This is a genomic window from Collinsella sp. TM09-10AT, from assembly GCF_003436275.1.
Classification (GTDB): Bacteria; Actinomycetota; Coriobacteriia; order Coriobacteriales; family Coriobacteriaceae; genus Collinsella.
Window position 1 is genome coordinate 1 of record NZ_QSOP01000008.1, and the last position, 95,804, is coordinate 95,804.

Below are 95,804 nucleotides of genomic sequence, written 5' to 3' on the forward strand. Positions count from 1 at the left end.
TTTCCCGGTTCGACGAACAGCCGATCGTGTCAAATTTGGTCTAACAGAGCCTTATTTTTTGGGCCTCGAAGGGTGGATTTCGCGCTTTTGGTAAAGAAATGAGTGCGTGTTTTGCCGTGCGCCGACATTGGCACAGAAAAAGGGCCCGGAAGGCGAAGCCTTCCGGGCCCTTTGCAATGCAAGCATGCTTGCAAGTGCGATTTAGCGCACCTGAGCGACGTAAGCGACGTTGGTCGAGGAGACCTTGTCCTCGAGCTGAACACTCATGCGGGGATCGCCGGCGGTAGCGACGGTCAGATCGCCGGCCTCGACGTAGCCGAGCTCCTTAGCGGTCTCGATCGCCTTGACGATCGTGCCGTTGACGGTGCCCTGGGTAATCTCGGCCTGGTGCGGGATAACGCCCCAGTACATGATCATCTGCTGGACGGCCCACTCGTGGCGGGAGAACGCGCAGATCGGCATGTTGGGACGGAAGTGCGAGATCAGGCGTGCGGTACGACCGGTGGTCGTCGGCACGGTGATGCACTTGGCGCCAACGGTGGTGGCCATGTTCACAGCGGACATACCCACAACGTTGTTGACGACGCGGGTGCCGTGAGCGTCGGCCGGAACCTCGAGCGGAGCGTGGGCCGGGAGGTACTTCTCGGTCTCGAGAGCAATGCTGGCCTGCATCTTAACGGCCTCGACCGGGTACTTACCGGCAGCGGACTCGCCAGAGAGCATAACGGCGTCGGTGCCGTCGTAGATGGCGTTAGCAACGTCGGCAACCTCGGCGCGCGTCGGGCGCGGGTTCTGCTGCATGGAGTCGAGCATCTGCGTAGCGGTGATAACGGGCTTGTAGGCCGCGTTGCACTTGGCGATGATCTCCTTCTGGATGTGCGGAACGAGCTCGGGCTTGATCTCGATACCCAGGTCGCCACGGGCGACCATGATGCCGTCGGAAGCCTCGAGGATCTCGTCGAAGTTCTCGACGCCCAGGGCGCACTCGATCTTCGGGAAGATCGTCACGTGCTCGCCACCGTTCTCGCGGCAAAGCTTGCGGATGCCGCGGACGGACTCGCCGTCACGGATGAAGGAAGCGGCGATGTAGTCGATGTTCTCGGTCAGGCCAAAGAGGATGTCCTGACGATCGCGCTCGGTGATGGCGGGCAGCGAGATGTTGACGTTGGGCATGTTGACGCCCTTGCGCTCGCCGATCAGGCCGTCGTTCTTAACGACGCAGGTCATGTCCTGGCCGCTGACGGACTCGACCTCGAGGGCAACCAGGCCGTCATCGATCAGGATGAGGGAGCCCTTCTCGACCTCGGAAGGCAGAGCCAGGTAGTCGAGGGAGATGTGCTCAGCGGTGCCGTGGAAATCCTCGGACGTGGGCTGAGCGGTGACGACGATCTTATCGCCGGTCTTGACGGCAACCTTCTTGCCGTCGACCAGAAGGCCGGTGCGGACCTCGGGGCCCTTGGTGTCGAGCAGGATGCCGACAGGCAGACCGAGCTCCTTGGAAATACGGCGGACGCGCTCGATGCGACCGTGGTGCTCGTCGTAGGATCCGTGCGAGAAGTTAAAACGGGCGACGTTCATGCCCGCCTTGATCATCTCGCGGATGGTCTCGTCGCTATCGCAGGCGGGACCCATGGTGCATACAATCTTGGTGCGCTTGTACATTCAGACCTCCATCTGACATCGTCTTGCGCTGATAGATAAACCATAAGAAATAAAACCGAAATGATTATAACGAAATGCCGACCGAATACCCCAAAAAATCGACCGTATGCCGAAATGGAAGTTCATTTTTTGCGAGAAAAACGGTATATGAAAAATCTTTACCAACCGCTCTAACCGCTGCTATCTGGGCGATATTTCAGTTTGACGATGTGCCGAAGAAAAAACGTTTTATCAATCTTGAGCATCACACCGTCTGCACCGTTGCGTCTGTGCCGTGTTTCCAGATGGAATGTTTTGGCTAGACGCGTCGCTTTGGGGTACCATAGCTCCACTATCAACTGCCGCTCAGCACGGCAGCCTTGATGAGCCCTTGCCCTTCTCCTGGGAATTATGATCGGGCATCAATCTGCTGAGTGGCCCGAATCCCAGGAGGGGACTCTATATGCAAAAGGAATACCTGTCCGCCGCGGCGGAGGTGCTCAGCGACCAAGGTGTCGATGAGAACCTCGGCCTGAGCAACGACGAGGCGTCTTCGCGCCTCGCCAAGACAGGCCCTAACAAGCTCGAGGAAGCCGAGAAGACACCGCTGTGGAAGCGTTTCTTTGAGCAGATGGCCGACCCCATGGTCATCATGCTGATCGTTGCCGCCGTCATCAGTGCGCTCACGGGCATGGTCAAGGGCGAGCCCGACTTTGCCGATGTTGCCATCATCATGTTCGTCGTTATCGTCAACTCGGTGCTGGGCGTGGTCCAGGAAGCCAAGAGCGAGGAGGCCCTCGAGGCCCTGCAGGAGATGAGTGCGGCGCAGTCCAAGGTGCTACGCGACGGCAAGCTCGTGCACCTGCCGAGCGCCGAGCTCGTGCCCGGCGACGTGATCATGCTCGAGGCGGGCGACTCCGTCCCGGCCGACTGCCGCGTGCTCGAGAGCGCCACGATGAAGATCGAAGAGGCCGCGCTCACCGGCGAGTCCGTGCCCGTCGAGAAGCATGCCAACGTGATCGAGCTCGCCGCCGGCACCGACGACGTGCCGCTCGGCGACCGTAAGAACATGTGCTATATGGGCTCCACCGTCGTGTACGGCCGTGGTCGCGCCGTCGTGGTCGGCACCGGCATGAACACCGAGATGGGTAAGATCGCCGGCGCCCTGGCCGAGGCCAAGGAGGAGCTCACGCCGTTGCAGGTGAAGCTCGCCGAGCTCAGCCGCATCCTTACCATTATGGTGATCGTCATCTGCGTCGTCATCTTTGGCGTTGACATCCTCCGCCACGGCGTGGGCAATGTCCTCACCGACCCGACTGCCCTGCTCGACACCTTTATGGTTGCCGTCTCGCTCGCCGTCGCCGCCATCCCCGAGGGCCTTGTTGCCGTCGTGACCATCGTCCTTTCGCTTGGCGTGACCAAGATGGCCAAGCGCCAGGCGATTATCCGCAAGCTCTCTGCTGTCGAGACCCTTGGCTGCACACAGACCATCTGCTCCGACAAGACCGGCACCCTTACCCAGAATAAGATGACCGTCGTCAAGCACGAGCTCGCTGCGCCCAAGGAGAAGTTCCTGGCAGGTATGGCGCTGTGCTCCGATGCTCAGTGGGACGAGGAGCTGGGCGAGGCCGTGGGCGAGCCGACTGAGTGCGCGCTCGTCAACGATGCCGGCAAAGCTGGTCTCACTGGCCTGACTGCCGAGCATCCGCGCGTGGGCGAGGCCCCGTTTGACTCGGGCCGTAAGATGATGTCCGTGGTCGTCGAGACCCTGGACGGCGAGTATGAGCAGTACACCAAGGGCGCGCCCGACGTGGTGATCGGCCTGTGCACCCACATCTACGAGGGCGATAAGGTCGTCCCGCTGACCGAGGAGCGTCGTTCCGAGCTCGTGGCCGCCAACAAGGCCATGGCCGACGAGGCCCTGCGCGTGCTGGCGCTGGCAAGCCGCACTTACACCGAGGTCCCGAGCGACTGCAGTCCCGCTGCGCTCGAGCACGACCTGGTCTTCTGCGGCCTGTCCGGCATGATCGACCCTGTCCGTCCCGAGGTGGCCGACGCCATCCGCGAGGCCCACGATGCCGGTATTCGCACTGTCATGATTACGGGCGACCACATTGACACCGCCGTGGCCATCGCCAAGCAGCTGGGCATCGTCGCCGATCGCAGCCAGGCCATTACCGGTGCCGACCTCGACCGCATGAGCGACGAGGAGCTCGACGCGCACATCGAGGACTACGGCGTGTACGCCCGCGTCCAGCCCGAGCATAAGACCCGCATCGTCGAGGCTTGGAAGTCGCGCGACCAGATTGTGGCCATGACGGGCGACGGCGTCAACGACGCCCCGTCCATTAAGCGCGCCGACATCGGCGTTGGCATGGGCATCACCGGCACTGATGTCACCAAGAACGTCGCCGACATGGTGCTCGCCGACGACAACTTCGCCACCATCATCGGCGCCTGCGAAGAGGGCCGTCGCATCTACGACAACATCCGCAAGGTCATCCAGTTCCTGCTCTCGGCCAACCTTGCCGAGGTGTTCTCGGTGTTTATCGCCACGCTCATCGGCTTTACCATCTTCCAGCCGGTGCAGCTGCTGTGGGTGAACCTGGTTACCGACTGCTTCCCCGCGCTTGCGCTGGGCATGGAGGATGCCGAGGGCGACATCATGAAGCGCAAGCCGCGCAACGCCAAGGACGGTGTCTTTGCCGGACATATGGGTCTGGACTGCGTGGTCCAGGGCCTAATCATCACCGCGCTGGTGCTGGCGAGCTTCTTTGTGGGCGTGTACTTTGACATGGGCTACATCCACATCGCCGATATGATCGCCGGCAATGCCGACGAGGAAGGCGTGATGATGGCGTTCATCACGCTCAACATGGTCGAGATCTTCCACTGCTTTAACATGCGCAGCCGTCGCACGTCGCTGTTTAAGATGAAGAAGCAGAACAAGTGGCTGTGGGCTTCCGCCGCGCTGGCACTGGTGCTGACGGTGATCGTGACCGTGCAGCCGACGCTTGCCGAGATGTTCTTTGGCCCCGTGACGCTTGAGCTCAAGGGCGTTGTCGCTGCCCTGGGCCTGGCCTTCCTGATCATCCCGCTGATGGAGATCTACAAGGCGATCATGCGCGCGGTCGAGAAGGAGTAAGTTAACCTGTCCGGGCCCGCCCCTGCGTGTTTTCTTCTTCGCTGGTCCTCGCGCTTCGCGCTGCGGGATCGCTCAGAAGAAAACACTCCCAGGGTGGGCCCTACGGTATCCTTACTGGCTTTTCTCCCGCGCGGATGAAAAAGGGCTGAGGGAAAGAAGGTGAGCGGCCGAGCAATTGCTCGGCCGCTCGTTTTGAATAAAGGATGTGCCCTTTGGAAACCCCTCTCGGCGGGCGGGCCCTGCGGTGACGTTGCTGACTTTTCTCCCGTGTGGATGATAAAGGCTGAGGGAAAGTGTGTGAGTCGGTCGAGCATTTGCTCGACCGACTCTTTTTTGTGGGAAAATACCTGCTCAGTTGTGATTTTTGGTGCTGGGAGGCGTTTGTGGCTAAGGCTAAGGCTAAGGCGAAGAAAAAGACGACGGGGGCGCGGGCTAAGCGTGATCGTCGTCGGAAGCTCGCGACCGAACCCCCTGCATCTGCTGAGGAGTTGCTGGCGAGTGTACCGGGGCTTGACGCGCTGCAGGATGTTCCGGCGTTTGATGACCTGCCGGTCGATGAAGCTCAGCAGGCTGCCTTTGATGATTTCTGCGCACATGCCGAGGAGCCCGAGCAGATGCAGCTTGGCGCCGTGGTGCGCCTGGACCGCGGGTTTCCGCTGGTGGCGACTGCCGATGACACGTTTCGTGCCGAGCATGCCGTGGGGTTTGCCAAGTCGCGCGGCGAGGATGAGGTCCTGCTGCCTGCCGTGGGCGACCGTGTGGCGGTGCGCCGCGCTCCCGGGCACGATATGGGCGTGATTGAGTGCGTGCTGCCGCGCCGTACGAGTTTTGAGCGCTGGCGCGGACGCGCTCGCGGTGAGCGTCAGGTGCTCTGCTCCAACGTGGATAGCGTGCTGATCGTGCAGGCGCTCGGTGCCGGCGAGGTGCTGCTCGACCGCGTGGCGCGCTCGCTGGTGTTGGCGCTCGACTGCGATGCCGAACCGGTGGTGGTACTCACCAAAGCTGACCGCTGCGATGCCGGGGAGCTCGAGCGCGATCTAGACCGCGTGCGCCGCCTGGTGGGTCCGGACGTGCGCGTGATCGTGACGTCCTCTGCCGAGGGCCGCGGCCTGGACGAGGTCCGTGCCTGCGTGCCTGCCGGGAGCTGCGCCATGATTCTGGGCGAGTCGGGTGCCGGCAAGTCGACGCTGCTCAATGCGCTGCTGGGCCACGATACGTTGGCGACCGGCGGTGTGCGCGAACGCGACGACCAGGGCCGTCACACTACCGTCGCGCGCGTGATGGTAGCGCTGCCGGGCGACGCCGGCGTGATCGCCGATGCCCCGGGCCTGCGCAGCTTACCGCTCGTGGGTCACGAGCGGGGTCTGGCGCGCGCCTTCCCCGAGATTGTCGAGGCATCGCGCGCGTGCCGGTTTGGCGATTGCACGCATACCCATGAGCCGGGTTGCGCCGTTCGCGAGGCCGAGGACGCCGGGCAGATCGACAGTCTGCGTTTGGAAACGTTCCAAAACCTGGCGTCATCCATGCGCGTGAGTGCTCAAATGCTCGATCCCGATGTCCATCTGTAATTGATTTTTCCTATGACTGCCGTCTCCCAACTGTTCGGGAGACGGCTTTTTTGCTGCGGAAAAGCCTCGAAACATGCAGTTTGCTGACGTGCTGACCAAAACCTTGCCACGAGCTTGACGGGCTGGTCAGCTTTTGGTCAGCGATTGGTTTGACATCGAAAACCAAGATTGCGATTGCGCCGCTTTGCACTCTGACCGCCCAGACAATGGTGGTACGGGCATTCGCCCGGCACTGCCATGAGAGGAGCGGCCGTGAACAAGAGCAAGCGCATCGCCATCAGTCTGGTCGCGGGCGTGCTCGCTGCTCTGCTCTGCATGGTTTACGGCTCATCGATCCGCTCACAAGCCGAACAGGTCCAGGCTGAGACCTTGGCCAAGTACGGTGGCGATCGCGTCGAGGTATGCGTCGCGGCGCGCGATATCGATGTGGGCGAGACCCTCGATGAGACCAATGTCATAACCCAGGAGTGGCTGACGAGTCTGCTGCCGCGTGACGCGGCGACCGAGCTGCGCCAGGTGCGCGGCGACGTGACGACTTCGCGTATTCCCAAAAACGCCGTGATCTGCAATGTCTACACCAAGGTCGAGAGCCGCAAGCTCGAGGTGCCTAAGGGCAAGGTCGCCGTTTCGGTGGCGGTCGATGCCGAGCACTCGGTCGGCGGTGCCACGGGCGTGGGCAGCTACGTGGACGTGTACGTGCAAAAGGACGGCGTGACCGATCGGCTGTGCGGCGCGCACGTGATCGATACCAGTGAGGATTCCGGTGCCACGCGCGAGGGCAAGATCGAATGGGTGACGCTGGCGGCTGACCCCGAAGACGTCAAGGAACTGCTGGGAGCCTCGGGCAAGGGAACGGTCAGCTTGACGATTCCCGCCACGGCGCGCGGCAAAAAGAGCGGAGGCGACGAGTGATGAAGGCGATCTGGCTTGCGTGCTGCGCGTGCGGCGATTACGGGCTGTTGCAGCGGGAAGTCGAGGGCCGTGATGCGGGTGCACAGGTGCTTCGCGTGGGTGACCTGGACGGGCTGGTTTCCATGGCGCGGGCGTTTCCGTCGCGCCGCGGGGCTGCCATCATCGCGGCGTCTCTGTTTGATACCGAAGATGTGCGCAAGACTGTTGCGCGCCTGACGGCCGAAGGCCGCGTGAGTCGCGTGGTCGTGTTGATAGAAGCGCTCGATCCGTCGGATATCGAGGGGCTGTTTCGCGCGGGGGCGACCGAGGTCATCGCTGCACACAGTATATGCGGCAACGGGCGCGCGGGCGAGGGAGCGGTTGATTCCGATCGGCGCATGACGATTGAGCCCGATGCTTTTGTTGATAGGGAACCCGGGGCGCCTCGCGCTACAAGAGGCCCGCGTGTTGATGATTATGGAAAAGCGGAAGCCGAGCATGGTCGGCGCCCCCGGAACCCCCTTGTATACGATGACGCTGGAGGGCCGGCGCAGCATGCTGGCGACTCCCCGGCAGTAGATATGGGATACGTGCACGGCGTGAATCTGGCGGATGAACTCGACGAAGTTGAGGGCCTTGCCGGGTGCGGCGAGTTGTCGCTGATGCAGCATGAGCAGATTGCGCAGAACGAGCCTGCCTCGCAGACCGAACAAGCAGCCATGCCGGCTTGGACGCAGCACGTGGTTGCGGCGGGGGAGACGGGGGCGCTGCCACCGACGCCCGCCCCGCCGCCTCCGATGCCGCCGGCAGACGCTACCGCTCCGCCGCATCGAGCTCCAGTCATCTGCGCTATTTCGGGTTCGGGCGGTTGCGGCAAGTCGACGATCGTTGCCACCATGGCACACACATCGTCGCTGTTGGGCTTGCGTGCCGCCGTGCTCGACCTGGACCTGATGTTTGGAAACCTTTACGACTTGTTAGGCGTCGATGCTCCGCGCGATATGGCGGCACTTATCGAGCCGTCGGCGGCGGGCATGCTCACCGAGCCGGATATCGTAGCCGCTTCGATGCGCGTGGCGCCGGGCGTTACGCTCTGGGGTCCCGTCGCGGCGCCCGAGCAAGCCGAGCTCATGGCACGTCCGGTGGAGCTACTGCTTGATGTTCTGCGTCGCGAATCCGACGTGGTCTTTATCGATACCTCGGTCTTTTGGGGCGACGCCGTGGCGGCTGCGGTGGCGGCGAGCGACCGTTGCCTGGTCGTTGGCGATGCGGCGGTGTCGTCCGCGGCATCGGCATCGCGCGTCATTGAACTGGCAGGTCGAGTAGGTGTGCCGCGCACGCGCATGAGCGCCGTGTTCAACCGGTTCGGTGCGCGCGGGGCAGACGAGGACGTCGCCATGCGCTTTGAGATTGCCTGTGCGTTAAGCTCCAAGATTCGTATCGCCGATGGCGGGCAGGATCTCGCCGCGCTCATGGCGTTTGGGCGCGCTGACGAGGCAGTGGGGCAGACCAGCGCTTTTGCGACTAGCGTGCGCGAGGCCACGCGCGAGATGCTCGTGGAACTGGGGTGCGCCGTCGGCCCTTGGAGCGATATGGTCGCCGACCGTGCAACGCGCACCGAACGCCCGCGTATCCGCCTTCCCTGGTCGCGCGAGGGTGATCAGCGATGAGCCTGCAAACGAGGATTAAGGCTGCCGGCGCTGCGGCGGCGGCAGCGCCTGTAGATGCGGGGCGTCGCCGCGCCGTGAAACGACGCACCAAGCGCGCCGTGATGGACCGCATGGGTTACGACGAAGTGGCGCGTATCAGCGCCTATATCGACCCGGCACTTGCCCGCTCGGAATTGCGTCCTGCGGTGGAGGCGGCGCTCAATGTTGAGGAGCCGACCGATCTCGCGACGCCCGAGCGCGAGACCATCATCGACGAGATTTTGGATGACGTGGTGGGCCTGGGGCCGTTGCAGCCGCTCATCGAGGACGACACCGTTACCGAGATCATGATCAACGGCTGCCGCTCGGCTTTCTTTGAACGCGGCGGCGTCTTGTACCCCATCGAGCATGCGTTTGAGGATGATGAGCAGATCCGTGTGCTTATCGACCGCATCATCTCGCCACTTGGCCGCCGTATCGACGAGCGCAGCCCCATCGTCAACGCCCGCCTCAAAACGGGTTATCGCGTCAACGCGGTGATTCCGCCTGTGGCGATTGACGGACCGATTCTCACCATCCGAAAGTTCTCGGACCGTATCTGCTCGCTGGACGAGCTCGTGGGGTTGGGGTCGCTGCCGCTTTGGTATGCGCAGCTGCTGTCGTGCGCGGTGTCGCTGCGACAGGACCTGGCGGTTGCGGGAGGCACGGGATCTGGTAAGACCACCCTGCTCAACGCGTTGTCATGTGAGATTTCCACCGGCGAGCGCATCGTGACGATCGAGGACTCTGCCGAGCTCAAGTTTGCGCATCATCCGCACGTGGTGCGCCTAGAGGCGCGCGAGGCTTCAATTGAGGGTGAGGGCGCGGTGACGATCCGCGACCTGGTGACTAATGCCCTGCGCATGCGCCCCGACCGCATCGTGGTGGGCGAGGTGCGCGGTGCCGAGTGCTGCGACATGTTGCAGGCCATGAACACGGGCCACGACGGGTCGCTCACCACGCTTCATGCGGGTTCAGAACAGGAGACCGTGGTGCGTCTGACGTTGCTTGCACGTTATGGCATCGATCTGCCGAGCGAGCTCATCGAGGAGCAGATTGCCATGGCACTCGACGGTATCGTGATGTCCGAGCGCCACGCCGATGGCAGGCGCTTCGTCTCCTCGTATTCGGGGGTGCGACGTGCCGCATCGGGCGGCGTAGAGCTCGAGCGCTATGTGACGTTCGATGCCGCCGAGCGCACCTGGACGCTTGACCGCGAGCCGCCGTTTATCGCAGAAGGCCTGCGGTCGGGGACGCTCACACAAGAGGAGGTGGACGAATGGAGATCACTGTGTCCCTCGTCGTAGGGGGCTTGGCAGGGCTTTCTGTCGCGACGGCGTGCGGGGCGGAACCTCGTGTGCCGCAGGTACCGCCGGCGGAGCTGGCACGTCAGGCGCTCGAGACGGTGGCAGAGAAGCTGCCGCGTGAGCTGGTGGAAAACGATCTGCTGAAAAAGATCGCCCGTTCGTGGGCATCGCTGGCTCCGGCGCATCGCCTTGGCCTCGTGATCGAAGATGCTTCGGGACGTTTGGCGTTTCTGCTGCTATCGAGCGGTGTCTGCTGCGTTTTACTAACGATGGTGTCGTTATCGCCCCTCGGATTTGCCTTGGGACTTGTTGCTCCGTTTGCCGTTGGTGCCGCTCGGGATGGCTTTGAGAGCCGGCGCGAGCAACACGATGCAGAAGAGGCAATGCCCGAGGCGTTTACCGCACTTTCCATGTCGCTTGCCTCGGGACATTCGCTGGCCCAGGGCATGCGCTTTGTGGGCGCTCATGCGCAAGAGCCAGTGCATACCGAGTTTTTGCGGGTGGCGGCGGCGATCGATTGCGGCATCTCGGCGACCGACGCGCTCGATGACTTGCTCGTGCGTATCGACGCCCCCGGTCTTTCGCTTGTGACCTTGGCGCTTAAGGTGTCTCAGCGCACCGGCGCTCCGCTTGCCGACTTACTGTCCGAGGCGTCGAGCATGGTGGGGGAGCGCATTGAGCTCAAGCGCCGCCTGGATGTTAAGACGTCGCAGGCTCGCATGTCTGCGCATATGGTCGCGGCGATGCCGGCGGGCATGTGCGCGGTGTTGGCGCTGCTTTCGGCAGATTTTCGTCGCGGTCTTGCGACGCCTGCCGGCGCGGGCGCTGTGGTGCTGGGTCTTGCCCTCAACGCCGTTGCCCTGGTGGTTATCCGGCGCATTATGCGGGTGGAGCTATGAGCGCCCCGGTTGCAATTGCGGCTTGCCTGTGCGCCCTGAGTGTATTTGTCGCGACGGGTTTGGATCGGGCGGATGCACGCAAGATCGCAGGGGCCTGCAAGCGCGAGGCGGTGCTGGTCGCTGCCGCGGGTCGCTCGGTGGTCGATGCTCTGACCGCGCGAGTGAAGGGCGCGGTTGGAGCGGGCGGCCCGGCGCGAGTGTCGCTCGGCGAAGTGTCCGAGATGATCGATGTTGTGCGCTTGGGTCTTTCGGCCGGTCTTTCGTTTGATGCGGCGCTTGAGATTTTCTGCGCCAACCGCCGGTCAGTGCTGGCTCTTCGCCTTGAGCGCGCCTGCATGGCGTGGCAGGTGGGCGTGGGCACGCGTGAGGACGAGTTGTTGGCCGCCGCGCGCGACCTGGACGTGCGAGCGCTCGAGACCTTTGCCATCACGGTGGGGCAGGCGCTCGCCCTGGGTTCCCCACTTGCCGAGACACTGGCCGCTCAAAGTCGCGAGATCCGTGCGGCTCATCGCGCCGCGGTCGAGCGCGAGATCGAGCGTGCGCCCGTCAAGCTGCTGATTCCCACCGGCACGCTCATCTTGCCGGCGTTGCTTCTGTCCATATTGGGCCCGCTGCTGGGAGCAGGCGGGATGACGTAGGGAGGAATACATGAACACGATGACTGACGCTGCTGGCAAGGTCCAGGGCTGGGCGTTTTGCCGGGCGGCACATGTTCGTCAGCGCGCCAAGGAACTATTGCAGGAGGAGAGTGCACAGGGTACCACCGAGTATGCCATCTTGGTCGGCGTGCTCGTGGTGATCGCGATTATCGCCATCGTCGCATTTAAGGGCAAGGTCCAAGATCTATGGAACGCTATCAGCGAGGGCATCAACAGCCTGTAGAGGGCGAGCGCCCCATCGGGGTGCTGCTGGTGTTTGCTTGCCTGACCGTGGCGATAGCGACGGTGCTTTGGGGGCTTAACGCCGCGCGGCAGCAGCGTCCTGGGACCGCCTCCGATTTGGGCTCAGATTCGGCGGCGGCGTCTCAAAAAGATGAGATGCGAGATGCGGACGATTCGGATGTCGCTGTCACGGCGCAAAACTTTCTGCGGACGCTCGACAAGCGGTCTGGCACTGCGACGGATTCGCCTGAGGGCAACGCGATTGCGGTCCGACTTGCATGGTCCGAGGACCGACCGATGACCGAAGCGGCGGCGGATATGCTGCGTGCCTATCGCGAGGTACCCACGGCGCAACTTGCTCTGAGCGGCTATCTCGACATCAAGGGAAACGTGTGGGGCGCCATCGTGCGCGACGGACGCGGCTGGGTCGATATGGTGACAATTGCCGCGGATGCTGGCGATGCTTCGTGTCGTCTGCGCGCCGTGCGCCTGAGCCCGCAGGCAACGGACTCAAAGGAGGGATCGTGAAATGCATGATGTCCTGCGTGAGGAATCTGCCCAGGCGACGGTCGAATACGCCATCGTCACGGTGGCGCTGTTATCGATCGTGCTGGCGATCGCGGGGCTTTGGCGTGCCGGCACCGATGGGCGCTTGGCGGCGCTGGTTGAGCGGGCGGCATCCCATGGCGTTGCCTCGACGTCGGTTATCGACGCCGCTGCGGCCGCTAAGGACATCGCGTTGTATTGATGCCGCGCGCGAGGACCGGGCGCAGTCTACGGTCGAGGCCGCTTTTTTGCTGCCGACGTTTCTGACACTCATCCTTCTCGCGCTGCAACCGGTGTGCCTGCTCTATACGCGCGCGGTCATGGAGTCTGCCGCCGCCGAGACCGCGCGGCTCATGACCACGACGACGGCGGAGGACGACGATCTTAAGGAGTTCGCCCGCCGCCGACTTGCCGCAGTGCCCAACGTTTCGATCTTTCATGCCGGCGGGCCGTTGTCGTGGGATATCGAGCTTGGCCGGGCCGGTGCGGGTGGCGTCTCGTCCGTGTCCGTTTCCGGCGAGGTCAAGCCGTTGCCTGTGATCGGTGCGCTTGCGCAGGCTATGGGTGGTACCGCCGAGGGCGGCTACGTTGAGCTCAAGGTCGATGTCTCGTATCAATCGCGTCCCGAATGGCTGGAGGGAGATTATGATTCGTGGATTGCTGCATGGGATTAAGCGTTTCTGGTCTAGACGCGTTTTGACGCACCGTCCGAGCTGCCATCGCAAGCGAGGCGGCTTTATGGGTCGAGCCGGTGTCGATCTGTTTATCGAAGACGGCGCCTATACCACGCTTTCTTCTGCCGTGGTCATCCTAGTGGTGCTCACGCTGCTGTTTTCGTCGACGGCGGCGATATGGAGCATGTCGCGCGCGGGGGACACCCAGGTGGCTGCCGATAGCGGCGCGCTGGCGGGTGCCAACGTAGTGTCGTCCTATCACACGGCTGCCACGGTGGTTGATGCGAGCATCTTGAGTCTGGGGCTGGCGGGGTTTGCCACGATCGGGACGGGCCTGGTCGCCATCCTCATCCCGGGTGCCGAGCCGGTTGCCGGCAATATGGTCGACACCGGGATTGAGATCATTAAAACGCGCAACAAGTTTGCCAAAAGCGCATCGGAAGGCTTACAGAAAATCGAGACGGCCCTGCCGTATCTGATCGCCGCGCGTGCCACGCAGGCGGTGTCGGTGCAGGATACCGATAGTGTGACCTATACCGGTACGGCGCTTGCCGTGCCCAGGACATCCGAGTCTGACTTCGCTGCGCTCAAAGGATCAGAGATCTCGACCGATACCATTAAAGACACATCAGATGATTTAGAGGGTGCGGCCGAGGAGCTGCGGAAGGCTTCTGAGGACACGGCGAAGGCTAAAGAGCGTGCTTGGCTGGCGGATTGTGGTGGGTCTGACAAGGGCTCGGTCGGCAGCTGTTCTTGCATGTGGGAGCGTGCGAAAAGCCTAACGGATCTCTCCGGTGTTCAAAATCCGCATTACTCATCGAGCGTTACGTGGGAGCCCCAGGTTGCCCTTGATCGCGCGAAGGACTACTACCATTGGCGTCTGACAAATGAGAAGCCCCACGGCTCGAGTGTCGAGATGAAGGCAGAGTCTGCGGCGCGTAAGGCGTTTTATACCTATGCGAGCGCGGAGGTCGATCGGGCACATATAACCGAGAACGGAGACAGGGTTTCCTCCTATATTCCGCTGCTGCCGCGCAACTCTGATGAGGTTCGGGCGACGGAGCTCTATACCGATGCGGTGTGGCCGACGAGCGTGAACGATGACAAGGCGTATCTGCATTACGGGACGACCTGCCCTAACTATAAGAAAGGGACGCCGAGCGGATTTGCTTCGGTTGCCGATTACGATGGACAGGATAAATGCAGCAAATGCCATTTTGGCGTTTCGTCGCTTGGTGCTGTTGCGGCGCCTTCAACCTCTATCGAAAACGGCTTCGAATATCACTTCGACGAGTTCAAAAAGGCCTTGGAGGAATACGTCAAATGTCGGAACAAAGAGCTTGAGCTCATGCGTCAGACCGAGGATGAGGCCGACCGTGCGAGCAATGCGTTTGACCAGGCCATCAAAGCGCTTTCGGGCGAGCGTCCGCGTATCGCCCCACCTGGCCGCAACGGCGTAGTCGCCTTTGCAGTTTCGGGTGATATTGCCAGCCCCGATCAACTTAACTCTTCGTTTAACACGGCGGTTGAGCTTGGCAGTCGCGGTGCCATCTCTGCCGCGGTGCTGGCGCCCGATGAGGCGACGGCGCAAAACAACGTGCTTTCGCGATTTTTCTCAACATTGAAGGAACGCTCGGGTGGCGTTGCCGGCGTACTCGACGGCGTCATGGATGTTTGGGGACGGCTGCTCGTAGGATACGGTGATATCCAAGGTTCGGCCGACGAACTTATGGACGAGATGATTAAAGGCCTAGGAGGGGGCAGCGGCGCGTTGGGCTCCATCGCATCATGGCTCGGCGATACCGTTTCGGCGTCCGTGGCGGCGTTGGGTCTGGAACCGTGCGACTTGCGCCTGCGAAAGCCAGTGCTGACCGATTCCGCCAACGTCATTAAGAGCCCGGGGTCTGACATTGCCGGTCTCTCTCAAGCGCAAGACAAGCTGCGAAGTATTCCGTTGGGCGTGACCGATCCCAAGGCGCTTTGCGAGGCGTTGGAATATCAAGTCGAACGCACCATCAGCGGTACGGTGCTCACACTTGCGGAGATTCCTCTGCCCGGCGGCGGCTCCATCCCGCTTACCGTCGATGTCGCCACGCTGGTTGGCGCTCTGGGCGGTGGGTCGTAATGAGTATCCGCATGCGTCTGCGCGAGGAGCGCGCCCAAGCGACGGTGGAGATGGCAGTGGTTACGCCCGTTTTGCTGGTGCTGGCACTCATCGTATACAACGTCATGATCTTTGCCAGCGCTGTCGCGCGCTTCGACCGCGTGGTGCCCGACATCGTGTTGGCGCACGCCGTGGCGTCGGAGGGGGAGGGCGACGAAAGCTCTGCCGATGCCTCGGCGACGGTTCAGACTCAAATTCTGAATGCCATGAAAGGCTATGACTTGCAGATCGAAGTGTCGAGCGAGCAAGGCGCGGAGGCATCGGATGGTGGCCTGCTCTCCCTATCCGGTACGTTTAGGACCTACACCTGCACCATGCACTATGAGCCGTGGCCGACTTCTCTCAGCATCGCTGGCGTTCCGCTGGGGGCGCCGACAACGTTGTCGCACGAGCGCGCGGTGACGGTCGATCCATGGCGCCCGGGGGTGGTCATGTGACCGCGGTCTCGTCCTACATCGCCTACGCGCGGGCACTCAATAGGCTGGGTTGGACGCCGGCCGAGTTTGCGGTGGCGGAGTCGTTTGTCATGCGCCTGCGCGGCATGCTGGGACGGCGTCCGGTTGCCGCCAACGGCCTGCCGCTCGTCATGGCGTTTCCACGCTGCTCTTCGGTCCACACGTGTTTTATGGCCTATCCCATCGACATCGCCTTCATCGATCGCGACGGCAATATCCTCGCGCGCTACGAAAACGTATGTCCCTGGCGTATGTGTTCCTACCCCGGCGCCTGGGCCGCACTAGAACGCTCTTCAATCATTGTTTCGACCCCTGCTCTCCAACGCGTGCCGACTTAAGAATTGGCGACAGCGGACTTTCGTCATACGAAATTGGGTAAGTTTGGCAGGAGATTGAACAGGCTCGGCAAAGGGGTCGATGATGGGCAAGACGTATACGGCCGCTAATGGTCAGGTTGTAACGGATGAAATGATTGACGCGTGGTGTGAGTCGTACGAGCGCGGAGAGTTTCCGGATGGCGAACACACCGTTGGTGGGATCGTGCTTGGACGGCCCCCGCTCTCAGGTGAGGGGACGGCAACGCTGTCGGTCAAGATTCCTCTGGGAATGAAGGAGGCCATTCGTCGACGGGCGGCTGCCGAGGGGATGACGCCAAGTGAGTTTGCCCGTGCGGCTCTGAGCGAAAAACTTCTTGCTGCCGGCTGATGTCTCTGACGTGCCGATTTATAGAACCGAGGCTGTGCTCAAAAACTTTTTTAAAATTCTCGGTTGACCGGAACGCGTCCTTGGTTATACTAATCAAGCCTTGAAACAAGGCACACCTCAAATGGCTGGGTAGCTCAGTTGGTAGAGCAGAGGACTGAAAATCCTCGTGTCAGGGGTTCGATTCCCTTCCCCGCCACCTTGAATTGACTAGGACCTCTGCAAAGGGGTCCTTTTCTTTTATGCAGCCCCCACATGGAATCGAACCCCGTGAGGGCGCGGAGCTGAGTAAACGCGTAAGCGTTTGCCAGCGCAGCTCGCAAGGCGCGTAAGCGCCGCAGCGGTCCGTCCGCGCAGCGCGCGGACGCGATTCCCTTCCCCGCCACCTTGAATTGACTAGGACCTCTGCAAAGGGGTCCTTTTCTTTTATGTAGGGTTCTGCGGAAACTGCGTCCCAGAATAAGGGCTCAGAACGGGACACACTTTCCGGTGCCTGCCTCCGGCGCGCGTACACACCTCGTCGCACCATTCCGAGCCCGCCCGCCCCAGACATTCCTCCCACTTTCGCGTCACTTTACAGACCGTTCGGTCGCCTGTCCGCACACGCGGGTATACTCAAAACGATACTTATCCTATGCAATACGATGCGGGTTCGACCTGCATGATCCGAAGGGGGCAGTGATGGAGAGGATACTCGGCGTTAATCTCTCTGGCTGGTTTATTCCCGAGCCTTGGGTGACCCCGTCGCTGTACGCGGCGACCGGTGCATCCAACGCGGCTGAGCTACAGGAGGCCATGGGTACCGCCGCCTATAACGAGCGCATGCGCCGCCATTACGAGACGTTTGTGAGCGAGGACGATTTTCGCCGCATGGCGCAGATCGGTCTCAATGCCGTGCGTCTGCCGGTGCCCTGGTATGCCTTTGGCTCACAGGAGTCCGATGCCTCCTACATATCGGTTGTCGATTACATCGACCGTGCAATTGAGTGGGCTGCCAAGTACGACATCCGCGTGCTGCTCGATCTGGCAACCGTGCCCGGTGGCCAGGGCGATTCCAACGATTCGCCCACCACGCCGGAGGCTGTTGCCGAGTGGCATTCGTCCACCAACGGCCGTCATGTCGCACTCGACGTGCTCGAGCGCTTGGCCGATCGCTATGGCGAGGCCGAGAGCCTGCTGGGCATTGAGCTGCTGGACACGCCGCAGATGAGCGTTCGCAAGAGCCTCTTCACCATGACGGATGGCATTCCCGCTCACTACCTGCGCAATTTCTATCGCGATGCCTACGAGCTCGTCCGTTCGTATATGCCCGAGGATAAGATCGTCGTCTTCTCGTCGTCGGGGCATCCCAGCGAGTGGAAGCATTTTATGCGCGGCGCCAAGTACAAGAACGTCTACATGGACCTTCACCTGTACCATTACCGCGACGAGTATGCGCTCGACATCACGAGCCCTCGCGGGCTGACGACGGCGATTTCGCGTAACAAGCGCGAGCTTAAAGAAGCGATTTCGACTGGGTTCCCCGTGCTGGTGGGCGAATGGTCGGGCGCGGCGATCTTTGCCAACTCGTCGGTTACGCCCGAGGGCCGCAATGCCTACGAGCGCGTGTTTATCGCCAACCAGCTGGCTTCGTTTGCGCCGGCTGCCGGTTGGTTCTTCCAAACGTGGAAGACCGAGAAGCGCATTGCAGCATGGGACGCCCGCGCGGCGCTCGGTACGCTCGAGCGCGGCATGATTGAATAGGTTGATATGACGCAAAACAGCGCCCATACGGGCAAACTCTATGTGGTCGGCACGCCCATCGGCAACCTGGGTGACCTGTCCCCGCGCGTTGGCGAGGCCTTTGCCGCTGCCGATGTCATCTGCTGCGAAGACACGCGTGTGACGTCAAAGCTGCTGATGCACCTGGGCATTTCCAAGCCGCTTGTCCGTTGCGACGAGAATGTGATCGCTAGCCGCGCTGCCGGCCTGGTCGACCGTCTGCTGGCGGGGGAGACCCTCGCCTTTGCCTCGGACGCCGGCATGCCGAGCGTGTCCGATCCCGGCCAGGCGCTGGTCGAGGCGGCGCGTGAGGCCGATTTGCCCGTCGAAGTTATTCCCGGGCCCTCTGCTTGCGTCACGGCGCTTGTTTCGTCCGGCATTCCCTGCGAGCATTTTTTCTTCGAGGGCTTTTTGGGCCGAAAGCACGGCGACCGTGTGCGCCGTTTGCAGCGCCTTGCCGTGGTGCCCGGCGCACTCATCTTCTACGAGTCTCCACATCGCATCGTGGCGACGCTCGAGGCCGTGGCGGAGGTCTTTCCCCAGCGTGAGGTTGCCGTCTGCCGCGAACTCACCAAGCTGCACGAGGAGGTCTTGCGCGGGCCCGCTGACCAGCTTGCCGAGGAGCTGCGTGCTCGCGGCGAGGTAAAGGGCGAGATTGCGCTGGTCATCGCGCCGCCGAGCGAGGATGAGGAGGCCGGCATCGCGCCGGTTGGCGCTGCGGTAGCGGATCCCGACGAGGCCCTGCGCGAGGATATCCGCGCCGCGCTCGAGGAGGGGGAGCCCGCGTCTGCGGTGGCCAAGCGCCTGTCTCAGAAGTATTCGCGCCGCAAGCGCGATGTCTATGCCATGGTGCTCGATATGCAATAGATGGAGGATATCCAGCCCTTGCGCTAGAATCATCCTCTGTATGCAACGTTTTTCTGGAGGACAAACCCCATGGATCAAAGCAAGCCTTCGTTCTTTATCACGACGCCCATCTACTACGTCAACGCCGATCCGCACCTGGGCACGGCTTATTCCACCATCATCGCCGACGTTCAGGCTCGCTATCGCCGTTCCGCCGGCTATAACGTCAAGTTCCTGACCGGCATGGACGAGCACGGCGAGAAGGTCGCCGAGGCCGCAGCCAAGCATGGCATGACGCCGCAGGAGTGGACCGATAGCCAGGCCCCGCACTTCAAGGAGCTTTGGAGCAAGCTCGAGATTTCCAACGACGACTTCATCCGCACCACCGAGCCGCGCCAGCATCATGCCGTGCAGTATCTGTGGGAGCGCATGAAGGAGTCCGGTTACCTGTATAAGGGCAGCTACGACGGTTGGTATTGCGTGCCTGACGAGACCTACTTCACTGATACGCAGGTCCAGAAGGGCGACGAGGAGTACGGCAGCGTCGGCCAGCATCTATGCCCCGACTGCCACCGTCCGCTTGAGCGCGTGCAGGAGGAGTCCTACTTCTTTAAGCTTTCCGCCTTCCAGGACAAGCTTCTCAAGCTCTATGACGAGCACCCCGACTTTGTCGAGCCTGCGTTCCGCATGAACGAGGTACGTAGCTTTGTCGAGGGCGGCCTTAACGACCTTTCCGTGAGCCGCACGAGCTTTGACTGGGGCATTCAGGTCCCGTTTGACGAGGGTCACGTGACCTACGTGTGGTTCGATGCGCTGCTCAACTATATGACGGCCGTCGGCTACGGTGTCGACACCGACGAGGCGCGTGCCGAGCTGGCCTATCGCTGGCCCGCGCAGTTCCACATCGTGGGTAAGGACATCATCCGCTTCCACTGCGTCATTTGGCCCGCCATGCTCATGGCCATCGGCGAGGCCCTGCCCGAGCACGTCTTTGCCCACGGCTTCCTGACCGTGCGCAATGCCGAGACCGGCAAGGCCGAGAAGATGTCCAAGAGCCGCGGTAACGCCATCGCTCCGCAGGACGTTATCGACATGCTGGGCGTTGAGGGCTATCGCTATTACTTTATGACCGACGTGGTCCCCGGCACCGACGGCGCCATCAGCTTCGATCGCATGGAGCAGGTCTACAACGCCGATCTGGCCAACAGCTGGGGCAACCTCATTTCGCGCTCGCTCAACATGAGCGCAAAGTACTTTGACGGCTGCGCCCCGGCTAAACCGGCGTCTGCCGACGCGTTCGATAACCCGCTGGCAAAGATTGCCGACGGTTTGGTCGAGCGCTACATGGCCAAGATGGACATGCTCGATTACGGCGGAGCCAAGGATGAGGTCATGGAGCTCATCCATGCCGCCAACCACTACATCGAGGACTCCGAGCCCTGGGCGCTTGCCAAGGACGAGGCCAAGGCTGACGAGCTGGCATTTGTGATTTACAACCTGCTCGAGGCCATCCGCATCGCCGCCCACCTGCTGATGCCGCTCATGCCTCAGACTTCTGTCGAGGCTCTGCGCCGCCTGTCCTGTGAGGGCGAGGCCGCGAGCGACGACCTCAAGGGCATTTGCGCTTGGGGCCTGCTTGCTGGTGGTCAGCCCGTCGAGAAGGGCGATCCGCTGTTCCCGCGTCTGGCGTAGAGACCGCGCGAGCGCCATATCGGCAATTTGCTGTTTAGCTGTAAGGGCATGGCCGCCACGGTCCATGCCCTTTTGTTTCAAGACGCCGCCATCATGCTAAGGAGGCAACCATGACAACTTCGCCTTTGGCAAACCCCACGGCCACCAGGGAGCTGCTGGAGGAGTTTGGCCTTGCGACCAAGCATCGCCTGGGCCAGAACTTTCTAATCGACAATCATGTGATCGAGCGTATCTGCGAGCTTGCCGAGCTTGCAGGTGACGAGCGCGTACTCGAGGTGGGTCCGGGTTGTGGAACGTTGACACTTGCGTTACTGCAGGAAGCGGCGTGCGTTACGTCCATTGAGGCCGATCCCGAGCTTGAGCCGGTGCTCGATGCCCACGCCGCCGACTATGCCAACTTCCGCTTTATCATGGGCGATGCGCTCAAGGTGACGCCGGAGCAGATTGAGCAGGCCGCCGGTGGTGAACCCACGGTGTTTGTCGCGAATCTGCCCTATAACGTGGCGGCGACGATCATTCTTCAGTTCTTCCAGACGATGCCCGCGCTTAAGCGCGCTGTCGTCATGGTGCAAAAGGAGGTTGCCGATCGCATTGCCGCAGTGCCGGGCAACAAGACCTATGGCGGCTATACGGCAAAGCTCGGCCTGTATGCGCAGGTGACGGGTCGCTTTGAGGTGCCGCCGCGTTGCTTTATGCCGGCGCCGCACGTGGACTCGGCCGTCGTGCGTATCGACCGTGTTGACGGTGTGGTGCCCGAAGAACTCGATCGCGAATTTGTGGCCTGCGTGATTGACGCTGCATTTGCTCAGCGTCGCAAGACCATCCGCAATTCCATGAGCGCCAACGGTTTTGCCAAGGACGTGCTCGATGCCGCCTTTGAGGCTTGCGGTATCGCACCCACCACGCGCGCCGAGACGCTTGATGTTGCCGACTTTGTCCGTCTGGCCCAGGAGCTAATCCATGATGCCTAATGCCGAACGCGTGACGTTTACCAAGAAAAAGAAGACAGTTGCTTGTCCCGTGCCCTTGGCACCGCTTGCTGACACGCATGCGCATCTGCTTTCGTTTTGGGGCAAAGAAGTGCCCGAGACACTCGTGCGCGCCAAAGCCGCGGGCATCGACCTGTTGGTGACGGTCTTCGATCCCATTGCCGATAAGCGCAGCGTGACGGACTATAGCGACTGGCTGACGCGCGAGATTCTGCCGATGCAGGATATCCCGCAGATCAAGTATCTTGCCGGCGTGCATCCGTATGGCGCGCCGGACTATACCGACGACGTTCACGCACAGGTCGTTGCCGCACTCGATGACCCCTTATGCGCCGGTATTGGCGAAATCGGCCTGGACTACCACATGGACTATGATGACGATATCGCGCCGGCACCTCTTAACGTGCAGATTGACTGCATGGCGCGCCAGCTCGAGCTTGCCGCGTGCCGTAACGTGCCGGTGGAGTTGCACCTGCGGCACGAGGACTCGGATGGGGAGCGCACCTCGCATATGGATGCGTACAACGTGCTTCGTGAGGTGGGCGTGCCCCAGGCCGGTTGTGTGCTGCACTGCTTTGGCGAGGACCGCGCCACGATGGAGCGCTTTGTGAAGCTGGGCTGCTATATCGCCTATGGTGGTGCGGCCACCTTTAAGCGCAACGACGACGTGCGCGAGGCATTTGCGGCGACCCCGCTCGACCGCATTTTGTTCGAGACGGATTGCCCGTATATGGCTCCGGAGCCCATCCGCGGTCTTGAATGCGAGCCCGCAATGATCTCCATTACGGCAAACGCGCTGGTTAACGACCGTGTCGATCGCACTGGTGAGGACGCCGAAACAATCGCGCAAGCCGCTTGGGAAAATGCCTGCAAACTTTTTCAAAAATAGTTCTTGCGTTCGCGATGGCGCTCCGTTATTCTAATTCCTGCACGCGGGCGTGGCGGAATTGGCAGACGCGTACGGTTCAGGTCCGTATGGGGGCAACCCCATGAAGGTTCAAGTCCTTTCGCCCGCACCATTGATTGAAAGAGCTCCCAGCAATGGGGGCTTTTTTGTTATGTGCCCATCGCAGGGACTTGAACCTGTGAAGGAGCGAGCGTCAAGAAAACGCGGAGCGTTTTTAGCGAGCTGGCGAGTCCGCCGGCAGGCGGGCGAAGCCGGTGCGGATCCGCGCAGCGGATAGGCGGACGTCCTTTCGCCCGCACCATGGATTGAAAGAGCTCCCAGCAATGGGAGCTCTTTTTGTTGTGCACGATCTCCTTGGACGGGTATCCTAGTACCAACGTGTGCCTATCAGAGGAGAGACCATGCTGTTTTCCGGTATCATCGCCGCCCTTACCAGCCTTTTGATTCCCATCATCATCCTGTTGCTGCTGCTCCCCAACGCCTGTTATGTCGTTGAACAGCAGCACGCCGTAATCATCGAGCGCTTGGGTAAGTTCAACCGTATCGTCAACGCGGGCTTCCACGTGAAGGTGCCCGTGATCGACCGCAAGGCCGCCACGGTGAGCCTGCGCACCATGAAAAACGGTTTTGGCATCGACGTTAAGACCCAGGACAACGTGACCATCGGTCTTGAGGTCTCCGCTCAGTACCACGTGAGCTACGACATGGGCGCCGGCCCGGCAGATTCGGGCATCTACAAGAGCTACTACATGCTGCAGGAGCCCGTCGACCAGATGCGCGACTTCATCACCGACGCCCTGCGCTCCTCCATCCCCGTCTACACACTCGATGAGGTCTTTGCCAAGAAGGATGACATCGCCAAGGATGTCAACGCTACCGTTTCCGAGCAGATGGCCGCCTACGGCTTCACCCTCGTGTCGACGCTCATCACCAAAATCGCACTGCCGACCGAGGTTGAGAACTCCATGAACGACATCAACGCTGCCCAGCGCAAGCGCGCTGCCGCGCAGGAGCTCGCCGAGGCCGACCGCATCAAGCGCGTCACCGAGGCGACCGCCGAGGCCGAGGCTATGGAAAAGGCGGGCGAGGGCATCGCCAACCAGCGCAAGGCCATCGCGCTGGGTATCAAAGATTCGCTCGAGATCATCCAGGAGACGGGTGTCGGCAATGACGAGGCCAACCAACTGTTCATGTTTACGCAGTGGTCCGAGATGATGACGGAGTTCGCTCGCACGGGTAAAACCTCGACGGTCGTGCTGCCGAGCGACTTTTCGCAGTCGGCCTCGATGTTCGAGCAGATGCTGGCCGCCGGCAAAGTTCAAAACGATTCGAAGGAGTAGACGCGCGTGAAATACACCGTCGTTTGCGTCGGTAAGCTCAAGGAGCGCTTTTGGAAGGACGCGTGCGCTGAGTACACCAAGCGCCTAGGTGCCTATGCCAAGGTGGATATCCGCGAGGTGGCCGATATCGACCCGGCTAAGGCGGGCGGCGTGGATGCCGCGCGCGACAAGGAGGGGGCGGCGATTCTTGCCGCCTTGCCATCTCGAGCGCATGTGATCCTGCTGGCTATCGAGGGCAAGGAGCGCTCGAGCGAGGAGTTTTCGGCGAGGCTCGACGATCTTATGCTGCGAGGCAGCAGCGACATTGCCTTTGTAATCGGCGGTTCGGACGGCGTGAGCGATGACGTGCGCGCACGAGCCGACGAGATGCTCAGCTTTGGACGCATTACCTTGCCGCATAACCTGGCGCGTGTGGTGCTGCTGGAGCAGATTTACCGTGCCTGCAAGATCAGTCGTGGCGAGCCGTATCACAAATAGGTCGGCAATACGAAACAATGGCGTGGGACAATACCTTTCGTTTTGAGGAATGTGTCTGAAAGGACTATGCGATATGAAGATTGGATTTGTCGGTTTTGGCAATATGGCGAGCGCTATGGCCGATGGCTGGATCGCTGCCGGTGTAGCTGCGAGCGACATGTGCGCCTGCGCGGGTCGCTACGACGCACTGGTTGAGCGTTGCGAGGTGCGCGGCATGGTCGCCTGCCACGATGCCGCCGAGGTTGTCGCCGCATCCGATATCGTGGTCGCTGCGGTCAAACCGTACATGATCGAGAAGGTATTCGCCCCGCTCAAGGATGCTCTTGCCAAAAAGGTCGTTCTGTCGGTTGCCTGGACCTGGGACAGTGCCAAGTGGGAGCAGGTCCTGCCGGGCGTCGCGCATATCTCGACGGTGCCCAACACGCCGGTTTCGGTGGGCGAGGGCGTCATCGCCTGCGAGAAGGCTTCGACGCTTAACGACGAGCAGCGTGCTGTGGTGCTCGACCTGCTCGGTAAGCTTGGCGCTGTCGTCGAGCTCGACACAAGCCTGCTGTTTGTGGGCGGCACGGTGGGTGGTTGCGCTCCGGCGTTTGTCGCCATGGCAATCGAGGCCCTGGGCGATGCGGCGGTCAAGCACGGTATCCCGCGTGCGGATGCTTATCGCATTGTGAGCCAGATGGTGCTGGGTACGGCAAAGCTGCAGCTTGCAACTGGCCAGCATCCTGCGGCGATGAAGGATGCCGTATGCTCGCCCGGCGGTGCCACCATCAAGGGCGTCGTTGCACTCGAGGACGCCGGCATGCGCAGCGCCCTGGTCAAGGCAATCGACGCAACCCTCCAGTAAAACCGACCAAAAAAGGGACAGTTTATTTTGGCAGGTTTTTCCTGCGGTTTTGTCCTTTTAGCGAAAAGTGCCCCGCAACTGGCTCAATTCCAGTTGCGGGGCACTTGCGTTTGCCCAGATAAAACCGACCAAAATAAACCTGTCCCTTTTTGGCAGGTTAGTCCCAGAAGCTGTCTTCTTCGTCCTCGGACTTGGGGCCGCGGTCGACATACATCTTATGGGTGCGCTTCTCCATTACAAAGGCAATAATCGCAAACAGCAGGATGCCGCCGGCGAAAAGGATGGCAAAACCGGTGCGGGTGCCAAACAAAAAGGAAAAAACTGCGTCCATTGGGTGCCTTCTTGCGTAGTTGAGTTGGGTCGTAAACGCTCATAAGTATATACTTGCCCATACATGTACAAGGTTGCAACCTAAATGGAATGTATATCGCCGGAGGATCTAATGCTTGATATCAAGTTTGTTCGCGAGAACCCCGATGCCATCGATGTCGCCATGGCTAACCGCCAGACGTCTTGGGATCGCGAGAAGTTCTTTGAGCTCGACGACGAGCGTCGTGCCGTCATCACCGAGGTTGAGGAACTTCAAGCCACGCGCAATGCCGAGTCCAAGAAGATCGGCGCCCTGATGAAGGAGGGCAAGAAGGACGAGGCCGAGGCCGCCAAGGAGGCCGTGCGCGCCGTCAACGAGAAGATTGACGGTCTGGCCGAGCGCCGCACCGCCCTCGAGCAGGAGCAGTACGACTTCATGGCTCACCTGCCCAACATTCCTTGCGAGGCCACGCCGTACGGCAAGGACGAGGACGAGAACATCGAGCGCCGTCGTTGGGGCACCCCGCGCGAGTTCGACTTCGACTTTAAGCCGCACTGGGATCTGGGCACCGACCTCGACATCCTTGACTTCGAGCGCGGCAACAAGCTCTCCGGCAGCCGCTTCACCGTTCTCGGTGGCGCCGGCGCCCGTCTTGAGCGCGCCCTCATCAACTTCTTCCTCGATACGCACACCAGCCGTGGTTTTAAGGAGTGGTGGCCGCCCATCGTCGTCAAGCGTCAGACCATGTTCGGCACGGGCCAGCTGCCCAAGTTCGAGGACGACGCCTATCACGTCTCGGGCGACAACTTCCTGATCCCCACCGCCGAGGTCGTGCTCACCAACCTGCACGCCGGTGAGGTCCTCGACGCCGATACCCTGCCGCGCCGCTACACCGCCTTCACCCCCTGCTTCCGCGAGGAGGCCGGCTCCGCTGGTCGCGATACCCGCGGCATCATTCGCCAGCACGAGTTCGACAAGGTCGAGATGGTCAAGTTTGCCAAGCCGGAGGAGTCCGACAAGGAGCTCGAGAGCATGACCGCCGAGGCCGAGTTCCTGCTGCAGCAGCTGGGTCTTCCGTATCGCGTGATTAGCCTGTGCACCGGCGACCTGGGCTTCTCTGCCCGTCAGACCTACGACGTCGAGGTCTGGCTGCCGAGCTACAACGCCTACAAGGAGATCAGCTCCTGCTCCAACTGCGGTGACTTCCAGGCCCGTCGCGCCAACATCAAGTATCGCGACCCCGAGAACTTCAAGGGTTCGCGCTATCTGCACACCCTCAACGGTTCCGGTCTGCCGGCTGGCCGTACCATGGCAGCCATTCTGGAGAACTACCAGAACGCTGACGGCACCATCACGATCCCCGCGGTTCTGCGTCCCTACATGGGCGGCCTCGAGAAGATCGAGCCGGTCGCGTAGATTGGCTGCATAAGCGATTTGCTAGGGCACTCCTTTTTGGGGTGCCCTTTTTGTGTGCGGCCATACCATGCTGTGCGGACAGCTCAATAGAAAACACACGAACAACTGTTCTGTATACAGCCATCTACCTGCTATGCTTTTGCTAAATAAGAGCGAGAGAAAGGGGACGCGATGGAGCTGTTTGATGATCGGGTGGTTTTGTTTGAGAGCGACGAGGGCGGGGAGTACCTGCTTGTGACGTGTGAGCCGTCTGGCATGGGTGGCCTGGTGGTTCGACAGACGAGCGAGGGTCCGTTGACCCAATGGTGCTACGAGGAGTCGCCGCATGTGGTTGAGACGTTTGTGGCGCACGAGGGGCTTGTGGCCCTGGAGCATTTCTATGGGGTCCGGACATCTAACCAGGTTGCTCGCATGTTGAGTATCTCGTTTGCCGATTATGATTGTGCCCAGCGGGTGAGATCGCTCCTGAGGGAACTTGATGCTAAGTTTGACGTGATCGAAAAGCCAATCGATCGTACGGGGAACGACGGTATATGCGGAGCAGCATGACAAAACTGCGTTCCACAAAAAAGTTTGAGATTGTGCTTGACTCCAATAAGCTAAAGTGGTTTTATATGTTTTGCGCTGCGGCGTTACCTCAGCTGGATAGAGGGTCTGACTACGAATCAGAACGTCATAGGTTCGAATCCTATACGCCGCACCAATTGAACTTGAAGCCTCCGGCAACGGGGGCTTTTCTTTTTTGGAGACCAGACAGGGATTCGAACCTCGGTCGAGGCGCGAGCGTGAAGCGGACGCGGAGCGTCCGTAGCGAGCGGGCGAGCACGCCGGCAGGCGGGCGAAGCCGGCGCGGATCCGCGCAGCGGATGCGCGGAATCCTATACGCCGCACCAATTGAACTTGAAGCCTCCGGCAACGGGGGCTTTTCTTTTATGGCAACACCGCATGGATTCGAACCTCGGTCGAGGCACGAACAACTTAATTATCACTCCGTAAAATTTTTTCTAATTGTCGCTTGACCCATCGGGGGGTCGCGTGCATAATAATCCGTGCGTTGCGGCGTTACCTCAGCTGGATAGAGGGTCTGACTACGAATCAGAACGTCATAGGTTCGAATCCTATACGCCGCACCAACTGAACTTTAAAGCCTCCGGTAACGGAGGCTTTTCTTATATCGCGATGCGTCGAAGATCGCGCCAAGCCCTCCAAATGATTAAAAATCAAATTCGATAACTTTTTTTGAAAAAATGCTTGACCATTATTCAGTCCCTGTGCATAATAATCAACAAGTTGCGGCGTTACCTCAGCTGGATAGAGGGTCTGACTACGAATCAGAACGTCATAGGTTCGAATCCTATACGCCGCACCATTTGAGATTAAAGCTCCCGGCAACGGGGGCTTTTCTTTTACGTAAACACCGCATTGATTCGAACCTCGGTCGAGGCGCTGGCGTAAAGCGGACGATTTCCTGTCGACTCGTGTAAGATTCCGAGTAGATGTCGCGACTTATTCGCGACCACTCCTTCTTCAAGCGACCGATCAGGGTGATACTTCGTGGCAGAGCGTCCGACATACAAGCTCAGGTTTCTCGATCCCAAAAAGCGCTTTCCGGCGATGCCCGAGCAGCCTGCGGGACGCTCATATGGCGTGGTCTGGAAACTCTTTGGCGAGGATCAGCATGAATCTTGCTATGTCGTCGAATTCGTTGGCAAAAGTCATGTGTCGCTTTTGGGCTACGTAAGCGTTTCGGGCGAGGTGTACAAGGTGGACCGCCCCGTTAGCGAGACTCCGCTGCCCAACGATCCCGACATGGAACTGGTCCTTGACGAGTCGGACTCCGGTATTGGTGAGATTGTGGTTCGGGGAGCCAACGGCACAATGCGCGCGTGCGCGCGAACCGTCGGCTCTCCCGAAGGCCCCATGCGCGAGCAGTCCGACCACGAGACATGGAATTCGACCCGCTCCCTTCCTTACGGCGAGTTCATGGCATCGATGTTCCTGCGCTACGTGATATTCGCTGACTCCGAAAATGCCATTGCGAGCACGGCGGACGCCGGCGGACTCGACGAGGGTATGCAAAATGTTATCGACAAGATCAAGCTCGTAAAGTTGCCCGAGCCGGTCGAGGTGTTTTTGGGCTTTAACACGGCACCGCTCCCTGATGCTATCGAGACGCTGCTTTACCGCGTTGACCATGCCGAGAATCCGAGCGGTATCGAGCGCTATGCCGCCGCCCTTATGAGTGAAATTGACTTGCCCCGCTTGCGCACCATCGCCGCTAAGTCCGAGATGAGCCTGGCTCGCATCGATCGCTCAAAGCTTTTCTATCTCAATTTTGATCGCAGCCTGCTGGACCAGGACGAGATTGACATGCTGCTTGCGATCGAGTGCTGTCTCAACCGCCTCTCCGGCATCCTTGAGCGCATTGGGGCCGGATTGGTCCCCGCGGCATCCTCGCCGAGCCTTGAGGGCTGCGCGCTCTTTGATGCGTGGCATATCGCCAAGACGACCAACGATGTTCCCCGACTGCTCGATACGGTCTCAAGCGATAACCCGTGGGGCAAACCGGGGACGGTGGCGTGTCAGCCGGGCGGTGAGTGGGACGTGCGCACCCGCTTCGCGCGTATCGTCGAGACGCTCAACGTGATTACGCGGCTCGACTATACCTATCGGGCAAACGTTGCCGAGGGGATTATGCTCGTTCGGTTTGGGCACTCTGTCGTGGATGCCATGCCGCAACGTGAATACGACGCTCAAGATGACGCCTGGCGCGAGCTGGAAGAGGACACGCGTGCGATCTGGGCCGCGGAGCACGATGCGCGCGTGGCGCTCACGCTTGCGGCGGCGTGCTTTGCCGCGGGCACCTGCATCACGCGCTGCTATGTGCAGATTGCTGCTCCCGACAGTGAGCAGGGCGAGCGCGTTGTCGCAACGTATTTCTTTGGGCGCGCGGCCTATCTGGCCGATTGCGTGCCTGTCGCCAAGGATCTTGAGAGCATGGACATGGACGATATGCCGTGCAAGCGTATGCTTGAGGCGTATGAGTCAACTGCTCCGGAGACGATTGAACCTGCGGAGGTTCATGCTCGTCCGCGTGATGACCATCGCACGCTGCCGCCGGCGCTGCGCGATCTGCTGCTTGCCGATAAGGCTGACGAGTTGGAGGTCATGGAAGAGGACGATGACCCATACGTGGCCCGTGTTGTTGAATTGCGCGAGCAGGCAAAAGTCGACCGTACAGGTGCTTTTGAAGGTTTTTCCCGTCTTGTCGAGGAGTTGGAGGCTAAGTGCGCCGTCGCCGAGCTTTTGGCGACAGGTCCGGTTCAAACGCAGTTTTGTGATAACCAGCTGGTGCGCATGGTGCTACCGGTGTTGGAAGAAGACCGCTCTGTGCGAATCCTTCGTGCGCCCGATGCGCTGTACTTTGCCCAGCACGAGATCTGCAGCTTTTACGCCGAGCAAGAGGACTTTGAACGAGTGCTGCCCGAGGTGCGTCATCTTTACGATTCGGCGCGCTCGTCCATGCAATCGCACTTTGCGCTCATCAACGTGCTTGCGCGTCTGGAGCGCTTTGACGAGATTATCGAGGTGGCGCGCCACGGCCTACGTATTGCCAGCGATCGTTCTGCAATCGGCTACCTGTTCTATCGCTTGGCGTTTGCCTATTGGAATTGCGATCAGCTCGACCTGGCGCTGGCTTGTTACCGTCTGGTGCCGCGCGGCGAGGAGTCGGGCAGCAACGCGCTGGAAGAAATGCAGGGTCTTATGAACGAGATGGGCGTCAGCGAGCCTCCGACGTTCGAGGAAGCGGTCGAGACCATCCGCAAGGCTGGACTCGAGCTGCCGCCGGTGTCCGCCGTGACGAATCAGCTTGCCGATGCCGCTGTGCAACTGGTCGACAACGGCTTCTTTTTCCTGGCACGCGGTTGCATCTTCCAAATGTGGCGCACCATGGGCAACGACGAGCTCGGCTCCCTCAACCGCTCGCTGGGGTAGGCGAAGCTTTCAAGGAGGAAAGGCTGCTAGGCAATTAGAAAATTTCCTCTTGCTCATCCTTGGCTGTTTGGTTACTATAGAACGGCTGTTACGGAGAGCTGACCGAGAGGCCGAAGGTGCTCGCCTGCTAAGCGAGTATGCCCCAAAAGGGCATCTGGGGTTCGAATCCCCAGCTCTCCGCCAGTACGAATTTGAAGAAGGGTCCCATTTGGGACCCTTTTTTGTGCGGAGAAAGGAGGCTGGGGATTCGAACCCTCAAAAAAAGAGGCATCCTTTCGGACACCTCCTTTCAGCGAGTATATTGTTCTTCGACCTTACACCTCGGGCGCCTTGGCGACGGTCTCGCTTTCTGCCGTGAGTGGGCGGTTGTCGATGCGGCGGCCCAGGCGGTCGAGCTTCACGAGTAGCCACTCAATGGGATTTGGCCCTGCGCCTTCCTCGTCGGCAACCAGGTCCATGACGGCGATCTTGGTGCCGTCCTGCTTGAGCGTAATGCTGCCCACCTTGTCGCCCACATGCACCGTGCCCGAAAGATCGTCGTAGCTAACCTTTTCGGTCACCTCGCCGGCAAGGGAAAACACGGTCGCTTGCGCCGTAGGATCGGCGAGTGTGGCGTCGATCGTCTTATCAGTCCAGTCGGTTTGACCAATGCGCGCCATAAGCGGGTTGCCGTTGGCGGTCTTTTCCTGCGTGTTGGCGATTGCGACCGTCACCTTGTGACCGTAGTACCAATTGGCAAGGATTGCGGTATCGGTAAAGCGCTGGTCGGTGGTGGTGGAGTTCAAAACGACGGTGTAGATCTCGTCGCCATCGCGGTTGTAGGCACCCGTAAAGCAATAGCCTGCATCGTCGGTAGTGCCGGTCTTGCCACCGATGTTGCCATCTTGGCCCAGCAAATAGTTATGCGTGTCCATAGAATGCGAATGGTCGGTGCCGTCGGCGCCCGTGACCTCGATCCAGGAATCCTCGCTCGCTACGACCTCGCGGATCGTGTCGTTTTTCATGGCCTCCTGCATCATCAGCGCTACGTCGTGTGCGGTTGAGTGCATATCGCCAGTCCACTCATCAAAGTCCAGACCGTGTGGGTTCTCAAAGACCGTGCCGGTGCAGCCGAGCTTCTTAGCGCGCTCGTTCATGGCCTTCACAAATGTGGCCTCGGCGTCTTTGGTCTTAGGGTCGATCTTCTTGCCCACATATTCGGCGAGCACGATGGCGGCGTCGTTGCCCGAGGGAATCATCAGGCCGCGCAGCGCCTGCTCCACGGTAAGCCCGTCACCTTCGAGCAAGCCGGCGGTCGAATTACCCACGGTGGCTGCGGCGTTGCTCACCGTGGCCTTCTCGTCCATCTTGCAATTCTCAACGGTTAGGATTGCGGTCATGACTTTGGTGATCGAGGCGATTTTGACCTGCTCATCGGCGCCGCGCCCATAGTAGACGGTGCCGTCTTTGCCCATGACGAAGGCATTGGTCGCATCGATATCGGGTAGATTCTCGGCCATGATGCCGCGTGCATCGGCGGTTTTGCCGCAGACATTGTCGGTCGTGAGCACTTGGGCGCCGGCGACGGTGGGCGCGCCAGCGGTAAGGGCGATAGCGCAGACAAAGCCGGCGGCAAGCTGGGCTGAGCGCTTTGCAAAAGAGGTGAGGGACTTCACAGATTTCGCTTTCGACGGGATGGTCTCTTCTGGAACTAGAGTATATCGTTTGCCGGCATCGGCGATCATCGCGTGCGTGCGTGGCCCACATCCGCGCCCGAACGGGCACAAGGGTGCTTAAGGCCGACTTAATCACCCACGCTTGTTGTGTGTGACGGGCGCCCCCTCGGGCATAATGGAGCGCGAGAGGAGTACGCATGAACGAGCGCATACTGGTAGTTGATGACGAGAAGGCCATCGCCGACCTAGTTGGCATCTACCTTACAAAAGAAGGCTTTGACGTACAGGTCGCCTATAGCGGGGCCGATGCTGCCAAGGCAATCTTGGAGCAAGAGTTCGATCTGGCGCTGCTGGATGTCATGCTGCCCGATATCGATGGCTTTGAGCTGTTGCGTACGATCCGTTCCAGCCATACCTATCCCGTGATCATGCTGACGGCGCGCGATGCCCAGCAAGACAAGATCGAGGGCCTTTCGCTTGGCGCAGACGATTACGTGGTCAAGCCGTTCCGCCCGCTGGAACTCATCGCGCGCGTTCATGCTCAGCTTCGTCGTTATACCAGCTACGGCAGCCGCGCACAGGCGGCCGAGTCGCCGATCATCCAGCTCGACGGCCTCGAGATCAACCGCGACGCCCGCTCTGTGACGGTGGACGGTGCGCCGGTGCGCCTCACGCCCATCGAGTATTCCATCTTGCTGTATCTGGCCGAGCATCGCGGCAGCGTAGTGCCCGTGGAGGACCTGTTCCGCGCGGTGTGGAACGAGGACTATATGCCCGGCTCCAACAATACGGTGATGGTGCACATTCGCCACCTGCGCGAAAAGATCGGTGACGACGCTCAAAAGCCGCGCTTTATCAAAAACGTCTGGGGCGTCGGCTACATAATCGAATAACGCCTTTGATGGTGGGGAAGTGGATATGACAAAAGACGATAGGCAGGCATTCGAGGTGCCCGATCGACTCTTTGAATACGTGAGGTCGGTCGTCGACAACCGCGCGCTTGCAACGGTGCTGCTCTTTTTGCTGAGCCTGCTGCTGATTGGCATCGATAACATCGCTGGAATCTTGGCGGTGCTGCTTGTCGGCTTTTTGCTGATCGATCGATTTGAAATCGTACGCCGCTGCGTGGTGATTGGCGGTGCCGCGTGGGCCATGACGTTGGCGATTGGCGCCATGGCGCTCGGCGGCATCGAAGGGCCGGTGCTGTTCGATGCCGGCTTTGTATTCAACATGCTTGGCTTTGTGCTGGCGCTTGCCGTGTGCGTGCTGTTCTTTTGCGGCCGCGCCCTGTACTACCAGGGCTATGAGCAGGGCGAGCAGCATGCCGATTGTGTGCTGGCCGCTCGTATTCAAGATCGCCTGATCGATCACCCCGACACCTGGGACAACATCGACGGCGACTTCCTGGAGGTCGAGGGCGCACTCAACCGTGTGCGCGATCGCGAGCGCAAGGTGCAACAGGCCTTGCGTGACGAGTCTCATCGCAAGGACGATCTGGTCACGTACTTGGCACATGACCTACGCACCCCGCTTGCCAGTGTGGTGGGCTATCTTTCGCTGCTGCAAGAGGCTCCTGAGCTGCCGGTTGAGCAACGTGCGCACTTTACGGGCGTGGCGCTCGACAAGGCGCACCGGCTCGATGCACTCATCGAAGAGTTCTTCGATATCACGCGCTTTGACTTCCACGATATCGTGCTCACGCGCGGCTATGTTGATCTGGGGTTGCTGCTGGCTCAGGTGGCTGACGAGTTCTATCCCATCCTCAACGAGCAACATAAGGAAGCCCAGGTTGATATTCGCGAGGACCTGACGGTGCTCGTGGATGGCGATAAGATGGCCCGCGTGTTTAACAACATCATGAAAAACGCCGTCGCCTATAGCTATGAGGGCTCGACTATCACGATTGAGGCCAGGCGCCAAGACGATGGCGGCGTGCGCGTGCGCTTTATCAATCAGGGCGATCCTATCCCTGCGGCTAAGCTCAAGGTGATCTTTGAGAAGTTCTATCGCCTGGATGCGGCGCGTGCGACCAATCGCGGTGGTGCCGGTTTGGGCCTTGCTATTGCCAAGGAGATCATCGCGGCACACGGCGGTACCGTTGCATGTGAATCGACGCCCGAACACACGATATTCACCATCGAGCTGCCCGCCGCATAGCTAGCGTGCCCTTACAAACACTTGACAATGTGCTCACGTGCGTATGAGCCGCGATTCCTACTATCGATACTGCTGAATTGATATCGATATGGAGGTGTGCGGTATGACGGCTGCTGCGGCTGTGGAGCCCACGGAGCTTGAAGAACTCATGGAAGCGCAGGCCGAGGCCGCGCATGAGCGCGAGGTTGGGGATGCGACTCGCCCCACGGCAGAGGATCTTGCCGCCTCGCCGACGCGCATCGATGTCGAGGGCATCGACCTGTTCTATGGCGACCACCATGCGCTCAAGGACGTGAATATCAAGATCCGCGACAAGCAGATCACCTCGTTCATCGGGCCTTCGGGCTGCGGAAAGTCCACGTTGCTGCGCTGCTTTAACCGCATGAACGACGGCATCAAGGATTGCCGCATCGAGGGCAAGATTGCGCTCGATGGTCAAGATATCCTGGGCGATTGCGACATCTGCCGTTTGCGCCAGCGCGTGGGCATGGTGTTCCAACGCCCCAACCCATTTCCCATGAGCATCTACGACAACGTCGCCTACGGTCCTCGCGGTATGGGTGTGCGCGACCGCGCCGTGCTCGATGAGCTGGTCGAGGACTCCCTGCGTCGCGCTGCCCTGTGGGACGAGGTCAAGGACAAGCTCAAAGAGTCGGGCCTGGGTCTTTCGGGTGGACAGCAGCAGCGCCTGTGCATCGCCCGCGCACTTGCCGTGCAGCCCGACATTCTGCTGATGGACGAGCCGACTTCGGCACTCGACCCTGTGTCGACGTTGGTGGTGGAGCAGCTGGCCTGCGAGCTCAAGGAGACCTGCACGCTGGTGGTCGTGACGCACAACATGCAGCAGGCCGCGCGTATTTCCGATTCGGTTGCGTTCTTTTTGCTGGGTGAGCTGGTGGAGCACGCGCCCACCGCGCAACTCTTTAAGAATCCGTCCGATCCGCGCACCGCGGATTATTTGACGGGGCGTTTTGGCTGACGCTGTCTTTTACAGGTGCCTTTAGGGTTAAGATGCGGTCATATCGGCCGCAAAGGGGTTCAACATGATCTATTACGTCGAGGACGATGACAACATCAGGGATTTGACAGTCTACGCGCTGCGCAAGCAGGGAATCGAGGCCGAGGGCTTTTCGTGTGATGGCGAGTTTAAAGCTGCCGTGGCGCGACGGGTGCCCGATGCTGTGCTGCTCGATATCATGCTGCCCGACACCGATGGCTTGGCGATTATGCGTCGCCTGCGTGCCGATCGCCTGACGGCGACGGTGCCCATCATGATGCTTACCGCCAAGGACACCGAGCTCGACAAGGTGATGGCGCTCGATGGCGGTGCCGACGATTACCTGACTAAGCCGTTTTCGCTCATGGAGCTTGCGAGCCGCTGCCGCGCACTGCTGCGTCGCGGCGGCATGGTCAAGCAGGCGAGCGATGTGCTCAGCGTGGGCGACATCGTGCTTTCGCCTAGCCATCGCGAGGTGACCGTTGCCGGCGAGCCGCTTAAGCTCACCCTGCGCGAGTTCGACCTGCTCGAGTACCTCATGCGCAAGCCCGGCGTGGTCTTTACCCGCGAGTCGTTGCTGCAGAGCGTGTGGGGCTGGGACTTCGACGGCGGTTCGCGCACCGTTGACGTGCACGTGCAGACGCTTCGCCAAAAACTGGGCGAGCATGCCAGCGCCATCGAGACCGTGCGCGGCGTGGGTTATCGCCTGGCCGAGCCTTCTGCCGGTGATGGTGCCGAAGGCGACGACACCGCGGCCACCGCATCGGAGGAGTAACCCGTGGTCTTCGCCCCCCAGGGAAAACATACGCTGTCGCACCGCGTTTTTGTGACGATCTTTGTCTGCGCCATGGCGGTTATCGTGGCGTTTACGGTGCTGGGTGCGTTCTTTGTGCAAAACACTTTGGCGGATGCCACGAGTGCCAATCTGGCGCAGGAAACCGAGCTCATTGCTGCCGCCCTCGACGAGCAGCAGGAGCCCATTCCGTTCTTGCGAAGCCTCGATCGCGAGGATCTTCGTATCACGCTGATCAATAAGGACGGATCTGTTGCCTACGACAACGAGGCGTCGCCTTCCACACTGCCCAACCATGGCGATCGCCCCGAGGTCATCGAGGCCTTTGAGAGTGGTTCGGGTTCCGCGGAGCGCGCAAGCTCTACACTCGACGAGATTATGCTGTATCGCGCCGTCACCCTTGATAACGGCCAGGTCGTTCGCTTGGCGCAGGCCCAGCCTGGCGTTGCGGCGATTTTGCTGTCGATGCTGGCGCCGATGCTGCTTATCGCAGCAGCGGGTGCAGTACTCTCGTTTTTTATGGCGCGCCGTGAGTCCCGTGCCATCATCGCGCCGTTGCAAGAGGTGGATTTGGATCACCCACGCCGTAGCTATGAGCACGCCTATGCCGAGATGGTCCCCATGCTTGAGCGCATCGAGTCGCAGCGCCAGGAACTCAAGCGCCAAATGGCGGTGCTAGCGGACAACGACCGTATGCGCCGCGAGTTCACGGCGAATATCACCCATGAGCTCAAGACGCCGCTTACGGCGATTTCGGGCTATGCCGAGCTCATCGCAAATGGCATGGTCGAGGGCGAGGACGACCTGCGCAACTTTGGCGGTCGCATCTATCGTGAGGCGGGCCGCTTGGCAGCGCTTGTCAACGACATCCTTACGCTGTCTAACTTGGACGAGGCCGAACGTGCAACTGAAGGCGAGGCGGTGCCCATTGGGTCCACGGAGCCTATTGAGCTCTCGCGTGCCATCTACACGGTTGAGCAGCGTCTTGAACAGGTCGCCCGTCAGGCGAATGTGACGATAAGTCATGAGACCAAGCCTGTGGTCATCGAAGGCGTGTCGCGCTTGATTGATGAGCTCATCTACAATCTGGCAAGCAACGCCATCCGCTACAATCGACCCGGCGGTACGGTTACGCTGCAGTGCGGCACCAACGACGAAGGCCATCCGTTCCTCGCGATCGCCGATACGGGAATCGGTATCGCGCCTGAAGAACAGGGCAAGGTATTTGAGCGGTTCTATCGCGTGGACAAGAGTAGGTCCAAGGCACGCGGCGGAACCGGCCTGGGGCTTGCCATTGTCAAGCATGCGGCCCTGTATCATCATGCCACGCTCGATCTATCGAGCGAGTTGGGCGTGGGAACCACCATTACGGTGGCGTTTCCCATACAGCAGGACGAGCCATTCGCATAGCGATACAACATAGATAATGATGTAGGCGCCGCATCGGACTTTCGGGTGCGGCGTTGTTGTGCAATTTTACGATTGCTTCCGTCATTTTTACAGGAGAGCCTGTTTCTTATGTATAGAGTTTGGTCTCGGTAAAAAGATGCGATAACATACGGACAGTTTTGTCAATCCGAACTGGGGAAATGAAAGGCAAGCTGCATGACCCTTCTCGAACTGTTCCAGCTGCTGAAGAAGCACCTCAAGCTGGTCATCACCCTTCCGGTGGTCTGCGCGATCGCCATGGGCATCGTGTCCTTCGTTGCGATGGACAACACCTATACCGCGACGACGAGCATGTACATTCTCGCCAAGACCGACGATAGCGGTCAGATGAGCTACAACGATCTCTCGGCGAGCCAGATGCTTTCCAACGATATCGCCACGCTGCTTGATAGCGATAGCGTCAAGAGCGGCGCCGCCAAAGAACTGGGCCTCACCGATCTGGATGACTACAAGGTGTCTGTTTCCTCCGAGACCACCACGCGTGTCATTACGCTTTCGGTTACCGGCACCGATGCCAAGGAGACGGCTGAGGTCGCAAAGGCCATGGCCAGCTCGGTGAGTACGGTCGCTCAGAACGTCGGCGCTGCCCAGAGCATCAACGTTATCGACGAGGCTAAGACCCCCGAAGCCCCCAGTGGCCCCAAGCGCACGCTGTTTATTGCCGTCGCGTTCCTCGCCGGTATCTTTATCGCAGTTGCCTATGTCGTTTTGGCAGACATGCTCAATACCCGCATTCGCGGTGCCGAAGAGGCAGAAGAGCTCCTAGGTATTCCCGTTGTTGGCCGAATTCCGGCTATGAAAGGTGGTAAATAGGCATGGCTAAGGCAAAGAACACCGACAAGCTCGTTGTACAGAATGCCGCCAAGACCCTTCTGGCCAACATCCGCTTTGCGAGCGTGGACGACCCCATTCGCACCATCACCGTTACCTCCTCGATTCCCAACGAGGGCAAGTCTACGGTTTCCATTAACCTTGCTCAGGCAATTGCCACCAGCGGCAAGAGTGTCCTGCTGGTCGAGGCTGATATGCGTCGCAGGTCCCTTGCCGATATGCTCGGCGTCCGCTCCCGCGGTGGACTCTATGCAGTCCTGTCCGAGCAGATCTCCATTGACCAGGCAATTGTCGAGACGGGTCAGAAGAACTTCTACTTCCTCGATGCCGAGCCGCATATTCCCAATCCTGCCGACATCATCGTCTCCCATCGCTTTTCCAAGTTGGTCAAGGCACTGTCTGCTAAGTTCCAGTATGTCATCTTCGATGCTCCTCCGGTCGGCACCTTCATCGATGCTGCCGAGATTGCCAGCCTGACCGACGGTGCGCTTTTTGTCGTGCGTGAGGATTTCACCAAGCGCGAGGAGGCGCTCAACGCCATCGGTCAGCTTAAGAAGTCCGAGAAGGTCAAGCTCATCGGTACCGTCATGAATTACTGTGAGACCGAGACCAGCGAGTACTACTATTCTTACTACACCAAGGACGGTAAGAAGGTTAAGAAGGGCTCCGACGGTCAGGGCACTTCCAAAAAGGGCATCTTCACCAACCGAGCAAACGTTTAGTTGATTAGGGCCGACCTATGCGTGACATTCATTGCCATATCTTGCCGGGTGTAGACGACGGCGCCGCCGATCTCGATGAGAGCTTGGCGATGCTCGAGGCTGCCAAGCGGGCCGGTGTAACCAGAATCGTTTGCACTCCTCACTGCCGTGATCCCTATTTTGATTACGACAAGATGTGGGATGCCTTTGAGCTGCTGCGCGATAACGCTGACGGTTTTCCGCTCCAGATGGGCTTCGAGGTCAACCATCGAAAGCTCGTTGAACTTGGTATCGATGCCGCGGAGCACTTGCATTTCGATGGGACCAACGAGTTCCTGCTCGAGCTTTCGACGCATGCCGATGCGTATGCGTTTAGAGAATACGAGAACACGATTTACGATTTGCAGTGCCGTGGCTACCAGGTGATCATCGCTCATCCTGAGCGCTATCGTGCGGTTCAAAAGGATGTAAGCGTGGCGGAACGCCTGGTCGATATGGGCTGCAAGCTGCAGGCTTCGGCGGACTTTATTGCCGGCGGTCGCTTTGGTCGCGAGAAAAAGCCGGCACAGCGCCTGTTCGATCAGAACCTGTACAGCTTCATCGCGAGCGATGCCCATAACGTGGGTCATTACGACTGCCTGGCGAAGGCTCGCGCGAAGTTTAGCGTGCGCGGAGCTCATTTTCGCTAAAATCTGTCCCTAACGTTCTCATTGAATGAAAGGGCAGCCATGGATATCCAACTTAAGACGGGATGCTTTGATGACGCGGCGTTGGTGCGCCGCGTCGTTTTTATGGACGAGCAGGGCTACGAGAATGAGTTCGACGCTATCGACGAGGACCCGAACTGCATTCATGTGACGCTCTATGTAGACGGCGAGCTTGCCGGTTGCTCGCGCGTGTTTCCCGAAGAGCTTGAGCGCGCGGCTGATGCGGAAGCCCCGGTGTCGCCGGCGTGCGACTTGGACGAAGGCGTCGCAGCGGGGGAGACCTACATTATGGGGCGCGTCGCCGTGCTGCCGGCTATGCGTCGTCGTGGTTTGGCGAGTGCGATCGTTGAGGCCAGTGGTGCGTGTGCACGCGATGCCGGCGCTAAGCTTATTAAGCTGCACGCGCAGGAATACGTGCTGCCACTCTATGCCAAGGCGGGTTACACGCAGATTGCCCCGGTGGACTATGAGGATGAAGGCCAGCCCCATGCCTGGATGGCTAAGCGCGTAGATGGCAGATAGGGACGTTCCTTTTCTGCCGGCAGCTGGGGACACTCCTTGGCAATTGGCGCATTGGAGCGCTCGGACATACAGTTTTTCGATTCCGTATGTATATATGCGCGCTAATGGGTTATAAAATCTAAGTCTGAACATAGCAGGTCTGCGATGCGGCTCGGGCAACCGGGCCGTTTTTGCGGACGGGGGTAGCGCGAAAGGACTGCACATGCGTCAATTTAAGACCGAGAGCAAAAAACTGCTCGACCTCATGATCAACTCCATCTACACCAATAAGGAAATCTTCCTGCGCGAGCTTATCTCCAACGCGAGCGATGCCGTCGACAAGCTCAACTTTAAGAGCCTGCAGGATCCGAGCGTCAAGCTCGACCAGGGCGACCTGGCTATTCGCGTCTCCTTTGATAAAGACGCCCGCACCATTACCATCTCGGATAACGGCATTGGCATGACCGCCGAGGAGCTCGAGCGCAATCTGGGCACCATCGCCCATTCCGGCTCCGAGGAGTTTAAGACCGAGAACGCCGAGCAACAGGGCTCCGATGTCGACATCATCGGCCAGTTTGGCGTGGGCTTCTACTCCGCCTTTATGGTCGCCAGCCACGTGAAGGTCGTCAGCCGCGCTTATGGCGAGGACACCGCCCACGTTTGGGAGTCCGACGGTCTTGAGGGCTACACCATCGAGGATGGCGAGCGTGCTGAGCACGGTACCGATGTCATCCTGACGCTGCGCGAGAACGAGAAGCTCGACGCCGACGGCGAGGCCGAGACCTACGATCGCTTCCTGACCGAGTGGGGCCTCAAGAGCCTGATTCAGCAGTACAGCAACTATGTGCGCTACCCGATTCAGATGATGGTGAGCAAGAGCCGCCAGAAACCCAAGCCCGAGGACGCCGGCGACGACTACAAGCCCGAGTACGAGGACTACCGGGAGCTCGAGACCATCAACTCCATGACGCCGATTTGGAAAAAGCGCAGCTCCGACGTTGAGCAGAAGGATTACAACGAGTTCTACAAGTCCACGTTCCACGACTTTGACGATCCCGCGCGCACTATCAGCTTCCACGCCGAGGGCACGCTTGAGTACGATGCGCTGCTGTTTGTGCCGGGTCGCGCCCCGTTCGATCTGTACAGCAAGGACTACGAGAAGGGCCTGGCGCTCTACAGTTCCAACGTGCTGATTATGGAGAAGTGCGACGACCTGCTGCCCGACTACTACAACTTTGTGCGCGGTGTCGTGGACTCTGCCGACGTGACGCTCAACATCTCGCGTGAGACGCTGCAACAGAACCGTCAGCTCAAGGCCATTGCCAAGCGTGTCGAGAAGAAGATCACTGCCGATCTTGAGGACATGCGCGATAACGACCGCGAGGCATACGAGAAGTTCTTTGAGAACTTTGGTCGCGGTCTGAAGTACGGCATCTACTCGAGCTACGGCATGAAGGCCGACGAGCTCGCCGACCTGTTGCTGTTCTGGTCTGCCAAGGAGCAGAAGATGATCACCCTTGCCGAGTATGCCAAGGGCATGCCCGAGGGCCAGAAGGCAATCTACTATGCCGCCGGCGATTCACGCGAGCGTCTGGCCAAGATGCCCGTCGTGAAGGGCGTGCTCGACCGCGGCTACGATGTATTGCTGCTGACGCAGGACGTGGATGAGTTCACCTTCCAGGCCATGCGTGAGTACGTGGCTGCCGATATGCCCAAGGTCTACGAGGATGACGCTGCTCGCGAGGCTGCCGAGAAGGCAGTTGCCGATGGTGCCGAGCCCGAGGTCGAGGATCGTCACCTGGAGCTTAAGAACGTCGCGACCGGCGATCTTGACATGGCGACCGATGACGAGAAGAAGGAGGCCGAGGACGCCACCAAGGAAAACGAGGACCTCTTTAGCGCTATGAAGGAGGCGCTCGGTGACAAGGTCGAGAAAGTTGCCGTCTCCGCGCGCCTGACCGATGCCCCCGCTTGCATCACCACCGAGGGTCCGCTTTCGCTCGAGATGGAGAAGGTGCTCCAGAAGGGGCCCGAGGGCGCGCCCGACGGCATGCCCAAGAGCCGGCGCGTGCTCGAGCTCAACGCCAAGCACCCGGTCTTTGACAAGCTTGTCGCTGCCCAGAAGGCAGGTGACGCCGACAAGATCAAGCAGTACTCCGGCCTGCTCTACGATCAGGCCCTGCTGGTCGAGGGTATCCTCCCCGAGGACCCCGTGGCCTTCGCCGCGGCTGTTTGCAACTTGATGTAGTTCGGGGATACGGCCCCGTAACTAGATTAGAACGAGAGTGGATAATCTCCCACTTTTGGCTCGAATGCGGGCTTGAAGTGGGAGATTTTCCACTCTCGTTTCCTTTTGAATGATCCCTCCGTCCCCAAGGGATCATTTATTTGTGCGGGTTGTGGTTTTGTGACCTGCTGAAATTTAAGATACTGTACAACTGTACGTTAACTCATCTTCGTAGTATATTGCTACCCGCAAAACTCAGCACCATTGTGCCGCGAGGCACTAAAGCGCCTACGTACAATGGTTGTCGATAGTACGATTCGATTCAACGACAGGATGGATGGTCCAAGCGTGAGTCTCGGCAGCAAACTATCCAACGCAAAGGTCTCCTTTGCGATATTTAAGCGCGACATTAAGCGACTGCTTGTGAACCCCGTCGCCTTGGTGGTTACCCTGGGCGTGTGCGTCATTCCCTCGCTGTATGCCTGGTACAACATCGTGGCAAACTGGGATCCGTACGGAAACACCCAAGGTATCAAGATTGCCATCGCCAACAACGATCAGGGCACTCAGAACGACCTAGTGGGCGAGCTCAACGCGGGCGACCAGGTCGTCGATCAGCTCAAGGAGAACGATCAGCTGGGCTGGACCTTCGTCGATTCGGCCGCCGATGCCAAAGAGGGCGTCGAGAGTGGTGAGTACTATGCGGCCATCGTAATCCCCAAGAACTTCTCAGATAACCTGGTCTCGATGCTCGACGGCAATTACCATCAGCCCAAGCTCACGTACTACGTCAACGAGAAGAAGAGCGCTATTGCGCCCAAGGTCACCGACACTGGCGCCAATACCATCGAGGAGCAGATCAACTCGGAGTTTGTCTCCACGGTGGGCGAGACCGTCGCGGGCATTGCTAAAGATGCTGGCATCGACCTTAAAGACAAGGCGACCCAGACCCGGGATTCGCTGGCGGGCTCGGTGTCCGAGGCGTCTGATACCCTGGGCGAAGTACGCGATTCCATCGGCGACATGAACACCGCCATCGACAAGACGAGCAGCTCGATTGCTTCGGCCGATGCTGCGCTGGCGGGCCTGCAGGGGCAGGCGCCCTCTCTAACGCAGGCGATCTCCCAGGGCAACGACCTGCTGGGCGAGGCTCGCGCCACGGCGGGCAACTCTATCACCTCGCTCTCCAAGGCACTCTCGGAAGGTAGCCTTGCACTCACCAAGACGTCAGCCTCCGCGAACGCTGCGATTGGCAAGCTAACGGGTACGGTCACATCTACGACCACCCGCATCGACAACTCGCTCGAGTCTCTCCAGGCGACGATCGATCACAATAAGGCTGTTATCGGGCACTTGGAGATTCTCGTTAATGACACGTCGACAGGTTCCGAGGAAATTGACGCGCGCATTGTATCGACCATCGATTCGCTTCGCGAGCAAAACCAGAAGCTGCAGAGCATCAAGGATGGCCTTTCTGCACAGTCGAGCGCCATGGCAAACGACGCTACGGCAATCTCGAACGCGAGCAACGCACTCAACGCGGCAATTCAGACCGGTACGGCTAGCCTCGGTCAGGCTCAGACCGATCTGGGTCAGAACGCACTTCCGAAGGCTTCGAGCGCGCTTGACTCCTTTGCCGCCGTTTCGGGCGATTTGACCGGCATTGTGTCGGGTATGACTCCCACGATAGCGAGCGCGCGCGGCACGCTGGCGCAGCTCGACGCCACGCTCAAGCAGGCAAAGACCACGCTGTCCCAAACCGACGCCTCCCTTGCCAAGGTTCAGGACAAGCTCGCGACCGCCGCCAATGACATTGCGGCGCTGCAGACCTCTGAGTCTATGGGCGAGTTAGCCGACCTCATGGACGTCGACGTCAATGACGTGGCAGATTTCATGGCATCTCCGGTTGAGCTGACGTCCAAGTCAATCTATCCGGTCAAGAGCTTTGGCTCGGGCATCGCGCCCTTCTACACCAATCTGGCGCTGTGGGTGGGCGGCTATGTGCTCATCGCTATCTATAAACTCGAGGTCGACCGCGAGGGCATCGGTAGCTTTACGGCGCGTCAGGGCTACTTTGGCCGCTGGCTGCTGCTGGTGATCCTGGGCGCGTTCCAGGCCATTATCGTTACGGTGGGCGACCTGGTCATTGGCGTTCAGTGCGTCAATCCGCTGCTCTTTGTACTGGGCGGCATCGCTATTTCGTTCACCTACGTCAACATCATCTATGCGCTGTCCACCACGTTTAAGCATATCGGTAAAGCCATTGGCGTCATCCTCGTCATTGTGCAGATCCCCGGCTCGTCGGGCATGTATCCCATCGAGATGATGCCCGGCTTCTTCCAATGGCTGCATCCGCTGCTGCCCTTCACCTATGGCATCAACCTGCTGCGCGAGACCGTCGGTGGCATGTATTCGTTCAACTACCTGTTCAACCTGTGCATCCTGGGCGTGTTCCTTGCCATCGCACTCTTTATTGGCTTGCAGCTGCGTCCGCTGCTGCTCAACCTCAACCTGCTCTTTGACAAGCAGCTTTCCACGACGGGCCTCATGATCTGCGAGTCCAACGACCTGCCGCGCCAGCGCTATTCGCTGCGCACGGCCATGCGCGTCATGCTCGATTCGGATTCGTACCGTCGCGAGCTGCTCGATCATGCCGTGGCGTTTGAGCATCGCTACCCGTACTACATCAAGGGCGGTTTTGCCGCCGTGGTAGGCGTGCAGGTTCTGCTCTTTGTGCTTTCGACGGTGCTCGATATCGACAATAACGGCAAGATCATCCTGCTCGTTATCTGGATCATTTCGGTTATCGCCATCTGCGGCTGGCTCATCAACATCGAATACATCCGTGCGAGCCTCAATACCCAGATGCGTATCTCGGCGCTTTCGGACGAGGACCTTCGCCGCGAGATGCGCGAGCACACGGCTGCCATCCCTGCCGCCCGTCGCATGTTTGGTCTCAACGCCAGCGAGCGTGGCGCCAAGGGAGGCGAACAGCCTACGAGCCGTCTGTCGCATATCGGTGCGCATCGTAAGGCTCAAGATGCCGACGGCGCTGACAACGTAAACGGAAACGACGGGGACACCACCTCGCTTGGCAAGCACTCTAAAGGAGGTGAGGCATAAATGAAAAACATCCTGCACCTGTTTAAGCGCGATGTCCAAAACGTGTCTCGCTCCGTGATCGGCATGGTCGTCGTGATGGGCCTGATCATCGTGCCATGTCTCTATGCATGGTTTAACATCGCCGGAAGCTGGGATCCGTACGGCAACACCGGCAACCTTAAGATCGCCGTGGTCAACACTGATGAGGGTTACGAGAGCGATCTGATTCCCGTCGAGGTCAACGTGGGCGAAAACGTAACCGCCACCCTGCGCGGCAACGAGAACTTCGACTGGGTTGTGCTCAACGATCGCGATAAGGCCATCGATGGCGTCAAGTCGGGCGCGTACTACGCTGCCGTCGTTATCCCTAAAACGTTTTGCGCCGACATGATGACGCTTTTCTCGACCGAGGTGAAGCACGCCGATATCGAGTTCTACGAGAACCAGAAGGCTAACGCCATCGCACAGATCGTGACTGAAAAGGGCTCGAGCGCCGTCCAGAGTCAGGTCAACGAGACCTTTACCAAGACCATCACGACCATCGGCCTTAAGACCGTGTCCAGCCTGCTCGACTATATGAGTACCGACCAGGTGAGCAACTTTATCGCCAATCTGTCCTCGACGCTGGGCGATTCGGTCGAGGACCTGCAGGACGTTCAGGCGAGTGCGACGTCGCTCGCGGGCATTTTGAGCTCCACGTCCGATTCACTGACATCGGCGGGCGGCATGCTCAAGCAGACGGGCACCGTTGATGAGTCGACGAAGCGGCTGATGGAGCACGCCAAGAGCGGCATCAATGATTCCAAGGAAGCGCTCAAGGCCGCCAACGATGCCGTTGACGCGGCGATTGACGGAAGCGCGGGCTCGTTCGACAACGTGTCCGCCGAGCTTGCGAAGGCATTCGATGCCGCGAATCAGCATGTTCACCTTACGGTGTCTCAGCTCAACGAAGCCGCAGCGGCGCTCAATACGCGTGCTGACGATATCGATGCGATGGCCGATCAGCTCCGCAACCTTGCCGACCAGGTGAGTGATGACAAGCTCAAAGACGGTCTCGAGTCCGCTGCGACGTCGCTGGGCAGAATTGCCGTGGAGTACCGCAACAATGCGAAGGACCTGACGGCGACCGCAAAGTCCCTTTCGGACGGCATGGCGGAGGTCAACAACTCGCGTGCCGAGGTCGACCAGGCCATCGCCGATGCCAAGGCGGGTATCTCGGGAGCCAAGTCCGACTACGATTCCACGTTCTCGGTTAAGGCCAAGGAGCTCAAGAAGACCATTTCGGGCGTTCTGGATTCCCTGAACGGTATCTCGGGTGACTTGGATAGCGCTGTGAGCGGTCTGACCGACGCCTCTGGCTCGCTCGCAAAGGGCCTCTCCAAGGCTGCGACGCTGGTCAACAAGGCTTCTGATCAGTTGGGCGAGGCGTCGGACAAGATCAGCGCTTTTAAGGACGAGCTTGATAGCGCTCTGATGTCGGGTGACCTGGCCATGATCAAGACGATGATCGGCAACGATCCCGAGGGTTTGGCCGTGTCGCTTTCCGGCCCCGTCGCGCTCGACCGCAAACCGGTCTATCCGATCCGCAACTACGGTTCGGCCATGGCACCGTTCTACACGATTCTGTCGCTGTGGGTGGGCTCGATTGTACTGGCGGCCATGATGAAGGTCTCGGTTGACGATGAGCTCATCAACGAGCTGATCCCCGTGCGCCTGCACGAGATCTACCTGGGCCGCTACCTGTTCTTTGGAGGTCTGGCCCTGCTGCAGGCGACACTCGTGTGCGCGGGCGACATCCTGTTCTTTGGCATCCAATGCGACAACCCGCTGCAGTTTGTGCTGGCGGGCTGGGTCGCGAGTCTCGTGTTCTCCAATATCGTCTACACGCTCACGGTTTCGTTTGGCGATATCGGCAAGGCGCTCGCTGTCGTGCTGTTGGTCATGCAGGTCGGCGGTTCAGGCGGTACGTTCCCCATCGAGATGACCGGCCCCGTGTTCCAGGCGATCTACCCGTTCCTGCCGTTTACCCACGGCATCAACGCCATGCACGCCGCCATGGCTGGCGCCTACCATATGGAGTACTGGGTTGAGCTGGGTATCTTGGCGAGCTATCTGATTCCGTCGCTGGGCCTGGGCGTCGTCTTCCGCCGCCCGGTCATCAAGGCCAACGACTGGATCATCGAAAAGCTTGAAAGCACGAAGCTTATTTAGTGCAACAGCGTGACATTGACAAAACATCGAGGTTCACTTTGCTGACGCTTTAGTGGGCTGGATTGCGGTGCAACGCTGGTTGTTGCTACAGTAGCGGGGCGTGCCGGGGGTCCGGCGCGTCCCGTTTTTATTTGACCATGAGGCGGCACGCAGCCATACGCGTGCGGACACCACGCCCAGTTTGAGTGTGAGGATGTTCCATGGCCCAATACGCTGCCAACGAAATCGAAAACATGCCCGATAGCCCTGTAGCCCGTGAGGATTTGGGCGCGGGTGGTATTCCCCGGGGTGCCGGCGCACGCTCGCCGTTGTTCTGGAAAGTTCTACTGCTTTCGGTGGCGATTATCTGGGGCTACTCCTTTACCACTATGAAGGACGCACTCGACACCATTCCGGTGTTCGAGCTGGTCTATGTTCGCTTTCTCCCGGCATCACTGGTTATGTTTGCAATTTTCCATAAGCGCATCATCGCTCATTTCAATGCCCTCAACCTGATCGTCGGGCTTGGCATGGGTGCGCTCATGTGGGGTGCCTACGGTTTGCAGACGATCGGCCTGGCACAGACCACGGCGGGCAAGAGCGCTTTTTTGACCGGCACGTATTGCATCCTTGTGCCGTTTGCAAGCTATGTCCTGAGCGGTGAAAAGCTTACCCGGTATAACCTGGGTGCAGCGTTGTTGTGCCTGGCGGGTATTGGCCTGGTAGCGCTCGATAGCGTCGAGTTCAATGCCGGCGATGTTATTACCTTGGGCGGCGCGATCTTCTTCGCCATCCAGATGGCGGTGACTGCCAAGTACGGTCGCAAGATGGACATCAACGTCATCACGTTTTGGATGTTTGTGGGCAATGGCGTTTTGAGTTTAATCACGTCGCTGCTATTCGAGACTCAGGCGCCCCTCTCTGCATGGACACCGGAGTTTATCGGTGTGGCTGTTTTCCTCTCGGTGGGCTGCACGTGCGTGGCACTGCTCGTCCAAAACGTCGGTCTGGCGCACGTCCCGGCCTCGACGGGCTCGCTGCTTCTTTCGATGGAGTCGCCCTCGGGTGTGCTGTTCTCGGTGTTGTTGATGGGGGAGGCGCTCACCTCGCGCCTGCTTGCCGGCTTTGCGCTCATCTTCCTGTCGATTATCTTGAGCGAGACGCATTTCGATTTCTTGCGCCGAAAATCACACCCGCAATTGTAAACAACTTGTTGCGCCGCCCTCCTGGGGCGGCGTTTTTTATGCCTCGCCTTTAAAGTTGTACCTTGCACTTTACGCTATCAAAGTGCTTACTGCAAAAACGCTACTGGAGGGCATTTATGGCACCAGCTCAGTCCGATCTTCAACCGCAATCAGCGCCCAAGGCCACCGCAGCGGCGCAGGCCGCTATCGGTGACGGTCTCGTTGCAGAAGCTCAGGCTTTTGCAGACGAGCTCGCTGCGTGGCGACACGATTTACACCAGGTGCCCGAGCTGGGTAATAGCCTCCCACAGACCTCTGCGTATATTCAAGCGCGCCTGACCGAGATGGAAATCCCATTTGCCACGCTCGTCGATGGTTCCTGTGTCGTGGGCCTTGTCGGCGCCGGTGCCGCCGCGGCCCAGGGCAATGGCGTCTGCACGGACGAACAGGCCGGTACGGTCATCATGCTCCGTGGCGACATGGACGCCCTGCCCGTTGCCGAAGAGTCAGGCGAGCCTTTCGCCTCTACGAACGGCTGCATGCACGCATGTGGACACGATATGCACGCGACGGCGTTGCTTGGAGCGGCGCGCCTGCTCAAGGCCCGCGAGTCTGCGCTTGTCGACGCCAACGCCACGGTTAAGTTGCTGTTCCAGCCGGGCGAGGAAACCTTTGAGGGTGCCCGCGCCGCCATCGCCGACGGTCTGCTGCAGAACCCGCGTCCCCAGGCCGCCTTTGCCATGCATGTCAATAGCCAGTCGCCGCTTGGCCTGGTGCTCTACGGCAGCCCGGCGCTCTCGGGCGTGTACGGTTTTCGCATCACGCTTCAGGGCAAGGGCGGCCATGGCTCGAGCCCCGAGATCTGCATCGACCCCATCACGGCCGGCGTCCATGTGCACCTGGCGCTCCAGGAGCTTATTTCCCGCGAGGTGCCAGCGGCCAAGGAAGTCGCACTTACCGTTGGTAAGTTCGCTGGCGGCTTGGCGGCCAACGTCATCCCCGACACCTGTGTGCTCGAGGGAACGCTGCGCGGCTTCGATGTCGAGCTCATGACTCATCTCAAGGAGCGTATCGCGGAGGTCGTCAACGGCGTTGCCGCAACATATCGTACGCCGGCAACCATCGAGACGCTTTCGGACGTTCCGCCGCTCGTGCTCGACGACGGCATGACGCAGGCGTCGCTTGGCTACGTGGGCGCGGTGCTGCCCAAGTCCGCCTTCCTGCCGCTGTTCCACGCCATGGCGAGCGAGGACTTCGCGTTGATCTCGAGCGAGATCCCGAGTGCGTACTTTACCGTGGGCGCTGCCGTGACTGATACGGACGAGCATTTTGCTCAGCATCATCCCAAGGCACGTTTTAGCGATGCCGAGCTTCCCCTCGGCGCCGCGGCTTATGCCGCCGTCGCTCTCGGATACATTGCGGACCACAAGGAGTAATCCATGTCCCAGCAACGTAAATTTTTCCCCGGCTGGCTCGTGGTGGCCTCCGGCTTTGTGATCATGGCCACGTGCTACACGATTTTCGTTAACTGCATGAGCCTGTTTCAGCCGCTCATCGTAAGCGACCTGGGCATCACGCTTGCGCAGTACAACATCTCCAACGCCATCTCCACCGTGGTGAGCGTTATCGGCTCGCTTGTCATTGGCCATGTCGCCGATAAAGTAAGCGGCCGCGTTTTGGGCTCCCTCACTGTAATCGCCACCTCTGCCGTTCTTGCCGGTATGAGCTTTGTCGGTGAGCTGTGGCAGGTCTACGTGCTCTTTGCCGTCTCGGGCTGCTTTGCCGTCGCCTCGACCCGCCTGCTCATCAGCCTGGTGACCGCCAACTGGTTTACGGCCAAGCGAGGCCTTGCCATCTCCATCGCACTTTCGGGCTCGGGCTTTGGCGGCGCTATTCTGTCTCCCATCGTGAGCTCGCTCATCGTGAGCGTTGGCTGGCGTTCCGCCTTCCTGGTGCTCGCGGCTATCTGCATGGTGGCGGCGCTGCCCATCACGGCCTATTCCTTCCGCACCAAGCCTTCCGAGATCGGTCTTAAGCCGCTCGGCGAGAATCCAGGCGACCCGTCTGCTTCTGCCACGGGTGATAAGAACGAGAAGGCAGCCCCCGAGGTTAGCGTCGGCTGGTCTCGTATCAAGAAGAGCCCGGCATTTTGGCTGCTCGTCGTCGCCTTCCTCTTTATGGGCTTGGTCAATGGCGCCATCCTGCCCAACCAGGTTACCAACATGACGAGTGTTACCGTCAACGGTGCCAAGATCGTCACGGGCGGCCACGACCCCATGTGGGCAGGCACCGTGCTTTCGGCCTACATGGTTACCGTCGTTATCGCCAAGATTTCGCTCGGTGTGATCTATGACCGCTTTGGCCTGCGCTTTGGCAATATCCTTGGCTCCGTTGCGTGCATTATCGCCTGCGTGGCGCTGTGTTTCCCGACGACGGACCTCGGTCCTATTGTCGCTGCTGTGAGCTTTGGTGTTGGAACGTGCATGGGCACCATCACGCCTACAATCGCCGCGTCCAAGCAGTTTGGCATGGCCGACCTCGGTAAGGTCACGGGCACCATTACCTCGCTCGAGATGGTCGGCGGCACCGTGGGCGCTATCGTCTCGGGCGTGCTGTTCGATGCCACGGGCTCCTTTGCGAGCACCTGGATCGTGTGCCTGGCGTGCTCCGTGGTCATGCTCGTGTTCCTGCTGGCATCCGAGCCCATCGCCGCCAAGCTGCGCGCAAGCGTGGCGGGGGAGTAGCGGGTCGCCGCCTATTCCTGTTTGTCTGTTCTGCCCGTGGCTGCCCTGGAAGCCGAATGGATGCTCGTACCGTCATTCGGTTTCCAGGGCAGCCACGGGTCTACGAAATGATCCCTTTTCCTCCGTCCCCAAGGGATCACGTAATCCGAAGGGGACGGAGGAAAAGGGATCACAAACTGCGGCGGCGCGTCTGGCCGAACGAGCCCCCATACCCTCGTTCGGTCAGACGCGCCGCCGCGTTGCTGCTTTGTGCCGTATAATGTCCACTACCTATGACGCGATACAAAAGAAAGGTGTTTGCCCATGCAGGCACAGAAGGCGGAGGGAACCCGCGACCTTATCGGCGCCGAGATGCGCGCCTGGCAAAAGATGCAGCAGATTGCGGCCGGCGTGTTCGAGCCGTTTGGTTTTAAGCCCATCGAGACGCCCGCGATCGAGCAGGTGGACGTGTTTGTCCACGGTATCGGCCAGTCGACCGACGTCGTGCGCAAGGAGATGTTCCGCGTGTTTAGCGGCGCCAACCTGGAGCGCGTCTTTACCGAGGGCACCGACACAAAACTCAAGCCCAAGCAGCGCCTGGCCCTTCGTCCCGAGGGCACGGCCGGTGTGGTGCGTTCCGTCGTGGAGAACAACCTGGTGCCTCAGGGCTCCACGCCGTTTAAGGCCTATTACGCCGAGGCCATGTTCCGTGGCGAGCGTCCCCAGAAGGGTCGCCTGCGCCAGTTCCACCAGGTGGGCATCGAGTGGCTCGGCGCTCCCGATCCGGCTGCCGACGCCGAGTGCATCATTATGCTCATGGAGTTCTACAAGCGCCTGGGCTTCGACCTTTCCAAGCTCCGTCTGCTTATTAACTCGATGGGCGATGCGCAGTGCCGTCCGGCATACCGCGAGCAGGTCAAGCAGTTTATCCTCGATCACGCCGACGAGATGTGTGATGAGTGCCGCGAGCGCGCCGAGCTCAACCCGCTGCGTGCCTTCGACTGCAAGAACGACCACTGCCGCGAGATCATGGCCGACGCGCCGCTGATGGGCGACAACCTGTGCGACGAGTGCCGCGAGCACTACGAGCAGGTCAAGCGCTATCTGGATGCCGCCGGTGTCGAGTATGTCGAGGATCCCACACTGGTGCGTGGTCTGGACTACTACACCCGCACCGTCTTTGAGGTCGAGGCTCCCGGTGCCGGCGTCGGCTCCATCGGTGGCGGCGGCCGCTACGACGGCCTGGTCGAGCTCGAGGGTGGCAAGCCCACGGCGGGCGTCGGCTTTGCCGTCGGTTTTGAGCGCGCCCTGCTGGCCCTGCAGGCCTTTGGTAACGACTTGGGTGCCGAGGAGGCCCCGTGCGTCTACGTTGCCAATGCCGGCAAGGAGCTGCGTCAGAACGTCTTTGCCATCACGCAGGAGCTTCGCGCCGCTGGCATCGTGACCGAGGCCGACTACCAGGGTCGTTCGCTCAAAGCTCAGTTCAAGCAGGCCGACAAGGTTGGCGCCAAGCTCATTTTGGTCCTGGGTGGCGACGAGCTTGCCGCCGGCAAGGTCAAGGTGCGCGACATGGAGAGCCATGAAGAGGTCCTTGCCGATCTGGCCAACGTCGTCGAGGCGGTTCGCGAGCGCCTGTAGCGCATCATTTTGAGCTGCGGACCCGCTTGAGTGTCCCGTCCATTGCGAGCGATTGTTACGGGGGTGTTTCGCATTTATGCGGAATGCCCCCGTTTGTGTATGCCGTCCACCGAGAAATACGACCATTTAGAGCAAAACCCTTGCAATGCAGAAAATACTTTTGTGTGGTAAAGCGCAATCAGTATCGAAAGTATTTCGCAAGCGCCTATAATGAATACCGCATGTTACGTGCATAGAAGGAGGAATGGGAGGAAACGTGGCTGAGAACCTAAGCAACCAGTCTGTACCCGAAGCCGCGGCGCGCGTCGCTGCCGTGGTCAACCGCCTCGTTAACCGAATCGGCTCGAATGCCGAGTCCAGGGAGCGTCTCGCCGAGATCGAGATCCCCGAGGAGCTGCGCGACAATCTGGCGCTGTTCCTGCGCCTGGAGCGTCGTGTGCTTAGCGAGTATGATCCTGAGATCGCGGACCTGTTCGACAAGATCCTGTCGGCCGAGATTGTGGCCAATGCCGGCAACCCCGGTACCCGCGCTGCCGACGAGGCCGTCGACGAGCAGGGCGTGCCCACCGCCGACGAGCCCACCGCCGTGGCATTCCGTGAGGTCGTCGATTTGATCGACAGCCTGCCGCTCGATAAGCAGCAGGTCATCGTTCGCGCCTTTACGAGCTTCTTCCACCTGGCAAACCTGTCGGAGGAGAACTACCGTGTGGCGCAGCTGCGCGAGCGCGAGGCCGGCGCATCGACCGATACCGAGGTCGATCCCGCCAACGAGCTCACCGTCGCCTATCACCAGTTGGTAAACGAGATGGGTGTCGAGGGCGCCAACGAGCTGCTCAGCAAGCTCGAGTTCCACCCTGTCTTTACCGCACATCCCACCGAGGCCCGTCGCAAGGCCGTCGAGGGCAAGATTCGCCGTATCTCCAATCTGCTGGAGGAGCGTCCGCGTCTGGGCGGCTCCGACCTAGTGGAGAACGAGCGCCATATGCTGCAGGAGATCGACGCCCTGGTGCGTACGAGCCCCATCGCGCTCAAGAAGCCCACGCCGGTCGAGGAAGCCGATACCATCATCGACATCTTCGATAACACGCTGTTCGACGTTATCCCCGTCATCTATCGTCGTTTTGACGACTGGGTGCTGGGCGACAAGGCCGGTACCGTGCCGCCGCTGTGCCCGGCGTTCTTCCATCCCGGCAGCTGGATCGGTTCCGACCGCGACGGTAACCCCAACGTCACCGCCAAGGTGAGCCGTGAGGTCGCCGCCAAGTATTTCACCCATATGGTGCTCAAGCTCGAGGACAAGTGCCGCCGCATCGGCCGCAACCTCACGCTCGAGGCCACCTACAGCAAGCCGTCTGCCGAGCTCATCAACCTGTGGAACCATCAGGTCGAGATGAGCACCCAGTACACGGCACGCGCCGAGCTGATCTCCGAGCACGAGCCGCATCGCGCCGTCATGCTCGTCATGGCAGACCGACTCAACGCCACCGTCCGTCGCATCACCGACACCATGTACCACAGCGCCGATGAGTTCTTGGATGACCTGCGTGTCGTTCAGCGCTCCCTGGCCGCCTGCGGTGCCGTCCGTGCTGCCTACGGCCCGGTCCAGACCATCATCTGGCAGGTCGAGTCCTTCGGCTTCCATATGGTCGAGATGGAGTTCCGTCAGCACTCCGTGGTGCACGCCCGCGCCCTCAAGGATATTCACGAGAACGGTATCCATGGTGATTTGCAGCCCATGACGCGCGAGGTCATCGACACCTTCCGCGCTATCGGCTCCATCCAAAAGCGCTACGGCAAGAAGATGGCGCACCGCTACATCATCTCGTTCACCAAGAGCGCTCAGCATGTGGCCGACGTCTTTGAGCTTGCCCACCTGTCCTTTGCGCACGAGGAGGACGTGCCCGAGCTCGACGTGATCCCGCTGTTCGAGCAGCTCGAGGACCTCGAGGGCTGCGTCGACGTGCTCGACCAGATGCTTACGCTGCCCGTGGTGCAAAAGCGCCTTGCCCAGACCAACCGCCGCATGGAGGTCATGCTGGGCTATTCCGACTCCTCTAAGGATGCCGGTCCTACCACGGCCATGCTCGCGCTGCACTCCGCGCAGGAGCGCATTGCCAAGTGGGCCGAGAAGAACGATATCGACCTGGTGCTCATGCACGGTCGCGGCGGTGCCGTGGGCCGTGGCGGCGGTCCGGCCAACAAGGCCGTGCTGGCGCAGCCCAAGGGTTCGGTCAACTGCTTCTTTAAGCTCACCGAGCAGGGCGAGGTCATCTTTGCCCGTTACGGCAACCGTACGCTGGCTCAGCGCCATGTTGAGTCCGTTGCCGCCGCAACGCTTTTGCAGTCGGCCCCGAGCGTCGAGAAGACCAACACCGAGACCACGCAGAAGTTCTGGGATATGGCCGAGAAGCTCAACGCCGTAAGTCACGAGCGCTATCTGGACCTGCTGAACACCGAGGACTTTACACCGTGGTTCTCGACCGTGACGCCGCTGACCGAGGTCGGTCTGCTGCCGATCGGCTCGCGTCCCGCCAAGCGCGGTTTGGGTGCCAAGTCGCTCGACGACCTGCGTACCATTCCGTGGATCTTCAGCTGGAGCCAGGCGCGCATCAATCTGGCCGCCTGGTACGGCCTGGGTACCGCCTGCGAGCAGTTTGGCGATCTGGACCAGCTTAAGGCTGCCTACCAGGAGTGGCCGTTCTTCCGCACGTTCATCGACAACATCGAGATGTCGATCGCCAAGACCGACCAGCGCATCGCCAAGATGTACCTGCACCTGGGCGATCGCCAGGATTTGTCCGAGAAGGTCTTCACCGAGATGCAGCTCACGCGTAAGTGGGTTCTTGCCATCGTCGGTGACGAATGGCCGCTGCAGCGCCGCCGTGTGCTCGGCTGCGCCGTCCGTGTGCGTAATCCCTACGTCGACGCCCTGTCCATCGCCCAGGTTCGCGCCCTTCGCGAGGTGCGTATGAACCAGGACGAGATGGCCGAGGAGAAGAAGGCCGAGTACATGAGCCTGATTCTTTCGACTGTGACCGGCGTTTCGGCAGGATTGCAAAACACGGGGTAATCGATAGCCCTGTGGCTCTCACCGGGACCCGATGGGATTCCCTCTGAATGCGTCCTCGCACTTGAAGCCCCCTTATCCTGCTCCTTCGGAGTTGCGGATAAGGGGGCTTCGTGCTGCGGAATGCATTCAGAGGGAAACCCATCGGGTCCCTTCGTCCTCGGTCTTCGGGGATTACAGCTGAGGGGAGAATGGCGCGCTTCGCGTTTAATGTGGGGTGCGGCGAGGGCTTCTTGCGTCCTGCGGAGTGTGCCTAAAAGTAAACTGATGGCGGGCCCTGCGATGTCCGGTCTTTGACGGATTACTGCTGGGGAAAAGATAGCGCGCTTCGCGCGTTTTGGATGGGGTCTATCCTGGTGGCGCATTTGGCGCTTCTCACCTTACGACTGTGGCGGCCGCGGTCCTGTTTGGGATCGCGGTCGTTTTGTTGTGGGTCAAATATGAACGTTGTGTTAATGAGTCGGTAGACGGTGGTGTTTTTCGGTGAGCGGCGTATCCTTCCAACGGTTTATCTAGTGTGTCAGTTGAAAGGAAGAGGGCGCTCGTCATTGTTTGAATGTGAACTGCCGTTTGACCACAAGACGTTGCATCTGGAACTCGAGGATAAGAACTTCGCGGGTGTGATGGAAGGTCATCAAAACGAGTTTAAGACCACGAAATCGCAGGAAGAGCTGGTGGAGGAGTCGCTTGCCAACCCTTACGGCTCGCCTTCGCTCGAGGAGCTTTGTGCTGGCAAGAAGGATATTGTCATCATTAGCTCAGATCATACGCGTCCCGTTCCCTCGCGTGTGACGATGCCTATTCTGCTGCATCACATCCACTCCGCTGCGCCTGAGGCGCGCGTTCGCATTCTGGTTGCTACGGGTATGCATCGTCCGTCGACGCACGAGGAGCTCGTCAACAAGTACGGCGAGGAGATCGTTGCCAACGAAGAAATCGTTATGCACGTCGCGACTGACGACAGCATGATGAAAAAGATCGGCACCCTGCCTTCTGGTGGCGAGTGCATCATCAACAAGATCGCTGCCGATTGCGATCTGCTGCTTGCCGAGGGCTTTATTGAGCCGCACTTCTTTGCCGGTTTCTCTGGTAGCCGCAAGTCCGTCCTGCCTGGCATCGCCAGCTACAAGACCATCATGTACAACCACAACGGTCAGTTTGTGAACGATTCCCACTCGCGTGCCGGCAACCTGTGCCACAACCACGTGAGCGAGGACATGTTTGCCGCCGCCGAGATGGCTCACCTTGCCTTTGTGCTCAACGTGGTGCTCAACGGCAAGCACGAGGTCATTGGCTCCTTTGCCGGCGACATCCACAAGGCGCACGAGGCTGGCTGCGAGTTCGTGAAGAGCCTTGCCGGCGTTGAGCCCGTCGAGTGCGAGATCGCCATTACCACTAACGGCGGCTACCCCCTCGATCAGAACATCTATCAGGCTGTGAAGGGCATGTGCGCTGCCGAGGCCACGCTTCCCGAGGGCGGCGTGATCATCGACGTCGCCGGTTGTGCCGACGGTCACGGCGGCGAGGGCTTCTATCACAACATCGCCGACAACGATCCGGCAGAGTTTGAGCGCGCCTGCATCGATCGTCCTAAGGACGAGACCCTGCCCGATCAGTGGACGAGCCAGATCTTTGCCCGCATCCTGGCGCATCACCCTGTGATCATGGTCACCGACCTGTGCGATCACCAGATGCTCAAGGATATGCACATGACGCCGGTCAACACTATCGAGGAAGCGCTCAAGCTCGCCTTTGAGATGAAGGGTGCCGATGCCAAGGTCGCCGTCATCCCCGATGGCCTGGGTGTTGTCGTCGCACAGCACTAGTGCGCGGCTTAAACGAATCGTTTATAACCGACAAGAAAGATAAGGTTTTATGCTTACCAAACTCCTCTGCGAATTCGGCGCAACGGCCCTCATGATCGTCTTTGGCGTGGGTGTTCACTGCGATACCGTGCTCAAGGGCACCAAGTATCAGGGCTCCGGCCATATGTTTGCCATCACCACCTGGTCCTTTGGCATCTCGGTCTGCCTGTTTGTCTTTGGTGGCGCTGTGTGCATGAACCCCGCCATGGTGCTTGCCCAGTGCATCGTCGGCCTGGTGCCGTGGGGCAACTGCATCCCCTTCATGCTTGCCGATATGCTCGGCGGCTTTGTGGGTGCCGTGATCGCTTGGTTTATGTATGCCGATGAGTTCAAGGCTTCCGAGGACGTCGTCGACCCCATTGCCCAGCGCAACATCTTCTCGACCAACCCCACCACCGAGGGCACGAACTATGCTCGTAACTTCTTCTGCGAGGCTATCTGCACCTTCGTGTTCATCAGCGCCATCCTTGCTGCCGCTAGCCGCGCCGGCGAGAACGTTCTGATGCTCGCAATCTGCGTCGGCCTGATCGTTTGGGCTGTTGGCATGGGCATGGGCGGCATCACCGGCTTCGCCATGAACCAGGCTCGTGACCTTGGTCCTCGCATGGCCTATCAGGTGCTGCCGATCAAGAACAAGGCCGACAACAACTGGAAGTATGGTCTGCTTGTTCCTGGCATCGCGCCGTTTGTCGGTGCTATTGTGGCCGCGCTGTTTGTGCATGGCTTCTTGGGCATGTTCTAGTCCAAGACAATTGATATAACGCCCGGGTCCGGCATAGGTTAACTTTCCGCCGCGTCCTCGGACATGCAAGAAGCTCCCGCTGCGCACTTCGTGCGGCGGGAGCTTCTTGCGTCCTGCGGAGTGCGGCGGAAAGTTAACCTATGCCGGACCCTGCGGGAATCCAGTTGCGTTCGAACAAGCAACCAACATATATATCTGAATTTGAATGTGGTGGGCACATTGTTGCTAGGCGCTTTGAGGTGCGAGTGACACTTTGGGAGGCGTGGCGCCCTGGGTTGGGGTGATGCTTTGGGATGAGCTTCTTGCTTAGTTGAAGAGAGGCTTAATGGCTGATAGGTAATCTTTGGCTACGTCGGCTTTGTTGGCTTGGAAGTTGTGCCAGGCCCACCATTGGACCATTCCTACGAAGCTTGAGGCTATGTGGTGTAGTAGGAAGCTTCGGTCCATGGTGGCGGCGGGGCCGTTTGGGTCGGTGGGGACGGTTTCGGCTGCTCGTGACATGATGGTCTTGCGTAAGCAGTCGGCGAAGACGCGTGAGCCGGCGCCGGCTACGAGGGCTCGGACGCCCTGGCGGCGCTCCCAGAGGTTGTTGAGGATATGCTCGACCTGCACGAGTGGGTCGTCGAGCGGTGTGCCATCGTCGTCGAGAGCGTGGGTACAGATGTCGCTCACGAGCTCGGACAGTAGGTCGTCTTTGCTCTTAAAGAGACCGTAGAATGTCGCGCGGCCTACGTGAGCGCGCGCGATGATGTCGCCGACGGTGATCTTGCTGTAGTCCTCCTCGCGCAGGAGCTCGGAGAATGCTGCGACGATGGCGGCGCGGCTTTTTGCCTTGCGGGCATCCATGGCTATGCGTCCGTGTGAACGAGCAGGCAGCGGAGCGTACCGGAGCAACCCTCGTAGGGGCGCTTACCGGCGCCGTAGCCGACGGCCTCGATGCGGTAGCGGGCCGGCAGGTGCTCGGACGTGCGCAGTGCGGCGACGATGGCGGCGCCCGTGGGCGTCACGAGCTCACCGGCGACCGGCGCGGGCGTGAGGGCGATATTGCCCGCTTGGCACAGGTTGACGACAGCGGGGACAGGAATGGGCATAAGGCCGTGGGCACAGCGGATGGTGCCGTGACCCTCGGAGAGCGACTCGACCACGATGTCCTCAATACCTAGGTCATCGAGGCAGATGGCGACAGAGCAGACGTCGACGATGGAGTCGATGGCGCCCACCTCGTGGAACATGACGGTCTCGGTCGTTTTGCCGTGGGCCATGGCCTCGGCGGCGGCGAGCGCGGTAAAGATGGCGAGCGCGCGACGCTTGGCGCCATCGCTTAGCTGCGAGTCATCGATGATGGCGGTGACATCCGCCAAAGAACGGTGGTGATGGTGGTGGGCGTGATGGTGACCCTCGTGGCCATGACCGTGGGCCTCATGGTCATGCTCGTGGCAGTGCTCGTGTTCGTGCTCGCCATGATCATGATGGTAGTGCTCATGCTCATGTGTGTGCTCGGTGTCCGCTTCGTTGCCGTAGAGCCAGACCATGTCGTGGTCGTGGTTCTCGAGTTCCTCAGCCAGCTGAACATCAAAGTCGCAGGCGTCGATGCCATGCTTGTTTACGCGTGTAACGGCAATCTCAAAGCCGCCGACCGGCAGCGTGGCGAGCTGGTCGCGCAGATGCTCCTCGCTGGCGCCCAGGTCGAGCAGGGCCGCGACGGTCATGTCGCCGCTGATGCCCGAGGTGCCGTCGATGATAAGCGTGTGCTGATGGTTGGACATGAAATGCTCCTTAGCGGGCGCAGGACGTGCCGGCGCTCAGATGATTGATAAGACTTGCCTGATAGGCGGCGCCAAAGCCGTTGTCGATATTGACGACCGAAACGCCGCTGGCGCAGGAGTTGAGCATGGCGAGCAGTGCGGCCATGCCGCCAAAGTTCGCGCCATAGCCCACGCTGGTGGGGACGGCGATGACCGGACAGCTCACAAGGCCTCCGATGACGCTCGCCAGGGCGCCCTCCATGCCGGCGATGGCGATGACCACCTGCGCCTGGGCAAGTTCCTCAGCATGAGCGAGCAGGCGGTGCAGGCCGGCGACACCCACGTCGTAGAGGCGATCGACCTCGTTGCCGTAGAACTCGGCCGTCAACGCGGCTTCCTCGGCAACGGGCAGGTCGCTCGTGCCGGCGCAGGCGACGACGATGCGTCCGTTGCCGTTGGGGGAGGGCTTGCCACCCACCAGGGCGAGCTGGGCGTCCGGGACATATCCCAGGTCGATGCCGTTGCCGAGGAGCTCCGAGGTGCGGGCTGCCTTTTCGTCGTCCAGGCGCGTGACCAGGATGCGCTCCTGGCCGGCATCGAGTAATGCTTTGATAATGGCGGCAATTTGCTCGGCGGTTTTACCGGCGCCGTAGACAACTTCGCCGGCTCCCTGGCGCACCCCGCGCGAAAGGTCGAGCTGCGCAAAGCACAAATCGGCGGTCGGAGCCGTCTGGATGCGCGTGAGGGCGTCGGTAGGGGTGACTGCTCCGCCGGCAACATCGCTCAGCAGCTGCTCTAGATCTCGCTTATCCATATATGTTCCCTTCGACGGCGCAAAGTTTAGCACTCAAAGGGTATGTTTCCGAACACTAAGACAGAATTGTTCGGAAACTATAGGACAGACTGATTCAATTGCTAGACGGATTGGCTAGTCGCGCAGGATGATGTCCATGGCGAGCATCAGATTGCGCTCGTCGATGGCAAACGGGGCGGCCTCGCGCGTCTTGGGCTTGGCACAAAATGCGATGCCCGTGCCCGCGGCCTGAATCATGGGGATGTCGTTGGCACCGTCGCCGATCGCGACGGTGTGGGCCATATCGACGCCGCACTCAACTGCCCAGTCCAGCAGCTGGATGAGCTTGGACTCCTTGGCCACAATGTCGGCAGCCAACTTACCGGTGAGCTTGCCGTCCACGACCTCCAGACGATTGGCCAGGCAAAAGTCGATGCCCGCGGCGGCCACGATCTTATCGGCGACTTCGTGAAAGCCGCCACTCACGACGCCGACCTTCCAACCCTTGCTGTGTGCCGAGCGCACAAGCTCCAACGCGCCGGGGGTAAATGTCACGCGCTCAAAGGTGCGCTCGAACACGCTCTCGTCCAGGCCGGCGAGCAGCCCCACGCGCTCCTCGAGCGCCTGCTTAAAGTCAAGCTCGCCGCGCATGGCGCGTTCGGTGATCTGTGCCACCTGCTCGCCCACGCCGGCCTCCTCGCCCAACAGGTCGATGACCTCCTGGTTGATGAGCGTGGAGTCGATATCCATAACGATGAGGCGTGCAGTCATGGCGGGCCTTTCCGAGTGCTGTTTTATTGGGGCATATTGTCGCACGTGACGAGCGCGGGCGGGTGTCACGGCGCGTCAATTGTTTCGTCTCCGTCAAGTCTTTGGGCAGGAGCTACTTTTTCGCGGCACATCGACGCGAGTGCGATAAGATAGAACGCCATGTCTGGCTGCGCGGTTTACGCAGGCTGGGCAAATCTGTACGACGCCGCCCGGAACGACACGGGGCGGCACAGATCCATAAAGGAGGATCACTGGTATGAGCCAGACCCGTCCCATCGATGAGCATTCCATGCACACCCGTACCTGCGGCGAGCTTCGCTTCGAGAACGTGGGCGAAGAGGTCACCCTCACCGGTTGGGTGAGCCGTCGCCGCGACCACGGCGGCCTAATCTTTTGCGACCTTCGCGACCGCGAGGGCATCACGCAGCTCACCTTCGACCCCGAGCACTCCGACGGCGACGCCTTTAAGATCGCCGAGACCATGCGTCCCGAGTGGCCCATCAAGATCCACGGTGTCGTGCGCGCCCGTGGCGAGGAGACCACCAACACCAAGCTCGCGACCGGCGAGATCGAGGTCCTGACCGACCACGCCGAGGTGCTCAACACGTCCGTCACCCCGCCGTTCCAGATCGAGGACGGCATCGAGACCAGCGAGGACACCCGTCTGCGCTATCGCTATCTGGACCTCCGTCGTCCCGAGATGATGGCCAACCTCAAGCTGCGCTCCGACTTTACCTTTGCCATTCGCGAGGCGCTGCACAACCGTGAGTTCATGGAGGTCGAGACGCCCTCCCTGTTTAAGTCCACGCCCGAGGGTGCCCGCGACTTCATCGTCCCCAGCCGCATCCAGCCGGGCAACTTCTACGCCCTGCCGCAGTCCCCGCAGCTCCTGAAGCAGCTGCTCATGGTCGGTGGCGTCGAGCGCTACTACCAGGTTGCCAAGTGCTTCCGCGACGAGGACTTGCGTGCCGACCGTCAGCCCGAGTTCACCCAGGTCGATATCGAGATGTCCTTCGTGGACCAGAACGACGTTATGAGCGCGCTCGAAGAGGTCCTGGCCGACGCCTTCGGCCGCATGGGTGTCGAGATGCCCACGCCGCTGCGCCGCATGGACTATTGGGAGGCCATGGACACCTATGGCTCCGACAAGCCCGATACTCGCTACGGCATGCACCTGGTTGACCTGACCGACATCTTTGCCAACTCCAAGTTCAAGGTCTTTGCGACTGCTGCAAACGAGGAGGGCTCTGTCGTCAAGGCCATCAACGCCAAGGGTGCCGGTGCCTGGGCTCGCGCCAAGATCGACAAGCTCGCCGGCGTGGCCTCCACGTTTGGCGCCAAGGGCCTTGCCTGGATCGCCTTCCGCGAGGACGGCTCCATCAACAGCCCCATCGTCAAGTTCTTCTCGGACGAGGAGATGGCTGACCTGCGCGAGCGCATGGACGTCGAGCCCGGCGACCTTGTGATGTTCGCCGCCGGCCCGCGCCTGCTCTCCGACGAGATCCTGGGCGGCATGCGTTCCCACATGGCCAATGCGCTCGAGGTCAAGCGCGAGGGCCACGACTTCCTGTGGGTCGTCAACTTCCCGCTGTTCCACTGGGACGAGGATCGCAAGGCCTATGCTGCCGAGCACCAGCCCTTTACCCTGCCGACCGAGACCGACATCGCCAAGATCGAGGCCGACCCGCTGGCAGCCGGTTCCTGCACCTACGACTTTGTCATGGACGGCTTTGAGGCCGGCGGCGGCGGTATGCGTATCCACAACGCCGAAATGCAGATGTCCATGCTCAAGCTCCTGGGCTTTACCGAGGAGCGCGCCGAGTCGCAGTTCGGCTTCCTCATGGAGGCTCTCAAGTTTGGTGCGCCCCCGATGGGCGGCTTCGCCCTGGGCCTGGACCGCGTGTGCATGCTGCTCACCGGCTCCGACTCCATCCGCGACGTCATGGCGTTCCCCAAGACGGCCAGCGGCTCCGACCTCATGTCGGGCGCCCCGAGTGCCGTTTCCGGCGCCCAGCTCAAGGACGTCAGCCTGCGCCTGATGTAGGCGAGCGGCCACAAATTGCTTGCAACGAGGGAAGGACGTGTGCCTTCCCTCGTTTTTTATGCGCGGGCGTTGCGAGGGCATAGGTTGACCGGACGTTGCGGAAAGTGCGTCCCGGAATCTGCGTCCAGAACGGGTCGCGCTTTCCCAAAAGGGGGGGTCCTCTGGGAAAGCGCGACCCAGAATTCGGCAAAATAATGGGACACAGTTTCCGCTTGAGCGGTCTAACGGAAACTGTGCCCCAGAATGAGCGCTCAAAACGGGGCAGGCTTTCCGCAACAACTGTCTGGCGAAAAGCCCGGCCCAGTTTCCTACAGCGAGTCTCTCTGAACGAGCTGCATGTGCATCACGGAGGTGGTGGGCTCGGCGCCCTTGATCATGTCGAGCGCAATGTTGGCGGCCATGTGGCCTTCTTCGCGCAGGGGCTGGCGGACGGTCGTGAGTGCGGGGACGCAGCGCGCCGCAATCTCGTGATCGTCGAAGCCGACGACAGAAACGTCCGCCGGAACGGATAGGCCTGCCTCGTTGAGTGCGGTGATGACGCCAGCCGCGATACGGTCCGATCCGCAGAGCACGCCATCGAAAGCAATCTCGCGCGCGAGGATCTGGTGCATGGCCTGATAGCCGTCTCCGCTGTTCCAGCCGGTATAGATAACGTTTGCGCCTGGGAGGTCTTCGCCCAGGACGGTGCGGTAGCCGCGCAGGCGGTCGACAACAGCGGGGTTGTCTTGCGGTCCCAACACGGCGACGATATCTTTGCGCCCGCGATCTTTCATAGCGAGTGCCGCAAAGCGTCCACCCTCTTCGTCGTCAGAGTAGACCGTCGAGAACACATCGCGATAGGGGTGGCCCTCGAGCTGGCCGCACAACACGGTGGGTACGCCCAGCTCGCGCAGCACCTCGAGCAGCTCGCTGCCCTTGTAAGGGGAGACGTCGATCACGGCGTCGAACGAGCGGCGCTCAAAGTGCTCGCGTGCGCGGTTGCGCTCATGCGTAGAAGACGCCTGCAAGATAACGGGCAGATAGGACGACTCCGACAGTTCCTCGGTAATGCCGCTCAAAAATTCGCTATAGGTGGGGTCGCTGAAGAGCTCACTCAGGGGCTCGGTCACGAGCACGGCGATGATTTCCGTGCGCCCGACAGCGAGCGCTCGGCCGCGAGCGTTGGGGACAAAATTGACTTTCTTGGCCGCCGCACGGACGCGCTTTTTGGTTTCCTCGCTAATGCGGGGCGAATCGTTGAGGGCGCGCGATGCCGTGGAGCGCGACACGCCGGCAGCTGCGGCAACCTCGGCAAGCGTAGGTGCGGTGCGAACTGGCTGGGTCATGGCGTCTCCTGGAAAATGCGGTCGATGTTGTCACTGATACGGGCTGGTGCGGATACAGCTTACTATAGTGCACCTGAACAGCGTTCATGATATCCGGTGACAGGTGTCGTTTTGCAACCAAGCCGCAATCGAATACGTCTCGTGTGGGTGAGATATCAGCGGGCGTGGCGGTTGCCTACGAGCTTAAGAACGATGTTTTGCGTTGAGTTTCGATATTCAGGGTGACATAAGTGTCGCGGTTGTACAACCGGTTGCACCGTTAATCCGGCCAAATCGACCGTTCAGCGGACAACCGGTTGCACAGTTTTTTGCATCGCCCGTAAGATAAGGACAACCGGTTGCACAAGAATCACTACGATGACGAAGGAGCATCACCATGGACGCCATTAACGATTGGGAAAACCAAGCGCTCACCCACAGGAACCGCCTGGCACCCCATGCGTACTTTATGGGTTATGAGACCGCCGATCTCGCTGCTACGTACAGCCGCGAGCTGTCGCGCGGGTTTGTCCAGCTGTCTGGCTCGTGGCAGTTCCGCCTCTTTGAGGGGCCTGCTGCCGTCTCCAACGAGGAGCTCTCCACGTACAAGTCCGAGTGGGATCACGTGGAGGTTCCGCACCTGTGGCAGGTAGACGGCTATGGCAACCTTGCCTATACCGACGAGGGTTTCCCGTTTCCGGTGGATCAGCCGTTCGTTCCCTCCGACGACCCCACGGGCGTCTACCAGCGCATCGTCAACCTTCCCGCCGTTCCTGCCGGCGCCCGCGAGATCATTCGCTTCGACGGCATCGAGAGCTATGGCGAGCTGTACGTCAACGGCCAGTTTATCGGCATGACCAAGGGTTCGCGCCTGTCTGCCGAGTTCGACGTGACCAACGCGCTCGTCGAGGGCGACAACCTGTTTGCGGTCAAGGTCCTGCAGTACAGCGATGGCAGCTATATCGAGGACCAGGATATGTGGTGGGCCTCGGGCATCTTCCGCGATGTGTACCTTATGCAGCGTCCCGCCGCGCACCTGGTCGACTTTAGGTTCCGCACGCACCGCGAGGGCGATGCCGCTCTGATCACGCTCGAGACGGTGGCCGAGGGCGCTACCCGCGTCGTGTTTACGCTCAGCGATGGCGAGAACGTGGTCACTACGGGCGAGTGCGTCGACGGCCATGCCGAGTGCAGCGTTGCCGATGCCCACTTCTGGAACCCCGAGGACCCCTTCCTCTATGACCTTACGTTTGAGGTCTACGACGGTGACGAGGTCAGCGAGTACGTTCCGCATCGCCAGGGCCTTGCCGAGGTGACGGTCGAGGGCAATCATATCTACCTCAACGGCACCTACTTTAAGATGCATGGCGTCAACCGCCACGATCACGACGATCACAAGGGCCGCGCCGTGGGCCTCGATCGCATGCGCCGTGACCTGGAGCTCATGAAGCGACACAACATCAACGCGGTGCGCACCTCTCACTATGCCAATGACCCGCGCTTCTACGAGCTGTGCGATGAGTATGGCATCATGTTGGTCGCCGAGACCGATATGGAGAGTCACGGCTTCGAGAATATCGGCAATATCGCCCTGGTCACCGACGACCCGGCATGGGAGCCGGCCTACGTCGACCGCATTGAGCGCCTGGTGATGCAGGAGCGCAACCACGCCTGCATCATTATGTGGTCGATGGGCAACGAGAGCGGCTATGGCTGCAACATCCGCGCGATGTACGCCAAGGCTCACGAGTTCGACGGTCGTCCGGTCCACTACGAGGAGGACCGCAACGCCGATACCGTCGATGTCATTTCCACGATGTACTCCCGTGTGTCGCAGATGAACGACTTTGGTGAGCATCCCTTCCCCAAGCCGCGCATCAACTGCGAGTACGGCCACTCCATGGGCAATGGCCCCGGAGGCCTGTCCGAGTACCAGGAGGTCTTCGATCGCTGGGATTGCATCCAAGGCCAGTTTATCTGGGAATGGTGCGACCACGGTTTGGCTGCTGTGACCGAGGACGGCGTTGCCTACGACATGTATGGCGGCGACAATGGCGATTACCCCAACAACAGCAACTTCTGCATCGATGGCATGGTGTTCCCTTGGCAGCAGCCGAGCCCGGGCCTTACCGAGTACGGCCAGGTCATCTGCCCGGTTCGCATGGCCTACGATGCCGAGGCAGGCGAGCTGACCGTCACGAACAAGCGCTGGTTTACTACCCTCGAGGATGTCTGCCTGTCGGCGGAGACCCTGGTAGACGGCGATGTAGTGTGCCGCAAGACGCTTATGCCCGGCGCGGTGGCTCCCGGCGAATCCGTCCAGCTGCCACTGGTGATTCGCGAGGCCGCGGTAGGCGAGACCCTGCTGACCGTGTGCGCCTACACCATGGCGGCTCACGCCTGGTGCGAGCCGATGTTCCAGCTGGGCGCAAGCCAGTTTGCCATCGCAAACCATCCGGCGCCGGCCATCGCCGCCCCCGCTCGTCCTGAGCTTACGGTCGAGGAGACCGAGCAGGAGATCCGCATTCACTCCCTCAACGGTGAGCTGACCTTCAACAAAGTTAACGGTACCGTGAGCGAGTGGAAGGCATCCGGCCGCGATGTCATGGCTTCTGGCCCCCAGGTTGGTTTTTGGCATCCGCTCGTCGATAACCACGCCCAGGAGTATGACTCCCTGTGGAAGGACAACTTCATCGATGTGATGCAGACGTCTACCCGCAAGGTTTCTTGGAAGCAGGATGGCAATGCGGTCGTCGTTACCGTGAGCCAGCGTATCGCTCCTCCCGTCCGCGCGTTCGGCATGCGCGTCGAGCTCGTCTACACCGTGCTTCCGAGCGGCCGCGTCGACCTCAAGGTTTCCGGCGAGCCCTACGGCGATTACTCGGATATCATCCCGCGCATCGGCATCTCCTTCGAGGTCCCCGGTTGCAATCGTGCCGTCGAGTGGTATGGCCACGGCCCGGGCGAGAACTATCCGGACTCGCTGCGCGCCAACCCGGTCGGTCATTACCGCACTACGGTCGACGACATGTTTACGCCCTACGTTATGCCTCAGGACTGCGCCAACCGTGAGGGTACCCGCTGGGTTGCCCTGCGCTCCAGTCACGGTGACGGCGTGTTGGTGACTCGTCCGGCTGATGCCGCCTCCAACCCGTTCTCGTTCTCGGCATGGCCCTATAGCTGCGAGGCAATCGATAACGCCAAGCACGTCTACGACCTTGTCAAGGGCGATACGGTCACGGTCAACATCAACGACCAGCTGCTCGGCCTTGGCTCGAACTCTTGGGGTTCCGAGGTACTCGATTCCTACCGCACCCGTTTTGAGAGCTTCAGCTTTGAGGTGTCCCTGCGACCGCTGACGTCTGCCGATCTGGCTCAGGCGCTGGCACCCATTAAGGAGGCATAAGTCATGCATGTCTTTAACTCGCGCGCCGATTTCGACGCTCAGATGAAGTCTGTCAAGAAGTGGATGCGCACCGGCCAGGCGCTCGATGGTGTTGCCGACCTGCAGCACGACGTGGCGTACTCCATCGGCGACTCGTTGGTGTACTGGTGGGTGAACGCCCACGAGGCAGCTACCGCCGATCTGGTCGGTCACCGTCGCTACCATGCCGTGCTCGCCCCGCTCGATGGCGACCTGACCGTCGAGGTGGCTTCCAAGACGGATCTTACCTGCACGCGCGCCTACAGCGATATCGACGATCGCGAGCGCTTTGAGGGTACGGGGGAGACCGTGACGATTCCCACCGGCGGCGTTGCCGTCGTCGAAATTGACGAGGCCTACCGTGTCGTGGCCGATGCCGCGGATCCCCGCGTCGTGGTACTGCACGTGACGGTTGAAGGTTATTCCTTCCCCAACAAGTAGTATTCGTCCGTTTGGACGTTTGCTTCGCGCCGTTAAGGGGGATGGCTTTGTTGACTCCCTTTTCCCCATTCCCCTTAGCAGGTGCGCCGTCCACGATTGCGCTTGCAGTCCGGACGGTTTTAGATGAGATATAACGGATGATTGGGAGGGCTTATGAGCTCTGAAAAACGAGGAACGATCGGTTCGTTCGCTCTGCTGGGCATGACGGTCGCCGCCGTGTTCGGTATCAAGAACATCATCAACAACAACGCGGCCATCGGCTTGGCAGCTGCGCCGTCGTTCTTCTTCGCCACGCTTTTGTACTTTGTCCCCTATACCCTGGTTACCGCTGAGTTCGTCGGCCTCAACAGGGACTCCGAGTCTGGCGTGTACGCATGGGTTAAGACCTCGATGGGTGGTCGCTGGGCGTTCCTGACGGCATTTAGCTACTGGTTCGTTAACCTGTTCTACTTTGCGTCCGTCCTGCCCAACGTCATCATCTACGCGAGCTACGTGTTCTTTGGTGCCAATGCTGAGCTCTCGCAGCTGTGGATCACCATTATCGAGATCGTCGTCTTTGCTATCGCCACGTGGGTTTCGACCAAGGGCGCTAAGTGGATCGGCTCCATTTCCTCCTTCGGCTCGACCGCGGCTCTCGGCCTGACTGCCGTGTTCATCTTGCTGTCCCTGGCTGCTGCCTTTGGCGGCGTCGAGTTCGCTACGGCTCCTACCCCCGCTAACATGGCTCCCGACATGAGCAACTTCGCAACTATGTGGGGCTTCTTCGGTACGCTTGCCTGGATCATCCAGGGCGTTGGCGGCGCTGAGTCTGTCGGCGTGTTCCTTAACGACCTTAAGGGCGGCGTCAAGGCCTTCGTGCGCACCGTCGTTATCGCCGGCCTGACCATCGGCCTTCTGTACGCAGGCGCTTCGCTGCTGGTCAACCTGTTCATTCCCGAGGGCGGCGTTGCCATCTCCACCGGTATCTTCGACGTATTCGGCGCTGTCTTTGTCCACTTTGGCATTCCCATGGAAGTGTCTACGCGCGTCATTGGCCTGATCCTTCTCGCTGCCACGCTGGGCTCCCTCATGATGTGGACCTCTGCTCCCATCAAGGTCTTCTTCACCGAGATCCCCAAGGGCGTCTTTGGTAGCAAGATCGTCGAGCTCAACGAGCACGGCATTCCCGCCCGCGCCGCTTGGCTGCAGTTCGCCATCGTCGTCCCCATCCTGATCATCCCGGCCTTGGGCTCTGGTAACCTCGACGACCTGCTCATGATCGTCACCAACATGACGGCTGCCACTGCTCTGCTCCCGCCGCTGCTGATCCTGCTTGCCTACTTTATGCTGCGCAAGAACTTCGACGCCGCCCCCCGTGACTTCCGCATGGGCTCGCGCAGCTTTGGTCTGGTCGTTGCCGCATTCCTGCTTGTGGTCTTCTGCTTTGTGCTTGTCTGCGGCACCATCCCGCTCGATCAGCCGCTGTGGCTGACGCTGGTCTACAACGTTGGCGGTGTAGTTGTCTTCCTGGGCCTTGCCGTGATGTGGTACAACCGCTATATCAACCGCCTGCGCGAGACCGATCCCGAGGCCGCCGAGAGCGAGCTGCGACCCTCCGTCCTCGACATGATGGAGTAGCGGCTAGGATTAATCTACGGCTGTGGAATAAATCGATTCCCTTTCCTAAGGAGGGGCCTTACGAGGCCCCTCCTTTTGTGTTTTGGGGCATGGTTTTGGACCCCGTGGTCAAAAAATGCCAAATATGAGTACTGTTGCAAAAGAGGTGTCATATTTTTCGGCCTGTTCTGAGCAAAAACGGGCTCAAAATCAATTTATATAACCCCCTTTAAAGGGCGTTTGACGGCTTTCAACCTCTTCGAATCGCTCAAAGGAGGCAATTTGCTCTCGATTTTGCTGCTACTAAATTGGTGACAGTACTCATATTTGCCACTTTTTGCCCACGAGGTGTTCAGAGGAGCTCTCGACAAGCATCTAACGCTACAATAACTACCACGTGGCTGGGTTTGCCGGCCGAATGTGCGATGCCGTGGGAGGGGACATGGTCGAGTTTACAAAGACGATTAAAGATCCGTTGGGACTGCATGCCCGCCCGGTTGCGCTGCTCTATGACATAATTGCCAAGCATCGTAGCAACGTATCGGTCAGCATCGGCGATCGCCATACCGACGGCCGCGATGTAATGGGGCTCATGGCTCTCTACGGCGAGTGCGGCGAGGACATCATCTTCCGCATTTCGGGCGTAGACGAGGCCTCGTGTGTCACGTCGATCAGAAACCTCTCCCTCTAAACGCAACAATGTGACAAAGGGGCTGTCCCCTTGTCACACCTGTTTCATATGGGAAACTTTTTCGAAAACTGAATAGGGACCCTTTCCAAAAAGTTAACCACGTGCTAGTTTACTGTAGCGAACATAGACGTGGTTAACTTTTGCTGCATCGATGTTGAGGACGAACTGACGTTAGGAGCACACTCATGTCTTGCGGACCGCAGATGCCGGCCATGCCGCTTTCGATGGTGAAAGCGGGCGAAACCGTGCACGTGTCTCGTGTAAAGGGCAATGAGGACATGAAGCACCACCTCAAGGACCTCGGCTTTGTCGAGGGCAGTGAGGTTCACGTGGTGAGCTCGAGTGGCGCCAATATCATCGTCACCGTGCTGGGCGCACGCTTTGGTATCGATACCAAGGTCGCCATGCACATCATGACCGTCGGTTAGTTCGCAGCATTTCATAAAAGCTGAAAGGGGGAAAAGAATATGAAGACGTTGGGTGACGTTAAGGTGGGCGAGAGCTCTACCATCGTCAAGCTTCACGGCGAGGGCGCGCTTCGCCGTCACCTTATGGACCTGGGCCTCATCAAGGGCACTTCGTTCAAGGTCGTTAAGGTTGCACCGCTCGGAGATCCGGTCGAGATCAACGTGCGCGGCTACGAGCTTTCCATCCGCAAGGAGGAGGCTGCCGTCGTCGAGGTCCAGTAAGGGCCCGCGGCAACTATTTATGCAGATAAAGTTAGGTTTTTCTAACTTAAATTTGCAATGTTGAAGCACATTATCCAGCCCGTGCGGAGAAAGCAGCGCGGGCACACAAGGAAGAAGGATTGAATGGCGGATTCTCAGATCCATGTCGCGCTGGCGGGTAACCCCAACTGCGGCAAGACCACGCTTTTCAACCTGATCACCGGCGCCAACGGCTACGTTGGCAACTGGCCCGGCGTCACGGTTGAGAAAAAGGAAGCCAAGCTCCTGAGTGACAAGAACGTCACGATTACAGACCTCCCCGGCATCTACTCGCTTTCCCCCTACAGCCCCGAGGAGCAGTGCTCGCGCGACTACCTCATGAGCGGCGAGCCCGATGTCGTTGTCCAGGTGGTCGATGCCACCAACCTCGAGCGCAACCTGTACCTGGCGCTTCAGGTTATCGAGACCGGCCTGCCCGTGGTCGTCGCCCTCAACATGGCCGACCTGGTCGAGAAGAACGGCGACAAGATCGACACGGACAAGCTTTCCAAGAAGCTCGGTTGCCCGGTCATGATGATCTCGGCCCTTAAAAACAAGGGTATCAAGGAGCTGTTCGAGCAGGTCAAGAAGTCTGCTGCTTCCAAGGGCCAGGTGCCGGAGCACAAGTTCGATTCCTCCATCGAGGACGTTCTGGACCACATCGAGAACAACCTGCCGGCGAGCGTTCCCGCCAACAAGCGTCGCTACTACGCTGTCAAGCTGTTTGAGCGCGACGCGGACGCCTGCAAGCTCATCAACCTCACCAAGGAGAAGGCCGCTCGCGTCGAGCAGCTGGTCGCCCAGTGCGAGCAGGATTGCGACGACGACGCCGAGTCCATCATCACCGGCGAGCGCTATGGCGTGATTGCCCACATTATCGACGAGTGCATGACCAAGGCTCCGGCCAAGATGAGCACCTCCGAGAAGATCGACCGCGTGGTTACCAACCGTATCCTGGGCCTGCCGATCTTTGTGGTCATCATGTTCTGCGTGTACTACATCGCCGTTTCCACCCTGGGCGGCACGGTGACCGACTTCACCAACGACCAGCTCTTCGGCACCGACGGCTGGTACGTGCTCGGTCAGGGTCGCGACGCCTATGACGCAGCTGTTGAGGCTGCGGGCGACAACGCCGACTCGGTCGATCCAGCACAGTACGGCCCCTATGTCCCGGGTATCACCACCGCGGTGCATGACGCTCTCGTGGCGGGCGGTACCGAGGACGGTGGCCTCGTCGATTCGCTGGTCTGCGACGGCATCGTGGCTGGCATCGGCGCCATCATGGGCTTCGTCCCGCAGATGTTCCTGCTCTTTGTGATGCTGTCCTTCCTGGAGGACTGCGGCTACATGGCCCGCGTCGCCTTCATCATGGACCGCGTGTTCCGCCGCTTTGGCCTGTCCGGTAAGTCCTTTATCCCCATGCTCGTGTCCTCGGGCTGCGGCGTCCCCGGCGTCATGGCCACCAAGACCATCGAGAACGAGAAGGACCGCCGCATGACGGTCATGACCACCACGTTTATTCCCTGCGGTGCCAAGCTGCCGATCATCGCCCTGCTCATGGGTTCCATCATCGGCGATTCTTCCACCACCGCCGCATGGATCAGCCCGCTGTTCTACTTCTTGGGCGTCTTTGCCGTCATCGCCTCGGGCCTCATGCTCAAGAAGACCAAGCTCTTCGCCGGTCGCCCGACGCCGTTCGTTATGGAGCTTCCCGCCTATCACTTCCCGGCAATCCGCTCTTGGGCGCTGCATGTATGGGAGCGCTGCTGGGCCTTTATCAAGAAGGCCGGCACGGTCATCTTTGCGTCCACCGTCGTCGTTTGGTTCCTCTCCAACTTTGGTAGCTACAACGGCGCCTTTGGCTACCTGCCTTCCATGGAGGGCATCCCCGAGGAGTTCATGGATTACTCCGTGCTTGCCATGTTCGGCAACCTGGTCGCTTGGATCTTCGCCCCGCTCGGCTTTAGCACCTGGCAGGCCACCGCACTGACCGTCTCGGGTCTCGTTGCCAAGGAGAACGTTGTCGCCACCGCCGGCTCGCTGCTGTCCGTTGCCGACGCCGGCGAGACCGACCCGAGCCTGTGGACCGCGTTTGCGGCTATGTTCCCGACCATGGGCGCTTGCGTCGCCTTTGGTGCCTTCAACCTGCTGTGCGCTCCGTGCTTTGCCGCTATCGGCACCATCCGTAACCAGATGAACTCCGGTAAGTGGACCGCGATTGCCATCGGCTACGAGTGTGCCTTTGCTTGGGTCATCGGCCTGTTCATCAACCAGTTCTATAACCTGCTTGTTCTTGGGCAGTTTGGTATCTGGACGGTTGTGGCCATCGTGCTGCTGGCTGCGATGCTCTTCCAGATCTTCCGTCCCATGCCCAAGCATGCTTGGACCGACGAGGACGAGACCAACACCTCTTCCGCCGCAGTTTCCGCTTAAGTCCAAATAAGGATTAGCCCCTTTCCACGAGCCCGGGTGTCCCAGTGACACTCGGGCTTTTTGGTGCAATGGGGGACAGATTGCTTTGCTCCAGAAGTAAGATGTGGCGTTTCCGCAGATAAAACCGACCAAAACAAACCTGTCCCTTTTTGGCAGGTGGAAGATGGGGTAAAGTAAGTGGTGGTTAACTAGAGGAGGCTTACTATGGCACCTATCGATATTGTTGTGTTGGCTGTTATCGGCATTGCGTTTGTCGCCGTGTGTGTGCGTATCTACCGAAAGGGCACCTGCGCCGACTGCGCCCAGGGTGGCGTTTGCACGGGGCATTGCTCCAACAAAAAGACGTGCGCCGCACTTAAGGGCGTGGACAAAATCGCCGAAGACTTGGGCCGCGGGATCAAATAAGGCCCGGACATCAAAGCGCCCCGCGAGCATTCGTTCGCGGGGCGCTTTGCGCATTTGGACGCGAGCGCGGCGAGTTGAAGAGTAATTTTGGGCATCGTTAAATCAGTTGCGGTGAAATGCGGACTGTTTTGGCTGTCAAAGGCCTTATCTACTCCGTATTCCACCGCAACTTTTTGTGGGGTGGGCTAGAGACGCTGCATGCGGTACCCGACGCCCATGTGCGTCTGAATCATCTTGGGGTGAGAGGGGTCTGCCTCGATCTTCTTGCGCAGGGTGCGCATGAACACGCGCAGGCTCGCCAGATCGCTGTCCCAGCTCGTGCCCCATATCTCGCGGGTGATGAAGGTGTGGGTGAGCACCTTGTCGACGTTTTTCGCCAGAAGGACGAGCAATTTGTACTCGGTTGGGGTGAGCGAGAGCTCGCGTCCGTCTTTCGTCGCGTATCCCGCGGCGTAGTCGATATGCAGCGGACCGTTGTCGAACGTGCTCGCTTCTGTCGACTCGCTCGACGCCATCGAGGAGCGCCTCAAATTCGCACGGACGCGCGCGAGCAACTCATCCACAGAAAAGGGCTTGGTGAGGTAGTCGTCTGCCCCTGCGTCAAGTGCTGCAATCTTGTCGGAATCTTCGGTGCGCGCCGAAATGACGATAATGGGGACTGCCGACCAGCTTCGGATCTTCGTGATGACCTCGATACCGTCAATGTCGGGAAGGCCGAGGTCGAGCATGATGAGGCTGGGGCCGTGCGACACCGCATCCATGATGGCGGCCTGGCCGTCGCAAACCTTGCTCACGACATAGCCGTGGAGGTCAAGCGCGGTCGAAACGAGGTTTTGAACGGTCAGGTCATCTTCGACCAGGAGGATGCGTGGCTTAGCGGCATTATTCATGAATCTCGATCTCCTCAGCGGGCAGGGTAAAACGGAAGACGGCCCCATGGGGGTGGTTGTCGCGAACTTCGATGACGCCGCCATGCGCCTCCACGATGGAGCGGCAGAGCGACAGCCCAAGGCCGATGCTTCGACGCGAATCCACGGGCCGCGTATTGCTTGAGGTGAAGAAGCGCTCAAAGATATGAGGCTTGTCGCAGTCTGCCACACCCGGCCCATCGTCTGCGACGTCCACCACGACGAACGCACCCTCGCGACGTGCGCTGATGGTGACAGTCGAGTCCTCGGGCGTGTATTTGAAGGCGTTCATGATGAGATTCGTAAGCACCTGCATGATGAGATGGACGTCAATGCGTACCAGCAGGATGTCGTCAGTGTGCTCGATGGTGACGGTACGTCCATGCGATGCTTGGGCGGCATGGCTGAGGGCGGCCTCGATGACCTCGTCGATGAGCTCGGATGTGAAGTTGAGGTGAATGGTGCCGTCCTCGACGCGTGTGATGGCGAGGAGGTTCTCCACGGTATCAATAAGCCAGAGGGAGTCATCGTAGATGGCATCGGCAAGATCGCAGCGCTGTTCGAGGCTGAGCCTCTCGTCGCTCTTCCGAAGGATTGCCGCAGATCCGGATATAGCCGTGAGGGGTGTCCTCAAATCGTGGCCGATGGAGCGCAAAAGGTTGGCGCGCAGCTGCTCGTTTTTCGCCAAGACCGCAGCCTCTTCGCGCTCTTGCGCCGCTCGGTCACTTTCGAGCGCCAAGGCGCATTCACCTACGATAGATAGGACGATCGAATGCTCGAAGGCTTCGGTCTCGCGCCCCTCCAGGGCGATGCCGATGACACCGAATACCTTGTCGCCGGTGCGAACCGCGAGGTAGAGACAGCGCGCCTCAGGCAGGGTCCGCGTGCTTGCGCCCGCGCGCTTGTTGTTGGTGAAGGTCCAGGTTGCAACGGCGCGCTCGTAGTCGGTGAGCAGCGACGCGGATCGGTTTTCGGTGCCAGCGGACTCATAGAGCGCCTTGCCGAGCGTGCCGTGTTCGGCGGGGTAGAAGACCACGTCGAGTTTTAGCAGTTTGACGAGTTGGTTCATGGCGACGCGGGCGCACTCCTCCGCGCTATGGGCTTGCTGTAAGAGCTGGTTCGTTTCGAGGAGTACGCGCGTTTTGAATGCGTTCTCGGCGGAGGTACGGGCATTGTCGGCGATGCGCGCAGTTAACTCGCCGGCGACCATAGCGGTAGCGAACATGATGCCGAACGTGACCAGATAGCTTCGGTCGTAGCTGGCGAGCGAAAACAGAGGCGTGACGAAGCAGAAGTTGTAAAGCACTACAGAGAGCACGCTCGATACGATCGTGCAGATACGCCCCGTCGTGGTGACGGCGGTCAGCAGGGCCGTGAGGATATAGAGGGATATGATGCTGGAATCGGCAAATCCCAGATGGCGGAAAGCCGTGCCGATCGCCGTGGCGACAAGAGAGAGGGCCAGCGTGCGAAGCACGTTTCGGCTGCTGGGCGGCTGCAGAGCGAGCGCATGGCGGCGTCCTTTGGGTCGGGAGGGCGGAGTCGACTGGTCTGGAATGATGTAAATGTCGAGGTTCGGGGCGAATGCTATGAGCTGTTCTACGAGAGATTTGCGGCCAAAGAGGGCCTGACGGACGCTGCTGTGCTCGCCCGTGCGCCCCATGACGATCTTCGAAATACCCGACAGGCGCGCGAACTCGGAGATCTGAAACGCGACGTCGTCGCCATAGACGGTTTCCATATGTGCTCCGAGCTGCTCGGCTAGGGCGATATTGGCTGCAAGCTTGGCGCGCTCATCATCGCTCATGGCTTGCGTGCGCGGGCTTTCTACGAACAGGGCGACGAGCTCGCTGCGAAACGCTTTCGCCATGCGTGCGGCGGCACGGACGATGCGGGGATTGGTCGGCGCCGGGGAGACACAGACTAAGATACGCTCCTTGGTGTAGTAGTCACGGTTTCCCAGCACGCGTGCGGCGTCTGTGAGGTGGCCGGTGCGATCGGCGCAGCGGCGCAGCGCGATTTCTCGGAGTGCGGTGAGGTTTTCGACGGTAAAAAAATGCTGTTGCGCTCGGTCGGCTTGTGCGGGACGGTAGACGAGGCCGGCGCGAAGGCGCTCAAGTAGGTCTTCGGGCTCTATGTCGACGAGCTCGACCTGGTCGGCATCATCGAAGATACGGTCGGGGATTCGTTCGCTCACGACAACGCCGGTGATGGATGCAACCATGTCGTTTAGGCTCTCGATATGCTGAACGTTTACGGTCGTATAGACGTCGATGCCCGCATGTAGAAGTTCCTCGACGTCTTGATAGCGTTTGTCGTGGCGAGACCCCGGCGCATTCGTATGGGCGAGCTCGTCGACAAGGATGAGCTGAGGGGCGCGCTCGATAGCCACATCTAGATCGAACTCGCTGAGCGCAATGCCGTTGTGCTCGATGAGTTTACAGGGCACGTTCTCAAGCCCTTGTGCAAGATGGGCAGTTGCCGGACGTTCGTGCGGCTCGATGTATCCCGCGACGACGTCGACACCTCGCCGCTTGGCGGCGTGGGCGGCTTGAAGCATCGCATAGGTTTTGCCTGCGCCAGCAGCGTAGCCAAAGAAAATTTTGAGGTGTCCCCGGCTGGTTCGAGCGTCATCGGCGGCCTCGTCTTTCTCAATTGCCTTGAGGATGAGGTCTGGATTGACGCGAGTGTCCGATGCGTCGCGCTGCATAGCGTAGCCTTTCTGAAGCGTTGTCCATGCGTGCATACGCGGTGAGGACGCCACTGTATGCTCGCGAGGTCGAGTATAGGCGCACTGCAGCCGCAATAGTGCTTTCTACCTGCATCTTTACGGCATCTTAAGGTCGTGAGCCCCAGCCCTCACGCCTCTTTAACACCTAGAAGCGTTTACTGTCCCCAGACGCTTGCGAGGGCAGGCGTCCGAGACATCGGACCGCGCGTGAAAGGGGCGGTAATGGACATCCTCATTCCCATTATCGGAGTCGTCTGCATTGGACTCCTTATCTATTACATCTACATTCTGATGAGGAGTGATTCGTAAACTATGGACGCTGCGATTCAGTACATCTTGTACTTTGCCGTGCTCGTCGTCCTGGCCGTTCCGCTCGGTCGGTTCATGGCCCATATCATGGATGGTGAGCATACGTTCCTGTCGCCTGTGATTGCTCCTGTGGAGCGTGGCGTCTATCGTCTGCTTCGCATCGACGCGGCAGAGCAGATGGGGTGTAGGCGCTATCTGGCAAGCGTGCTGGCCTTTTCGGGGATCGGCCTCGTGGCTCTTGTGGCACTCCAGGCGCTTCAGTCCTTCTTGCCAGGCAATCCCCAGCACCTGCCGGGTGTGCCATGGGACCTGTCGTTCAATACGGCTGCTTCCTTCATAACCAACACCAACTGGCAGTCCTACTCCGGTGAGACCACCCTGTCCTACTTCGTGCAGTTCATGGGCCTCACCGTGCAGAACTTCGTTTCCGCTGGTACCGGTATCGCGGTCATGTTCGCGCTGATCCGCGGCTTCCGTCAGATCAAGGAGCAGGGTCTGGGTTCCTTCTGGGTCGACCTCACCCGCACCGTCCTGTATGTGCTCATCCCGCTGAACCTCGTGTTCGGCATCTGCCTGGCTGCCGGTGGCGTCATCTCCAACTTCCAGCCGGCTCAGAAGGCTGAGCTCGTAGAGCCCGTCGCTGTCCAGCCTAATGCAGACGGCGGCTGGAGCGTCATCGACGGCGCCCAGATCGAGGGCGACACGGTCAAGGTCGACGGCAAGGTTGTCGAGGGCGCGCGCGTGGTCACCGAGCAGTTCCTGCCCCAGGGGCCCGCGGCTCCTCAGGTCGCCATCAAGCAGTCCGGCACCAACGGCGGCGGCTTCTTCGGTGTGAACTCCGCCCATCCGTATGAGAATCCCAGTGCCTTCACCAACATCATCGAGATGACCAGCCTGCTGCTGATCCCGGCCGCCTGCTGCTTCACCTTCGGTATCGGCGTCAAGAACACCAAGCAGGGCAAGGCCATCTTCGCGGCGATGCTTATCCTGCTCGTGGTCTTTACCGGCATCATCGCCGTTAACGAGCATATGGGTACGCCGCAGCTGGCCGATGGCGGCGCGGTCAACATCGAGATGACCGATGGCCAGGCGGGCGGCAATATGGAGGGCAAGGAGAGCCGCTTTGGCATCGCCTCCTCTTCCACCTGGTCCGCTTTCACGACGGCTGCTTCCAATGGCTCGGTCAACTCCATGCACGACTCCTACACCCCGCTCGGCGGGTTTGTCCAGATGCTCCAGATGGCTCTGGGCGAGGTCGTCTTCGGCGGCGTGGGCTGCGGCCTGTACGGCATGATCGGCTTCGCCATCCTCACAGTGTTCATCGCCGGCCTTATGGTCGGACGCACGCCTGAGTTCCTGGGCAAGAAGATCGAGCCGGGCGAGATGCGCTGGGCAGTTGTCCTGTGCCTGGCAACTCCGTTTGCCATTCTGGTGTGCTCGGCCATCGCCTGCATGGTGCCCGGTCTTGCCGACCAGCTCAACAATGGTGGCGCGCACGGCTTCTCCGAGGTGCTGTATGCCTTCACCTCATGCGGTGGCAACAACGGCTCGGCGTTTGCAGGCATGAACTGCAACAATCCCTGGATCAACGTCATGCTCGGCCTCGAGATGCTGTTTGCCCGCTTCATGCCCATCATCGGTACGCTGGCTATCGCCGGCTCGCTGGCCAAGAAGGGTAGGGTCGCCGAGAGCGCCGGTACCCTGTCTACCACCAACGGCATGTTCGTATTCCTGCTCGTGTTCATCGTTCTGCTGATCGGTGCCCTGAGCTTCTTCCCGGCCCTGGCGCTTGGCCCCGTTGCCGATTTCTTCCAGATGATTGCGTAAAGGAGGACGCAGATTTATGGCTATGCAAAAAGACATGATGGGCCGCGCGGTCCGCGACTCGTTTGCCAAACTGGATCCTCGCGTCCAGATTCAAAACCCGGTCATGTTCCTGGTGTGGCTTTCCGCCGTCATGACCTCCGTCCTGGCCGTCGCTTCCATCTTCGGTGTGCAGGACGCGGGTGTGCCCACCTACTATGTGGTCACCATCGCGGTCATCCTGTGGCTCACCGACCTGTTCTCGAACTTCGCCGAGGCGCTTGCCGAGGGCCGCGGTAAGGCTCAGGCCGATTCCCTGCGTGCGGCCAAGAAGGATGTCGAGGCCCATCGTATCGAGTCCGTTGAGGACAAGGAGCACTTCACCGTCGTTCCCGGCACCGAGCTCACGCGCGGCGACCTGGTGATCGTACGCGCCGGCGAGCAGATTCCCGGCGATGGCGACGTCATCGAGGGCGCTGCCTCCGTTGACGAGTCCGCCATCACCGGCGAGTCCGCCCCCGTGGTCCGCGAGGCCGGCGGCGACCGCTCTGCCGTTACCGGCGGTACCACGGTGCTGTCCGACTGGATCATCGTCAAGATCTCCAGTGAGCCCGGCCAGAGCTTCCTGGACAAGATGATCGCGATGGTCGAGGGTGCCGCGCGCAAGAAGACCCCTAACGAGATCGCTCTGGAGATCTTCCTGGTGGCCCTTTCCATCGTCTTTATCCTGGTCACGCTGGCCCTGTATTGTTACTCCTGCTTCTCGGCCGGTCTTAACGACATGGTCAACCCCACGGCCGTGACCACGCTCGTGGCACTGCTCGTGTGCTTGGCTCCCACTACCATCGGCGCCCTTCTGTCCGCCATCGGCATCGCCGGCATGAGCCGTCTGAACGAGGCCAACGTGCTGGCCATGTCCGGCCGCGCCATCGAGGCCGCCGGCGACGTCGACATCCTCATGCTCGACAAGACCGGCACCATCACCCTGGGTAACCGCCAAGCCGCCGAGTTCATCCCGGTCGACGGCGTCGATCCCGCGGAGCTGGCCGATGCCGCTCAGCTTTCCTCGCTGGCCGACGAGACCCCCGAGGGTCGTTCCATCGTCGTGCTCGCCAAGGAGCAGTTTGGGCTGCGCGGCCGCACACTCGAGGATAAGGGCATGGAGTTCATCCCCTTCACCGCGGCGACTCGCATGTCCGGTGTGAACTACGAGGGCAATGAGATCCGCAAGGGCGCTGCCGATTCCGTGCGCACCTATGTGGAGGCAGCCGGCGGCGTGTTCTCCCAGGAGTGCGACGAGGCCGTCGAACGCATCGCCAAGGCCGGCGGCACCCCGCTGGTCGTGACCAAGAACTGCCGCGTGCTGGGCGTTGTGTACCTCAAGGACATCATCAAGTCCGGCGTTAAGGAGAAGTTCGCCGACCTGCGCAAGATGGGCATCAAGACCATCATGGTGACGGGCGACAATCCGCTCACCGCCGCGGCAATCGCCGCCGAGGCCGGCGTTGACGACTTCCTGGCCGAGGCCACCCCCGAGGGCAAACTCGAGAAGATCCGCGAGTTCCAGCGTGAGGGTCACCTTGTCGCCATGACCGGCGACGGCACCAACGACGCGCCGGCGCTCGCCCAGGCGGACGTCGCCGTGGCCATGAACACCGGAACCCAGGCTGCCAAGGAGGCCGGCAACATGGTCGACCTCGACTCCAGCCCCACCAAGCTCATCGAGGTCGTGCGTATTGGCAAGCAGCTGCTCATGACCCGCGGTTCGCTCACGACCTTCTCGGTGGCTAACGACATGGCGAAGTACTTCGCTATCATCCCGGCCCTGTTCTCGCCGATCTACCCGGGCCTTGGCGCGCTCAACATCCTCGGTCTGGCAAGCCCACTGTCCGCGGTTCTTTCGGCCATCATCTATAACGCGCTCGTTATCGTCGCGCTGATCCCGGCCGCGCTGAAGGGCGTTAAGTACCGCGAGGTCCCGTCTGGACAGCTGCTGACCCACAACCTACTCGTGTGGGGTCTGGGCGGCATTGTTGCCCCGTTCGTATTCATCAAGCTCATCGACATGCTGCTCGCGTTCTGCGGCATTATGTAAGTGGAGGTTTGTATGTTCAAAGGTGTTGCATCGCGCGCACTTGGCGTGTTCGCGCTGTTTACCGTTGTCTGCGGCCTGGGCTATACGCTCGTCGTGACCGGCATCGCCCAGGTTGCGTTCCCGTATCAGGCGAACGGTTCGCTCATTACGGTCGACGGCAAGGTTGTGGGCTCCGAGCTCATCGGCCAGAACTTCGAGGACGAGGACCACATGTGGGGCCGCATCCAGAACGTGTCAATTGTCGAAGGCGAAGACGGCGAGCTCGTGGCGTATGGTGCCCCGTCCAACCTGTCCCCGGCGAGTGAGGAGTACCGGCAGCTTGTGGACGCGCGCGTCGAGAAGATTCGCGCCTCCAACCCCGACGCCGGCATGGATGCCGTGCCCGTCGACCTGGTGACGTGTTCTGGCTCAGGGCTCGACCCCGAGATCTCCCCCGATGCCGCCGAGTACCAGGTACCGCGCCTGGCGAAGGCCACGGGCAAGAGCGAAGGCGAGGTGCGCGACATCATCGCCCAGTGCACCAAGGGCCGTTTCCTCGGCGTGTTCGGCGAGCCCACGGTCAACGTGCTCAAGGTGAACCTTATGCTGGACGGCGCGCTGTAGGTGAGGGAGTGGCGGATGAGGGCATGACTGACTATCTGAGCCCTCAATTCCACCCCGCCCATCAGTTGCGGTGAAATACGGACCGTTTTGGCTGTCAAAGGCCTTATCTACTCCGTATTCCACCGCAACTTTTTGTGGGTTGAGTAAAAGCCGGGGGAGCGTGTACGGTCGGGTACAGCGCGGTTGCTGATACGATAGGTACGTTAGCAACTGCCGCCGAGCGGCTCAAATGAAAGGAACCCTGTATGGAGTCCTCCGCCTACCCGATGCTCTTTAGCCCGATCAAGGTCGGTACGACCGAGGTCAAGAACCGCGTCTTTATGCCGCCGGTGTCTACCAACCTGGCCGATCACGGCTATGTGACCGACGATTTGGTCGACCATTACCGCGCCCGTGCCAAGGGCGGCGTGGGTCTGATCATCACCGAGGTCGTGACGGTCGAGCCTACCTATACCTATCTGCCGGGTGACATGTGCTGCTACGACGACACGTTTATCCCTGGCTGGGAAAAGCTCGCCGCCGCCGTCCACGAGTACGGCTGCAAGATCATGCCGCAGCTCTTCCACCCCGCCTACATGGCCTTTAACATTCCGGGCACCCCGCGCCTGATCGCTCCGTCCTTTGTGGGCCCGTCCTATGCTCGCGAGGCGCCGCGCCCCATTACGGTAGATGAGATCCACGAGCTCACGCATCAGTTTGGCGACGCTGCCGTGCGTATGCAGAAGGCCGGCGTCGATGGCGTCGAGGTTCATGCGGCGCACGCCCACGGTATGCTCGGCGGCTTTTTGACTCCGCTCTACAACAAGCGCACCGACGAGTACGGCGGCTCACTCGACGCCCGCATGCGCTTCCTGCTCGAGGTCATCGCCGAGATTCGCGAGCGCTGCGGCAAGGACTTTATCATCGACGTCCGCATCTCGGGCGATGAGTACACCGATGGCGGCCTGACCCTCAACGACATGATCTACGTCTCGCGTCGCCTGGAGAAGGCCGGCGTCGACATGATTCACGTGTCGGGCGGCACCACTATCAAGCGTGGCTCTGCGATTCCCGCCGCCGGCACCCAGCAGGCCTCGCACGCCGCCTGCTCGCGCGAGATTAAGAAGCACGTCAACATTCCCGTCGCCACCGTCGGCCGCATCAACGAGGCCTGGATCGCCGAGGAGCTGATCGAGGACGGCGCTGCCGACATCTGCATGATGGGCCGTGCCAATCTGTGCGATGCCGAGTTCTGCAACAAGGCCGCTGCCGGCAACGCCGACGACATCCGCCCCTGCATCGGTTGCCTGCGCTGCCTGAACGGCATCATGTTTGGCAAGCGCATCTCCTGCACCGTCAACCCGGACGTGGAGCGCGACGAGGCCGGTTACGAGCCTGCCGCCGAGGCCAAGAACGTGCTCGTTGTGGGTGCCGGTCCCGCGGGCATGGAGGCGGCCTATATTGCCGCCAAGCGCGGCCACAACGTGGTGCTCGTGGATAAGCAGAACGAGCCGGGCGGCGAGATGCGCATCGCGGCCGTTCCGCCGGCAAAGCAGGAGCTCACCCGCGTGATCAAGTATCAGTATCGTCGCCTGGCCGAGGCCGGCGTCGCGTGCGTCTTTGGTACCGAGCTTTCGGCCGAGGACATTCAGCGCGACTACGCGGGCTACGAGGTTGTCCTGGCTTATGGCGCCGAGCCCATTGCTCCAGCCTTTATGCAGGGCTTTAAGCAAGTTATGACGGCCGATGACCTGCTGGGCGGCAAGGCTTTCCCGGGCAAGAAGATTGTCATCGTCGGCGGCGGAACCGTCGGTTGCGAGACGGCCGACTACCTGGCCCCGCTGGTCAACGACCTGTCGCCGGCCAACCGCGATGTCACCGTCATCGAGATGACCAAGACGCTTGCCGCCAACGAGGGCGGTGCCGGTCGCGCGGTGCTCATCACGCGTATGCTTTCCAAGGGCGTTCACGTGCTGACCGAGGCCAAGGTGACCGAGATTACCGAGGACACCATCAGTTACGAAAAGGACGGCGAAGTCCATACCATCGCCGACGCCGATACGCTGGTGCTTGCCATGGGTTACCGTCCCAACACCAAGCTGGCCGATGACCTTGCCGCTGCCGGCGTTGTCACCCACGTGCTGGGCGATGCCCAGAAGTGCGGCAACATCCGCGACGCTATCGGCGATGGCTACAAGATCGCCTGCGAACTCTAGTCAACCCCTTGGCGCATGGGGGCCAGGTTACTTTGCGCTAAGTTGATGCATGTAAACCTGACCCCATTGCACCATTTGATAAAACGCAAGCGCTCGCTGCCTGCGTTTTATCAAAGAAAGATTATTGTCGAGCCTTAAATGCCTTTTGTTTGTGTGCCTTCCGCAATCATATTGCGGTTGTAGACCAGGTGCAGATACATCGCATCGTGAGCGGCGGTGGGGTTGCGCGTCTCAATGGCGTCGGCCACACCGTGGTGCGTGCGGATGGTCTCCTCGACGAACTTTTTTGCCCGTTACGTCGATAAAGAGGGGAACGGATGCCTTGAGCACACCCATCAGACGGGTAACGGCGAGGTTGCCGCCATCCCAGGGCGGCTTCATGGGGTAGCGCCCGTACGCATCGAATTTTTCCTCTCATAGATGTGCGGCACAAAGAGCCCCGAGTTCATACGAGCTCGGGGCTCTTTTCGTTTGGATTTCAGACGTATTGACAGACGAAAACAGTCTGCGTCCGGTATTGAGCCATACGAAAGCGAAATTATGCGTCTTAATTCCGTACGCAAATCAAGACGAAAACAGTTTGCGTCTTATATAAATCAGTACGCAAACGGTTTTCGTCTTATAATACGGTTATGAATGGTACGAAACGAGGGGGTTGTGCATATGGTTGTTAGAGAGAGCCCTACAGTCGAATACAAGGAAAGCGTTACGCCGACGTTTCTTAAAACGGTGAGCGCCTATGCAAACTACGGGACGGGCAAGATTGAGTTTGGCGTTGATGACGAGGGCGTGGCTGTCGGCCTTGCAGATCCGGTCGCAGAGTGTCTCCGCATTGAGAACATGATTAATGACAGCTTGGATCCCGCTCCCCGTTACACGCTCGAGTCCGATGAGAAACACGGGACCGTAATCCTTACGGTTTATGAGGGACAGGACAAACCCTATCGAAGCAAGGGAAAGGCCTACAGACGAAACGATTCGGCAACGGTGGAGGTCGACCGGTTTGAGTATGGCAGGCTGACGCTCGAAGGCAGCAACGTGACGTTCGACGCGCTCACGTCGGCTCGCCAGGACTTGGGCTTTCATACGCTCGAGCATAAGTGTGTTGAACACCTCGGCATTTCCGAGCTAACGCCGGATATCATGCGTACGCTCCGCTTGCTCGGCAAGGATGGCTATACCAATGCCGCGGCGATTTTAGCGGATAAGAATGATTTTCCAGGCATCGACTGCGTCCGTTTTGGCGATACCGAGGATGTGATCTTGGATCGCGAGGCGGCGACAAATGTATCCGCAATTGAGCAGGCGGACAGGGCGGTGGCTATGTTTGCACGCTACTACCGTTATGAGCGTATCGAAGGGATGGAGCGCGTCCAAACCGATCGAATTCCTCTTGAGGCATTCCGCGAAGCTGTTGCAAACGCTTTGGTGCATCGGACGTGGGACGTTCGAGCGAACGTTCAAATTGCCCTGTACGATGATCGTGTCGTTGTGACCTCCCCTGGATCGCTGCCCGCCGGGTTGACGACGGAACAATACCTGTATGGGCAGATATCCGTGCTCAGAAACCCCATCGTTGCAGAGGCCTTCTTAAAGCTGGATTACATCGAGAAATTTGGTACGGGAATCGCGCGCATTAGACGTGCCTATCGCGATTCGATCAATCAACCAATTTTTGATGTTCGCGGCGGCATGGTGGCCGTCACATTGCCCGTTACCGATGCCTTTGAAGGGTCCGAGGAAGAGGTCCAGGTTCTCAAGGCCTTGTCGGGCGGGCGAATTATGTCGCGAAGCGAGATTGAAAAACAGACGGGGCTGAGCCGCATGCGGACGTTGGCGGCACTCGAATCTCTGCTTGAACGGAATGCAATCGTAAGGCAGGGAACCGGGCGGGCCACGAAATACGAGCGCTCATAGTCCAAAAGAGCCATGGTACAAGACGGGCCCCAAGCCAGCGTTGGCTTGGGGTCCGTTATATCCCGGATGGTAACGGGCCGATTATTGTCAAGTTAAAGCAAAGTACAGCGACGTACAGCAAAGTATAGTGAGATATAGCAAGCCGTATAGCGCGCCTTGATTTTCAACCCTTGATTATCAACCGTCCGTATTTCACAGCAACTTATAACAGGCTCGGGGTGCCAATTTGGGGTGCAGTAGTGCTGCGCCACGAAAAGGGCCTATCTACTACGTTTAAGCCGCAGGGGTCAACCATAGTCGGTTTTTTCGAAAATCGACAAGCTATCTACCTGCGGTTTTGTTTTCACGGTTTTCGGTATGGCCGAGGCTATCCGTGTTAACGTAGTAGATGGGCCACTTTTGTGGCAAGGGGGGCCGATCTGCGGGCCAGGGTAGCTAAAAGAGCCCCGTCCCAAAAAGACTGATTGGGAGCTGGGGCGTGTCGATGCGATAGTATTACGTGGTGATATTCGACAAACCGTGGGCTTCATCCGAGGGCTTTATGGAACAGCACCAGCATTATCAGAGCCTGCAAGATCAGGCATACAACGCACTGCGCTCTAAGATCATCTATGCCGAGCTCAGGCCCGGCACGCGCCTTTCGGCGATTGGTCTGGAAAAGGAGACGGGAATCGGGCGCACGCCCATTCGCGAGTCCTTTGTGCGCCTGCGTGAGCAGGAGCTAGTGGAAACGCGTCCCAAAAGCGGCACCTATGTCTCAAAAATCAGCATGGAGCGCGCCGAGAACGCCTGTTTCTTGCGTGAGAAACTCGAGAGAAGCGTACTCATTAAATGTTGCTCTGCCGCCACGCCTGAGCAAAAACATCGGCTCGAGCAGATTCTTGCCGAGTCCGAGTCGCTCGACCATAGCGAAACGCGTCGCTTTTTCGATCTGGACAACCTATTCCACGAGACGTGCTTTGAGATTGCCGGCCGCCACATGTTGTGGGATTGGATGAAGAGCGTCAATACGCATTTTGAGCGGTACAACTGGTTGCGTATGGTGTCGCAGGATATGGATTGGGAGCCGATTCGTCGTCAGCATCGCCGGATTCTCGAGTCCATTAAGAGGGGCGATACCGACACGGCGAGCTATCTGGCAGAGACACACCTGCATCTGATGCCCGAGGAACAGGGACCGGTTATCGCCTTGCATCCCGACTATTTTGAGCTGCCTAAAGACTCGGCCATCTAACTCGTTCCCTACATTAGTTGCGGTTAAATAGGGGCTGTTTTGCGGCTTTGGCGGCGTAAGCAGTCCGTGTTTCACCGCAAGTGCGGGGGTGCAATCGGGGCATGAAAAGGCTGCGGCGCCGCTTGGAGGAAAAAACCGGAAGCAAGGGTCCATTCCTCCAGACGGCGCCGCAGCTGTTTTGGTGGCTCGGCTTTTGTCGAAGTGGCTCAGCTGGGCGCGACTGCCAGCCGAGTAGGCAAAGCGGCTCGGGCGCGTGTCGCTTCCGTCACGTTCTATCAGCATACAAGACGGTTTTGGTTCTTGTTCGTGACGGAAACGGCGCGCTTCCGAGCCGCTTTAAAAGAAAGGGGGCGAGGTCTAGGGCACGCCCCCTTTCACGATAGAGAGCTAAACCTAGCCGCGGACCTTCTTGACGACGTCCATGGCCTCGCGGGCAATCTGCTCGACCTTGGAGAAGTCGCCATCGGCGAACAGGGCGGGCTTGACCATCCAGGTGCCACCGCAGGCGATGATGGCGGAGGAGCTCAGGTACTCCTCGACGTTGGCAGTGCTCACGCCGCCGGTGGGCATAAAGCGATGGCCGACAAACGGAGCGGCGAGGGCCTTGATGGTGTTCAGGCCACCATACTGAGCCGCGGGGAAGAACTTGGTGACCTTGAGCCCCAGGTTCTCGGCGGCGGTAACCTCGGAGGGGGTCACGGTGCCGGGAAGGACGGGCAAGTCGATGTCGATGCAGTGCTTCACGACGTCCTCGCTGTAACCCGGGGAGACGATGAACTTGGCACCGGCGGCGCGGGCCTGCTCAACCTGCTCGACAGTCAGGACGGTGCCGGCGCCGACGCACATCTCGGGCTCGGCCTCAGCCATGGCGGCGATGCACTCGGCGGCGCAGGCGGTGCGGAAGGTGACCTCGGCGGACTTCATGCCGGCAGACATAAGGGCGTGGGCGAGCGGTGCGGCGTCCTCGACCTTATCGAGCACGACGACCGGCACGATGCCCAGGGATTCAAGCGTGGTGTAGAACTGATCGAACATAGTGTTCCTTTCGATGTGAGGCGCGCACGGGCGCGTGATTGCCAAAGAAGATTGGCCATGAGCCGGTTCCGGATTGGTTATCGGAGGCACTGCTTGGGTCACAAGCAATTTCGGAACCGGCTACGAGGCCAGTCGTGAAGGAATGCCAGACAAAACCGGAATGGGACTAAGTGGTTCTACCTGGCCGGAGGAATCGGGGAGCGGGCTGCAGGGGTATGGGTATGGAAAGCTGCAGTCCGCGGAATGGGGAACGAATTAACGGGCGACGCGGGTGCCACCGTCGGCGGCGGATGCCACGGCTGCGATCTCGTCTGCGGTCACCAGGTTGGAATCGCCCTTGATGGTGAGCTTGAGGATCGAGGCCGCAATCGCGTAGTTGACGGCGTCTTGCGGGTCAAAGTCGTTGATGAGGGCATGGACGAGGCCGGCGTTGAAAGCGTCGCCGGCGGCAACGCCCTCGAGCACGTGCACGTCGTGAGCGGGGGAGAACCAGTGCTCGCCGCTCTCGGCGTCAAAGAGCATGCCCATCCAAATGGAGCGCTCGACGCAGGAGATGTTGCGGACGACCGAGGCGACCTTCTTGCAACCGTACTCGGCGCAGATCTGACGGGCCATCTCGACGTAGGTGTCGCGTTCCTCGATGCCGTGGGCAAGGGAGCCGGAGACGCAGGTCATACCGAGGCCGGCAGGAGCGTCCTCGTCGTTGGCAATGCAGATGTCAACGAGCGGCAGGAGTTCCTTCATGGTGGCCTGCGACTTCTCGGGCGACCACATCTTGCCGCGATAGTTCACGTCGCACACGGTGGCGATGCCTTTGGCGCGGCAGGCGGTGAGGGCATCCTTGCAGGCGGCGGCCATCTCGTCGGAGACGGCGGGCGTCACGCCGGAGAAGTAGAAGACATCGACACCCTTGAGGATCTCATCCCAGTCAAAGACGTCGCGCTTGGCCATGTTGATGGCAGAGTACTTGCGGTCGTAGACGCAGCCGTTGCCGCGCTGCGAGGCGCCGACCTCAAACACATAGGAGCCAAGACGGTCGCCCTGGCGCACGACGCGCGAGGTATCGACGTCGTAGACCTTCAGCGAACGCAGGGCGCACTCGCCCAGACGGTTGGCCGGGACAACGGAGACGTAAGCTGCCTTGTCACCCTGGTAGGCCAGGGAAAGCGCGGTGTTGGCTTCGGCGCCGCCGTAGCGGACATCAAACTCGGTCGCCTGCTCAATGCGCAGATGATCTTTGGGCGAGAGCCTCATCATGATCTCGCCGAAGGTAAGAACCGTTTTACCCATGGTCGCGCAGCTCCTTCTTGCTCGTGCGTACACCTTTGATATGGCGTTGGCACGGAGGTGCCAAGACGGTAGGGTACATCTTTGCACCTCCGTGCCAACGCTTGCCGAAATCGGTTTACGAAATCGGTTTCGTTTCGAGTTGTAGTATACTCATCTACAACGTTTTGCAAGCGAGATTTTTAAAAAAATGCCTAAAATGGCTCAGACTGCCGACAATTGGGAAACGGGGTGCGCTATGGCGCAGATGAGGATTAAGGACATTGCTGCCGAGGCGGGCGTGAGCCCGGCCACGGTCTCGCGCTATCTCAACAACCGCCCTGGGCAGATGACCGAGGAAACCCGTGCTCGCATCGCGGCAGTTATCGAGCGCACCGGCTATCGTCCACGTGCCGCCGCGCGCAATCTGCGCAGCTCGCGTACCAACCTCATCGGCGTGATCTTGGCCGACATTGCTAACCCGTTCTCCAGCGCCATGCTCGAAGGGCTTTCCGCCAGCGCCGCCGCGCGCGGCTGCTCGCTCATGACGGCCATTAGCGGCAACGACCCCGCCAAGGAGGCAGAGTCGCTCACCAGACTTATCGATGCCGGCGTGGACGGCCTGGTCGTCAATACCTGCGGAGGCAACGACAAGGCGATCGCCGAGGCTGCGGGACGCCTGCCCGTCGTGCTGCTCGACCGCGATGTTGCCGACGGCGGTGTCGATCTGGTGACCTCCAACAACCGTGAGCTGGTCGCCGGCCTGGTAGACGCCTTGGCCTCTGCGGGCAGCGAGCGCCTGTGCCTGCTCACCGAGGCAAGCGACGACAGCCCCGTGCGTCGCGAACGCGCCGAGGCGTTTGCCGACGAGCTTTCGCGCCGCGGTCTTGCGGGCGAGGTCGTCACCCTGGCCGACGGTGGCGTCGAGGGTGTCAGTCGCCTGGACGAGACCATCCGCGGCTATGCGGGTAAAAAGCTCGGCCTCATTGCCGTCAACGGTCTGGTCTTCCTGCGCCTGACCGAGGCGCTGGCACAGTTGGGACCTTCGTTGCCGGCGGGTCTCAAGATCGCAACGTTTGACGACTATCCCTGGAACCACGTGCTCTTTGGCGGTGTGACCACGGCAGCGCAGGACACTCTTACCATTGCCGAGCGCGTAGTCGAGCGTCTGTCCGAACGCATCGACATCGTTACCACTACGGTGGGCGATGCCGCAAAGCTCGCCCCCAAGCGCATCGAGATCCCCGGCCACATCGAACACCGCGCCTCGACCTTACGCTAGCCGCTCGTTCGCAACGGCCTGTTCGCCCACGTTTTTTGAGCGCTTGATACGCTTTAACCCTGCGGAAACATTTTTCTGCGATAGTATCTGCGATATAGACCAGTCGAAACCCGCCCGAAAGAAAGGGGAGCGACATGAACCAGCAGAACATCGATTACGTACTCCGCTCCGTAGAGCAGCGTGATATCCGCTTTGTGCGTCTGTGGTTTGTCGACATTCTCGGCCGCCTCAAGAACTTTGCCATTAGCCCCGAGGACCTCGAGGTCGCTTTTGAGGAGGGTATTGGCTTTGACGGCTCCGCCATCGAGGGCTTTGCCACGCCCGAGGAAGCCGACATGCTGGCGTTCCCCGATGCTTCGACCTTCCAGATCCTGCCGTGGCGCCCGAGCCACAACGGCGTCGCCCGCGTGTTCTGCGATGTGTGCACTCCCGATCGCAAGCCGTTTGCCGGCGACCCGCGCGATGCCCTGCGCCGCATGTTCCGCAAGGCCGAGAAGGCTGGCTATCTGCTCAACGTGGGTGCCGAGCTGGAGTATTACTACTTCCCCGACGAGCACACCCCCGAGCCGCTCGACAACGTGGGCTACTTCGATCTTTCGGTGAGCGATGCCGCCCGCGACCTGCGTCGCAACACGGTCCTCACGCTCGAGAAGATGTCCGTGCCCGTGGAGTACACCTTCCACGCCGCCGGTCGCTCGCAGCATGGCATGAGCCTGCGTCACGCCGAGGCCCTGAGCATGTCCGACGCTATCACCACGGCCAAACTCATCATTAAGCAGCAGGCCTACGAGAGCGGTTGCCACGCTTCCTTTATGCCCAAGCCGTTGGCGGGCGAGGACGGCAGCGCCATGTTTTTGCATCAGTCGCTGTTCGACCACGACGGCAACAACGTCTTTTGGGGCGAGGACGACGAGAAGTACCACCTCTCCGAAATCGCCAAGCACTACATGGCCGGCATCTTGGCGCACGCGCGCGAGATCAGCGCCATCACCAATCCCACGGTCAACTCGTACAAGCGCATCACCACGGGTGGCGACTCCGTGCCGCAGTACGCCACGTGGGGCCTGCGCAACCGCGCGAGTATGGTCCGCATCCCGGTCTACAAGCCCGGCAAGCCGCTGTCCACGCGCATCGAGCTGCGCAGTCCCGACCCCATGGCCAACCCGTACCTGGTCAACGCCGTCACGCTGGCGGCTGGTCTGGACGGCATCGAGCGCAAGCTGGAACTCCCGCCCGAGGCCACGGCCGAGACGCTCAAGCTTACCGACCGTCAGATGGTCGAGGCCGGCTACGCGCCGCTGCCGCGCTCGCTCAAAGAGGCGCTCGACGTGTTTGAGGACTCGCAGTTTATGAAGGATGCCCTCGGCGAGCACATCCACAGCTTCTTCCTCAAAAAGAAGCGCGACGAGTGGCATAAGTTTGAGTCTACGATCACCGAGTGGGAGATCAAGCACTACCTGGCGAACTCCTAATCGCGCTGGCTTGTTCCAGTACGATTGAGCTCATTTCTTTGGAGGCCGATATGTCCGAAAAGAGTGCCCTGTTCATGGCGCGCACGACGCGCTTCCACGAGTTTGCCCGCAGCTTGACGACTACCCTGGGTGTCGAGGTGAGCCTGGCAACCCCCGATTCGCCAACTGCGGCGCACGACTTTGACCTGCTGATCCTCGATTCCGATGGCATCCGCAGCGACCGCATCGATCAGATTGCCAAGTGGCTTGACGATCGCGGCGGCGTCCCCATGCTGGTGATCGTCGACGACGAGGCGCTCGGCACCCTGCGCCTGCCCAATCACGCGCATGCCGACTTTGTATGCCCCACGGCGACGCCCAACGAGCTCAAGGCTCGCGCGCAGCGTCTGATGGGCGAGGAGGAGACCGTCACCGCCGACGATGTGCTCAATATCGATAACCTCGAGATTAACCTGGCTACCTACCAGGTGACGCTCGATAACGAGCCCATCGACCTGACGCTGATGGAGTACTCGCTGCTGAGCTTTTTGGCGACGCACCCCAACCGCGCCTACAGCCGCGAGGTGCTGCTGCACCGCGTGTGGGGCTTTGAGTACTGCGGCGGCACGCGCACCGTCGACGTGCACATTCGACGCATCCGCTCCAAGGTGGGCCCGCAGATCGCGGCGCACATCACCACCGTCCGCGGCGTGGGCTATCTGTTTAAGGACTAGCAAGTAAATAGAGGGCAATGTGAGGGTACCGGAGATTTCTCCAGTACCCTTTTCTCGTTTAGGGCGATAAGAAGACCTTTTACCGATTAAAAGTGTGTCAGTAAAAACAATATCAAACGTATACCACTATCTAGCGAATATCATTTAGTTACCGTATCTCCCTACTAGGTGACGCATAATTTCTTTCGCAAATTGACAACCGCATAGCGGAACACGGCC

Annotated in this window: 76 protein-coding genes and 6 tRNA genes; 70 read left to right on the top strand and 12 right to left on the bottom strand. The window is 60.2% G+C overall.

The window, feature by feature from the left end:
* Nucleotides 1–201: 201 nt before the first annotated feature.
* Nucleotides 202–1,662, bottom strand: a complete 1,461-nt coding sequence (gene pyk, locus DXD77_RS04615) for a pyruvate kinase (RefSeq protein WP_117637393.1) — start codon at nucleotides 1,660–1,662, stop codon at nucleotides 202–204.
* A 74-nt stretch (nucleotides 1,663–1,736) separates the two neighbouring features.
* Here pyk and DXD77_RS10370 point away from each other — a divergent pair, with 74 nt between their 5' ends.
* The 26 genes from DXD77_RS10370 (at nucleotide 1,737) to proC (ending at nucleotide 25,417) form a co-directional block, all read left to right on the top strand.
* On the top strand, nucleotides 1,737–1,964 hold the full coding sequence (locus DXD77_RS10370) for a hypothetical protein (RefSeq protein WP_158549087.1): 228 nt from the start codon (nucleotides 1,737–1,739) through the stop codon (nucleotides 1,962–1,964).
* 140 nt (nucleotides 1,965–2,104) lie between these two features.
* Entirely contained in the window at nucleotides 2,105–4,786 is a 2,682-nt protein-coding gene (locus tag DXD77_RS04620; RefSeq protein ID WP_117647924.1) for a cation-translocating P-type ATPase, read from the top strand.
* A gap of 383 nt (nucleotides 4,787–5,169) precedes the next feature.
* Nucleotides 5,170–6,354 (top strand): ribosome small subunit-dependent GTPase A, encoded by a 1,185-nt coding sequence (gene rsgA, locus DXD77_RS04625; RefSeq protein WP_233502294.1) that lies wholly within the window; start codon nucleotides 5,170–5,172, stop codon nucleotides 6,352–6,354.
* Nucleotides 6,355–6,606: 252 nt separating this feature from the next.
* Nucleotides 6,607–7,266, top strand: coding sequence for a Flp pilus assembly protein CpaB (cpaB, locus tag DXD77_RS04630; RefSeq protein WP_233502824.1), 660 nt, complete (start codon nucleotides 6,607–6,609; stop codon nucleotides 7,264–7,266).
* Nucleotides 7,266–8,915 (top strand): P-loop NTPase, encoded by a 1,650-nt coding sequence (locus DXD77_RS04635; protein ID WP_117645951.1) that lies wholly within the window; start codon nucleotides 7,266–7,268, stop codon nucleotides 8,913–8,915. Before cpaB ends, DXD77_RS04635 begins: the two co-directional genes overlap by 1 nt.
* Nucleotides 8,912–10,240 (top strand): CpaF family protein, encoded by a 1,329-nt coding sequence (locus tag DXD77_RS04640; RefSeq protein WP_006235095.1) that lies wholly within the window; start codon nucleotides 8,912–8,914, stop codon nucleotides 10,238–10,240. The genes DXD77_RS04635 and DXD77_RS04640 overlap by 4 nt, the downstream gene beginning before the upstream one ends.
* Nucleotides 10,213–11,139, top strand: coding sequence for a type II secretion system F family protein (locus tag DXD77_RS04645; RefSeq protein ID WP_117645947.1), 927 nt, complete (start codon nucleotides 10,213–10,215; stop codon nucleotides 11,137–11,139). Before DXD77_RS04640 ends, DXD77_RS04645 begins: the two co-directional genes overlap by 28 nt.
* Entirely contained in the window at nucleotides 11,136–11,777 is a 642-nt protein-coding gene (locus DXD77_RS04650; protein ID WP_117645945.1) for a type II secretion system F family protein, read from the top strand. Before DXD77_RS04645 ends, DXD77_RS04650 begins: the two co-directional genes overlap by 4 nt.
* Nucleotides 11,778–11,787: 10 nt before the next feature.
* Complete coding sequence (locus DXD77_RS04655) at nucleotides 11,788–12,021, top strand: hypothetical protein (protein WP_089572694.1); 234 nt, start codon at nucleotides 11,788–11,790, stop codon at nucleotides 12,019–12,021.
* Nucleotides 11,985–12,548, top strand: coding sequence for a hypothetical protein (locus DXD77_RS04660; RefSeq protein ID WP_147325415.1), 564 nt, complete (start codon nucleotides 11,985–11,987; stop codon nucleotides 12,546–12,548). The genes DXD77_RS04655 and DXD77_RS04660 overlap by 37 nt, the downstream gene beginning before the upstream one ends.
* 1 nt (nucleotide 12,549) lies before the next feature.
* A complete protein-coding gene (locus DXD77_RS04665) occupies nucleotides 12,550–12,768 on the top strand; it encodes a hypothetical protein (RefSeq protein WP_117563704.1) in 219 nt (72 codons plus the stop codon).
* A complete protein-coding gene (locus tag DXD77_RS04670; protein WP_117645941.1) occupies nucleotides 12,704–13,240 on the top strand; it encodes a TadE/TadG family type IV pilus assembly protein in 537 nt (178 codons plus the stop codon). The genes DXD77_RS04665 and DXD77_RS04670 overlap by 65 nt, the downstream gene beginning before the upstream one ends.
* Before the next feature lie 64 nt (nucleotides 13,241–13,304).
* Nucleotides 13,305–15,365 carry a hypothetical protein gene (locus DXD77_RS04675; protein ID WP_117645939.1) on the top strand — a complete coding sequence of 687 codons (2,061 nt, stop codon included), beginning with the start codon at nucleotides 13,305–13,307 and terminating at the stop codon, nucleotides 15,363–15,365.
* Nucleotides 15,365–15,841 carry a TadE/TadG family type IV pilus assembly protein gene (locus tag DXD77_RS04680; protein ID WP_055250534.1) on the top strand — a complete coding sequence of 159 codons (477 nt, stop codon included), beginning with the start codon at nucleotides 15,365–15,367 and terminating at the stop codon, nucleotides 15,839–15,841. The genes DXD77_RS04675 and DXD77_RS04680 overlap by 1 nt, the downstream gene beginning before the upstream one ends.
* A complete protein-coding gene (locus DXD77_RS04685) occupies nucleotides 15,838–16,197 on the top strand; it encodes a DUF192 domain-containing protein (RefSeq protein WP_055250533.1) in 360 nt (119 codons plus the stop codon). Before DXD77_RS04680 ends, DXD77_RS04685 begins: the two co-directional genes overlap by 4 nt.
* 82 nt (nucleotides 16,198–16,279) lie before the next feature.
* Complete coding sequence (locus tag DXD77_RS04690) at nucleotides 16,280–16,564, top strand: ribbon-helix-helix domain-containing protein (protein WP_117563700.1); 285 nt, start codon at nucleotides 16,280–16,282, stop codon at nucleotides 16,562–16,564.
* 123 nt (nucleotides 16,565–16,687) lie between these two features.
* A tRNA-Phe gene (locus tag DXD77_RS04695) sits at nucleotides 16,688–16,760 on the top strand.
* Nucleotides 16,761–17,242: 482 nt separating this feature from the next.
* Nucleotides 17,243–18,304 (top strand): glycoside hydrolase family 5 protein, encoded by a 1,062-nt coding sequence (locus DXD77_RS04700; RefSeq protein WP_055309641.1) that lies wholly within the window; start codon nucleotides 17,243–17,245, stop codon nucleotides 18,302–18,304.
* 6 nt (nucleotides 18,305–18,310) lie between these two features.
* The gene (gene rsmI, locus DXD77_RS04705) at nucleotides 18,311–19,189 is read left to right on the top strand and encodes a 16S rRNA (cytidine(1402)-2'-O)-methyltransferase (protein ID WP_055250527.1); all 879 of its coding nucleotides are present in this window, start codon (nucleotides 18,311–18,313) and stop codon (nucleotides 19,187–19,189) included.
* A gap of 69 nt (nucleotides 19,190–19,258) precedes the next feature.
* Nucleotides 19,259–20,860, top strand: coding sequence for a methionine--tRNA ligase (gene metG, locus DXD77_RS04710; protein ID WP_117563697.1), 1,602 nt, complete (start codon nucleotides 19,259–19,261; stop codon nucleotides 20,858–20,860).
* Between the two features lie 110 nt (nucleotides 20,861–20,970).
* On the top strand, nucleotides 20,971–21,831 hold the full coding sequence (gene rsmA, locus DXD77_RS04715) for a 16S rRNA (adenine(1518)-N(6)/adenine(1519)-N(6))-dimethyltransferase RsmA (RefSeq protein WP_117563696.1): 861 nt from the start codon (nucleotides 20,971–20,973) through the stop codon (nucleotides 21,829–21,831).
* The gene (locus DXD77_RS04720; protein ID WP_117647926.1) at nucleotides 21,821–22,738 is read left to right on the top strand and encodes a TatD family hydrolase; all 918 of its coding nucleotides are present in this window, start codon (nucleotides 21,821–21,823) and stop codon (nucleotides 22,736–22,738) included. The genes rsmA and DXD77_RS04720 overlap by 11 nt, the downstream gene beginning before the upstream one ends.
* A gap of 43 nt (nucleotides 22,739–22,781) precedes the next feature.
* Nucleotides 22,782–22,868 (top strand) — tRNA-Leu (locus tag DXD77_RS04725).
* Nucleotides 22,869–23,157: 289 nt separating this feature from the next.
* A complete protein-coding gene (locus DXD77_RS04730; protein ID WP_055250521.1) occupies nucleotides 23,158–24,096 on the top strand; it encodes an SPFH domain-containing protein in 939 nt (312 codons plus the stop codon).
* Nucleotides 24,097–24,102: 6 nt separating this feature from the next.
* Nucleotides 24,103–24,573 carry a 23S rRNA (pseudouridine(1915)-N(3))-methyltransferase RlmH gene (gene rlmH, locus DXD77_RS04735; RefSeq protein WP_117563694.1) on the top strand — a complete coding sequence of 157 codons (471 nt, stop codon included), beginning with the start codon at nucleotides 24,103–24,105 and terminating at the stop codon, nucleotides 24,571–24,573.
* 73 nt (nucleotides 24,574–24,646) lie between these two features.
* Nucleotides 24,647–25,417, top strand: a complete 771-nt coding sequence (gene proC, locus DXD77_RS04740; protein ID WP_117647928.1) for a pyrroline-5-carboxylate reductase — start codon at nucleotides 24,647–24,649, stop codon at nucleotides 25,415–25,417.
* A 157-nt stretch (nucleotides 25,418–25,574) separates the two neighbouring features.
* On the opposite strand, the gene DXD77_RS10465 is transcribed toward proC, so the two are convergent.
* Entirely contained in the window at nucleotides 25,575–25,748 is a 174-nt protein-coding gene (locus DXD77_RS10465; protein ID WP_168170424.1) for a DUF6724 family protein, read from the bottom strand.
* 111 nt (nucleotides 25,749–25,859) lie between these two features.
* On the opposite strand from DXD77_RS10465, the gene serS reads away from it, so the two are divergent.
* From serS to DXD77_RS04775, 7 genes are all read left to right on the top strand, one after another.
* Complete coding sequence (serS, locus tag DXD77_RS04745; RefSeq protein WP_117647930.1) at nucleotides 25,860–27,143, top strand: serine--tRNA ligase; 1,284 nt, start codon at nucleotides 25,860–25,862, stop codon at nucleotides 27,141–27,143.
* Nucleotides 27,144–27,314: 171 nt separating this feature from the next.
* Nucleotides 27,315–27,692 carry a hypothetical protein gene (locus DXD77_RS04750; protein ID WP_117583806.1) on the top strand — a complete coding sequence of 126 codons (378 nt, stop codon included), beginning with the start codon at nucleotides 27,315–27,317 and terminating at the stop codon, nucleotides 27,690–27,692.
* Between the two features lie 77 nt (nucleotides 27,693–27,769).
* Nucleotides 27,770–27,846, top strand: a tRNA-Arg gene (locus DXD77_RS04755).
* Nucleotides 27,847–28,199: 353 nt separating this feature from the next.
* Nucleotides 28,200–28,276 (top strand) — tRNA-Arg (locus DXD77_RS04760).
* 159 nt (nucleotides 28,277–28,435) lie between these two features.
* Nucleotides 28,436–28,512: transfer RNA gene (locus tag DXD77_RS04765), tRNA-Arg, on the top strand.
* 185 nt (nucleotides 28,513–28,697) lie between these two features.
* Nucleotides 28,698–31,139 carry a lipopolysaccharide assembly protein LapB gene (locus DXD77_RS04770; protein WP_117647932.1) on the top strand — a complete coding sequence of 814 codons (2,442 nt, stop codon included), beginning with the start codon at nucleotides 28,698–28,700 and terminating at the stop codon, nucleotides 31,137–31,139.
* A 92-nt stretch (nucleotides 31,140–31,231) separates the two neighbouring features.
* A tRNA-Ser gene (locus DXD77_RS04775) sits at nucleotides 31,232–31,322 on the top strand.
* Nucleotides 31,323–31,453: 131 nt separating this feature from the next.
* On the opposite strand, the gene DXD77_RS04780 is transcribed toward DXD77_RS04775, so the two are convergent.
* Nucleotides 31,454–32,794: a D-alanyl-D-alanine carboxypeptidase family protein gene (locus DXD77_RS04780; RefSeq protein ID WP_158549088.1), complete on the bottom strand. Its 1,341-nt coding sequence runs from the start codon at nucleotides 32,792–32,794 to the stop codon at nucleotides 31,454–31,456.
* A 197-nt stretch (nucleotides 32,795–32,991) separates the two neighbouring features.
* Here DXD77_RS04780 and DXD77_RS04785 point away from each other — a divergent pair, with 197 nt between their 5' ends.
* The 19 genes from DXD77_RS04785 to larD all read left to right on the top strand — a co-directional run bounded on the left by DXD77_RS04785 (nucleotide 32,992) and on the right by larD (nucleotide 59,668).
* The gene (locus tag DXD77_RS04785) at nucleotides 32,992–33,687 is read left to right on the top strand and encodes a response regulator transcription factor (protein WP_117647936.1); all 696 of its coding nucleotides are present in this window, start codon (nucleotides 32,992–32,994) and stop codon (nucleotides 33,685–33,687) included.
* A gap of 25 nt (nucleotides 33,688–33,712) precedes the next feature.
* Nucleotides 33,713–34,951 carry a sensor histidine kinase KdpD gene (locus tag DXD77_RS04790; protein WP_117647938.1) on the top strand — a complete coding sequence of 413 codons (1,239 nt, stop codon included), beginning with the start codon at nucleotides 33,713–33,715 and terminating at the stop codon, nucleotides 34,949–34,951.
* Nucleotides 34,952–35,054: 103 nt separating this feature from the next.
* The gene (gene pstB, locus DXD77_RS04795; protein WP_199409003.1) at nucleotides 35,055–35,930 is read left to right on the top strand and encodes a phosphate ABC transporter ATP-binding protein PstB; all 876 of its coding nucleotides are present in this window, start codon (nucleotides 35,055–35,057) and stop codon (nucleotides 35,928–35,930) included.
* A 64-nt stretch (nucleotides 35,931–35,994) separates the two neighbouring features.
* A complete protein-coding gene (locus tag DXD77_RS04800) occupies nucleotides 35,995–36,723 on the top strand; it encodes a response regulator transcription factor (protein WP_089572665.1) in 729 nt (242 codons plus the stop codon).
* A 3-nt stretch (nucleotides 36,724–36,726) separates the two neighbouring features.
* Nucleotides 36,727–38,151: a cell wall metabolism sensor histidine kinase WalK gene (locus tag DXD77_RS04805; RefSeq protein ID WP_117647940.1), complete on the top strand. Its 1,425-nt coding sequence runs from the start codon at nucleotides 36,727–36,729 to the stop codon at nucleotides 38,149–38,151.
* 195 nt (nucleotides 38,152–38,346) lie between these two features.
* A complete protein-coding gene (locus tag DXD77_RS04810) occupies nucleotides 38,347–39,003 on the top strand; it encodes a YveK family protein (protein WP_117647942.1) in 657 nt (218 codons plus the stop codon).
* A gap of 2 nt (nucleotides 39,004–39,005) precedes the next feature.
* Nucleotides 39,006–39,743, top strand: coding sequence for a CpsD/CapB family tyrosine-protein kinase (locus DXD77_RS04815; protein WP_117647944.1), 738 nt, complete (start codon nucleotides 39,006–39,008; stop codon nucleotides 39,741–39,743).
* 17 nt (nucleotides 39,744–39,760) lie between these two features.
* A complete protein-coding gene (locus tag DXD77_RS04820) occupies nucleotides 39,761–40,411 on the top strand; it encodes a tyrosine-protein phosphatase (RefSeq protein WP_022094060.1) in 651 nt (216 codons plus the stop codon).
* Between the two features lie 39 nt (nucleotides 40,412–40,450).
* Nucleotides 40,451–40,951, top strand: a complete 501-nt coding sequence (locus DXD77_RS04825; protein ID WP_117647946.1) for a GNAT family N-acetyltransferase — start codon at nucleotides 40,451–40,453, stop codon at nucleotides 40,949–40,951.
* Nucleotides 40,952–41,153: 202 nt separating this feature from the next.
* Nucleotides 41,154–43,178: a molecular chaperone HtpG gene (gene htpG / locus DXD77_RS04830; protein ID WP_117647948.1), complete on the top strand. Its 2,025-nt coding sequence runs from the start codon at nucleotides 41,154–41,156 to the stop codon at nucleotides 43,176–43,178.
* A gap of 312 nt (nucleotides 43,179–43,490) precedes the next feature.
* The gene (locus DXD77_RS04835; RefSeq protein WP_233506740.1) at nucleotides 43,491–46,280 is read left to right on the top strand and encodes a YhgE/Pip domain-containing protein; all 2,790 of its coding nucleotides are present in this window, start codon (nucleotides 43,491–43,493) and stop codon (nucleotides 46,278–46,280) included.
* Nucleotides 46,281–48,470 carry a YhgE/Pip domain-containing protein gene (locus DXD77_RS04840; protein WP_117647951.1) on the top strand — a complete coding sequence of 730 codons (2,190 nt, stop codon included), beginning with the start codon at nucleotides 46,281–46,283 and terminating at the stop codon, nucleotides 48,468–48,470.
* A 200-nt stretch (nucleotides 48,471–48,670) separates the two neighbouring features.
* Nucleotides 48,671–49,654 (top strand): DMT family transporter, encoded by a 984-nt coding sequence (locus DXD77_RS04845; RefSeq protein WP_117647953.1) that lies wholly within the window; start codon nucleotides 48,671–48,673, stop codon nucleotides 49,652–49,654.
* A gap of 116 nt (nucleotides 49,655–49,770) precedes the next feature.
* On the top strand, nucleotides 49,771–51,069 hold the full coding sequence (locus DXD77_RS04850; protein ID WP_117647955.1) for a M20 family metallopeptidase: 1,299 nt from the start codon (nucleotides 49,771–49,773) through the stop codon (nucleotides 51,067–51,069).
* A gap of 3 nt (nucleotides 51,070–51,072) precedes the next feature.
* Nucleotides 51,073–52,377 carry an MFS transporter gene (locus tag DXD77_RS04855; RefSeq protein WP_117647957.1) on the top strand — a complete coding sequence of 435 codons (1,305 nt, stop codon included), beginning with the start codon at nucleotides 51,073–51,075 and terminating at the stop codon, nucleotides 52,375–52,377.
* Between the two features lie 303 nt (nucleotides 52,378–52,680).
* Nucleotides 52,681–53,994: a histidine--tRNA ligase gene (gene hisS, locus DXD77_RS04860; protein WP_117647960.1), complete on the top strand. Its 1,314-nt coding sequence runs from the start codon at nucleotides 52,681–52,683 to the stop codon at nucleotides 53,992–53,994.
* 256 nt (nucleotides 53,995–54,250) lie between these two features.
* Nucleotides 54,251–57,064, top strand: a complete 2,814-nt coding sequence (locus DXD77_RS04865; RefSeq protein ID WP_369831495.1) for a phosphoenolpyruvate carboxylase — start codon at nucleotides 54,251–54,253, stop codon at nucleotides 57,062–57,064.
* A gap of 545 nt (nucleotides 57,065–57,609) precedes the next feature.
* Nucleotides 57,610–58,887: a nickel-dependent lactate racemase gene (larA, locus tag DXD77_RS04870; RefSeq protein WP_117647964.1), complete on the top strand. Its 1,278-nt coding sequence runs from the start codon at nucleotides 57,610–57,612 to the stop codon at nucleotides 58,885–58,887.
* Nucleotides 58,888–58,936: 49 nt separating this feature from the next.
* Entirely contained in the window at nucleotides 58,937–59,668 is a 732-nt protein-coding gene (gene larD, locus DXD77_RS04875; RefSeq protein WP_117647965.1) for a D/L-lactic acid transporter LarD, read from the top strand.
* Between the two features lie 306 nt (nucleotides 59,669–59,974).
* On the opposite strand, the gene DXD77_RS04880 is transcribed toward larD, so the two are convergent.
* The 4 genes from DXD77_RS04880 to serB all read right to left on the bottom strand — a co-directional run bounded on the left by DXD77_RS04880 (nucleotide 59,975) and on the right by serB (nucleotide 62,977).
* Complete coding sequence (locus tag DXD77_RS04880) at nucleotides 59,975–60,514, bottom strand: TetR/AcrR family transcriptional regulator (protein ID WP_117647967.1); 540 nt, start codon at nucleotides 60,512–60,514, stop codon at nucleotides 59,975–59,977.
* Between the two features lie 2 nt (nucleotides 60,515–60,516).
* Nucleotides 60,517–61,434: a LarC family nickel insertion protein gene (locus tag DXD77_RS04885; RefSeq protein WP_117647969.1), complete on the bottom strand. Its 918-nt coding sequence runs from the start codon at nucleotides 61,432–61,434 to the stop codon at nucleotides 60,517–60,519.
* A 10-nt stretch (nucleotides 61,435–61,444) separates the two neighbouring features.
* Nucleotides 61,445–62,227, bottom strand: a complete 783-nt coding sequence (larB, locus tag DXD77_RS04890; RefSeq protein ID WP_117647970.1) for a nickel pincer cofactor biosynthesis protein LarB — start codon at nucleotides 62,225–62,227, stop codon at nucleotides 61,445–61,447.
* A gap of 114 nt (nucleotides 62,228–62,341) precedes the next feature.
* A complete protein-coding gene (gene serB / locus DXD77_RS04895) occupies nucleotides 62,342–62,977 on the bottom strand; it encodes a phosphoserine phosphatase SerB (RefSeq protein WP_117647972.1) in 636 nt (211 codons plus the stop codon).
* A 256-nt stretch (nucleotides 62,978–63,233) separates the two neighbouring features.
* On the opposite strand from serB, the gene aspS reads away from it, so the two are divergent.
* Nucleotides 63,234–65,021, top strand: coding sequence for an aspartate--tRNA ligase (gene aspS / locus DXD77_RS04900; protein ID WP_117647974.1), 1,788 nt, complete (start codon nucleotides 63,234–63,236; stop codon nucleotides 65,019–65,021).
* 308 nt (nucleotides 65,022–65,329) lie between these two features.
* Here aspS and DXD77_RS04905 read toward each other — a convergent pair whose 3' ends face one another.
* The gene (locus tag DXD77_RS04905) at nucleotides 65,330–66,346 is read right to left on the bottom strand and encodes a LacI family DNA-binding transcriptional regulator (protein ID WP_089572647.1); all 1,017 of its coding nucleotides are present in this window, start codon (nucleotides 66,344–66,346) and stop codon (nucleotides 65,330–65,332) included.
* A 376-nt stretch (nucleotides 66,347–66,722) separates the two neighbouring features.
* On the opposite strand from DXD77_RS04905, the gene DXD77_RS04910 reads away from it, so the two are divergent.
* From DXD77_RS04910 to DXD77_RS04945, 8 genes are all read left to right on the top strand, one after another.
* Entirely contained in the window at nucleotides 66,723–69,731 is a 3,009-nt protein-coding gene (locus DXD77_RS04910; protein WP_117647976.1) for a glycoside hydrolase family 2 TIM barrel-domain containing protein, read from the top strand.
* 3 nt (nucleotides 69,732–69,734) lie between these two features.
* Complete coding sequence (locus DXD77_RS04915; protein WP_117647978.1) at nucleotides 69,735–70,190, top strand: hypothetical protein; 456 nt, start codon at nucleotides 69,735–69,737, stop codon at nucleotides 70,188–70,190.
* Between the two features lie 153 nt (nucleotides 70,191–70,343).
* Nucleotides 70,344–71,807 (top strand): amino acid permease, encoded by a 1,464-nt coding sequence (locus DXD77_RS04920; RefSeq protein ID WP_117647980.1) that lies wholly within the window; start codon nucleotides 70,344–70,346, stop codon nucleotides 71,805–71,807.
* A gap of 421 nt (nucleotides 71,808–72,228) precedes the next feature.
* On the top strand, nucleotides 72,229–72,477 hold the full coding sequence (locus DXD77_RS04925) for an HPr family phosphocarrier protein (protein WP_117634215.1): 249 nt from the start codon (nucleotides 72,229–72,231) through the stop codon (nucleotides 72,475–72,477).
* A gap of 185 nt (nucleotides 72,478–72,662) precedes the next feature.
* On the top strand, nucleotides 72,663–72,905 hold the full coding sequence (locus DXD77_RS04930; RefSeq protein WP_231500839.1) for a FeoA family protein: 243 nt from the start codon (nucleotides 72,663–72,665) through the stop codon (nucleotides 72,903–72,905).
* Nucleotides 72,906–72,944: 39 nt separating this feature from the next.
* The gene (locus tag DXD77_RS04935) at nucleotides 72,945–73,166 is read left to right on the top strand and encodes a FeoA family protein (protein ID WP_006234774.1); all 222 of its coding nucleotides are present in this window, start codon (nucleotides 72,945–72,947) and stop codon (nucleotides 73,164–73,166) included.
* Between the two features lie 123 nt (nucleotides 73,167–73,289).
* Nucleotides 73,290–75,617, top strand: a complete 2,328-nt coding sequence (locus DXD77_RS04940; protein WP_117647983.1) for a ferrous iron transporter B — start codon at nucleotides 73,290–73,292, stop codon at nucleotides 75,615–75,617.
* A 204-nt stretch (nucleotides 75,618–75,821) separates the two neighbouring features.
* The gene (locus DXD77_RS04945; protein WP_035136858.1) at nucleotides 75,822–76,022 is read left to right on the top strand and encodes a hypothetical protein; all 201 of its coding nucleotides are present in this window, start codon (nucleotides 75,822–75,824) and stop codon (nucleotides 76,020–76,022) included.
* A 185-nt stretch (nucleotides 76,023–76,207) separates the two neighbouring features.
* On the opposite strand, the gene DXD77_RS04950 is transcribed toward DXD77_RS04945, so the two are convergent.
* Together DXD77_RS04950 and DXD77_RS04955 are read right to left on the bottom strand one after the other, a co-directional pair.
* Nucleotides 76,208–76,912, bottom strand: coding sequence for a response regulator (locus DXD77_RS04950; protein ID WP_117647985.1), 705 nt, complete (start codon nucleotides 76,910–76,912; stop codon nucleotides 76,208–76,210).
* A complete protein-coding gene (locus DXD77_RS04955) occupies nucleotides 76,905–79,640 on the bottom strand; it encodes a sensor histidine kinase KdpD (protein WP_117647986.1) in 2,736 nt (911 codons plus the stop codon). The genes DXD77_RS04950 and DXD77_RS04955 overlap by 8 nt, the downstream gene beginning before the upstream one ends.
* Nucleotides 79,641–79,973: 333 nt before the next feature.
* Here DXD77_RS04955 and kdpA point away from each other — a divergent pair, with 333 nt between their 5' ends.
* The 6 genes from kdpA to DXD77_RS04985 all read left to right on the top strand — a co-directional run bounded on the left by kdpA (nucleotide 79,974) and on the right by DXD77_RS04985 (nucleotide 89,817).
* Nucleotides 79,974–81,797 (top strand): potassium-transporting ATPase subunit KdpA, encoded by a 1,824-nt coding sequence (gene kdpA / locus DXD77_RS04960; RefSeq protein ID WP_117647988.1) that lies wholly within the window; start codon nucleotides 79,974–79,976, stop codon nucleotides 81,795–81,797.
* A 16-nt stretch (nucleotides 81,798–81,813) separates the two neighbouring features.
* On the top strand, nucleotides 81,814–83,868 hold the full coding sequence (kdpB, locus tag DXD77_RS04965; protein WP_117647989.1) for a potassium-transporting ATPase subunit KdpB: 2,055 nt from the start codon (nucleotides 81,814–81,816) through the stop codon (nucleotides 83,866–83,868).
* Between the two features lie 12 nt (nucleotides 83,869–83,880).
* Nucleotides 83,881–84,471 (top strand): potassium-transporting ATPase subunit KdpC, encoded by a 591-nt coding sequence (kdpC, locus tag DXD77_RS04970; RefSeq protein WP_117647991.1) that lies wholly within the window; start codon nucleotides 83,881–83,883, stop codon nucleotides 84,469–84,471.
* Between the two features lie 245 nt (nucleotides 84,472–84,716).
* Nucleotides 84,717–86,666 carry an NAD(P)/FAD-dependent oxidoreductase gene (locus DXD77_RS04975; protein ID WP_117647993.1) on the top strand — a complete coding sequence of 650 codons (1,950 nt, stop codon included), beginning with the start codon at nucleotides 84,717–84,719 and terminating at the stop codon, nucleotides 86,664–86,666.
* A gap of 663 nt (nucleotides 86,667–87,329) precedes the next feature.
* On the top strand, nucleotides 87,330–88,583 hold the full coding sequence (locus tag DXD77_RS04980; protein ID WP_158549089.1) for an ATP-binding protein: 1,254 nt from the start codon (nucleotides 87,330–87,332) through the stop codon (nucleotides 88,581–88,583).
* Nucleotides 88,584–89,124: 541 nt separating this feature from the next.
* On the top strand, nucleotides 89,125–89,817 hold the full coding sequence (locus tag DXD77_RS04985; RefSeq protein ID WP_118335436.1) for a GntR family transcriptional regulator: 693 nt from the start codon (nucleotides 89,125–89,127) through the stop codon (nucleotides 89,815–89,817).
* 393 nt (nucleotides 89,818–90,210) lie between these two features.
* On the opposite strand, the gene eda is transcribed toward DXD77_RS04985, so the two are convergent.
* Together eda and DXD77_RS04995 are read right to left on the bottom strand one after the other, a co-directional pair.
* Nucleotides 90,211–90,852, bottom strand: a complete 642-nt coding sequence (eda, locus tag DXD77_RS04990; protein WP_117647998.1) for a bifunctional 4-hydroxy-2-oxoglutarate aldolase/2-dehydro-3-deoxy-phosphogluconate aldolase — start codon at nucleotides 90,850–90,852, stop codon at nucleotides 90,211–90,213.
* A 255-nt stretch (nucleotides 90,853–91,107) separates the two neighbouring features.
* Nucleotides 91,108–92,142 carry a sugar kinase gene (locus DXD77_RS04995; RefSeq protein ID WP_117647999.1) on the bottom strand — a complete coding sequence of 345 codons (1,035 nt, stop codon included), beginning with the start codon at nucleotides 92,140–92,142 and terminating at the stop codon, nucleotides 91,108–91,110.
* A 235-nt stretch (nucleotides 92,143–92,377) separates the two neighbouring features.
* Between DXD77_RS04995 and DXD77_RS05000 the strand changes: the two genes are divergently transcribed.
* The 3 genes from DXD77_RS05000 (at nucleotide 92,378) to DXD77_RS05010 (ending at nucleotide 95,585) form a co-directional block, all read left to right on the top strand.
* Nucleotides 92,378–93,400: a LacI family DNA-binding transcriptional regulator gene (locus DXD77_RS05000; RefSeq protein ID WP_158549090.1), complete on the top strand. Its 1,023-nt coding sequence runs from the start codon at nucleotides 92,378–92,380 to the stop codon at nucleotides 93,398–93,400.
* Between the two features lie 134 nt (nucleotides 93,401–93,534).
* The gene (locus tag DXD77_RS05005) at nucleotides 93,535–94,872 is read left to right on the top strand and encodes a glutamine synthetase family protein (protein WP_117648002.1); all 1,338 of its coding nucleotides are present in this window, start codon (nucleotides 93,535–93,537) and stop codon (nucleotides 94,870–94,872) included.
* Nucleotides 94,873–94,922: 50 nt separating this feature from the next.
* Nucleotides 94,923–95,585 carry a response regulator transcription factor gene (locus DXD77_RS05010; protein WP_006234733.1) on the top strand — a complete coding sequence of 221 codons (663 nt, stop codon included), beginning with the start codon at nucleotides 94,923–94,925 and terminating at the stop codon, nucleotides 95,583–95,585.
* The last annotated feature ends 219 nt before the right edge of the window (nucleotides 95,586–95,804 follow it).

Coding starts and splice junctions, on each gene's coding strand:
- serS (WP_117647930.1), top strand. CDS start 25,860: ATGCTTGATATCAAGTTTGTTCGCGAGAACCCCGATGCCATCGATGTC.
- DXD77_RS04850 (WP_117647955.1), top strand. CDS start 49,771: ATGGCACCAGCTCAGTCCGATCTTCAACCGCAATCAGCGCCCAAGGCC.
- rsmI (WP_055250527.1), top strand. CDS start 18,311: ATGACGCAAAACAGCGCCCATACGGGCAAACTCTATGTGGTCGGCACG.
- rsmA (WP_117563696.1), top strand. CDS start 20,971: ATGACAACTTCGCCTTTGGCAAACCCCACGGCCACCAGGGAGCTGCTG.
- larB (WP_117647970.1), bottom strand. CDS start 62,227: ATGGATAAGCGAGATCTAGAGCAGCTGCTGAGCGATGTTGCCGGCGGA.
- DXD77_RS04645 (WP_117645947.1), top strand. CDS start 10,213: ATGGAGATCACTGTGTCCCTCGTCGTAGGGGGCTTGGCAGGGCTTTCT.
- kdpA (WP_117647988.1), top strand. CDS start 79,974: ATGGACGCTGCGATTCAGTACATCTTGTACTTTGCCGTGCTCGTCGTC.
- DXD77_RS04820 (WP_022094060.1), top strand. CDS start 39,761: ATGCGTGACATTCATTGCCATATCTTGCCGGGTGTAGACGACGGCGCC.
- pyk (WP_117637393.1), bottom strand. CDS start 1,662: ATGTACAAGCGCACCAAGATTGTATGCACCATGGGTCCCGCCTGCGAT.
- DXD77_RS04655 (WP_089572694.1), top strand. CDS start 11,788: ATGAACACGATGACTGACGCTGCTGGCAAGGTCCAGGGCTGGGCGTTT.
- DXD77_RS04955 (WP_117647986.1), bottom strand. CDS start 79,640: ATGCAGCGCGACGCATCGGACACTCGCGTCAATCCAGACCTCATCCTC.
- DXD77_RS04750 (WP_117583806.1), top strand. CDS start 27,315: ATGGAGCTGTTTGATGATCGGGTGGTTTTGTTTGAGAGCGACGAGGGC.
- DXD77_RS04690 (WP_117563700.1), top strand. CDS start 16,280: ATGGGCAAGACGTATACGGCCGCTAATGGTCAGGTTGTAACGGATGAA.
- kdpB (WP_117647989.1), top strand. CDS start 81,814: ATGGCTATGCAAAAAGACATGATGGGCCGCGCGGTCCGCGACTCGTTT.
- DXD77_RS05000 (WP_158549090.1), top strand. CDS start 92,378: ATGGCGCAGATGAGGATTAAGGACATTGCTGCCGAGGCGGGCGTGAGC.
- DXD77_RS04840 (WP_117647951.1), top strand. CDS start 46,281: ATGAAAAACATCCTGCACCTGTTTAAGCGCGATGTCCAAAACGTGTCT.
- DXD77_RS04985 (WP_118335436.1), top strand. CDS start 89,125: ATGGAACAGCACCAGCATTATCAGAGCCTGCAAGATCAGGCATACAAC.
- DXD77_RS04905 (WP_089572647.1), bottom strand. CDS start 66,346: ATGACCCAGCCAGTTCGCACCGCACCTACGCTTGCCGAGGTTGCCGCA.
- DXD77_RS04995 (WP_117647999.1), bottom strand. CDS start 92,142: ATGGGTAAAACGGTTCTTACCTTCGGCGAGATCATGATGAGGCTCTCG.
- DXD77_RS04835 (WP_233506740.1), top strand. CDS start 43,491: ATGGATGGTCCAAGCGTGAGTCTCGGCAGCAAACTATCCAACGCAAAG.
- proC (WP_117647928.1), top strand. CDS start 24,647: ATGAAGATTGGATTTGTCGGTTTTGGCAATATGGCGAGCGCTATGGCC.
- pstB (WP_199409003.1), top strand. CDS start 35,055: ATGACGGCTGCTGCGGCTGTGGAGCCCACGGAGCTTGAAGAACTCATG.
- DXD77_RS04980 (WP_158549089.1), top strand. CDS start 87,330: ATGGTTGTTAGAGAGAGCCCTACAGTCGAATACAAGGAAAGCGTTACG.
- DXD77_RS04810 (WP_117647942.1), top strand. CDS start 38,347: ATGACCCTTCTCGAACTGTTCCAGCTGCTGAAGAAGCACCTCAAGCTG.
- DXD77_RS04665 (WP_117563704.1), top strand. CDS start 12,550: ATGCATGATGTCCTGCGTGAGGAATCTGCCCAGGCGACGGTCGAATAC.
- DXD77_RS04910 (WP_117647976.1), top strand. CDS start 66,723: ATGGACGCCATTAACGATTGGGAAAACCAAGCGCTCACCCACAGGAAC.
- DXD77_RS04675 (WP_117645939.1), top strand. CDS start 13,305: ATGGGTCGAGCCGGTGTCGATCTGTTTATCGAAGACGGCGCCTATACC.
- DXD77_RS04930 (WP_231500839.1), top strand. CDS start 72,663: ATGTCTTGCGGACCGCAGATGCCGGCCATGCCGCTTTCGATGGTGAAA.
- DXD77_RS04940 (WP_117647983.1), top strand. CDS start 73,290: ATGGCGGATTCTCAGATCCATGTCGCGCTGGCGGGTAACCCCAACTGC.
- DXD77_RS04670 (WP_117645941.1), top strand. CDS start 12,704: ATGGCGTTGCCTCGACGTCGGTTATCGACGCCGCTGCGGCCGCTAAGG.
- DXD77_RS04620 (WP_117647924.1), top strand. CDS start 2,105: ATGCAAAAGGAATACCTGTCCGCCGCGGCGGAGGTGCTCAGCGACCAA.
- DXD77_RS04790 (WP_117647938.1), top strand. CDS start 33,713: ATGACAAAAGACGATAGGCAGGCATTCGAGGTGCCCGATCGACTCTTT.
- DXD77_RS04730 (WP_055250521.1), top strand. CDS start 23,158: ATGCTGTTTTCCGGTATCATCGCCGCCCTTACCAGCCTTTTGATTCCC.
- htpG (WP_117647948.1), top strand. CDS start 41,154: ATGCGTCAATTTAAGACCGAGAGCAAAAAACTGCTCGACCTCATGATC.
- eda (WP_117647998.1), bottom strand. CDS start 90,852: ATGTTCGATCAGTTCTACACCACGCTTGAATCCCTGGGCATCGTGCCG.
- DXD77_RS04885 (WP_117647969.1), bottom strand. CDS start 61,434: ATGTCCAACCATCAGCACACGCTTATCATCGACGGCACCTCGGGCATC.
- hisS (WP_117647960.1), top strand. CDS start 52,681: ATGCAGGCACAGAAGGCGGAGGGAACCCGCGACCTTATCGGCGCCGAG.
- kdpC (WP_117647991.1), top strand. CDS start 83,881: ATGTTCAAAGGTGTTGCATCGCGCGCACTTGGCGTGTTCGCGCTGTTT.
- DXD77_RS04720 (WP_117647926.1), top strand. CDS start 21,821: ATGATGCCTAATGCCGAACGCGTGACGTTTACCAAGAAAAAGAAGACA.
- DXD77_RS04935 (WP_006234774.1), top strand. CDS start 72,945: ATGAAGACGTTGGGTGACGTTAAGGTGGGCGAGAGCTCTACCATCGTC.
- DXD77_RS04815 (WP_117647944.1), top strand. CDS start 39,006: ATGGCTAAGGCAAAGAACACCGACAAGCTCGTTGTACAGAATGCCGCC.
- DXD77_RS10465 (WP_168170424.1), bottom strand. CDS start 25,748: ATGGACGCAGTTTTTTCCTTTTTGTTTGGCACCCGCACCGGTTTTGCC.
- aspS (WP_117647974.1), top strand. CDS start 63,234: ATGAGCCAGACCCGTCCCATCGATGAGCATTCCATGCACACCCGTACC.
- DXD77_RS04635 (WP_117645951.1), top strand. CDS start 7,266: ATGAAGGCGATCTGGCTTGCGTGCTGCGCGTGCGGCGATTACGGGCTG.
- DXD77_RS10370 (WP_158549087.1), top strand. CDS start 1,737: ATGCCGACCGAATACCCCAAAAAATCGACCGTATGCCGAAATGGAAGT.
- DXD77_RS04680 (WP_055250534.1), top strand. CDS start 15,365: ATGAGTATCCGCATGCGTCTGCGCGAGGAGCGCGCCCAAGCGACGGTG.
- DXD77_RS04855 (WP_117647957.1), top strand. CDS start 51,073: ATGTCCCAGCAACGTAAATTTTTCCCCGGCTGGCTCGTGGTGGCCTCC.
- DXD77_RS05010 (WP_006234733.1), top strand. CDS start 94,923: ATGTCCGAAAAGAGTGCCCTGTTCATGGCGCGCACGACGCGCTTCCAC.
- DXD77_RS04800 (WP_089572665.1), top strand. CDS start 35,995: ATGATCTATTACGTCGAGGACGATGACAACATCAGGGATTTGACAGTC.
- DXD77_RS04700 (WP_055309641.1), top strand. CDS start 17,243: ATGGAGAGGATACTCGGCGTTAATCTCTCTGGCTGGTTTATTCCCGAG.
- DXD77_RS04915 (WP_117647978.1), top strand. CDS start 69,735: ATGCATGTCTTTAACTCGCGCGCCGATTTCGACGCTCAGATGAAGTCT.
- DXD77_RS04785 (WP_117647936.1), top strand. CDS start 32,992: ATGAACGAGCGCATACTGGTAGTTGATGACGAGAAGGCCATCGCCGAC.
- DXD77_RS04920 (WP_117647980.1), top strand. CDS start 70,344: ATGAGCTCTGAAAAACGAGGAACGATCGGTTCGTTCGCTCTGCTGGGC.
- larD (WP_117647965.1), top strand. CDS start 58,937: ATGCTTACCAAACTCCTCTGCGAATTCGGCGCAACGGCCCTCATGATC.
- DXD77_RS04650 (WP_117645945.1), top strand. CDS start 11,136: ATGAGCGCCCCGGTTGCAATTGCGGCTTGCCTGTGCGCCCTGAGTGTA.
- metG (WP_117563697.1), top strand. CDS start 19,259: ATGGATCAAAGCAAGCCTTCGTTCTTTATCACGACGCCCATCTACTAC.
- DXD77_RS04845 (WP_117647953.1), top strand. CDS start 48,671: ATGGCCCAATACGCTGCCAACGAAATCGAAAACATGCCCGATAGCCCT.
- DXD77_RS04880 (WP_117647967.1), bottom strand. CDS start 60,514: ATGGATGCCCGCAAGGCAAAAAGCCGCGCCGCCATCGTCGCAGCATTC.
- DXD77_RS04825 (WP_117647946.1), top strand. CDS start 40,451: ATGGATATCCAACTTAAGACGGGATGCTTTGATGACGCGGCGTTGGTG.
- DXD77_RS05005 (WP_117648002.1), top strand. CDS start 93,535: ATGAACCAGCAGAACATCGATTACGTACTCCGCTCCGTAGAGCAGCGT.
- DXD77_RS04945 (WP_035136858.1), top strand. CDS start 75,822: ATGGCACCTATCGATATTGTTGTGTTGGCTGTTATCGGCATTGCGTTT.
- serB (WP_117647972.1), bottom strand. CDS start 62,977: ATGACTGCACGCCTCATCGTTATGGATATCGACTCCACGCTCATCAAC.
- DXD77_RS04975 (WP_117647993.1), top strand. CDS start 84,717: ATGGAGTCCTCCGCCTACCCGATGCTCTTTAGCCCGATCAAGGTCGGT.
- DXD77_RS04950 (WP_117647985.1), bottom strand. CDS start 76,912: ATGAATAATGCCGCTAAGCCACGCATCCTCCTGGTCGAAGATGACCTG.
- DXD77_RS04925 (WP_117634215.1), top strand. CDS start 72,229: ATGGTCGAGTTTACAAAGACGATTAAAGATCCGTTGGGACTGCATGCC.
- DXD77_RS04640 (WP_006235095.1), top strand. CDS start 8,912: ATGAGCCTGCAAACGAGGATTAAGGCTGCCGGCGCTGCGGCGGCGGCA.
- DXD77_RS04660 (WP_147325415.1), top strand. CDS start 11,985: ATGGAACGCTATCAGCGAGGGCATCAACAGCCTGTAGAGGGCGAGCGC.